The organism is Aliidiomarina iranensis, from assembly GCF_003987135.1.
GTDB classification, from domain to species: Bacteria; Pseudomonadota; Gammaproteobacteria; order Enterobacterales; family Alteromonadaceae; genus Aliidiomarina; species Aliidiomarina iranensis.
Window position 1 is genome coordinate 115,343 of the sequence record NZ_PIPJ01000001.1, and the last position, 115,343, is coordinate 230,685.

The window sequence follows — 115,343 nt, forward strand, 5'->3', positions numbered from 1 at the left end:
TAAAAGATCCTCGCCATGGTAGTAAGAAAGCCGTTCCCTTAGAAGTTCCGAAAAAGGCACTTGCACCGGAACAAGAATTACGTGCATTAGAAAACGATGCTCGATTACAGGGCCTACTAGATCGGGTTGAGGATGGTGATGTTCTCAATAAAGTGGACCAAGCTTGGCTTGATATGCAATTAGCACGTTATCAAGAGCTGGCTGAGCTGCTTGGCATCGATTTGGATGCCGAGGAGGACGAAGAAGACGATAATTTTGAATACGATTTTAATGAAAACGATATTCTCGACGATGAGAAACCGGGTTCAAAGGAGTAAACTGTGTTGTTGTGGATTGCATTAATTATTGGTGTATTAGTGGTTGCTGGCCTGAGTATTTACGCGGGAATATTGCTTTCGCGTTTGCGCCAACAAAATAAAGGCATCGCGAAAAACCAAAAGAAACGCCTGAATTATCTGCATGAAAGTATTGAAACCATTGCTAAGGCAATGCAACAGGATCAATGCCCCTTATCTGAAGGCTGTATTCGTATTGCTGTGTTGTTAGATAATCTTCCGGATGCGGAACGGCATAATTTTGGTAAGCGTTGGCCTTCCATTCATGAGCTCTACGAACGTATTAAACACATGCCAACCCATGACGCTCGGAAAGAATTTCCGAAAAAAGAGATTCGAAAGATGGATTTTGAAAGAGAGCGTTTTGAAGTTGAACTCGAGCAACCCATTAAAGAGGATTTACAAGCCTTGATGGTATGGGTGAAAGAAGAACGCGTGAAGCACGGCTAACAGTTTACGTTTTGCCTGTGAAATGAAAACGCCCCAGAGCAATTAAAGCACTGGGGCGTTTTTGTTTGCGGCCGTTCTAGGTTTTTTCTCGAAGCCTAGGAACTCAGCGCAACTTTTAAGGCTGCGCTCGCTATTATCGCTGTTATCGCTTTAGGGGGGCTCTACGGTTGCACATAGACCACGCCATCTTTGATCACCAAATGAATATCTTTCAACAAGTTAATGTCATCCAAAGGGTTGCCTGTTACGGCTACGATATCAGCATGCTTACCTACTTCAATACTGCCGATAATGTCATCTGCGCCAAGTAAGGTTGCAGCGATAAGGGTGGCAGCACGAATCGCTTCTAATGGCGGCATGCCTGCCTCTACCATGTATGCAAACTCACGAGCATTTTCGCCATGATCAAACACGCCTGAATCGGTACCAAAGGCAATATTTACGCCGGCGGCATAGGCTCGGCCAAAGGTGCCTTGAATCAGCGGGCCAATGGCTCGGGCTTTGGCCCGTACTTGTTCGGGAAAGTAGCCTTCAATTTCGGCACGATCCGCCACTGTTCGGCCAGCGGTTATTGTAGGTACATAATAAGTGCCATATTCTTTCATCAAGGCGAATACTTCATCGTCCATGTAGGTGCCATGTTCAATAGAATGCACACCAGCACGAATGGCACGCATCATGCCATCTTTACCATGAGCGTGAACTGCAACTCGCATCCCGTAATCGGCGGCAGTTCCAACAATAGCTTCAAGTTCGTCATCCATAAATTGCGGGTTATCGCCGCTCGCGGCCATACTCAATACGCCACCCGTAGCGGTTATTTTAATTAAATCGGCGCCTTCTTGATAACGAGCGCGTACGCCTTGCCGTGCTTCATCAACACCGTTAACCACACCTTCCATCGGGCCAGGTGTTGGCATTAAGCCACTCCGCGAACCGTTACTCGGATCGGCGTGGCCGCCGGTGGTGGCTAAAGATTTTGCGGCGGTATAAATGCGCGGGCCTTCAACATAACCGGCATTAATCGCCCGTTTCAGCGCAACACTGGCGGCAAAACTATCGCCCAAATCACGCACTGTGGTGAAGCCCGCGCGCAAGGTTAAATCGGCAAAGTGAGCCGCTCGAAACGCTACATCAGCCTCGTTATGAGTATAGCGATGCATGTAAGAGCCGGGCTCTGATTGTGATGTGAGATGTGTATGCATATCGATAAAGCCTGGCATTACCGTGCCATTGCGCATATCAATCACGTCATCTTCGTTGCTTGCTCGTGAAAAACCATTCTCAATCGCAGTAATCTTATTTTCTTCAATGCGAATCGTAACATTTTCCCGAACTTCGTTTTGCGTGCCATCGATTAAGCGGCCGGCATGGATTAGGGTATCAGCACTAGCGGGCTGAGCGGCTGAAAAAACCAAAGCCGATATGGCTAAGGTAAGAATATTGCGTTTCATGATTTAGCTCCAAAAGTTATGGTTATTCGTATAGGTGCTGTTATCTATGTAAAGTGGATATTAACGACTAATTTCAAGCTTGTTTCACGGAAGCACTTGATAAACGTTATACTAGTAACCAAATTAGCATAAATGCTCCAATAGAAAAGTGGTTTTATTGGATTTGTAACCGAATAAGCGAGATTCGCCTATGTTATTCCGAGGCATTCGGGAAGATATTGCCAGTGTGTACCAGCGCGATCCGGCGGCGCGGCACTTTTTTGAAGTACTAACCAATTATCCGGGCCTCCATGCGATTTGGATTCATCGGATCAGCCATCGGTTGTGGCGTTGGCGCCTGCGCTGGCTTGCCCGTTGGATTTCAACTATTTCCCGTTGGTTTACGGGTGTGGAAATCCACCCAGGGGCGAAAATTGGCCGCCGTTTCTTTATCGACCACGGCATGGGTGTGGTGATTGGTGAAACGGCTGAAATTGGCGATGATTGTACGCTTTATCATGGCGTAACTTTGGGCGGTACCAGTTGGAAATCAGGCAAGCGCCATCCTACGCTCGCTAACGGCGTTGTGGTTGGTGCTGGCGCGAAAATTCTTGGGCCGCTACTAATCGGTGAAAATGCTCGCATAGGTTCAAATTCAGTAGTGGTTCGAGATGTGCCGGAGGGTGTTACGGTTGTTGGCATTCCCGGTCGAATTGTGGCGGGTGCAAAACCTAGTGCGGAAATCACCGCGCGCACCGAAAAAGATGATGCGCGGGAAGCCATCGCGAAAAAGTACGGTTTTGATGCTTACGCGGTGTCCAAAGATAATCCAGACCCGGTAGCTATGTCGATTGGCCGCATGCTAGATCATATGCACATGCTCGATAACCGCGTTGTGGAAATGTGTAAAGCCATCAATAGCATGGGCGGTAATGTGTGTAGTGATGTGCCAAAGATTGAATTAGAACATGAGGATTTCGTGCAGGCAGAACAAGAGGCTGCGAAAAGCCGCAATGATGTAAATCAAGAACAAACCAATAAGGTGGGTAAGAGGTAATGAGTATTCCAACCGTTTTTGACAACAATGCGGCAAGCATTGGTTTTACGCCGCTGGTAAAACTAAATCGAGTGCTTCCAGAGCACGCGGTAGCGAACGTTTATGCGAAAATTGAAAGCAGAAACCCGGCCGGAAGTGTTAAAGACCGTATTGGCTATGGCTTAATTTCTCAGGCCGAGCAAGATGGTTTGATCAGCCCAGGAAAAGTATTAATTGAGGCAACTTCGGGGAATACCGGTATTGCGCTTGCCTCGGTGGCTGCCGCTAAAGGCATTCCTATCACTATCGTAATGCCTCGCTCGGCAAGCCTTGAACGCCGGCAGTTAATGAAGGCGCTGGGTGCTGAAATTATCCTTACACCGGCGGATAAAGGTATGAAGGGCGCGCAGGCTAGAGTCGAGGCGTTGCTTGCTGAAGATCCGGATAAGTATGTGTATCTTCGGCAGTTTGAAAATCCGGCGAACCCAAATATCCACGAGGCGACAACAGGCCCCGAGGTATTCGCTAGCTTGCAAGGCGCGGTGGATGTTTTTGTGGCTGGTGTGGGTACTGGTGGCACGGTTACCGGTGTTGGCCGCTACTTCAAGAAACAGCAAAAAGCATTAGATATATGGGCAGTAGAATCAGCTGATTCGCCATTAATTGGGCAAACGTTAGCCGGTGAAACACTCACGCATACACCTCACAAAATCCAAGGTATTAGCGCAGGCTTTGTACCGAAAAACTTAGATTTAAGTCTACTAAAGGGTACTCAGCGCATTAGCAACGAAGAGGCCTTTAGTATGGCGCACCGAGTTATGCGCGAAGAGGGCATTTTGGCGGGTATCTCATCGGGTGCTGCGGTAGAGGCCGCATGCCGTTTGGCAGTGATGCCAGAATATGCAGGTAAAAATATCGTCGTCATTTTACCAAGCTCTGCCGAGCGCTATTTGAGCACACCTCTGTTCAAAGATATTTTCACCTCAGAAGAACTAGAGCCTTAAATTTTGAAAATTATTATGATTTAGCATCTGAGGCTTGCTTCTTCGGTTAAATCAAAAAGAAAAAGTGCGATATAAGTTACCTTATATCGCGCTTTTTTGGTTTCTATACGCTCACGCTTTCTAAAGATTTTTCAACGGCTGCACACTACGCTCTATTTCTTTGTCGTTACCCGAATCCGTGGCTTGTCTTTATTGCTCGCTCGCATACCTTTGAGTTCTTCTTCCGTTTCTAAACCACTGCGTAATCTGTGGGTATCGCTATCATATCGATTAAACAATTCGTCTTTCACGGTATTCACCCAAATCGGTACGCCTACGAAATAACCTGCTCGGCCGATAGCATGAGCGGCAATCGGGGCTGTCATTAGAATGAACAAGATAACCGCCATGGCCTTCGCCATAACTACCAAATCATTGAAATGCAGCATCGCGGCGATCATCATTAAAGCCACGCCTAACGCACCTGCTTTGGTGCTCGCATGCATGCGTGTCATCAGATCGGGTAAACGTAAGATGCCAATCGCAGCAAGCAACGTGAAGATACCGCTCGCAAGCATGAAGCCTGCGATAATCCAATTAATTAAAGTTTCAATCATCGCGCGGGCCTCCCCGTTCCAAAAAGCGTGCAAACCCGATAGCCGCTAAAAAGGCTGTAAGTGCTACTACAATAGCAACATCAATAAAGCTCGAACGATCGGTAAATATGGCGTAAGTACCGGTAATAGCAACAATTACTGTTGCTAATAACTCTAGCGCCACAACGCGATCGGGTAAGGTTGGCCCCATCAATAAGCGAATAAAGATCAGTATCATTGATAAGCTCAATAACCCGAATGTAATTAAAATAACTATTTCCACGTAGACACTTCTCCTCTGGATGATTCCAGAAACTATCGTAAGATTTCGAGAACTCGGCGTTCTAAATCCTTTAAGCTATCGCGAAGCTCTTGTTCGTTATCTAAAAACATCGCATGAATGAATAGAACCCGGCGGTCGTCGGACACGTCGAGGCTTAGAGTGCCCGGCGTTAACGATATTAAATTGGCCACCATGGTGATTTCTAACTCGGTTTTCGCTTCTAACGGGATTGCGATCACACCTGGCTTCATGTGCCAAACCGGTGTAATGATATCGAAAGCTACCGTTAAGTTAGCAACTACTAACTCTTTCACAAAAAAACCAATAAACTTTATCAGCCGCGGTAGCCGCCGGGTGTAACCGCGCAAAGATGGTATTTGCCGCTGCATTACGCCCAACACTAAGTAGCCAATAAACAAACCAAACAGCAGATTAATGCCACCCACATCACCTGTGAGTACAACCCAGGTAACGGCCAATAGCAGATTCCACATGAAGCCTATCATTGTGAACCTCCTAGTACCGCCTCAATGTAGCCTGCAGGATTCAATAATTGTGCGGCAGAATATTCAGCGAATTCATAAATTGGCTGCCCGTTTAAGCCGATAAAGAGCGTACAAATCGCAAGCAAGACCACAGGGATATAGAGCACTACGGTGGATGCCGATGTTCTACCTTCAGTGAGGGCTGTATCGTCGATACCTTTTGGCAATTTCTTCCAGAATACTTCGGCCCATATCTTAATCATTGAATACAGGGTTAGTAGACCAACCAGTAGTGCGATACCGGTGATTACGTATGCATTGGCTTCGATACCCGCGCGAATAATAATGAATTTCGCGAAGAACCCGGATAGTGGCGGAATACCCGCGAGTGAAAGCGCCGGTATTAAGAACAGCACGCTCAAGAAGGGTTTAGATTTATAAATTCCCCCAAGCTTTTTCAGATCATAGGTGCCTAACAATCGATGTGTAATACCACTGATCAGGAATAAATTCGTTTTCACAATGATGTGGTGCATGATGTAGAACACACCGCCAATCAACGCAAGGGGCGTGAATAACGCCAGCCCCAAAATCATATAACCAATTTGGCTAACAATATGGAACGAAAGGATGCGCCGGAATTCAAACTGAGCAGCGGCACCAAGCACACCGGTTAACATAGTGAGGCCGGCCATCCAGAGCAGAATTTCATGAGTGAAATCTACATTTTGGTTAAAAATAAGCGTAAATACACGGAAAAGCGCATATACGCCAACTTTAGTTAATAGCCCTGCGAATAGCGCTGAAACCGCTACTGGCCCGGTATGATACGAGGCCGGTAACCAGAAAAATAAAGGGAATGCTGCCGCTTTAATACCAAACGCGATTAGGAACATAACGGCAATTACATCAACTAACCCCGGATTTTCTGCTTGACCGAGTTTCACGGCAATATCGGCCATGTTCAACGTGCCAACTAAACCGTAAAGCAAGCCTATGGCGCTTAAGAATATTGCCGAAGAGAGCAAGTTGAGGGTTACATACTTAACCGCACCTTCCATCTGTGCGCGCTCACCGCCTAAAATTAGGAGCGCGAATGAGGCCACTAGCATCACTTCAAACCAAACGTATAGGTTAAAGATATCGCCAGTAAGGAAAGAGCCAGCAACACCAGCTAAAAGTAACTGCATCAGCGGGTAGTAGCCAAAGCGCTCATGGCTCGGTGATGCCGAGGATAACGAGAAGATAGCTATGGCTACCGCCATCATCCCGGTTAACACCACCATTATGGCACTGAGCATATCGGCCACTAAGGTGATACCGAAGGGCGCTTCCCAGTTCCCCATGTGCATCACTACATGGCCTTGGTTGTAAACACTCACCATAAGCCAAATGCTAGTGCCTAAAAGCGCAATGCTCCCAGCGAGCGACAAGGCGCGTTGAATCGCATTGTAACGCCAAAACATAACACACAATGCGCCGGTGAGCAGCGGGATAAGGATAGGTAAAGCAACTTCAAAACTCACGTATCGGTATCCTTCATCTGATCCAAGTTGTCGGTGCGCAGTATGTTATACGCCCGGTGAATAAGAACTACTGCAAACGCCAGCACGCCAAACGCGATCACAATCGCTGTGAGGATAAGCGCTTGCGGAAGCGGATCGGCAACAATACCATCAGGTACAATAGCGCCTTCTGGTATTAAGGGTGGTGCGCCTCGGGTCATGCCCGCAGAGGTGAATATCAATAAATTGGCAGCATTCGAGAGCAGCATTAAGCCGATTACGAGCTTAACAATACTACGCCGAAGCATCATGTAAATTGCTGCTGCATACATGAGGCCAACAGCAATGGCCATAATAGGTTCCATCTATGCCTCCTTAGCGCTCTTCAGCTTCCGTAAGTGCGATGACCATGGTCATCGTGGCACCCACAACGGTTAAATAAACGCCGATATCGAAAATCAGCGGTGTGGACAATTTGATTTCAGTACCACCGGGCAACATGATCGGCCACCATTGTGCGGTTAAAAAGGGCTGCCCTTGAAGTACCGCTGGAAATACCGAGAGCATGCCTATGAACAAACCGATACCAATCAGGTTTCGCGGGTCAACGCGCATCAAATCGCGGGTTACGGCGGCTCCAAATGTGAAGAGATATAAGGTGAATGCACCTGCCGCAACTAAGCCGGCAATAAATCCACCACCGGGCTCATTGTGGCCGCGCAGTAGCAAGAACACAGAAAATAAAAGCTGCAAAGGCACTAAAAAGCGCGCAGCAGTGTAGAGAATAATTGTGCCGGGTTTCATCATGATGGCTTACCCTCTTTTTCGTTCTCGTCGTTAGCGCTATTCGCACTGTCGTCTTGCGGGCGATCATTATCGTAGGAGCTAGTGTTCGCATCCTCACTTTCGTCATCATCGTCGTCATCGTCTTTAGCATTGCGGTTGTTCATCGCACCTGCTGCAATGATGTTTTGATCTTCCAGCATTTTTTGGTGAATCTCTTCCAAAGAATGAATGATATCTTTCTCTGCAAGTTTCTTTTCGGCCAAGATTAGGGTGCCCGCATAGTGGTTCGAGCCTGGTGCGGTATCTGGGTTAAATTTAATCATGGCGTAAACGCCCATAGCCGCGAGTGCTAATACGAATATCTCACCCAAGGTATCGAGTGCGCGGAAATCAACCAAAATTACATTTACAATGTTACGGCCTTGAGCAAGGGTGTAACTATTTTCTATTTGGTATGCCGAAATGGGCTCAAATAATTGCACATCGATGGTAATCATAATTAAGCACATGATAAGCGTGCCAACCAGCAAGGCTACTACAGCATCGCGGATACGCTCACGAGTAGTAGAAATATTTGAGAAGCTCGGTAATCGGAAGAGCACTAAAACCAAGAGAATAACCGTTAGAGTTTCCACCAGAATTTGCGTAATGCCTAAATCAGGCGCACTAAATAGGATAAAAATAAGTGCAACTGAGAAGCCAACAGCGCCCATCGCTGCAACAGAGCCCAAACGAGAGTGCGTAATACATGCGGCTATGGCGGCAGCCACAAGAATACTCACGGTAACCAATTCGTGGAAATACAGGTTAATATCCCAGTTCCAATGCAATTGATAGCGCGTGAGTAAGGTGTAGCCTGTGAGGCCAACAAATACGAGTACAATGGTGCGTAGGTAATTACGCATCGAACCGTTCTGTAGCCAGCGCGTTTGCCACTCTGCTACCCATACAATGGCATCCATAAACCAAAAGTAACCCCGTTCAGGCCCTCGGTTAATAATGGGATCGAGCACGGTTAGGCGTTGCCGGAATGCATCCCAGACTTTGTAGAGTATTAAACCTAAGGCAATGCTAATGCCGGAAAGCAGCAAAGGTAGGTTTAAGCCATGCCAGAGGGCAAGGTAGCCTTCAACCACATTTCCAGCAACTGCATTTGAGGCAGGCAAGGTTACCCATTGGCCAATGGTTCCGGGAATAATACCGGCTACCAGTGATAACAGCACTAACACCACCGGGCCTACCAGCATAGCTACAGGTGGTTCATGAATTTTGCTTTGTTCCTTTGGTGCTTTAAAGGCGCCAAAAAACGGCCGGAGGGCAATAACAGATGCCACGGTAACAACAAAAATCGAGGCCACCATAACGAATACATAAATAAAGCTGTGGAAGGCATCGCCGAGCATGGCTTCAAGCAGTAATTCTTTCGCCACGAAGCCGAATAAAGGGGGAATGCCCGCTAGCGAAAGAGCGGCTACTGCTACTAAAGTTGCGGTGAGCGGAAGATTCTTACGCAAACCACCAAGTGCGGTGACATCGCGGCTGCCGGCTTCGTGGTCCACGATACCCGCCAACATAAATAAGGCGCCCTTGTAGAGTGAATGCGCTAATAGATAGGCGGCAAACGCGATCATCGCGGTTTCCGTGCCGATACCAAGCAGCAAGGTTAAGGTGCCTAGCGCCATAATGGTGGAGTAGGCTAAGAGCTTTTTCAAATCAGTGCTGCGCACGGCCATAAATGCGCCGGTTAACATGGTCATGGCGCCAAAACTGCTGAGCAGTATTGTCCACAAACCGCTCTCACCAAGTTCCGGCTGTAATCGTGCTAATAAATAGATACCCGCTTTTACCATGGTTGCTGAGTGTAAGTAGGCACTCACTGGCGTAGGTGCGGCCATTGCATTAGGTAGCCAAAAGTGAAACGGGAATTGCGCTGATTTGGTGAAAGCGCCAAGCAAGAGACAGATTAACATGCCAACAAATAACGGATGCTCAGTGAGCGCCTCTGAGGTGCCTAAGATTTCTTGAATCGAATAGGAGCCGGCCATCGCGGCGAGCATAACCAAGCCAGCCAGCAAGGCTAGGCCACCGGCAACGGTAACAATTAAACCTTGCAGGGCAGCCTTGCGTGCTTCCGCTGATTGGTGGTTAAAACCAATCAACATATACGAAGTAATGCTTGTTAATTCCCAGAACACAAAGAGTGTGATGAGGTTATCAGCAAGAACCAAGCCTAACATCGACCCCATGAAGGCAAGTAAAATAACGAGGAAGCGATTTTGCGCTGGGTTACCCTTTAAGTAAGCGCCTGCATACAATGCAATAAAGGTACCGATACCACAGATGAGCAGCGCAAACATGAGCGATAGCCCATCGAGCACCATAGTGAAAGAAATATCTAACCCGGGTATCCACTGATATTCGTGGATCAAAATTTCGCCGCCGGCGATGAGCGGAATGTGAGTGGCAAACCAAATAGTGAGTGCAGCTGGCACCAAAGCCATCATGTAGGCTGTGCGATGTTGGTGTTGCACAAACAGCCAGGGTGTTAAAAGTGCTGCAAGGTATATCACCAGTACGGCAAGTTGCATGGTTTGTCCTCTCCAGCTGAACGATAAATCAAAGGGTTACCGCTTTCATAAGCAATAGAACCATGTAATCTAGCATAAATTAATAAAATGAGTGAAGTGAACTCGTCGGCTATTAACCGAATTTCATGTGTTTAGCCGTGTAAAAAACTGGTATCTTCGCTTGCTATTAAACGAACTTGGCCCAATATTCAGTTCACTCAAACTCCATATATTGATACCGATACATAACGGCGAATAAACGGAAAAAAGAAAAATGGAAAAGGCAAACTACAGTAAATGGCAATCAGGTTTTGTGCGTTTGCGCAGCAATAAAATTTTTGAACTTGTCGTTGTGGGCATCATTATATTTTCCGCTTTGGTTGTTGGCGCAAAAACCTTCGACGAAACCACTCGTTTCACCCGCATCATGGATTACCTAGATTTAGGGGTAACCATCTTTTTCGTGATTGAAATTGCAATCCGCATGCTTGCGGAGCGCCGGTTCTTGAATTTTTTTAAATCCGGCTGGAATATTTTTGATTTTGTGATTGTTGTTGCCAGCCTCATTCCCGTAGATGGCGGCCAGAGTGTTTTACTCGCGCGGCTATTGCGAGTATTCCGCGTACTACGCCTAGTTTCTATTGTGCCGGAATTGCGAATGCTCATGAATGCATTCTTAAAAGCGCTTCCGCGCATGGGTTATGTTGCTCTTTTCATGTTCATTATTTTCTATATTTACGGCGCTATTGGCAGCTTTATTTTTGGTGATATTAATCCTTTTTACTGGGAAAATATTACGGTTTCTATGCTCACTTTGTTTCGCGTGGCAACTTTTGAGAGCTGGACATCAATTATGTACGAAACCATGGAAGTGTATCCTTGGTCGTGGTTATTTTATGTGAGCTTCATTTTCTTAAGTGCGTTTATATTTTTGAACATGATGATTGGGGTGGTGCTTGAGGTGATGCAAAAGGAGAGTGCGGCTCATTCACTGGAAACCGGCGAGGGTGAAGCTGCGGATATTCATTGGATGCGAGAACATTTAGCAGATCTACAAACCCAGATTAGTGCAATTCACATGCACGTGGTGGCGAACGCCACTGCTGAAACTAGTGTGGATAAACAAAAATCGGAAGATTAGCGAATATAAGTTTTCGAAATGTGCCGGAAGGTATCGGTTCCGGCTCGTTCTAGCCATTCAAAAATCACCATTTCCGAGCTTACAACAATAGCCCCAGCGCGGCCTAAACGTGCGAGCGCTATGGCTTTATCTTGCGGGTTTCGTGAGCCGACGGCGTCTTCAACCACAAACACCTGGTAGCCTGCTGCCAATAAATCAAGCACGGTTTGCAACACACAAACATGGCTCTCGGTACCCATAACCACGATTTGTGAACGCTGTTGCTGTGCGAGAAAATCGGCGAATTCTGTTTCCCGAAAAGCACTGAAATGGATTTTTTCAAACAACGTTGTTTTTGCAACATGCGGTTGCAGCTGCTCCACGGTATGCCCTAAACCCTGAGGGTATTGCTCAGTAACTAACCTAGGTACATTTAATTCGGTGGCAACTTTGAGCAATCTATCTGCCGCATGCACGATATCTCGAGCCCGATCGATGGCCAGCGCTAAACGCCCCTGAATGTCAATGACGAGAAGGAGGCTGTGTTGCCGGGAGATAATTTGTGGGTTCGGTATTTGCTCAGAGCTTGTTTGTGCCTTGCTGCTTAAGTGTTGAGGGTTCTTGGCATTGCTCATTGGACACTACTCCTTTTAAGCTTTTGAACTAACTCTCGGCATGCTTTTATTCGATTGTCCATCAGGACCATATAAATTTGTACCGGCAGCATCGCGCAAAATATTGAGCATTTGCTGATTATGCTGCAACCGATGTTGAATCAAATCGCCATTCAGCGCATTAAGGTGAGCGACCGTTTCGGTAGCAGTAATAAGTTGTTGCCACAATTCGCCGCAATTTGAATCTAAAGCAGCTTGCTTGGAACCTTCGCTGTTTAGCGGGTAACCCAAACGATCTTGCGCTTTTCGGCGTTTTAGTTCTGATTCTTCTAAATCTGCGAAAAGCTTTTGTTTTTCTTTAGCTAGGGCTTCTAAAGCGGCACCATCAACTTTGCCTTCGCCCAACAGAGCCTGCTCGGTCTTGAGCAAGGCTTCCATGGTATGCATGCGTTCTAGCTGATGGTGCAAATGATTTTGTAGGCTCATTGGTGAGTTCGGAATTCCAATATGATGGGGTTTTAGTTATCGAGAAGCTCCCGAACACTATCGATAAGGCCATCCGCAATTTTATCCGCGCGAATATCGAGCTTGCCATCGCGAATTGCTTCCTTGAGTTCGTTTACCCGAGCCATATCAATATCTTGGCTGGTATTCTCTAACTCAGGGCTAAAATGCGTAACGGCGGCTGGTGTTTCTGCAGCTGCATTTGTATTACCTGCACTGGAAGATTTCCCAGTTGATTTGCTTTGCTCGCTACTTGGAGTAACGGGTAAAGGCTGCATGCCATTGATTTTCAAAACATTCACCTCGGTATATTTGCGCCTGCAAAGATTATCGGCAGAACATAATAAAACTTTAGCAAATTAATGCTTAAAAAGCAGCCAAAAGCGCATTGATTTCGCGCACTTTACTAAAACGCCAAGGTTACTCGGCCAGGGCCAATTATTTTTGCATCGATGAGTTGCCGATTACGTTGATCACCTGTGTTGATTCGAATCCTAATGGTTTCGTTCAGGCCCCCGCTATCCACCGCAACTCCCTCTCGCTCTATTTGAAACCCTGCACCCTCGGCAATGATTTTCACCGCATCACCGCGGCTGATAATCTCAGCCGCTTGTACCATAGTTGCATAAATCGGTTGCCCAGCCCGAAGATTTCGCCGCACTACTTGCCCCTCTAATGCGGTAGTTTCCGTTACCGGCGCTTGCCGCATTCGGCCAAGATCGCCTTGGGCTGTGGTCAGCATGGTTGCCGTTAGAATTGTTCCCGAGGGGATATCCGCTTTAGGCACAAGGAAGCTGCTTATTAGCGATACTTGCGCTTGCACATAACGTACTTGGTTGCCCTGAGCCCCGCAACGCACACCAACCGATACACGGCCAGCTACTTCTTGGTTTGCATTAGGGAAAAAAGGTTGTGGGTTTTCACACTCACCGAAGTAAGTGCTACCTGCAAAAACTTCGATAGCAATCTCTGATTCGTTTGTATTTCTTTGCTGCACCTGTTGATACAGAAAATTCTCAACCGCATGAGTAACTTGCTCGTTATTGCTTTTGCTATCCGCCAATGCGGCATTTCCGAGCCCTAACGCACATGCAGTGATAGTGATGAGAGCGATCATAAGCGCTTTTTTTACAATAGCTTGCATCAGATGTTCAGTTCCCATTTGGCTACGATATCGATGGCTGCTGGATTGCCTCTTGATTGCGTTGTAAAGGCGATTAATCGCCATTATAAGCCTGCCAATGAGCGGTGAACCGCAGAAATAAGCGAAAAAAACAGCTTTTTTCTAGCATTTGCCTCGACAAATATCATCGTAGTCTTAATCCTGCGAAGTTCTCCGAATATCGGCCTGTACAATAAATAGGCAGGTATGAAATAGCCAGGCATGAAATAGCCAGGCATGAAATAGCCAGGCATGAATTAACTCGGAATGGCTTGAATTATTGCTCGATGAGGAATTGTTCGGTGAGGAATAGCTCGGCGGGGAATAGCTCGGTGAGAAATGGCCAGTTGGGTAGTTACAGGTGCGGAGAATGGGAACACTAAAATTAAGAATGGGTTCGTAACCAAGCGCTAGGTGCGCAATGTTATTGCCATTAAGGGTAGCACCATGATCGATAAACTAACCGGAACATTGCAGTTTAACCAGCAAGCGTTGAGCCTTCGTGATCAACGCCAGCAGGTATTAGCTAACAATATTGCGAATGCAGATACGCCAAATTTCAAAGCGCGTGATTTCGATTTCGCCAGTGAGTTGCGCAAAGCCACCGCACAAACCGGGCCACAGCAAACAGTTCTTGCCCGCACTGCGCCTGGCCATATCGGTGGTAGTGGTTCTAGTTCGGCTTCGGTGGATAACTTGCAGTATCGGATTCCAGCGCAATCACGGCTCGATGGTAATACCGTGGATATGGACGCTGAACGCAGTAAATTCTTGGATAACTCAGTGCGCTATCAGGCTGAGCTCACTTTTGTAAACAGCCGAATTAAAGGGTTGCGTTCGGCGATGCAGCCAGAATAAGAAACGAGGTTCTGAAATATGAGTATGTTCAGCATTTTTGATATTTCCGGTTCGGCGTTAACAGCGCAATCGCAGCGAATGAACGTTGCGGCCAGCAATATGGCCAATGCCGATAGTGTAAGCGGGCCCGATGGCTTGCCTTACCGTGCCAAACAAGTGGTATTTGAAAGCAAACTTGCTAATGGGCAAGGTGCTGGTGGCGTGCAAGTGCGCGAAGTAATTGAGGAGCAAACGCCGGGGCGCCTTGAATATCGACCAGGCCATCCACTCGCGAATGGCGATGGTTATGTGCAAATGCCAAATGTGGATCCCATTGCAGAAATGGTGAACATGATTTCTGCATCACGTTCATATCAGGCGAACGTGGAAGTGATGAATACGAGCAAGCAATTAATAATGCGCACACTGAGCATTGGAGAGGGATAAGCCCATGAACACCATTGATCAAACGGTATTAAACACCGTGAACGGGCAGGGGCCGGGCGCTCAAGCAAATAGCGCAGAAATGCGCGAAAACTTCATGACCTTGCTAGTGGCCCAGTTAAAAAACCAAGATCCATTGAATCCAATGGAAAATGCGGAAATGACATCTCAGCTGGCACAAATTAATACGGTAAGTGGTATTGAGCAATTAAATGACACCATGACTGGCATTAACGGCCAAATTGAACAAGGTAAATTCATGCAGGCCACTGCACTAATTGGCAAAGCGGTGTTAGTGCCGGGTGAGCGTGTTTTGGTGGGTGAAGGCGTGCCTACGCCCTTTGCCATGGAATTTAATCGCCCCGCCGATAGTGTGAAAGTGAATATTTTAGATGGTGCCGGCCAAGTGGTGCGAACCTTGGATATGGGCAAAATAAATGCTGGCATGCATACCGTAGAGTGGGATGGCAAATTAACCGATGGCTCTGTAGCGCCGGATGGTGCTTACCGGTTCCAAGTTGAGGCTACCAATGCGGATGGCCGCAATGTGCCAAGTGAAGTTTTTAATTACGCCCAAGTATTTGCAGTAAGTACTGGCCACCCGGATGGACCGCGTTTGGACCTCGGTGGCATTTTTGAACCTGTTCGACTTGAAGATATACGCCAGGTTGTCTGATTTTTCAGCGCCTTTGCTTTAATCCAGGAGATTAATTATGAGTTTTTCACAAGCACTAAGTGGCCTGCGCGCCGCAGCCGATAACCTCGGCGTTGTAGGTAACAACATTGCCAACGCGCAAACCGTCGGTTTTAAGAGTTCAGGTATTCAATTTTCCGATGTATATGCGGATTCTCAAGGTGGCTTGGGTACTCGTGTGGCGGCAATTGTTCAGAACTTTAATGAAGGCAACTTGGAAACCACAAACCGTTCGTTAGATCTAGCGATTACCGGTAACGGCTTTTTCCGTTTCACGCAAAATAACGAAGTTATGTATTCGCGTAACGGCCAGCTTACCATGACCAACGAGGGTTTCCTCGTAAATGCTTCTGGCGCGCGCCTTACCGGTTATCCGGCTGATTCAGCTGTAGGCACACAGCCTGAGCAGTTACGTGTACCTTCAGGCGGATTGCAGGCTCAGCAAACTAACGAAATTCTTGCCAGTTTCAATATGGATGCACGGGCTGAGATTATTGATCCTGCTGCTACGCCATTCGATATTAACGACCCAGATACCTATCACTATGCCAACACAGTAACCATTTACGATTCACTGGGTAACAGCTCCAGTGCGCAAATGTATTTTACTAAAGTGGCTGATAATGAGTGGCAAGTTCGCTTAGCTCGTGATGGCGAAGTAGCGCCAGAAGTTGGCACGATGGAATTTGATTCAAACGGTATTTTAGCAACCACAAACGGATTGGATAATTACACTTTTAATCCAGGTGGCGGTGCCGAACAGATGAACGTGGCGATGACAGTAACCGGTACTACTCAGTTTGCGAATGAGTTTGAGCTAAATAACTTACAGCAAGATGGCTACACCTCAGGCACCTTGGTGCGTGTTGCGATTGAAGAAGATGGCAGCATTGTAGGCACTTACACCAACGAACAAAGCCAAGTGTTGGGTACCGTTGCCCTTGCATCGTTCCGAAATATGGAGGGCTTGCGCGCAGTTGGTGATAACTCATGGTTAGAAACACCTGATTCTGGCCCTGCAATTATTGGTTTGGCGGGTGAAGGCCAATTTGGAACCATCGCTTCTGGTGTTGTTGAGCAATCGAACGTTGATTTAACGCAAGAGCTAGTAGCTTTGATTATGGCGCAGCGTAATTATCAAGCGAATGCGCAAAGCATAAAAACCCAAGATGAAGTGCTGCAGGCTACAGTAAATCTCCGTTAAGCAAATAACGGTTGAGAAGCTTGCGAAAGCGTTCATCGGGTAAAAAAAGCAGTGAATGAACATAGTTAATGAAGGTAGTTAAGGAGCTCGGATAATGGATCCAATGATTTACACAGCCATGGGCGGAGCGAAACAAACGCTGGATGACCAAGGTGTGATTAATCACAACTTGGCGAATGTATCGACCAGCGGTTTTCGTGCCCAACTCAGTGCTGTTCGATCTGTTCCCATTGAGGGGCCGGGCGCCTTAGCTACGCGCACCACGGCAGTGGCTTCCACTCCTATGTTTGATGCAACAAGCGGGCCTATCAACGCAACCGGCCGGCCACTGGATATCGCCTTGGGTGATGATCATTGGTTCGCAGTACAGGGTGCTGATGGAAACGAAGCTTACACACGCCGGGGTGATCTCAATGTGGATGCCAACGGCGTTTTAATGAGCGCGGGACGCCCTCTATTGGGCGATGGTGGCCCCATTGTGATTCCTTTGGGCGCCGAAATTACCATTGGTGCCGATGGCACTATCACGATGAAAGCTGAAGGTGCCCGCTCAACAGAATTGGCCGAAATTGACCGCATTAAAGTGGTAAACGCCGAGGCTGAGCAATTAGAGCGGGGCCTTGATGGATTATTTCGAGCCACTGATGGTGGTTTATTAGGCCGTGATGAGAATGCGAAAATTGCCACCGGAGCGCTTGAAGGCAGCAATGTAAGCGCTGTAGAAGCTATGGTGGCGATGATAAGTAACCAACGCAAATTCGATATGCAGATGAAAGTTATTACCAGTGCTGATGAAAATGCTCAGCGCGCTAATAGCCTGCTTTCCGTGCAAGGCTAATTCGTAAACACGAATGGAGATAGAACATGATTAAATCACTTTGGACTGGGAAAACAGGCCTTGAAGCGCAGCAGTTTCAAATGGACGTTATCACCAATAACTTGGCCAACGTAAACACCACAGGTTTCAAACAATCCCGCGCGGTATTTGAAGATTTGCTTTATCAAAACATGCGCCAACCTGGCGCTATGAATAACGCTCAAGATCGCTTGCCCTCAGGGTTGCAAGTGGGCACAGGTGTGCGTGCCGTAGCCACTGAGCGTTTGCATACTCAAGGTGGATTGGTAGCAACCGAAAATTCTCGAAACTTAGCCATTAATGGCAAAGGCTTTTTTCAGGTGTTGATGCCTGATGGCGAAGTGGCTTTCACGCGTGATGGTAGCTTTCAGTTGAATGAAAATGGGCAAATGGTAACAGCGAGCGGCTATCCCTTAGAACCTGGGATTTTTATTCCAGCGAACGCTCTGAGTGTCACGATTGGCGAAGATGGTATCGTTTCTGTTACGCAACCGAGCAACCCACAGCCCACTGAAGTTGGGCAGATCACGCTGGCAACTTTCATGAACGATACTGGCCTTGAATCGGTTGGCGGTAATTTGTATCGAGAAACGGCTTCCTCTGGCCCACGCAACGAATACAGCCCCGGTGATAACGGTACAGGCCGGTTATTCCAAGGGTATGTGGAAACTTCGAATGTGAATGTGGTGGAAGAAATGGTGAATATGATTCAAACCCAGCGTGCTTACGAAATTAATAGCCGAGCGTTGCGCACCAGCGATGAAATGTTATCGCGTTTAACCCAGTTGTAATTTGAGTTTTAGTTTACCGAGTTGTGATTCATTCATTCATACATTCATGCGTGCAATAGCAAAATGTTTAGGAGCCAGTGATGTTTAACGTAACCCATAAACGAGCGATGAAAGCCATAGGTATTACATTGGCTGCCTTTGGGTTAGTGGCATGTTCATCAGCACCTAAGCCTATTGTGGTAACACAACCGGAGCCCATTGTAATGCCGGAACGCGGTGCGATTCAGGCCAACGGCTCGATTTTTCAAGCGCAGCGCGGCTATGCACCGCTATTTGAAGATCGGCGCCCGCGCATGGTTGGCGATATCCTCACCATTTTGGTGGAGGAACAAGTGAGTGCATCGAAAAGTAATCAAACCAATACATCGCGCGCAAGTAATATGGGTGTAGATCTCGAACAACTCCCCGATTTCTTAGATTCTTTGGCCGATTTAGGCCTCGATGTGAGCTCGGTAAGTGATTTCAACGGCCAAGGTTCAGCAAGTGCTAACAATACCTTTCAAGGCACCATCACCGTTCAGGTGTTGGAAGTGATGCTGAATGGCAATTTGAGAGTGCGTGGGGAAAAGCAAATAGCGATTAATAGTGGTGCTGAATATATTCGATTTTCCGGCATTGTGAATCCTCGTTCGGTAACCGGGCAAAGCACCGTGCTTTCGAGCCAAGTGGCCGAAGCTCGAATCGAATATATCGGTGATGGTTATATCCACACCGCACAGCGCATGGGCTGGTTCCAGCGCTTCTTCAATTGGGCGAACCCAATGTAATGGTGGCGAATATGAAAAAACTTTTTAGCTCTATCGTTATTGTTATTGCCCTTGTGGTTAGTTCTCCCGCACACGCTGAACGGTTAAAAGATTTAGCCGAGTTTGCTGGCGTGCGCGATAACGTACTCGTGGGTTATGGTTTAGTCGTTGGCCTTGATGGCACAGGCGATCAAACCACCCAAGCACCTTTTACCGGACAAAGCTTAACCAATATGCTCTCCCAGCTTGGGGTTACCATTCCTGCCGGCACCAATATGCAGTTGCGAAATGTGGCCGCAGTAATGGTAACCGCAGATTTACCACCATTTTCAATGCAGGGGCAACGCTTAGATATAACGGTGTCTTCTGTGGGTAATGCACGCAGCTTACGTGGTGGAACACTCCTCATGACCCCATTGCGCGGCGCTGATGGTGAAATTTACGCCATTGCTCAAGGTAATTTGCTCATCGGTGGTGTGAGTGCTGAAAGTGGCGGTAGCCAGCAAAGTATTAATCATCAAGCGGCTGGGCGAATTGCTCGCGGCGCTATTGTAGAGAGAGAAGTGGCACTTACTATGGGTGCCAACCAAGGTGAATTGGAATTGCACTTGAAGCAAGCCGATTTCAGCACAGCGGAACGCGTAGTTACTCGTATTAATGAGGAATTTGGCAACTTTGTGGCCGAGGCAGTAAACGGCCGTGTGATTCGTTTGTTTGGCCCGCAAAATGATAACGAGCGGGTGCGTTTTATGGCTCGGGTAGAAAACATCGAAGTTGATCCAGCGGTTGGCCGGGCTCGAGTTGTTCTCAACGCGCGAACAGGTTCGGTGGTTATGAATGGCAATGTGCGGTTAACGCAAGCGGCTGTTGCTCACGGAAACCTCTCGGTATCCATAGATACTCGGCAACGGGTGAGCCAACCAGCACCGTTTTCTCAAGGCGAAACGGTGGTAACAACAGATACTGACATTCAAATCACGCAAGAGGCAGGAACACTGAATCTTGTAGAAGGTGTTGATTTAATGGAAGTGGTAAATGCATTGAATGCGTTAGGCGCAAGCCCAGCCGACCTAATGGCGATTCTTGAAGCATTGAAAGCATCGGGATCACTGCGCGCAGAACTGGAGATAATTTAATGAACGACACATTTTCAACCCAGTTACTGCAAACCAATCAAGCTAGAATGGCGCTTGACGTACAAGGTTTAAATGAGATTAAAGCCAATAATCGTGTGGATGGTGAAGCGGGCCTGCGGCAGGCTGCTGAGCAATTCGAAGCAGTATTTTTGAATATGATGATGCAAAGCATGCGCGAGGCCACCGGCAAATCAGAATTGTTCGATTCGCCGCAAACTCAGCAAATGCAAAGTATGTATGATCAACAGCTCACCCAACATTTAGCTACTCGCGGCATTGGCCTTGCTGATCAGCTGGTGCAGCAGCTGCAACAAACTCCGGCAAAAAAGCCCTAGTTCCTCTTAAGAATTCGCCACTGCTGCCGATAACCTTCAGCACAGATAAAAGGTAGGTTTGATGAGTATTTTAAACACCGGGATTACCGGCTTAAATGCCGCACAAACGGCTCTATATGCCACTAGTAACAACATTGCGAATGTTTATACCCCAGGGTTTAACCGTGAAGTTGTGGTGCTGGGTGAAGCAAAAAACAGTGGTGGCGTGCAAGTAAACGCGGTGAATCGCCAATTCAATAGCTTTATTGCCGATCGATTGAATAGCGCAAACGGCAATTTATCTTCGTTGCAAGCCTATAAATCACAAGCCGGCCAAATCGATAATTTGCTGGCTGACCCTGATGCTGGTTTGGCGCCGTTAATGCAACGCTTCTTCGGTGCTATCGGTGATTTGGCGGGATCGCCGGCGGAGCCAGCGGCCCGTGAAGGTGTGCTGGGTAACGCCAATAGCATGGCCGCGCAGTTCCGTTCTTTTGATAGCTATTTGTATGATATGCAGCGCACTGTTAATGGCTCAGTAGAACTTGAAGTATCGCAAATTAACGATATCGCTGGGCAAATTGCGATGTTGAATAAAGAAATAGCTTCTTCTGCGGCGGCAACAGGGCAAGCCCCGAATGGCCTGCTAAATCAACGCGATCAGTATGTTGCGGAATTAAGCACGAAAATTGATGTGCGCGTAAATATTCAAGACGGTGGCGCCTATTCGGTTTCTATTGGTAACGGGCAGCCCCTAGTAAGCGGTGAAAACTCGTTTCAGCTGGAGGCGGTTCAATCATCATCAGATCCAGAGCGGATAGTTGTGGGCTACCGGGATGCTGTGGGTAACCTCATGGAGTTTCGTGAGGATCAGTTTAAGGGTGGTGCGCTAGGTGGCTTAATGAGCTTCCGCCGCGAAAATTTAGATAAAGTTCAAGGTCAACTTGGGCAACTTGCCATAACCATGGCCCAAGCCTTTAACGAGCAGCACCAATCTGGCGTTGATTTAAATGGCGATGCTGGCGCTGCGTTTTTTAGTATTGGCGCACCAACAAGCTACACCAATACCAATAATAGTGGTGATGCGGTTTTAGATGTAGCTGTGAATGATTTATCTAATCTCACATCCAGTTCTTGGGATTTAACTTTCAATGGTACCGATTGGCAGGCTACACAGCGAGATACTGGCCGGCGGACAACGATTTCGCCCGACGCGGATGGCAACCTGAACTTTGCCGGAATGCAAATTAGCGTAGCTGGGAACCCTGCTGAGGGCGATCGTTTTCGCGTGAACCCAGTGCAACGCGCAGCTCGAGATTTTGCCGTACAAATTGATGATATCGCCCAAATAGCGGCGGCAACATCGGCTGATTCTGGTGATAATCGTAACGCATTAGCCTTACAGGATTTGCAAACCAGCCGTTTGGTGGGTGGAAATGCTAATTTCGCGCAAGCTTATGGTGCGATTGTGAGTGACTCTGGTAACCGTAATGCGGTGGTGAATGCGAACTTAGCGGCACAGCAAGGATTAACGGAGCAATTACAGGCGTTACAGCAATCAGAATCGGGTGTGAACCTCGATGAAGAAGCGGCCAATTTGATACGTTATCAACAGTATTACCAGGCGAATGCAAAGGTAATTGAAGCTGGTATGACGGTGTTAGAAACCATTCTATCGATTGCCCGTTAATATTTTCGCTTTGTAGCCGATAACATAATCGGCACACCACTGTTAGCAAGCAGCATTTAAAAACAAAAAAGAAATGATTATGTAAGCTTCGCCACCTATTGTGTGGGGAAGCTGCCGAGGAAGGTAATATGCGTATTAGTACGGTTACGATTTTTGATCAAAACGTATCATCAATGAACCGCCAACAAGCGGAATTTATGAAAGTAGGCCAACAATTGGCTACTGGACGCCGCGTGGTAACGCCTTCTGATGATCCGCAAGCAGCCTCACGTGCGGTAGGTGTAAACCAATCGATTGCCGTTACGCAGCAATACACGGATGCACGCATTAATGCTCGAAATAGTATTTCCCAGCAAGAAAGTGTGTTGAATAGTGTTAACGATATGCTCACCCGAGCTAAAACCTTGATGATTCAGGCATCAAACGGCACCGTAAGTGAAGTTGATGCGGTTTCTATTTCGGCTGAAATGGAAGGCATCTATGAAGCCATGATCGGTTTAGGTAACACAACCGATGGTACTGGCCGCTATATCTTTGGTGGCTATCGTGATGGCGAGCCGCCTTTTGCTCGCGCCGCTGATGGTACCGTTGAGTTTGTGGGTAGCACACAAATGCGCGAAGAGCGGGTTGATAGTGATCGTTTATTGAAAGTTGGCCATACCGGTGCTGATGTGTTTTTAACTGGATTAAGCACTGCGAAGCCGGCGGTTGATGGCTCTCCAGCGGAAACCAATTTATTCGCTAGCTTTGAAAAGGCGATTAGCGCATTGCGCGCCGATAAAACAGCGCTTCCGGATGATCAACGTAAAGATATCTATAGCAATGTCATGCGCGAGTTTGATAACGCCCAAGATAATACTCTAACTAAACGCGCCTCTCTCGGTGCTCGCCTTAATGAGCTTGATACACTTGATTTAGTAGCAAGTAACCGCAAGTTAGGATACGAGCAACAGCTCTCCGATTTAGTGGATTTAGATTACGCTCAAGCAGCCTCTGATTACAGTTTACGTATGGTGGGCCTGCAGGCTGCGCAGAAATCTTTCGTAGATATTAAAGGTTTGAGTTTATTTAATTACATTCGCTGACCAGTATTCGCTGACCAGTATTCGCTGATTAATGCCACACTCGGCTACACTGGCTTCCACAGCCTTTTCGTATGCTTATTGGTTTTCTGCTGCTTGGTGAGTTCGCCGCTCATTCCTAATCGCCTTTCACCACATTCCTACTGCATTGGCGCTAATGCTTCGAGCATCTGAGCAATAAACTCAAGCGTATGGGTAAACAGCGCTTGCACGAAAGGGCCCAATTGCGCTGTCAGTATCATGATGAGAAATAGCCCCATAGTGAGCGAGAGCGGGAAACCAATCGAGAATACGGTAAGTTGAGGGGCGGAGCGGTTCAAAATACCCAAGGTTAGGTTGATAATGAGCAACGCCCCGAAAACTGGAAGAGCAAGTAACATCCCGGAAGAAAAAATCACTCCACCAAAGCGTGCAAAAGCTTCAAAGGCAGTTAAGTTTAAACCAGCTGTACCAATCGGCAATTGTTCAAATGAAAACGCGATTATTTCCAACATGATTAAATGCCCATTTAGAGCTAGATAGAGCAAAATTGTAAAGGCATGAAATAAGCGCGATAAGATCATTGTGTTGGCGCCGCTATCTGGCGAGAAAAAGGTAGCAAACGCCAAACCCATCTGTAAGCCAATAAACTCACCTGCGGCCATAACCACGGCAAATGCTATCTGCATCACCAAGCCCATTGCGACACCAATTAGAACCTGCTCAACGATAATGCCAAATCCGGCCCAAGAGTAAATTGGTACATCTGGCATGGCCGGAATAATAGGTGCCATAACGATAGCTAGCGCCGCGCCAAAGGCGATACGAAGTTGAGCGGGTATGCGTGAATGGCCGAAAATCGGGGCTGAAACCATAAAGCTGGTGATACGAAAGAATGGCCAGAGAAAGGCTACAATCCAGCCTTGCAGTTGTAGAAAGTTTACTTCAACCATGGAACCACCACCGCACTGGGCTATTGCACCATGGTGGGAATACTAGTGAAAAGTTCAGTAGTGTAATCAATGATGAGTTGCAATAAAAAAGGCCCAGTAACAACTAGAATAATCACTACACCAAGAATTTTGGGAATAAAGGAGAGTGTCATTTCGTTAATTTGCGTGGCGGCTTGGAATAAGCTCACGATTAAGCCGATTAATAGCGCCGTTAGCAGTAAAGGCCCAGCAAGATAAAGCGCTACCCGCATTCCCTGGTAAGCGATGGTCATAACCTGTTCTGGATTCATCGTCTACCTCCCAGCTATAAGTAGAAGCTTGCCGCGAGTGAGCCAATGATGAGTTGCCAGCCATCTACCAACACAAACAGCATCAATTTAAAAGGTAATGAAATAGTTGCCGGTGGCACCATCATCATACCCAACGCCATTAAAACACTTGCTACGACCAAATCGATAATTAAGAACGGAATAAAAATAGTAAAACCAATTTGGAAGGCGGTTTTTAATTCGCTCGTAACAAAAGAAGGAATGAGCACGTGCATGGGTAGTTCTTCTGGCCCTTGAATTGGCCCAATATCCGCTAATCGTACGAACAGTTCGAGATCGCTCTGGCGAGTTTGCGCGAGCATGAATTCTCGCAATGGCTCGGCGGCAAGCGGTAAAAACTCTTGGAAGCTGATGGTATCTTCACTCAATGGTACCCAAGCAACCTCATAAATTTGTGCTAGCACCGGCGACATAATAAAGAACGTAAGGAAAAGTGCGATGCCGAGGAGTACTTGGTTGGGCGGGGCCGATTGCGTACCCATGGCGGTTCTTAATAAACCCAGCACAATAATGATGCGCGCGAAGCTTGTCATCATCAGTAAACCCGCCGGTAGAAACGCCATACTGCTGAGCAACAACAGCGTTTGCAATGGAACCGACCAACGCTGAGTGCCATCTTCGCCGGTAGTACTCGTGATCGTTGGTAATTCTTGGGCGATCGCCTCGGCCGGTAAAAAAAGCGCGAATGCGCTTAAAAAAAGAATGGCGATAGTAATGAAGTGTGTATGCGGTTTCACTTGTGGCCACCTTTGGGGCCATTATCCGAATTACTTTGCCGGCTACCAACTGCATTTTGTTTCGCTTTTAACAATTTGGCGAAGGAACTAACGAGTGGGCTTGCTGTTGAATCTTGCTCGGTATTTGAAGCCGCATCCGATTCTTTGGCAACGGGTATAGGCCCCTCACTTAAACGATTTACGCTACCCGGACCCACACCTAAAACTAGACGTTTATCTTCAACATCAACCACTACAACGCGTTCTTTACCACCTAAGCTGGCACTGGTAACCACATGAATCTTGTGCGTGCTACTCGGCAACCAATTTCCACCCATGCGGCGAAATATCCACGCGCACACTAAGATGATAACAATCACCATAATCAGTGATGCCGATACTTTACCCAACAGCGTAAGGCTCGATACTACATCGGTACCTGCAGGTGTGCTGGCTGTACTAGTGGTGGTGCTGTTCATCGATTTAGCTTCTGCACCCGCTCGGCTGGCGTTACAATTTCGGTAATACGGATACCATATTTATCGTCTAAAACCACAACTTCGCCCTGGGCGATTAGATAGCCGTTAATCAAGATATCCATTGGTTCACCGGCTAAGCCATCAAGTTCTACTACTGAGCCTTGGGCAAGTTCAAGTAACTGTTTGATGGTAATACGAGTGCGGCCAAGCTCAACACTTAGCTTTACCGGGATATCCATGATGATATCTAAATCACTCGCATTACCGCCACGATTCGTATTTTCGAGCGGTTTGAATACGCTATCACCAGCCGATTGCGGGTTACCTGCGGCTTGCTCCTCGGCTAACACATCAGCCCATGGATCTTGCTTACCATTCTCTGAGCTATTCTGGGCATTGCCTTGTGGTTGCCCTTCGGCATCCTGGTTCGGCTTGTTATCATCAGTCATCGTTATAATCCTCAGAGGTTGCGGGCCCATACACCGAAGCCTTCTCTGTTCGGGTTGGGTTTGCTACCGCATGGTTTTCTAAAATCTTAGTTACCCGGAGTGCCCGGTGTTTATTTAACGAGCCGTACTCACATTCAAGTACCGGTAAACCACTTACGGTTGCGGTTACTGTTTTGGGTAACGTAACCGGCAGAACATCGCCAACTTTCAGCGCCATAACTTGGGGCAAGCGCACTGGGATATCTAAAAAGTTTGTGGTTAGCTCCACATCCGATGATTGCAGCTCTTGTTTAATTCGTTCTCGCCAAGCTTTATCAGTGGCGCTTGAGGCATCAGCTCGCAGGTTTGTTAGCCGATCGCGCAAAGGCTCGATCATGGAGTAGGGCATGCAAATTTGAAAACTAGAATCCAAGTTACCTACTTCCAAATGAAAAGTTGTGGTGACTACAATTTCACTGGGTGAGCTGGTAATGCTGGCGAACTTTGGCTGCATTTCCGAGCGAATGTAACTTATTCTGAGTTGGAAAACCGCCCGCCAAGCCTCTTGGTAAGCATCCATCGCGAGATTCAATACCCGATTAATAATGCGTTGCTCAGTGCCGGTAAATTCACGCGCTTCATTTTTCGTAATAAAGCGGCCATCACCACCAAATAGGTTTTCCACGATCATAGAAACCATGTTCTGCGGAAACACCACTAGAGCAGTTCCGCGCAAAGGTTTCATGGCAATGATGTTTAGATTAATGGGTGTGGGTAATTTATCGGAAAAATCCTGAAAGCGTTGATACCGTACAGATTCTACCGAAATATCCGCATTACGGCGCAGAAGGTTGAATAAATTCATCCGAAATTGCCGGGCAAAACGTTCGTTAATAATTTCAAGCGTGTGCAAGCGCTCACGCACAACACGATGTTGGGTGCCAGGATCGAAAGGCCGTTCACTAGGGTTCGGTTCTTTCACGCCACCAAAGCGCTCCTGCCGAGAAGATGTTTTCACATCATCGGCAGGTTTTGATGGTTTTGATACTGAGCCTAAAAGTTCATCAATATCATGTTGTGAAAGGGGCTTATCACCAGCCATAAACACTCATCTGTTGTTGCTTTAACCAAGAACGCTACCTAGCTGATACGTTATCCACTAAATAGCTCGCGTTACATGTTGCTATTTCCGAGTTCAAATCCCACGCTCATAACGTATTACTATTGAACAATAAACTCAGTGAATAGCACTTCAAAAATTTCAATTTCCGCAGTGGAATTGGCATAAGGTTCTGATAAACGCACCTTAATGCGTTCCGCGAGTTCGGTTTTGCCATCGGTTGTACTAATACGTTCGGCATCCAGGCCCGAAAGCATCACTAATAAACGGCTGCGAACCTGCGGCATATTATCAACTAAGGTTTGTTGTGTATCACCATCTTGCACTTCCAGTGTCATACCGGTGTACAACAAACGTGGGCCGAATTGGTCGCTGCGTAAGTTCACCGTGAATGGCTCAATTTTCAAAAAAACCGGCTCACGAATGCGTTCTGCAGCAGGGCTGTTTGCTGCTAATGCATTCATCGCTGTTGTTCTCGTATCAAGTAGCAGCCAAGTATTTACCGCTGTAACGGCTATCATGATTGCAACTAAGCCCACCAAGGCTAGGATAATGGTGTTGTTGCTATCTTTGTTTTTCGCTTGTGGCTTCGCCATGTAAATACCCTGTTTTAACTATTCTGAATTATGCCTGTTGGGAAAAAAAGTGAAGCCCGAAAAAGCGGCACTTCGCTTAGTTATCTTTCCAGTTTAACCTGAAAGCGGCATAAAATACCTGTTCAATATCAGGCGTAAAGGTCGATTTTCCCATTTCCCATTTGAACCTCAACTTCTTGCTCAGCGTTTGCATCTGCCGCTAGAGTTTGAGTGTTCCCACTATTATCGGCCAATTCGGCAGAACCTGAACGTTGTTCTTCATTTTGTTGTTGGCTTTGGCCATCGTTTATTGCCGATTCAGCAAGCTCTATACCTTGCTCCGCCAGTATCTCACGCAGCTGTGGAATAGCGTTTTCAACGGCGGCTCGAACATTTGCGTTGCTGGCGCTAAATTGTAAACTCGCGGCTTGGTCGTCCATTTTTAAGTTAATCATGAGCGGCCCAAGCTCAGCCGGGTGCAGCCGCAAAGCCACGTGATTATCTTGGCGAATATTCATATTCACTACTTGTTGGCTTAACTGTTGCTGCCATGCATTCGATGCTAATGGTGCAGAAAGCGTGGTACTAGGGCTAGCGCTGGGGCTGGCAATGCTACTTCCAGCCGCTTGTTGCGCAAGCATATTAGCTTGTTCGGCATTGCTTATAATACTTGTGCTCAGGTTCGCCCCTAATTCAGCACCTCCAGCAGCGGCAGCTTGGCTGGCAACATGAAACGCTGAATCATTTACCGGTAACGCTTGTTTTATAGGTAAAGGCGTGGCTAAAGGCTGCCAGTTCGGCAAATTCCCCGCTTGGGTAAGCTTGGTATCTGTTAGAATAGGGTTCTTATCTGCTAATGCACCGGCCGGCAGTGAGGCACGCTCTTGCCCAGTAAGCTGCATCGCCATTTGCAAGGCTGCGGTTTGGCTTGGTGTTAGCGTTTGCCCGTTATTTTGGGCAAGTTGTGGGTTGCCTGCCTGCAACGTTTCGGCCATTGCACTTAACGGTATCGCGTTCACATTTGTAGCACCATTTGCGCTGTTACTAACGGCCTGTTGCCCAGCAATTGCCTGCAAGCCATCGCTATGATTACTCTTAATTGGAGGGGTTTGTAGCTCCTGCTTTGCCACATGCTGCACCATTTGCTGATTCAGATTTTGTGCCTGCGTAATCCGGCTCAGCATATCGTTTTCGCCAGGATTGGCAGCCATAGCCGCGGCTTGGGAGAGCGCGCCACTGTTTTCTGCCGGCATTCCTGAAAGCGTTCCTGAGAGCATTCCTGAAAGCATAGCCGGGCCATGCTCATCGATAGGCAACAGCTCCATCGGATCGCCAGGCAAAGGTTTTTTATCCTGTGGCAGAGAGTATTCAATTTCTGGATTAAATAATACTTCTTGCGGCGTATGTTTTGCGCCCGGAGCCTGATAATCCGGCAGCGTTGGATTACTTTGTGCGGCCACTAAATCTTGTAAACGCGCGGCAAAATCGGCGGAATCTGCAGCAGAACCAGCCTTCGTTCCGGTTACGCCTTGGCTAGCAGGCTGTGCGGTGTTCAGCACCATCATGTTCAACATCTATGACTCCTTTTCCGTATCGGCAATGAGTGTTAAGTGCCCACCACGCACATGCTGATTATTCGCAAATTCATCGGTTTGCAGTTGCTCTTTCCGAGCTGAGATTCTATTTGCAGCGGCAGCGCGTCTATCGTTGAGTGTGGTATACGAGGTTAACTTGCGTTGCTGCTGCTGCCAGTTCTGTTTACTTTTATCCACCAAGGTGCTTTGTTGCTGTAAGGCTTTACTCGCTTTTTGAATCGATTCATCTAACGACATCAGAAACTGCCGATAGTTATAAAGGGTTACCGGATCGATACCGTTCAACATGAGCTTTTGCAGTTGAACCGCATATTCCTCTCGATAATTCACCAGCATTTCTTGGTGCGCTAAAATTTGTTGCTCGTTCGTACGCTCTGTTGCGAGTAATTGCCCGGCTTTGTCTCGGGCTTCTTTTGCTAAATCAGTGAGCGTATCAAGGGCCGTAGAACCACTCATTGGGAGCCTCCAAACAGGGAATTTAACGCGATAATTGAAGCTGAAGAATCAGCCCCTTGCGTGTGCGATTGCTGTAAAAAGGATTCTAATTTCGGGTACATTTGCACCGCTTGGTCAAGCACAGGGTCGTGTCCTGAGCTGTAGGCGCCAACACTAATTAAATCGCGGTTGCGTTGATAAACCGAGAATAGCTTTTTGAATTGCTGTGCTTGTTTAATTTGGCTCTCTGGAACCACCGCTGGCATAACCCGGCTTATCGAGGCCTCAACATCAATTGCTGGATAATGGCCGGATTCGGAAAGCGAGCGTGAAAGCACAATGTGGCCATCGAGAATAGCTCGGGCAGAATCCGCAATGGGATCTTGTTGGTCATCACCCTCGGTGAGAACGGTGTAAAATGCGGTGATTGAACCTCCACCTTTGCAGCCATTACCGGCACGCTCCACGAGGGCGGGCAATTTGGCAAATACCGAAGGCGGATAACCTTTGGTGGCCGGTGGTTCGCCAATGGCGAGCGCAATTTCCCGTTGGGCCATAGCAAAGCGAGTGAGGCTATCCATGATAAGCAAAACGTTGAGGCCTTGATCGCGATAATCTTCAGCTAAACGCGTGGCGTAAGATGCGCCTTGCAAACGTTGTAGCGGCGAGGTATCGGCAGGTGCCGCCACAACAACGGCGCGCTTTAAGCCCTCTTCACCCAAAATATTTTCAATAAAATCTTGTACTTCACGGCCACGTTCACCGATTAGGCCAACCACAATCACATCCGCTGCTGTGTAACGCGCCATCATGCCAAGAAGCACTGATTTGCCCACACCAGAGCCGGCAAACAAACCCATGCGTTGGCCGCGGCCAACGGTGAGTAATGAATTAATTGCACGAATGCCAACATCAATAGGTTTCTCGATTGGCGCTCTACTCATGGGGTTGATTGTAGGTGTGGCTAAGGGCGCAAATTTGGCTTCACGCAAAGGGCCTTGGCCATCCAGTGGTTTACCATTGCCATCCACTACTCGCCCTAACAAACTGGTGCCAATTGGAAAGCGGCGGCCTTCAAAAGGGCCTTGTTCTTGCAGTGGAAATACACGAGCGCCGGGGGTAAGGCCGCGAATTTCCACTAAGGGCATTAAAAACGAGCGCTCGCCGGAAAAGCCCACAACTTCCGCTTCAATAAATTCATGGCCACCTTCAGCAACAATTTCGATACGGCAGGCACTGCCTAGGGGTAATTCCAGCCCAACTACCTCAAGCACCATACCGGTAGCGCGAATCACTCGGCCGCTAGTACGAAAGCTGGGCAAACTAGCCACGCGGTTTTGAACCTTGTTCAAAACTTGGCTCCAATCTGTGCCGAAGGTACTTTCAAGCTTAGCGCTCACGATGGGACATCTCCGTTTCGTTGCCCAATTTGCTGTTGCACCTGTTGCCAGCGTGATTCCCAGGTAGCATCGCGTTCGCCGCTTTGGCTAACTAGCCGGCAACCACCACGAGTAAGGCGCTCGTCGGAAACGAGTTTCCAGCCGGCGGCTTGTAATTCATCGTGCAAATGTTCTTCAATTAATGAAAAATCTTCTGGGTTAACTAAAAGCCGTGGCTTATTTGTGAAAGTTGGTTCGGAATGCAGTAGCTCACGAACAATTTTTAATACGGTTTCTGGCTTTTCATCAAGGCTATCGCGAGCCAGTTGTGCACCCACCGCGAGAGCCAGTGCTACCAGCTCATCAGAAATATTTTTATCAAGCTCGTTAAGGCTACTGCTAACGCGGTTAACGAGCGTTTTTATTGGCGTAACAGCTTCCTCTAACAATGCTTGTTTTTCGGCTTCAACTTCGCTTTTTGCTGCTTTCAGCCCTTGTTCATAACCGGCTTGATAGCCGCTCTCAGTACCTTCTTTATGGCCTAACTCCCACGCTTCTTGGCGCGCTTTTTCTTTCAAAGCATTCAGCTCAGCATCACGAATAAAGCCTTGTTCCGCTTCCTGCGCGGTGGTGTCGTGTGTACCTTGCGCTTGCCGTTGCTTGCCATTTTGCAGCTCATCCAAATCCCAGCGATGCCATTTAGCGCCAGAAACCACTTTAGTTTCAGCAAACTCAGAAGCTTCTGTTTTTAAGTTTTCCGGCGAAAAGGGCTTAAACATAGGTGTCATCTCCGCTACTCAGCATAATTTCACCGGCATCGGCTAAGCGGCGAGTAATTGCCAAGATGGCTTTTTGCTCGGTTTCCACTTGCGATAAACGCACTGGCCCACGCGTTTCCATTTCTTCCCGAACCAATTGGCCGGCGCGTTGCGACATATTCCGGAGGAATTTATCCACCAGTTGATCTTCAGCACCTTTAAGCGCAATAACCAACACATTGGTGTCGATCTGTTTGAGCAGCACTTGAATACTGCGGTCGTCGAGGTCGATAAGATTTTCGAATAGGAACATCTCGTCGATAATCTTGGTTGCCAATTCGTCGTTGTAAGCGCGGATATTTTCCAAGGCGGTATCTTCTTGCCCAGCGCTCATTAAGTTGAGAATTTCCGCTGCGGTTCTTACGCCGCCCATTTTGCTGCGCTTCAAGTTCTGGCCATCTAGCATACCACCGAGCACTTCGGTTAATTCCTGCAATGCCGCTGGCTGAACGCCGGTGAACGTGGCTACACGCAACACCACATCGTTGCGTAGGCGTTCTTCAAATAACTCCAGCACACCCGCCGCTTGCTGGCGGTCTAAATGGATAAGGATGGTAGCAATAATTTGCGGATGCTCATCGCGAATTAACTCAGCAACCTCTGAAACATCCATGAGGTTAAGTGCATCGATGCCGTAGTTACCTGCTTTCTGATCGAGAACATCATCAATTAACGTTGAAGCCCGCTCACTGCCAAGTGCTTTGGTAAGAACTGAACGAATATAACCATCATATTCATCCACCGGTGGTGCGTTTGAGAGATCTTCGTGGAACTGTTCGAGCACCCACTTAATTTCATTCCGAGATACATTTTGTAACCGCGCCATTTCTTTGCTGATGCGTTGAATTTGCTGGGGTGTGAAGTTTTTAAATACATCCACAGCAGTATCTTCATCCAGCGAAAGCAGCAGAATTGCGCTTTTACGCAGCCCCGTCATATTCTCAAAGTTGCTCACTTCTTGGGTGGTATCAGTCGCGGACATGTTCGTCCTCCGTTAACCAGTTTTGCACTATGCGAGCAACTTGCCGTGGCTTCTGACGGGCAATTTCTTGAGTGCGCCGAATCGCATCATCATAAGCGGTAAGATTTTTCTTTTTCGGCCAATTAAATGTCATGGCATCGCTGTCTTCAGTGTTACTAACGCTTTTTTGCTCATCGTCATCGTCGCCCACAACCGCGCGCAAACGGCCAGCGGTTTTGGCTGCATTACCCGCTACTGTGTCATCTTCTTCGCCGGCTGCTATGGCCGCCTTAGTTTTCACAAAACGTCGGTTAATCATCGGCCGGAGAATCAATAAATAAAAAAGTAAGATACCTGAGCCAGCTAACACATAACGGCCAACTTGCAGTAATAATTGTTGGGTATCAGGCTCTTGCCACCATTCTCTTGGCTCAATCTCAAGAGGATTCGCCGAACTCACAAAACGGCTATTCACGATTTCTAACTGATCGCCGCGATCAGCATTAAACCCCATCGCTTGTTGAACTAAGCGTTCCACTTGTGCGATTTCAATATCGGTAAGGGGAATGGTTGTGGCATTCCCTTCCTCATCTACTCCGTTGCGATAATTAACTACCACGGCTACCGATAAACGCTCTAATCGACCGCGTTGGTGCTGAATGTGGGCAATATTACGATCAACTTCATAGTTCACGATATTATCTTGGCGCAGATTACGATTGCTTTGTTCGGTTTGCGTTTCTGCCGCTTCCTCACCTTCTTCCGGTGTTTCAATGGGCGCAGTAACTACACCAGGTGGCGTGTTGGATAGTGCGCCGGGAACGCCGCCCACAAAGTTACCTTCACCTTGGAGAGATAAATTGCTTTGGATACTGCGAACAGCGGCAGTTTCTGGTGTTTGATTTGGGCTATAAGTTTCAGAGGTTTCCTCAACCCGTGAAAAATCAATCTGTGCAGTAACTCGAGCATTTAGATTGTTTGGCCCTAGAATAGGCGCCAGAATTTCTTCAATACGGCGCTGGTAACTCCGTTCGAGCTCTTCGGTGTAGCTAAGCTCAGTGCCGGTTAAATCGCCGCCTTGGCCTATTGCCGAAAGCAAATTACCGCGCTGATCAACCACCGTAACGTTATCTGCCGTTAGCTCTGGAACTGAGCTTGAAACCATGTGTACGATGGCATTTACTTGTCCCTCGCCCAGCGCACGGCCAGCATGTAGGTTAAGAATCACAGATGCTTTCGCAGGTTCTCGGTCGCGTATAAACACCGAAGGTTTCGCCATGGCCAAATGCACCCGGGCGCGATTAACTGGGCCAAGCGATTCCATGGAACTTGCTAGTTCGCCCTCTAAGGCCCGTTGAAAATTCACTTGCTCGGCAAACTGGCTAATGCCGAACGCTTGATTATCCATCAAGCTAAAACCGGTATTTCCGCCCTCTGGTAGGCCTTGTTCAGCCATGCCGAGGCGAATGCGGTGAACTTGATCGCCCGGAACTAGAATGCTGGTGCCGCCCGCAGATAACTGATAAGGAATGCGTTGAGCCTCGAGCTCAGTAACAATTTGGCCGCCGTCGGCTTCACTCAAGTTGCTATACAAAACGCGATATTCAGGGGTAGAAGCCCACATGATAAGCGCCACAACTACGGCAATAAATGCAGAACCACCGATTAATATAGGCAGCAGTGAATTTCCACGCACGAGGCCCAGCACTTTATCGAGTTGAGTGCCGGAGCTTGTATTTGCTGCGTTCGCTGCAGGCGTTTGTTGGTTTATCGTTGATTCCATGGGCTCTTTGCGCGTTAGAGTTAAGAGTTTTCATTACCCAAATTGCTGGTTAGGGTATTTTCATGGATAGCATTATCGCTATTTGAATAGAAACCAAACGGGTAAAAAAGCCACTTTTTTTGCTTTATTTAAACCCTTCACTTTGCGTTTTGCTTGGTAACCTGTGCTCCATCAAAAAAGATTCAGCGGCTTAACAGGCAAGTGGCAAGCAATAATGCATTAATCGCTAGGCCTAGGAAGTTTTCAGAATAATGCTGGGAACCATGTGAGGATAAAGAAATGAGCGTTGCAGGTATTCAATCGGCGTTACAGCAAATGCAAGCGGTGCAAACTCAAGCAACCGGCCAAGTAGCGAACCCAAAGGCTGTTGGTAGTTCTGCAGCGGTGGAAAAGGGCGGGTTTGCCAATGAGTTGCAAGCTTCGATTAACCGCATAAATGAACTTCAACAAGCCTCCGCTGCGCAACGTACGGCTTTTCAACTAGGGGATCCAAACGTTTCGTTAAACGATGTAATGGTTGATTCACAAAAGGCAGGTATTGCCTTTGAAATGGGTGTGCAGGTGCGCAATCGGTTGGTGAACGCCTATAAAGAAGTAATGAATATGAACGTGTAATGAATTGCTCAAGCTTCGCTATTCACCAACATACCACGTAAATCTGCGAGTTGCTCAGCGGCTCGCAACACCTCTTCCGAGGGGATCTGCCGAATCACATCACCCGATTTAGTATCAACAATTTGCACTACCACAGGCTGGCCATCAGAAATTTCGAACTGCACCCCGTAAGGATTCAAAACTTCGTTTATTTGTTGTAGCGGCGGTACTAATTCTTCAGCACTTAGTTGTTTGTTTCCCGCATTTTCGCCTTTTTCCGCGGGTAAGTGCTGCATTACCTTATCGGAACGCTGCTTTTCCGAAGCCGCAAATGCGGCGGCCCAGTTTCCTGATAGTTCGCTAATAGGTGTTGTCATTTTAGAGTGCTCCTGCGCTGCACTAGCTTTTGCCGATTAGACCTATTATCGGTAAATTCTACAAAAGCTTTAGCATGTGCTGATTATTTAAGCGGGAGCGCTCACTATTAGTAGTATCAACTTAATCGATCGAGCATTGTTCACAGCGAGATTTCCCGGTGAGCACTTTAGAGATCTGATTGCGGTTACGAGCGAAGAACAAATAGGTTTTATCGGCAAACCAGCGCAAGATTGGCCAGCGCAGGGGCGCTGTTAGCCAACCACGGCCCACAAGGCTCCACGCCGCATGGGTAACATCAAGACCGTAAATCATCTCACCATTTTGATTCATGCCGTGCAGTATCTTATTGGCGTTTTCTACTGAAACGTTAGGGTAACGAGCCGAGAAATCGTCCACCAAGATATCTTCAAACGCCATTTTTTTATCACTATCCAAACGTTTTAAATGCTTCATTTCACGAACGCACAGCGGGCAACCGCCATCGTAAAATATTGTCAGTGATTTTTCGGAGCTCATGTTTGGGCCTTTTGATTGCGAAATATTGCTAATGATTGATATACGGGCTGACGAGCGATTTAGATGATGTTTCACCTTTAGGTATGGCAGAACAATAGCTAGGAAAAATCGAAGTGAAAATTTAATAACGCCGAAGGTAAAAATAATCAATGAAAAAAGCGCTCTCAAATGAGAAGCGCTTTTGAATTTCAAATTGAGGTAGCTGGGGTAAACCTAGGTTACACCGAGCTAGCTTTCTAGAGAAATTAACCTAGTAGTGAAAGTACTGACTGTGGCACCTGGTTAGCCTGGGCAAGTACTGAAGTACCAGCCTGCTGCAGGATCTGTGCACGTGTCATGTTACCCACTTCTACCGCGTAATCCGCATCTTCGATACGTGAACGAGCAGCCGCTAAGTTAGTTTCGTTGGTTTGCAAGTTAGTGATTGCAGATTCGAAACGGTTTTGAATCGCACCCAAATCAGAACGCAAGGTATCAACACTTGATAGAGCGCTGTCTAAGCTTGCAAGTGGATCGGTTGTAGAGCCAGTAGTTACGTCAGCAAGCGTATAGTTATCGAGATCAACAGAGAATTCTAAGTCTGTTCCGTTAACCGCAGCTTCTTGCGGATCTACCGCTACGTATACTTGGAATACACCCGCGGCAGCAGTACCCGTGTTGGTGAACCCTAATGATTCAAGTTTAGCGGTATCTTCAGCGTTTGCCGCTGTTAGTGTATCAGTCATAAAGAAGTTGCCGTTATCGTCGGCAATAACTGACGCGCCACCTAAAGTTGGCGCCGCATCCAAATCAAATTTGCTTTGCCAATCAGCAGCGGCTGGAGCAGTTGCCGCTGAAGCTGTTGCGAGAACCGTTGTTTCGCCAAACTCTGCCTGCAATGCATCAGCTGTAGCTGTGCCTCCGTCGGCTAGCTGAGGACCAGATACCGTAAATGAACTTAAACCAAGAGTGCTTGCATTGATTTTTTGTAAATCAATTTCAATGGCTTCACCATCGTTTGCGCCAACTTGGATATTCAATTTCTGATCATTCGCCAAAACTTTAACACCGTTAAAGTCGGTTTGTTCAGAGATACGATCAATCTCACCTAAACGCTGCTGAATTTCAGCTTGGATTGATTTTAAATCGTCTTGTGAGTTGGTGCCGTTTTGTGCTTGAACGGATAATTCACGAATACGTTGTAAGTTATCGTTTACTTGGTTCAAGGCGCCTTCTGCTGTTTGTGCAACAGAAATACCATCGTTCGCATTTCGTTGTGCTTGGCCTAAACCAGTGATTTGTGAAGACATACGGTTAGCGATGGCTTGACCAGCGGCATCGTCTTTAGCACTGTTGATACGCAGGCCTGAAGACAGACGTTCCATAGAAGTAGCTAATGCTGATTGCGACTTCTGAAGGTTTTGCTGACCAATCATCGAGGTGATGTTTGTATTGATTACTGACATAGTCTTATTCCTTCTGTTTTCATAAATGGCCGGCGTAGTGGCCTGCCGTCACCCCTAGTTATCGGAGAGGAGAAAAAAAACTTTAGTGCATTGTTAAAAAAAATTTTCAAAAGGCGTGACTCTCCAGTTAATTCTTCAGTTTTTTGCGTGATTGCCGATACTGTTATACATAGGCGAGAGGGTCAGTTGTTGAAGTGATGCAACTTGACAAAACGCAACAGTGAAGAATTTAGAAAAAGCAGAAAAGCAGTAGAACAAGAGCACAAGGAAATCAGAACTTGAAAGAAGAAGAATACTCACCCGTTTCGAGCAAAATGGAAGTTTCCGCTTTGCTCGAAACTATGACCCAACCAGGGGCTGCGCAGATTCGGTTGAACATTGCTGATTCGAAGGCGTTCCCTGTGGTTTTGTTGGATCTAATAGATGAAGAATCTGTTGAGTATGATTTAACCGCTATTCGTGAGTTAGCACCGAAATTGCGCCGAGGCGTTGAGTTCTTATTATTAGGGCAGAGCCACGCTGGCATGATTCGCTCTACGCCCATGAAGATGACAGAGTTTTCCGATAAAGATGGCCGATTAGTAAGTAAATCGAAATGGCCTGAAGGGTTAGATTTACGCCAACGCAGAGCCGCCTTTCGAGCACATTTGCGCATAGGCATGGATGTTGGCGTGCGTTTGCGCGCCGAAGAAGTGGTTAAACAGCGCAAAAAAGGTGAGAGCGAGGAAGCGCCACCCGTTGATGTCAATGCGGAGGAGCCGAGCGAAACGCGAAAAATGGAGCTCATTGGCGACCTTAAAGATCTATCCGCAACGGGTGCACTGGTGGATTTCTTTGCCCAGGATGGTGCTTCGAGAGTTATCAATCACATGCGCTCGGAACTTGAGCTCTGTTTTCCGGACGGCACTATTTTTCCTATAGTGGCGGATGTGCGGCATATAAAAACCGACCCAGACCGGCAAGTACTCACTGTAGGCTTCGAATTTAGCAGTGTGAGCAAGGCAGACGAAAAGCAGCTTTGGGCGTTTGTGCGAGAAATTGAGCGAGAGGCTTCACGTAACGCTGGCGAGGGCTCTTCAAAAACACCATCGCCATTGTTTGAAGTAAAAGATGAATCGATATCTTTAGGCCGCCGGCAAGGGCATAAGTATCCTACTCCAATTGCACGCAGGCTTGCGCGCGTAGCCGGCTACTTGGATAGCCAGATGGTGGCCTTGCGGCAGGGGCAAAAAATCAATTCGAGCCAGCTTTCTGCAAATTCTGATCGATTGTTAGATATCATTAAAGATGATCGCGAGGGTGCTTTATTTGCCTTACGTTGCATTCATCGAGAATCAGCCTGGGTTATTCATGGCTTAAGTGTAGCCATTCGGGCAGTTGATTTAGCTCAGAGTGGGGCAAGGCTTCCGCGCGAACTGGAAAAAGCCATTGTTGCTTGCGGCATGTTGCACGATTTGGGCAAAGGTATGCTGCCGGGCTCACTTTGGCGAGCAAGTACTTTAAGCCGTGATTCCTACTTGCGAATGCAATCACATGTGGCTCTATTAGTTAACCAAATGGATCAGTGCAAATGGTTGGCGCCAGCGGTTGTTCAAGGTTTTGTAGAGCGTATAAATGAACGCTTAGATGGTTCCGGCTATCCTCTTGGGCTAAAAGGCGATGATTTAGGGCAGCTTTCGCGCATGGTTGCCGTAGTGGACGCAGTTGATGCCATGTGTAGGCCTCGAGCCGATAGGCCGGGGCAAACCACGGAAACCGCCTATCGATACCTTTTAGCAAACACTACACAATTCGATTATGCTTGGATTGAACGCTACATTCGGCACTTCGGTATGATTGCCGTGGGTTCGCTTGTTCGATACAAGCTCAATGACCAATTAGCGTGGGTTACCGGCCTGGATGAAAATCGGCACATTCGCCAAGTAGTATTAACTTCCCATGATGGCCCACCTGATAATGAACTTGGTAATCCTGTTGAGGGTAAGGCTCTATTGGAGCTTGGAGAAATTAAGGAAGTACTGGAAACGGACTTCTAAAGTTTAGAGCGAGGCTGCCGATAAATTAAATAAGCAGTGTTTAAGATGCCTTTTTCAGTGATTGCTACTGGAAAAAACTGACAAAATAAGCAAGCTTTGTTGTGAAAGGCGCTATAATTTTGCGCAAACAACAGCGGCAAATGTAAAAAAGGTAAAACGATGGCTTCAATTTCTGCATTAGGTATTGGTTCTGGCATGGACCTAAATGGGCTTCTTGATCAGCTGGCAGCAGCTGAACGTCAGAAGCTTCAGCCTATTACGCAACAGAAACAAGCACAGCAGGCGAAGATTTCGGCGTACGGACGATTAGAAAACGCTTTATCAACCTTCCAAGATTCAGCAGCAAAACTCAGCAAGCCAGAAACCTTTCAAGGGGTTAGTAGTGCGGTAGCGGGGGCTTCAGTTAGTGCTGCAGCGAGTTCAACGGCACCTATCGGGAGCTATCAGGTTAATGTGATTGACCGAGCTGAATCTTACAGTATTGCCACAAATGGTGTTGCTAGCCAAACCGATAATCTAGGTGGTGGAACGCTCTCATTTACTATGGGTAATGGTGATGCCCTCTCTGTGGATATCAATCCTGCTGAGAGCTCCTTGCAAGATATTCGCGATGCTATCAACAGTTCAAACGGCGGCGTGCAGGCATCGATTGTGAATGATGGTAGCAACACACCATACCGTTTGGTTCTGAGCTCGTTAGAAACCGGCACCGATGCAGCTATCACGAATATTGATTTTGGTACCTTGGGTGCTGATTTAGGTTTGGATGCAGCTACTGAACAGCAAGCGCAAAACGCAATGTTGAATGTGAATGGTATTACCATCACGAGCCAAAGCAATCGGGTTGAAGGTGCCATTCAAGGTGTAACTCTCGATCTGCAAGAAGAAGGCAGCTCAACGGTATCGATTTCTCGAGATACTGAACTTACGGAAAAAGCAGTCACTGACTTTGTAGATAAATACAATAATCTACAAACCTTGATCGGTAATCTCACTCGTTTTGGTGGGGAAAGCGGAAGCAACGGCCAACTCTTGGGTGATTCAACATTACGCTCTGTGCAACAGAATATGCGCAACATTCTCGGCGAAGGTGTTGGCGAGGGTAACGCGCGTTTACTCAGCGATGTGGGTATAGATTTGGGCCTTGATGGCAAATTAACCCTAGATGAAGCTAAGTTAAACGATTTAACTGCTAATAATATGAATGACCTCAACACATTTTTTGCCGGCACCACTGCGGGTGGGGGCTTGAGCGGTAAAATTGACGTGAGCATTTCGCAGTTATTACAAAGTGATGGGCCAATCAAAAATACCACCCAAGGCCTGCAAGATAGTATTGGCCGACTAGATGACCGCTTTTTGCGTATGGAAGAGAGTATTGAGAAAACGATTGATCGCTATCGCTCGCAGTTTTCCCAACTTGATTCAATGATTGCCAATATGAACTCAACGAGTAATTACCTAACTCAGCAATTCGATATTATGAATGCACAGTTGGGCCGAAACTAAATCTAAATAATTTGTAAAGTTAGTACCAGCTCGGCTGGGAAACTCTAGGATAGGAGAACAGTTATGTATGCAATGCGTGGTGCCGCGGCTTACGGCAGGGTGAGTGTAGAAAGTAATGTACTTTCTGCTAGCCCACACCAACTGATCTCGATGTTATTTGATGGCGCTCAGGCTGCAATTAAAGCAGCAAAATTGCACATGGCGAACGGTAATGTGGCGGAAAAAGGTAAAGCGATAAGTAAAGCTATGGATATCGTTAACAGTGGCTTGTTGGCGGCTCTAGATAAAGAAAAGGGCGGCGAACTCGCAGAGCGTTTAGAAGGTATTTACAACTACGTTAGCAATTTGCTGATTCAGGCGAACTTGCGCAATGACACTGCGAAGCTGGATGAGGCCGCAGAACTTCTTCAAAATATAGGTTCAGCATGGAAAGAAATTGGACAGCAAGCAGCATCAGCGAAGCAAGGCGGGTAAGCATGGGTGCTCGGGCATATTTAAAACCAGTGATGGATGGCGCAGATGTGATTAGTGCTTACGAGCGGCTAATTGAATTCTCGTCGACCATGCTTGAACATGCCCGTGAAGACGATTGGACTAAACTGATCGAGAGCGAAGTAGCCTACGTGGGCGAAGTTGAACGGTTACAAAAACATGAGCTTGATGCCACACTGACTGAACAACAGCAGGAGCAGAAGCTTAACTTACTCGAAATTCTTCTGAATCAAGACAAAGAGATACGGATGCGCTTAACCCAACGCCGCACTGAGTTGGAAAAGATGCTCTCTTCTGCTTCGAAAAAAAGAAAAGTAGATAACGCTTACCTCTCTTGATTTACGCTAGCCCACGCAAATGTTAACTGTATCAACACCCCTAACATTGGCGTTGGGCAAAAGTGGCCGGAGAATAACGGAGGTAGAAAATGAGCGGCATTACTCCGTTACTGGATACACTTCTCCACCAAGTTCTTGGCCCGAAAGGCGATCAAACCGCACAAAAAATCTTGAACCAGCCGGTACGTCCAGTTGATCCGGGCGAGGGCCCTCGTGCTTTACAAAGTGATTCCCGGCTCGATTCCCGGGCGAATTCGCAAGCCCACGCGGTGCAACCTAATTTGCGGACGGGCAGTAAATTTGCCCAAGCAAGCTATCAGCAAATACAGCCGAATCTTGGTAACCCGCCTTCGACCCAAATTGCTCTTTCTGGAGCGGGTAAAGCGATTGCGGATGTACTGATGCAATATCCGGCACCTGGTTCAACTATTCGCCCTAGCATGGCTTTGATTCAGGGTGGCGAAACCATAACACCCACACTTTTGGCGGATCGGCTTGATGCCAGTATCCGCAATAGTGGCGTGTTTTATGAAAGTACATTGGGCCGCTGGTTTCGCGGCGAACTTCCCCGAGCTGCTTTGGAGCAACAACCGCAAATGCAGTTGGCAGCACAACAAACACAACAACAAGCGCAGCAAGAAGGGCGTGTTTTAAGCGGGCCAATTCCCGAGGCGATTCAACCTGTGGTGCGGCAACAATTAGAAATGCTGAGCGCACCAGTTTTACGTTGGGAAGGTGATTTATGGTCGGGTATTTTCCTTGCTTTGTTTCTTCACCCAAGCCAAATAGAGGGGCGCGAACCATCAAGCCAAGATCAATCTCAGGGCAAGCGCCAAGAAAAGAGCTGGCGCTCGGAATTGGAATTAACGGTACGGGGTTTGGGCGCGCTTTCGGTGGGTGTTCACTTAAACGATAAACAACTTCACCTACTTTTCGTTGCCAATGATGATGTAGTGGCGAAGTTAGAGTTGAAAGAAAGTATTTTGCGCGATCGCCTACGAAAATTGGGCTTATCGGAAGTAACGGTAGAAACCCGTTTGCGGAGCGAGCCAGCGGAAGAGGCGCGCCGCGATGAGTGAAAAAGATTGGGATAAGCGGCGCAGTGCAGTGGCGTTGGGCTATGGCCACAACAAACAACCAGAAATAATAGCCCAAGGCTATGGTGAATTTGCTGAGCGCATTATTCAGGAGGCGGAAAAGCACGACATTTTTGTGCACGATGCACCTGAACTTGTAAGTTTGTTGATGCATTTAAATCCAGATGATTATTTACCAGATGCCCTTAAAGAGGTGTTGGTTGAGCTCTTAATTTGGTTACAGGAGGTGGCGGACAATCAATCGAAATAACTTCCAAACTCAGCAAAGACTTACAATAAACATGGATATTATTGGTTCCCCCGCAAAACAATCTCATTTACCATAGTAAAATAATTGTAAAACTTTTTGGTTAAGATACCGCGTCATGGCTTGACGGATTGAAATATTATCGGTATCACTAACACTGTGTTAACAAAAAAATAAAAAGCTTACGCTAATAATTATAAAACACAGCTCAAAACAACGAGTAATAATTAACTTTCTCGCGCGTTTTAGAAGTTTTTCAATTAAAAAATGTTGTTATGCGCTCACTCTCCATTGGAGATGATCAGGGGATAAGATTTTGGAAACCACAAAAACCATAGAAGAGTTCCAAGAACTCAACCTTGCCTATTTGCTTTTGATTCAGAAAATGCTTTCTGAAGATCGCGATTCTGCTATGTTTCGTTTGAAGTTATCGAACGAAATGGCTGATTTAGTTGCGTCTATGTCAATTCGTGAAATTACCTGGCTAGCAACCCAAGGCCAATTCGCGTTGCGCCCCTGTGCAGATAATGCGGATCAACTTGCACATATTCTTCGTAGCAAGCGTGAAACTGGTTTAACACATACCCATTTAGCCATGTTAATGGCTTCAACCCGTTAAACTTTGGGTTTTAGAACTTTAAAGGTGTAACGGTTTGTCGAAAAAAAAGCTTCTTGATGAAATGAATCAGGTTCAGTTAGCTATTGAGCTAATTGAGCTCGGAGCTCGGCTACAAGTTTTAGAATCTGAAGTTGAACTCAACCGCGGGCGTTTGGTTCGGCTTTACAAAGAGGTTCGGGGCGAATCACCACCTAAGGGTTTACTGCCTTTTTCTACTGATTGGTTCATGACCTGGCTACCAAATATTCATTCTTCGCTGTTTTATTCGATTTATCTGAAGTTAACGGAGAACGAAAAAATTGACCGCATGACGGCCTTCACTAAGGCTTATCGCCTTTATAATGAACATGTGGATTCTACCGGTGGTGAACAAGTTCTTGGATTAACAAGGGCTTGGACATTGCTACGGTTTTTTGAAAGTAATATGTTCCAACTCTCGAATTGTAATCAATGCCACCTTCCTTTTGTAAACCATGCCCATACTCCGGATGACGATTATGTCTGTGGGATTTGCCAACCTCCCTCGCGCGCTGGAAAGCCGGGTAAGAAAAAAGCTGCTCTTAGTAAATAAGCGAAAATATCCCTCAAGTTTTCAGAGAAAATGCCGATAGCTCGTATACGTAAATAGTTTGCGCAAGCCACGCAGATTTTCATATTTTGCGCGTTTGCGGCAACTATAAAAGAACGTAATTAATGAGGGGACATTTGTGCTCATTGCTATCGGATTTATCATCGTTATTTTCTCTGTGTTTGGCGGCTTTGCCATGGCTGGCGGCGCGTTAGGCCCTTTATGGCAGCCCTTTGAAGTGTTGATGATCGGTGGGGCTGGTGTGGGTGCTTTTATTGCTGCGAATAATGGCAAAGCGATTAAAGCAACCTTTAATGTGGCGAAAAAATTAAAGGCTACCACCAAGTACAATAAAAATGTGTATATGGAGCTGATGTCGGTTCTTTATAAAATACTCAACAAAATGCGCAGAGACGGCATGCTAGCGGTTGAGCGTGATATTGAAGAGCCGGCAGAAAGTGCGATTTTTCAAGAGCACCCGCTAGTGCTCGAAGATGACATGATTCGTGATTTTCTCACCGATTATCTACGCCTCATGATTAGCGGTAACATGAATCCGCAAGAACTTGATGAATTGATGTTGCATGAGATCGAATCTTTTGAAACAGAGGCACATGTGCCTGCTGACGCCATCGCTAAGGTGGGGGATGCAATGCCTGCTTTCGGTATCGTTGCTGCGGTACTCGGGGTTGTAAAAGCGCTCAGTAGTGCTGATGCGGGGCCAGATGAAATGGGCGTAATGATTGCTCACGCATTGATTGGTACTTTTCTCGGTATCTTGTTGGGTTACGGTTTTATCAATCCAATTGCCAGCCGGGTAGAACGGCAAGTAGCGGAAGCAATGAAAGCTTTGCAATGTATTCGCGTAACTTTGTTGGCAAGTATGGGTGGCTACGCACCTCAATTAGCCGTTGAATTTGGCCGCAAAGCACTCGATACGGTGGAGCGGCCATCGTTCAATGAACTAGAAGATCATGTTCGTGGTAATAAGCCAGCGGAGTCGTAAGCATGGCTGAAGAACATCGCCCAATTATCATCCGCCGAAAAAAAGTGGTGCACAAGCACCATGGTGGGTCGTGGAAAATTGCCCTTGCAGATTTCATGACAGCTTTGATGGCGTTGTTCTTAGTAATGTGGATTTTGTCTACCGGCGATGAAGAGCAGCGAGAAGCGGTTGCTGAGTATTTTCGCACACCACTGGTAGTGGCAATGAGTGGCGGCAACCAGAGCAGCTCTGCGAGTACTGTTATTCCCGGTGGCGGGCCGGATAGTTCTCATTCTCAGGGTGAGCGCGCACGCATTGATTATCGTATGCAAACACGTCCAGCCGATGTTCGCCGGCAATTTCAAAATATCCAACGGCAAATTGAGCGTGCGATTCAAGCCGACCCTGTTCTGCGTCAGCTTGAAGCGCAAATGCGTTTAGATTTAACACGCGAGGGGTTACGAATTCAGATGATGGATACTGAAAACCGACCAATGTTTGAAATTGGTTCGCCCACCGTTGCCCCTTACATGAGCCGATTGCTCCAAACAGTAGCCCCTATCTTAAACTCAGTGGATAACGCATTAACCATAAGTGGCCATACCGATAGCATTCCTTATGCTGGTGGTTATGTTGGCTATAGTAATTGGGAGTTATCTTCAGATCGTGCGAATGCATCACGCCGAGAGCTAGTAGCGGGTGGTTTGGATCCGAATAAATTACTTTCTATATCAGGTGTTGCGGATCGTATTCCATTAGAAGGGGCTAATCCCCGAGATCCAATGAACCGACGCATTACTTTAGTGCTGCATACTGAGCAATCGGCTGAATTCATTCGCCGCCAAGGTTTATTACCCGGCGATGCAGAAGAGTTTGAGCGCTTGTTGCAGGAAGATGCTGAAGCCGAACTCGGTGAGGGCGGCTTATCTTTGGATGAAAATCCGCAAGGGTTTTTTCTCTAATTAGCAGAGAAAAGAAATCCCTAAGCTCTGAAAACACCAAAGCAAATGAAAAGCGCCAATAAAACGGCGCTTTTTTTCCATTCGAATTTCCTTTCCTTCTGGCAGTATAACGGCTAAATCTCCGATAATGCCCAGAGAAAAACCGAAACATGGCCGAACAGAGCACCAGCGACGACTCTGAAAAAACAGAACCCGCCACACCCAGGCGCCTGCAAAAGGCGCGGGATGAGGGGCAAGTTGCGCGATCGCGAGAATTAACAACCTTTGTGCTCCTGTTCGGCGGCATTATTGGCCTATGGGGTATGAGTTCTCTTATTTATGAGAACCTTGGCACTGTAATGGAGCAGGCATTTTTATTCGAACGTATGCATGCTTTTCAACCAGAACCCATGCTCTCGAAAGTGGCTAATTTGGGGCTGCAAAGTTTATATGCCTTAATGCCTCTGTTTATTCTCATGGTGGTATTAGCCTTGGTAGCACCCGCATTGTTGGGCGGCTGGATCGTTTCAGCAAAAGGCATGAAGCCACAGCTTTCAAAATTGAACCCAGTAAAGGGTTTAAAACGCATATTTTCAGTTCAGGCGCTCGCGGAATTAGGCAAGGCGATTGCCAAAACCACTTTAGTAGGTGGCGTGCTGGTGGCTTTTTTGGTGACTCGCCAAGGCGAATACATGGGCTTGATGGGGCAACCTGTACAATTGGCGCTCACCAATGCGCTCACCTTGGCGGCAGAAGCGGCAGTACTAATGGTGCTCACGCTTATTGTAGTGGTATTGATTGATGTGCCCTACCAGTTATACGACCACACCAAAAAACTAAAGATGACCAAGGATGAAGTAAAACGGGAGCACAAGGAAACAGAGGGTGATCCGCATGTGAAGGCGCGTATTCGCGCGCAACAACAAGCGATATCGCGTGGGCGCATGATGAGTAAAGTGCCCGAGGCGGATGTTATCATCACCAACCCAACACACTTTGCGGTAGCACTGAAATATGATGATAAAAACATGGGCGCGCCGCGATTAGTGGCGAAAGGCTCTGATGCGGTAGCGGCAAAAATTCGTGAGCTGGGGGAAGAACACAATGTTCCCAGGCTAGAGGCTCCGGCTCTGGCGCGGGCATTATTTTATAATGTTGATCTCGAACGCGAAGTGCCTACAGCACTTTACACGGCGGTTGCCGAAGTATTGGCTTGGGCATTCCGATTGAAACAAATAAAGGTTGAAGGTGGTGATATTCCGCCGAAGCCTAAGAACCTTGCGGTACCAAAACAAATGGCAGAACGCAAAGTACATCCTCGCCATCAGCAAAATCAAACGTTTGGGGAGAGCAGTGAATGAAGGGGTTAATGCCTTCACTGAATCAGTTTGGCAACATTGCCAATGGCCGTTTGCAAATGCTGATCGGGCCTATTCTAATTCTCATGATTTTGGCAATGATGGTATTGCCATTGCCGCCGTTCGCACTGGATTTACTCTTTACGTTTAATATTGCCCTGGCACTTATGGTGCTGTTAGTGAGCATGTTTGCTGAAAAGCCTTTAGATTTTGCCGCGTTTCCAGCTGTACTGCTATTCACAACCTTGTTGCGCTTATCGCTGAATGTAGCATCTACTCGAGTAGTGCTTATGGATGGCCACACCGGCGGTGATGCTGCTGGCAAAGTAATCGAATCTTTCGGCCAGTTTTTGGTGGGTGGTAATTTTGCCGTTGGCTTGGTGGTGTTTTTGATTCTTGTCATCATCAACTTCATGGTTATTACGAAAGGTGCGGGCCGAATTGCTGAAGTTGGTGCACGCTTTATGCTTGATGCGATGCCGGGCAAGCAAATGGCGATTGACGCTGATTTAAACGCTGGCCTGATTGGCGAAGAAGATGCTCGCCGTCGGCGTTCCGAAGTGGCACAAGAAGCGGATTTTTACGGCTCTATGGATGGGGCAAGTAAATTTGTGCGCGGTGATGCGGTGGCCGGTTTAATCATCATGGTGGTAAATATCATCGGCGGTTTGCTTATCGGTACCATGCAACACAGCATGAGCTTTGGCGATGCTGCGCAAACCTATATTCTACTCGCCATTGGCGATGGCCTTGTTGCCCAAATTCCTGCGTTAGTAATTTCTACTGCCGCAGGTGTAACCGTTTCGCGAGTGAATACGGAGCAAGATGTTGGCCAGCAAATGGTAAGCCAACTCTTTGTGAATCCAAAAGTGATGATTTTGGCGGCGGTGGTAATCGGCCTGTTGGGCTTGGTTCCGGGCATGCCGAATTTTGTGTTCTTGCTATTTACCGCTTCACTTGGCTTTATGGCTTGGCGCGTTATGGCGAAACAAAAACAAAAAGCCATTGAGCAGCCTTTAGAAGAAGGCCCTGTTACCCAATTCGAATCACCTGAGGCGAGTTGGAAAGATGTACAACTGGTGGATACATTGGGCATGGAAGTTGGGCATCGCCTTATTTCTTTGGTTGATGATCGCCAACAAGGTGAGCTTTTGGTTCGCATTAAAAGTGTGCGCAAGAAATTTGCCCAAGATGTAGGTTTCTTACCACCCGTAGTGCATATCCGGGATAATCTTGAGCTACCGCCAAATAGTTACGTAATTACCTTAAAAGGTGGTGAGGTAGGGCGCGCTGATATCTATCCAGACAAATGGCTAGCTATTAACCCAGGCCAAGTAACCGGCGAAGTAGAAGGCATAAAAACCACGGATCCAGCCTTTGGTTTGGATGCGGTATGGATTGATGCAAGCGAGCGTGAGCATGCGCAAATTTATGGTTATACAGTGGTAGATGCCAGCACAGTAGTGGCTACCCATTTGAACCACTTACTGCAGCGTTTTTCTGGTGAATTACTGGGCCGTTCCGAAGTGCAACAATTAGTTGATAAGTTAGCAGAAGAAAACAAAAGTTTGGTTGAGGATGTGGTGCCCAAATGTGTTTCCCTCACCGTGCTGCAACGTATTTTGCAGAATCTTTTAGATGAAGAAGTACCGATTCGGGATATGCGCACAATCTTTGATACACTAGCGGAGTTTGAAGGGCAGCAACCGGAAGCCCATGAATTAACCGCTCAGGTGCGTTTGGCATTAGGCCGGGCAATCACGCAAAAATGGTTTGCAGGAGCGCGGGAATTGCATGTGTTAGGCCTTGATGTTCGCCTTGAGCAGGTATTGATGCAAGCCATGAATAACGGTGGAGCACTTGAGCCAGGTTTGGCCGCTACCTTACAAGAACAAGCTCGAGTAGCTTTGGAGCGGCAAGAATCGATGGGCGAGCCACCAGTACTTGTGGTGCAGCATGGTTTAAGGCCGCTGTTGGCGCATTTCTTGCGCCGCCAGCTACGCTACTTGGTGGTCATGTCGCAAGCCGAAGTGCCAGATGATAGAACACTGAAAATCACCGCATTAATTGGAGAAAATCAATGAGCGTAAGGCGCTATTTTGGTGCCAACAATCGTGATGCAATGCGCCAAGTTCGGGAGAGCTTGGGGCCCGATGCCATGATCCTATCATCGCGGCAATTAGACGATGGCTATGAAATTTTGGCGATGGCGGAAGATGCACTCGATGAGAAGGTGGCGCAGGCTGATAAGCCACCTGCCAACGATTTTGCCGCGTTAGCACAGCGCTTGTTGAGTGAAGTGCAAGAAATGCGCAGTATGTTGAATAATCAACAGAAAAAAGTAACTCCTACGGTTCACCCAATTCGAGAAATGGTGAACATTTTGCAAGCTGCTGGTTTTGGCACCGAATTAATTCGTGAGTTAGCCGCGGCTTTACCCGGGAATTGCAACGATGTAAGTGCTTGGTTGCATGAGCAGCTACAACAGCGAATTCAATTACCGAGCTTTCCTGCAGAATTGTTTAGCGATGGCGTAATCGCTTTAGTTGGCCCTACCGGTGTAGGGAAAACCACGACAACCGCAAAGCTCGCTGCCCATTATGTAATGCAGTTTGGGCCTGAGCAGTTGTTGTTAGTAACAACCGATGGCTATCGTGTGGGAGCCCGAGAGCAGTTAAAAATTTATGCCGGTTTGCTTGAGGTTGATATGCATGCGCTGGAAGAGGGCGAAAAACTCGATGTGCTGCAAGACAAGATGTGCGGTAAAAAGCTTGTATTGATCGATACGGTAGGTATGAGCCAGCGTGATCAGCGGCTCACGCAGCGTATTGCTGAACTGCAAGCTGGCGCAGAAACCCCTGCGGCAACTCGGCCATTAACTCGGGAAACAACACAGAAAACGACGCAGAAAACAACGCCGAAAACAAGCAACACACGGTTAGTGTTGGTGTTGAATACGGCGAGCCAGCGTGAAAACTTGGATGAGGTGGTGTGTTTATTTCAACGCACCGCGAGAGAATCGGGCATGGTTATTCGCGATTGTATCGTTTCTAAGGTTGATGAATCGGTGCGCTTGGGGGGTGCATTAGATGTACTTATTCGCCATGGCCTAATTTTGCATTTTGTTTCCAATGGCCAGCGTGTACCGGAAGATCTAGAATTGCCCGATACCGAGGCTTTGGTAAATTTAGCGCTTAATGGTGTAGCCGCAGAATATGCAGAGTTTAGCCAATGGTTAGCCAACTTTGGCGAACAGAGTGCCACGCCGGCGCGGGCTGCATCGGGCGCTTTACAAGCTCAAGGCAAAACCGTTGCCAGTTTGTATGAACAATTGCGCGCTGATTTACCCGGCTTTGATTTCATTGAAAGCTTACTCAATATCGGTGAATTGCCAGCCAATGACCAAGAAGCAGCACTCACGCAATGGTATGCGGATATCCAAGCCGAGGCTGGGAAAGTGCAACCTAAAACGCTTCACTGGGCGCGAACTAAGCCTGTGGCTGGGGTGAAATGGCATCTTGCCAACTTGCCGGCGGATATCGAAAGTTGCCTGTTACCGTTACCTATTCTCCCAGAGCCGGTGGCTAATATTGCCAAGATTCATCAAAACCTGGGCGTGCAACAGCATATTTTTCAAATGTTGCCTTCAGAGGCAACGTTAAATTGGCTGAATAGCCCCGAAAATGGCTTGCAGCCGTGGGTTGCCGTTATCAATCGGAATCATCGTTTCCGTGTTCGCAATGCTGATTCTAAAGCCGCCACTAATGCCACCAACAATGCCGCCGCTAAAGCCACTAACGAAAAAGAGGAACGGGTTGCCGCTTTGGCGTTACGAACACGTTTGAATTCGCATCATAGTGTGCAACTACATTATCGCGGCGAAGCTGCAAAGCTAACCTTGGGTTCGGTGGCAGTAAAGTTGATGAACAGCAGCGTTGAGTATCAATTGTGGTATGGTGAACTCGCAGCAGAGGCTCGCGGTGCTGGGTTGGTTCGGCGCTTTTGGTTGCTGCCCAAAACGGTAGCAGCGGATACTGCAAAAAATTTGATCGTGGCGCAGTTAAAGGGTGATGAGGCTGCGAGCTTAACGCGGCAAACTCATAACCTTTTACAAAAAGCTGGTTATGAACATTTATCGCAACCGGTTTCTGTGGCTTTAGCCACTACTTTGGCCGCTAGCGCAATTCATGTTGAACAAAGTATGGCTCCGGTATTTAATACCGCGCGGCAACGCTTGTTTAATTTATCCGGTAAGCGTGGCAAAGCCAATGGGCAAAAAATATTAGCCGGGTTAATTCAATTGTTGGAAGCCACCGTGGCTATCCAGATTATGTCGGCAGCGGGAGTTCGAAGTGAGTAGTGATCAGGCCGCCGGATTACGAGATTGGGCAAGTAAAAATAAACCGCCGGAGAGCGCGGCCACAGCCGAAAATACCTTAGTGGTTGTAGGTTTGCCATCAAAAAGCAATGGCGATACTCAACCCGTGCGAGAGCAATTAGCACGGCTCGCAGAACTAGGCCGGCGTTGGGTAGGTAATCCGCAAGCTTGGGAACTCATTCCAGCGGAATATGTGCATACAGATATGCAAGAATTAGCCTCACGGTTTCCGCGCTGGGCACTTTGGGTTGAGCCCGATACTAATGGTTTTCAACGTGCCTACAATACAATGCGGAATTTACATGTGAATGGCGGGCCACAACGTGTTTTACTATTACACCCGCCGGTGGTTTCCACCCGCGGCTTGATTAACAATGTTCGTGAATGCGCACGTAACTTTTTTAATCTTGATTTAATATGTGTGCAATATTCTAACGAAGGTATGAATACTGATATAAAATCTGGCCAACGCACCTAAACCAGAATCAGGGGCAAATACGAGTTTATGTATACAGCACAGGGTAAAATGAATCGAGAATCGGTTCTGCAGCAATACTACCCAACGGTAAGGCGCCAAGCGCTTTCGTTGCAGGTAAGGCTGCCCGCCGGTGTTGATGTGGATGATTTAATTCAAGCTGGCCTCGAAGGCCTGTTAGATGCGTTTGGGCGTTTTGACCCTAGTGCAGGTGCCGCATTTTCCACCTTTGCTCATCAGCGTATTCGGGGTGCGATGATCGATGAGTTGCGCTCCCGAGATTGGTTGCCGCGCAGTGTGCGCCGGAATGCTCGTGATGTTGAAGCTTGCATGCGCAAACTCGAGCATCGCCTTGGCCGTGTGCCAGAAGAGCGGGAAATCGCAGCCGAGCTTGATATGCCGTTGGATGAATATCAAAAGTTGTTGTTAGATACCAACAATGGCTTAGTGCTTTCTTATGATGAAGTAGTCACTGAACAAACTGAGCTAAGCAGCGACGGTGAGCGCCAAGATTCGCCTGCCGAAGCCTTATTCTCCGGAGAACGAAAAGAGCTTATTGCCCAAGCGATAGGTAATTTACCGGAGAAAGAGAAATTGGTAATGGCTCTTTACTATCAGGAAGAATTGAACTTAAAAGAAATCGGTGCCGTTCTCGATGTCACCGAATCGCGAGTATCGCAACTACACAGCCAAGCGATAAAGCGTATTCGGGCTCATGTACTTGATGATTTGTGAGCGCGAAAGAACATTTAAAACATAGAACGGCAGCTTCGAGTTAACCTAGCCTTGCTTTAATCTGCTAAAGTTCAATTTACTCATTCGCCTATTGTTTAGCTTAGAATGTTCAGCTAGGAATTTTTGTTATGCTCAGTTATCAACATGGCTACCACGCAGGCAACCCCGCCGATGTGCACAAACACCTCACCCTTATTGCGGTTATTCAACGCCTGCAGGCGAAAGAGAGCAGCATTCATTACTTCGATACCCATGCCGGCAAAGGCCATTATGATTTAACTGATGCACAAGCACAAAAAACTGGCGAGTTCGCGGTTGGTGTAGCGCGGATGGTGCCTTTACGAGAGCGTTTGGTAGTAAATCCAATATGGGCTGAATTTTTCGCTGCGCTCGATTCCGCTAATGCAGCACAAACCAATCGTGGGCAGGTCATTAAAACTGAGCAGCTGCGCTATTATCCGGGCTCTCCGGGTTGGATTTCGCGTTTACGGCGTGAGCAAGATCGCCATACGGTGTTTGAATTGCATCCTGCGGAACACGAAGTGCTGAGTACGCTTGGCGAAACACACACCGGGCGTGTTGTGTATGGTGATGGCCTGCAAGGTGTGGTGAAGTTATTGCCACCGAAAACCCCTCGGCTTATGGTGCTGATTGACCCAGCCTACGAGAATAAAACAGAATATGATGATGTTGCTTCTGCTGCCGCGAAGATTCTGCAACGTTGCCGTCATGCGGTTGTGTTAATTTGGTATCCATTATTGCCGGCAGCAAAACATCAAACTCTGTTAGCGCGAATTAGCAATGATATTCCTATGCCAGTTCTGCAAAGTGAGTTTCATTATCAGGCCAACAGCGGCGAACGCGGTATGTATGGTGCGGGCATGTTGGTGGTGAACCCACCATGGCAACTGGAAAAAAATATTACCGAATTGATGAGCCCAATTTTGGCCGAATACGGCGAAGTCGCGAAACTAGAGCAATCATGGTTGGTTGCTGAGTAAATTAAATTTATTATTTTTTATAGAAATTAACTGTTTAATGAAGTGATTATCTAAAGTAATGGAAGTGCCCATGAAACTGCTAAAAATATCGTTGTTACTTGCTATCGCTAGCCTAATGGCTAGCGCCTGTAGCGAAACTCAAGAACCGGCTGAAGTAGAGCTTAGGCTGATTGAAACTACCGATTTACATGCCTATATGCTCGGGTATGATTATTTTCAACAGGAAAGCACTAGCGATTATGGATTAGCGCACACGGCCGCTCTTATTCATGAAGCACGCGCCGAACAGCCCAATAACTTCTTGGTGGATAACGGCGATTTGATTCAAGGCAGTGCGCTTGGTGATTGGGTTGCTGGTCAGGGTGCTGAATACGTTGCTGAAAATATGCACCCCATCATGCGCGCTTTGAATTACTTAGAATATGATGTTGGTAATATGGGGAACCATGAATTTAATTATGGTTTAGAGTTTTTGCAAGCTACCGTTGCTGGCGCTAACTTCCCGTATATTAGTGCAAATGTATTTTCTGCCAATAGCCCCAGTGAGGCCGGCAAAGTAACTTCGGGTTGGGATAACCCGATGTATGAACCTTATGTGATTCTATCGAAATCGATGCAGGATCAATATGGCAATGACCACGAAATCAAAGTTGGCTTTATTGGCTTTTTACCGCCGCAAATCGTGCGCTGGGATCAACAGCACCTCGCGGGCAAAGTTAGAGTGCGGGATATGGTAGAGGCAGCTGAGTATTATATTCCGCAAATGCAGGCGGAAGGCGCCGATGTTATTGTTGCGATCCCGCATTCAGGGCTGCGAATATACGATAACTATCCGCAATTTGCAGAACAAGCGAGTTATCAACTTGCCGGCGTTGCCGGTATCGATGCCATTTTATTTGGCCACCAACACCAGTTATTCCCAGGCGCCGAAGCCTACGATAATTTGCCCGAGGTAGATAATGAGGCCGGTTATGTTCGTGGCGTTCCAGCTGTTGCCCCAGGTTATTGGGGTGATCATCTCGGTATTATTGATTTACGTTTGCAAAACACTGCAAATGGTTGGCAGGTAGTGGCAAGTAATGTAGCTGTGCGGGCGGTTGATGAACGCAAAGATACAGAACTTGAAGCTATGTTGATGGCAGAGCATGAGCAAACTGTAGCAATGCTTAATGAGCCACTCGGTGAAGTAGAAGCGCTTATTTCTACTTTATTCGCCCGCATAGAGCCGAGCACAGCGGTGCAGCTGATAAATGATGCGCAACAATGGTTTGTTGAATCATTGCAAGCTCGCGGAGAAATTCGCGCTGATTTGCCGATATTAAGCGCGGCCGCACCGTTTCGAAATGGTTTTCAAAGTGCAAACGATTACACCATTATTGAAGCTGGTGAATTTACCCTTGGGAATCTGGTTGATTTGTATGTGTACCCGAACACTCTGCAGGTAGTAGAGGTAACGGGCAGCCAGTTGGTGGAATGGCTCGAGATGTCGGCGTTGGCGTATCAACAAATTGATGCCAACAACCCTGATCCGCAACCGCTGTTCACTGGCTATCCGAGTTTTAATTTTGATGTTTTAAGTGGGCTAGAATATCGCTTCGATATTGCAGCGCCAGCTCGCTACGATTCGCAGGGGGAACTTATCAATGAGGAGGCGCGGCGAGTTGTAGATGTGCGCTACCAAGGCGAGCCGTTAGATTTAGAGCAGCGGTTTCTTGTTGCGGTAAATAACTATCGCGCTGGCGGCGGCGGTGGTTTCCCGGGCCTTGATGGTTCAACCATTGTGTATTCCAGCGGTGAAGAAGTAAGGCAAGTGATTGCCAACTATGCGCGTGAAATGACAGCGAAAAATGCTGGTGTGTTACCGTTAGCGTTGCATCGGAATTGGGAACTTGTTTTACCTGCTGGTGCAGTGGTTGAATTTAGAGGTAATAACAGCGCCTTAGGCGTTGAGGAAGCGGAGCAAATACAGCGCCTACAGAAGCACAGCACAGATGAAAACGGCTATGCGGTATATCATTTGCGAAATGAATAGTTTTGCAATTATTGAGCTACTTTGATGTGCATTAACGTATAACTTGTTCAAACGATTTGTGGTTCGAGTGCGGAGATGAGCATGAAAGCTTTTCTAATGGGATTAGCAGTGGTTTTTCTATCAGGTTGTTCAATTGTGGGTAAAAGCAATGCGGAAACAGTGCCTTACACATTGATTACGGCGGCTGATAACGAACAAATTGAAGTACGAAACTACGAACATATGGTGCTGGTTTCCGCCAACATGGGCAGTGACGGCCGAAACGATGCGTTTCGAGCCTTGTTCCGCTACATCAGTGGCGAAAATGAAGGCCGTGCTGAAATAGCCATGACAGCGCCAGTAATGATGGAATCAGAAAGCTTACCTGCTGAAGGCAGTGAGATTCCAATGACGGCGCCTGTGTTTATGGAACGAGGCGAGGAAAGATCGCAAATGTCGTTTGTGATGCCCGCTGAATTTACCCTGGCAACAACGCCGAAACCTACGAACCCTAATTTACAAGTGAGTGAGTTGCGTGATCACAAAGTAGCTGCAATTCGATTTAATGGCCGCCTCACTGAAAGTAACGTAGCGAAGCATACCGAAATGCTTTTAACTTGGATGAGTGAGAATGGGTATGTGGCTGCGGGCGAACCGGTTGAGGCTGGTTACAACGGGCCATTCACACTACCCATGTTTCGCCGCAACGAGGTATTAATAGAAATTGAGTAAGTTTTGGTTTTGCCCCAGGTTTTTAGGCGGCCAAGTTTAGGTTAGTGCTTAAATTAAGATTATTTATAAGCGCGAGGTTTAGGTTTGTAATATTTTGGTACTTATCTTATTGATAACTTTATCTTAGTTAAAGATTCTAAAGATTGATTTTTATAGGCCAAATGTTAAACTCAAGCTGCTTAGATAAGCATCGAAATTAGTGTGCTATACTGCAAGTTATAAGTTAGTAAATGTACCAAGAGCAAAATGTCAGGAAGAAGGCACAAGCGAAGTCATTATTAACCCAGAGGTAAAAGCCGCTGGAATGCTAAAAACTTGGTCTAAAGATTTTAAAAGTTTTGGTAAAGCTCTCGCGCTAGTGCGAAAGTTAAGCCAGAATAAGGGTTCACACCCCCCAACCCTCCCGGGTTAGCGGAGCAGCTAAAGGAAAGAAGGAATCCCTTATGAACAAATTTGTTGGAATGGCATTACCTGCAGCGATCGCCGGCTTGCTTATCGCTAGCCCGCAAGCGCAAGCGCAATCAGAAGAAAACTTCACGGGTACTGAAACATTCTCAATTGGTGCACGTTTACATGTGTCGTCAATTGATGGTGACCGTATTTACGTTGATAGTGAAAACTTCGGTTTCCAAGTTGACGATGGTTTCAATTCTGCGCAGCTAGGCTTGGAAGTTTCTGTACCGCTTACCAACCGTTGGGCGTTCCGCACTTATTTCGACCGTGTGAGAACAGATGTAGAAGGTTTGAGTGATACAGCAACTGGCCATATGTTCGGTTCAGATGCACTTTATTACTTGAACAACAACGTATATGTTGGTGCGGGCTTCAATGCAACGCGTGTTCAACAGCATCGTGATTTGATGTGGCGTGCAACTTTGGGTTACCGCCACACGCTGAACGAGAATTGGTTTATCCGTGCAGAACTAGCGCCTCAGTTCAACTCTGATTTCAACGATATGTCGTTTATTCTGAGTGCGAATTATCGCTTCGGTGATAACGGCCCGTTATTGAGCTCATGGTCTGACCGCGATAGCCGTCAAGCAGCAGCTGAAGAAACTACTCAAAGTGCAGCAGCAAGCACAACAACCGACCGCGAAACCGATACCGATAACGATGGCGTGCCAGATTATCGTGATGATTGTGCCAACACACCGCGTAATCACGTAGTTGATAGCCGTGGTTGTACTCAGTACACAACAGAGCAAGTATCTGAAAATCTTCGCGTAGGCTTCGCGTTTGATTCTGCTCGTGTAACCAGCGATTACAATGGCGATGTTCGCCGTTTAGCTGATTTCATGAAAGAACATACAGACACTGAAGTTGTTATTAACGGCCACACCGATTTAATCGGTACTGCTGAATATAACCGTGATTTATCTGAGCGTCGTGCGCAAGCTGTAGCCGACATGCTAGTAAACAGCCACGGTATTAACCGTAGCCGTATTACTACTGTGGGTCATGGTATGAGCCGCCCAGTGGTAAACGAAATTAGCCTTGAAGCTAATGAGCGTAACCGCCGTACAGAAGCAGCACTTTCTGTAGAAATCCGGGTACCACGTACTCGTTAATAGCCAGTGAGTTAATACGCACTTTAGGTTATCGGCAAACTTGCTAGCAAAACATCAACCGCGTGTAGAGCGTGTGGGATGGTTAGGCAGGCTAAAAGAACAGTAGTATTAGCGGGCGACCACAACATCTTTGTTGTGGTCGCTTTTTTATGACCGGCAGATTATTCTATTTACTTAATACGCTTTTGCTGTAACTAAATCGCCTTACTTGAGAAGGGAACCTTTTTGCTGAAAAAATCTCTGAATTAAAAATAAAAAAGGGAAATTTAATGTCTAAAATCGTACATATCGCTTACGGGGCTGTAATAGTTGTACTGCTGGTGTTTAGCCTATCGCGGAACGCAGATCCAGTAGCCAATACGCCTCTACAAATAAAGCCTGAATTGGAACGAGAAATACAAGTTAACACCAACGATGATATGCTCTCCGCAGCAGAAGCCTCTGGGAACCAAGCGGCACTTCAGCGCGAGTTAGCAACTTTAATTGCCGAGAATGCGTTGCTTAAAGAGCAGCTGGAAGCGGCTCTGGCGCAGTTGAGTGAGGCTGAAAGTGAAGCCGGCGGGACATTGGCTAATGCCAATAACAGATTAGAACGACGTCAAAACGAAAGCGTTCAGGACCAACTCGCTCGAATCGCTCGAAACAACAATTTAGAGGCCATTGATGTTACAAATCTGGACCAGCGCTTAATCGAAGAGCCAATTGATTACAACTGGGCGTATGAAATGGATATGATGTTTAGGGATTTCCTTCTCACTTCAAACGCATTGACCAACATACAGGTTGAGAATATTAATTGCCGCACCGAGGTGTGTGAGTTTGAAATGAAAATGATCAATGAAGACGAAGATTTCAATACAATGACCTTTCACAGGGAGTTCTTTCAGCAAGAAGATATTAACCTGCAGGATTACAGGTACCTCACCATGCACGAAAGTGGTAGTGGTGTGGTTAGGTTGATTCTGGAAAAGCGAAAGACCTCTGAATAGTTATACAAATAAATAGGTTCCGACATGAGCAAACTCCGCCCTTCATTTAATTGGCAAGATCCTTTTAACATTGATGGTTTGCTATCTGATGAAGAACGTATGATTCGAGATAGTGCCCATGCGTATTGCCAAGAGAAGTTACAGCCACGCGTTCTGATGGCGAATCGGGAAGAGCATTTTCATCGCGAAATTCTCCATGAGATGGGCGCGCTTGGGTTGCTCGGTGCTACTATTCCAGAGGCCTACGGTGGCGCTGGTGTTAATCATGTTTGTTACGGTTTAATTGCTCGCGAAGTAGAGCGGGTTGATAGCGGTTATCGGAGTGCCATGAGCGTGCAAAGCTCGTTGGTGATGTACCCGATCTATGAATTTGGTAGCGAAGCACAACGGCAGAAATATCTACCTAAACTGGCAACAGGGGAGTGGGTGGGTTGCTTTGGTTTAACCGAACCTGATGCGGGCTCTGATCCAGCGAGTATGAAAAGTCGGGCGCAAAAGGTAGAGGGCGGCTATCGTTTGACGGGCAGCAAAATGTGGATCACCAACAGCCCGATAGCCGATGTATTTATTGTTTGGGCGAAGCTCGATGGCGTTATTCGCGGCTTTATTCTCGAACAGGGGATGGAAGGCCTAAGCGCACCGAAAATTGAGGGTAAATTTAGCCTACGTGCCTCGATTACCGGTGAAATCGTGATGGACAATGTGTTCGTTCCCGAAGCCAATATTTTCCCCGAAATTACCGGATTAAAGGGGCCATTTCAGTGTCTGAATAAGGCCCGTTATGGTATTGCTTGGGGAGCTATGGGCGCAGCCGAATTCTGTTGGCACGCTGCGCGGCAGTATACCTTGGATCGCGAACAGTTTGGCCGGCCTTTGGCTGCTACACAACTAGTTCAAAAAAAGCTGGCCGATATGCAAACTGAAATTAGCCTTGCCCTTCTTGGCGCACTGCAAGCCGGGCGTTTAGCGGATAGAAATGAATTATCGCCAGAAACGATTAGCTTAATTAAGCGCAATAGCTGCGGCAAAGCGCTAGATATTGCGCGAACGGCAAGAGATATGCACGGTGGCAATGGCATTGCTGATGAATATCACGTTATTCGCCATGTGATGAACTTGGAAGCGGTAAATACCTACGAGGGTACGCACGATGTGCATGCGTTGATTCTTGGTCGTGCGCAAACCGGTTTGGTAGCCTTTTAAACGCACATGTTGAAAGAAAACAGCGTTTTTGGGCGCCTCGCTGGCGAACGCTTTAATTGCCAGTGCTGTAATTGCCAGTTCTGTAATGGACAGGGCCTTAATTGTTATCGCTGTAATTTCCAGAGCGCGGCTTGCATGCGTGAACGCAAACCAAGTTTTTTTAAAATATTCTTGATGTGCACTTTCACAGTGCCTTCAGAAATACCCATTACTTCTGCAAGTGCCTTATTACTCTTCCCTTCCGTGAGTAATTGCAGCACTTCCTTTTCCCGCTTGGTTAATGCAGGCTGTGATTCAGCCTGCTCACCCTCTGAGTAGCGCAGTGCTCGAGCTAAGATTTCAACTACCCCATCACTGAGCGCCATTTTTCCCTGTAGGGCTTTCATTAATAATGCTGCTAAGTGCTCAGGGTTGGTATCTTTCAGCAAATAGCCATCGGCGCCGTTGCGTATCGCTTGCAAAATATCTTTTTCGGCATCAGAGGCTGAAAGCATAATAATTCGAGTTGGAATACAGCTCTTGCGCAGTTTATCAAGCGCAGAAAAGCCGCGCTTTGAGGCCTCTAACACAATTAAATCGGGTTCATTTGCAATCGCGGCCGCCACAGCTTTTTGTGTTGTGGTGTAGATAATTGGATTTGAGATACCGATACGATTTCTCAGTACTTCTTCAACGAGCGCAAGCGAATTTGCTCGTTCTTCGAGAATGATAATACGACTCATATTATACATAATGGCTGCTCCGCCTGCCTTTGAATTTAGGTGGCTACTTCCAGCCTATTACCTCCTATTTCGCCAAAAAATACTTTGATTCAAATCATGCATTTGCCATTATATAAAAAATTGCGTTTTACCCAAATTGTAGTAGAGTGCAAATAATAAGGCACTTGTTAAATTAGAAAAACCTAATATAATAGCGAATATGAAAACAATATCAATTGATCAAATGCAGGCAAACGCGAGTTCCGCAGAGAGCTTGTTAAAATCGTTGGCGAATAGCCATCGGTTAATGGTGCTGTGCTACTTAGTGAAAGGTGAAATGTCGGTGGGTGAGCTTGAGAAGCGCATCGGTTTATCGCAATCATCGCTTTCTCAACACTTAGCAAAATTGCGTGAGCAAAAAATTGTGAGTTTTCGCAAGGAAGGCACCACGGTGTTGTATCAAATTGCAGATCAAAATGCGCTTGCGCTTCTTGAAAGCTTACATGGCATTTTTTGTGAGTAATTTTTTTTGATTACAAATATTAGTAAATTCTAATTAAAGGTGATGATATGAATATTGATCGGTTCGTTTTTGCGTTTGCAGGTTTTGTTGTTTTGTTATCCGTACTTTTAGCCTGGCAAGTTAATCAAGGTTGGTTGTTACTAACCGGTTTTGTTGGTCTAAACTTACTGCAAGCTGCGTTTACCGGCTTTTGCCCATTGGCCAAAATATTAAAAGCAGTTGGTTTAAAGCCTGGGCAAGCGTTTAAGTAATCAAGAAATATTAAGGGAGCATTAAGTGAGCAATTCCGCAACGAAGCCAAGTGCGAATGCCAACCAAGGTTTGGTGGGGTGGTTTTTAAATAGCGCATTTCCTCCCATACTCATTGGTTTGGCGTTGTTGCTAGGTGCATTTGCGCTTTTGCTTACCCCCCGAGAAGAAGACCCGCAAATCGTTGTGCCTATGGCCGATGTGCGGGTTATGGCGCCTGGGCTCTCCGCTCGGCAAATCGCTACCCAAGTAACCGAACCGCTAGAACGCCTAGTTTCGCAAATCGATGGCGTTGAATATGTTTACTCACAATCAAATCGCGATTATGCCAATGTTACCGTGCGTTTTTATGTGGGTGAGGATCGGGAAGATTCACTGGTAAAACTCTACAACAAGCTCTATTCCAGCCAAAACGAAATACCCGCGGTAGTGAATAATTGGTCGATAAAGCCGGTTGAAATCGATGATGTTCCTATTGTTGTTGCTGCCCTCTATAGCACTAATCCGAACCAGCATGATGCCTTTGCTCTGCGGCGAATAGCTGAGCAGGCTACGCAAAAGTTAAAAGCGATCGATAATACTAACCAAGTTTCAGTGGTAGGGGGGCAAGCCCGGACCATTCAAATATCCCTTGATAGCGTTAGCCTCGCGGCACATAGCACTACAATTGCCGATATTGCCCGCGCCATACAGGTGAGTAATACCCAAGTAAGTGCGGGCCAACTTCATCAACAAGGGCGTGTAATTGAAGTTGAGAGTGGCGAGTTTTTTACCAGCGCCACTGAGTTAGCTAATGCCGTTGTGAACGTGGTAAATGGCCGTCCCGTTTATCTGCAAGATGTGGCGAAGGTAACGGATGGCCCTGAACTCGCTACTAGTTATACCGCCTTTTATCCTGGCCCAGAATTCAGCGGCCTCACCGCTGGGGATGATAGAACTGCAGCCTCCGTGGAGGGTGAGAAGTATCCTGCGGTGTATATTGCGATTGCTAAGCAACGTGGAACCAATGCGGTATGGGTGGCCGATGATGTACTGGCCGAACTTGAGGAATTAGAGGCAACCTGGCTACCTGAGGGAACCGCCTTTTCGATTATCCGAAACTATGGTGAAACTGCCAATGAAAAGGTATCGGAGCTAGTAAGTAGCCTGGCCGTAGCGATACTGGTGGTGGTGGTTTTTGTTGGTTTGTTTTTAAATTGGCGCGCTGCACTGGTAGTAGCAATCGCCATTCCCATTGCCTATGGTGCCACCTTAGGTATGGATTTACTTTTTGGCTATACCATCAATCGGGTTACGCTGTTTGCGCTCATACTCGCTCTCGGGCTTATCGTTGATGATCCCATTGCCGCCATTGATAACATTGAACGCCACATCCGCGAAGAAGGTAAAACCTCAAAACGTGCAGTAATTGCCGCAATGGTAGAAATTCGAAGTGCCTTGCTGATGTCTACCTTGGCTATCATTATTGTGTTTACACCAATGTTTTTCATTACCGGCATGATGGGCCCATACATGGGGCCAATGGCCTTCAATGTGCCCATTAGTGTTATTTTTTCAACTATCACTGCGTTTTTAATCACGCCATGGTTGGCTTGGAAGATTATGGGGAAAGCGAAACAGGCCGGCGCTTACGATCCAAGTAGCAGCCTAATCTATAAGGGTTACCGACGGCTGCTTGAGCCACTCCTAGATTCTCGTAAACGGAGTAAAGTTTTTTTGTGGGGCGTAGCCGGTTTATTTGTGCTTGCTGCTTTGTTGCCGGCGATGCGTTTAGTCCCCCTGAAGCTCCTACCTCATGACAACAAGAATGAATTTCAGTTAATTGTAGATATGCCAGAGGGTGAATCGCTAGAAGCCACAAGTATGGCACTTGAGCGTTTCGCTGAGTATTTGCAAAGAGTGCCGGAAGTGAGTGCGATTGCAACCTTCGGTGGCATTGCTTCACCAATGGATTTCAATGGCATGGTGCGGCACTACTCAAACCGAAATTTGCCGTGGCAGGGTGAGGTTCGTATTGTGTTGGCTGATAAATCACGCCGTAGCATGCAATCGAATGAAATTGTTAATCGCCTTCGCGACCCACTCGAAGCAATTGCAGCGGATATGAATGCACAAGTGAAAATTGTGCAAATGCCGCCCGGACCACCCGTTTTGGCAACGATTGTAGCGGAAGTTTATGGTGGTGATGAAACACCGTATGCAGAGCTCGAGAGCGCGGCGCAAGTGCTCGCCGATAGAATGCGGCAAGAAGATTATGTGAGCGAAGTAGATACTTCGGTGCCAACGGAACACACCGTTTGGCGGTTTGTAATTGATCGGGAAAAAGCGGCACTGTCAGGAATTAGCGCCAACGATATCCACGAAAGTATACAGGCCGCTAGTGGTGGTTGGACAATTGATTATCTGCAACAACCAACTGAGATTAACCCGCTGCCTATTGAGATTCGGTTACCGAAAAGGTTGCGTGATAACCCAGAGCAGCTGTTATCGCTATATGTAAGAGGGCAGAGTGGTATTGCGCAACAAAGTAATGAATCTGGTTTAAGTGATGCGCCTGCACCTCTAGTGCCGCTAGCTGAGCTCGGCAAGTTTTTGGAAATGCCTGCCGATCGGCCCATCATCCACAAGAACCTGAAGCCTGTTGTTTATGTGTACGCTGAACCGGTGGGTCGTGTGCCTGCTGATATTGTAGCGGATGTAATGGTAGATGAAGGCAGTGATAGCAATACTGTGGTGCCACACTGGCAACGGCATTATTTTAACAATGGCTCGGGCATTGGCTGGCAGGTTGCCAGCGATATCAATGTTGTGTGGAGTGGCGAAGGCGAATGGAAAATTACCCTCGATGTATTCCGTGACTTAGGTATTGCCTATGCGGTAGCTCTCCTTGGTGTTTACGTTGTTATGGTTCTGCAAACTGGTTTGAAAGCAGTGGCCGGCATAATGATGTTATCAATACCGCTTACCGTTATTGGCATTATGCCCGGCTTTTGGTTCTTGAATATGTTTAAAGCCGATATCGCGGGTTACCCAAACCCCGCGTTGTTTACGGCAACTGCGATGATTGGAATGATCGCCTTAGCGGGTATTGTAGTGCGCAATGCCCTGATTCTGATTGAGTTTATCCAGCAGCGCTTACAAACCGATTGCACACTTAAAGAAGCGTTATTTGATGCGGGTGCGGCACGTACTCGGCCAATTTTATTAACCGCGGGCACGACGATGTTGGCGAATATCGTGATTACCCTCGATCCGATTTTTAATGGGTTAGCTTGGGCTGTGATTTTTGGTATCACTGCCTCAACATTATTTACTTTAGTGGTTATTCCAGTGGTGTATTACATGATGTATCGAGATGTTGCTGCCCATGACTTCGTTGACCACAGTTCGGTAAACAAGAGCAAGCCAAGTTCAGAGCATCAGGAGCAAAAAGCATGACATTGAAGCGAATTCTAACAATTGCAGCTGCTTTTCTCGGTTTAATTCTGATTTTTCTTTGGTTGGCGAATGCGTTTACCGAAAAATTAGATACTGAAACACGAGCTCAGCAAGCGCAAAGTAAGCCGGAAACTGTGGCAGTGGTGGCGGAGCCTATCCGCCAACAACGAGCCTTTAGTGGCAGTATTCAAGCTCGCCAGCAGGCTTCTATTTCCGCGCGGATTACTGCTCGTGTAGCGGAAGTATTGGTAGATGCCGGTGATCAGGTGGAAGCTGGGGATGTATTGTTGCGCTTAGAAAATGACGATTTAAGCTCGCGAGTGCGGCAACAAGAACAATCTTTGGCTGCTGCGCAAGCTCGAGTGAACGAAGCGCGCTTAAATTTCCAACGTATTGAGGCGGTGGTTTCTCAAGGTGTGCTTCCCGAGGCGCGGCTCGATGAGGCACGCGCAGCAAGGGATGGAGCCGAGGCCGATTTCATTCGCGCGCGTGAATCACTTTTAGAGGCACGAACCAGTGAAAGCTTTAGTGTTATTTTGGCGCCATTTTCTGGTGTTATCAGCCGACGTGCGGTATTTACCGGTGATACGGCTACGCCGGGGATGATGCTTTTAAGCCTCTATTCGCCGGATAGCCTTCGTTTAGAAGCCGGTGTAAGCGAATCAGTGCTGGCAAATATTCAATTGGGTGACAAGTTAGCCATCGCTCTTGATGCATTGGATACTAGCTTACTCGGTGAAGTCGTTGAAATTGAACCGGCAGCAGATTCAGCATCGCGAAGCTTTACCATCCGGTTGGTGCCGAATTCTCTAGATGGCCTTTACCAAGGTATGTATGGGCGTGTTTCGGTACCTGCGGGTGAGCGTGAAGTGATTCATATTCCGGCTGCAGCTATTACGCAAATTGGCCAACTGCACTATGCTCATGTTTGGCATGAACAGCGCCTTGAACGCCGCTTAGTTCGCTTAGGTGAGCGTTTTCAGCAGCAGGGAGAGAACCGAGTAGAAGTGGCCTCGGGTTTACAAGCCGGTGAAGAAGTTCGCATTCACCGATAAGTGAGCCACCAAGCCGATACTCGAGTTTTATAAAAGTGCGATCTTGGGGTGCTTAACAAGTGTACATGGGGTAGGCGCTCGGCTTGGTGCTAGTTAAGTTGAATGCTATGCTGCAGTTCCTCTGAAGCACGAGCAAAAGTTTACTAGGATGCCCATGCCCATAAAAGCCTTTGATAAGCTCTGTTGCCCTATTGATGGCGAGCGATTGGTGTTAGATGCGGTTAGTAACGCTTGGCGTTGCGGTAACGGCCATAGTTTCGATGTTGCTAAACAAGGTTATCTTAATTTACTGCCGGTACAGCATAAGCGCTCGAAAGATCCGGGTGATAGCAAGGCGATGGTAGCCGCGCGCCGGGATTTTCTTGAAAGTGGGTTTTATCAGAAATTAGCCCAAGCGATTTCAACACAGGTAGCTGCGCAAACAGAGCTTTTACAATCATCATCGGCCGAGTTGCATGCGCAAAATATGGCAGGTAAAGAAGCTTCCGATGAACCGGTAAGTATTCTCGATGCGGGTTGTGGTGAGGGATACTATTTGCGGCACCTGATTGCCCATGATGCTACTGCTAATTTACGGTTAGTGGCCTTGGATATTTCAAAGTGGGCGGTTCTCGCTGCAGCAAAACAAGGCCTAAAAACCCATTACACTGAAAACAACACGCCCAAGAATTCAAATCTTCCAAATGCGCAAGCGCCACTAGTGCAGTGGATCGTAGCGAGCAATGCACAAATTCCAGTAGCCGATGCTTCTATCGATATCCTATTGTGTATTTTTGGATTTCCGGTTTACCAAGAATTTCACCGGGTTTTAAAGCCTAATGGCGTGGTACTTATGGTCGACCCGGGTGCCGATCATTTGCGTGAACTACGTGAAGTAATTTACACCACGTTGAAGCCAGAAAACCAAGCGAAAAGCTACCCTGAATATTTTACTGCTGAACCTGCCATGGCGGTTCGCTACCCCGTTACGCTGCGATCACAACAAGAAATAGCGAACTTATTGGCCATGACACCGCACTTATTTCGAGCACCTCAAGAAGGCAAGCAACGGGTGCAAGCTCTAGAACGCTTAAAAGTTAGCGTTGATGTGCAACTACAAGTGCTACGCAAAAATTAAGTATACTCGCGCGAATTCACACTACTTTTGAATAAGCGTTTTGGCCAGTTGCAAGGTAGGCATCGAAGGCACTGCAAATACTGCGAACCCATAGCCTGCCAGCATCGGTTACACGAATCTCTTGTTCATCCATTTCTACTAAACCATCCGCAATAAAATGATCGAGCTTACCCATACAATCGGCGAAGTAAGTGTAGAAATCTAGCGCCCAGCGGCGCTCGAAACTAGGAATATCGAGTTTAAAATGGCAGATTAATTCTGCAATTAAATGAGCACGAATTTTATCGTCTTCGAATAATTCTACCCCCTTGGAAATAGGCAATTGATTTTGCTCCAAAGCACTGTAGTAATGTTTTAAGTCCTTTTCATTTTGCCAAATAACGCCATCAATTTGGCTGATAGAAGAGTTACCTAACCCTAATAAGGCATCTGATCCATGTGTTGTGTAGCCTTGGAAATTTCTTTGTAACTTTCCGGTTTGCTGAGCAACCGCTAAATCATCACTAGGCCGGGCAAAGTGGTCCATGCCAATGAATTGATAGCCGGCTTGAGTGAAAGTTTTTATCCCCATGTGTAGTAGTTTCAGCTTCAATTCTGGAGCCGGCAGGGTGTGATTTTTTATCTTCCGTTGCGCCGCAAATCGAGTGGGTAAATGAGCGTAGCTAAACAACGAGATACGATCTGGGTTGAGAGCAACTACCTTGTTCAAAGATGCTTGAAAGCTTTCAGCCTGTTGCTGAGGTAAACCGTAAATCACATCAAGATTAATGGAAGCAAAGCCCAACTCCCGAGAGCGTTGGATCAAGGTAGCGACCATATCGAAATCTTGTACTCGATTAATGGCAATTTGTACCTGCTCATCGAAATCTTGAATGCCGTAGCTCACGCGGTTAAAGCCTAAATGTTTTAAATGCGCCAGCTTATTTAACGAACAGCTCCGTGGGTCAATTTCGATACTCGTTTCGTAATCTGCATTGGGAACAAAGCCCAGATGAGTTTTGAGCATGCACATTAAACGGCTTAATTGTGCTTCGGTGAGAAATGTAGGTGTCCCCCCACCAAGATGCAAGTGGCCAACCTTTCTGTGCTTTAAAACCGTTTTATAGAGCCGCATTTCCTGCTCTAAAGCATCGAGATAACGATCTGCTTTGCTTTGATGCCGAGTTACAATTTTATTGCAGCCGCAGTAATAGCAAAGCTCGTGGCAAAAGGGTAAATGAATATAGAGGCTCAAAGTATCCGTACTGGTTTGTAATGCTTCAATAGCGCGCCGCCCGGCGAATGGGCTGGCCAGTGCAAGTGCAGTTGGATATGAGGTATAGCGCGGCCCGTTCACGTTATAACGCGCAATAAGCGATGGATCCCAAGATATTTCCGCCATAATTAACTTTGCCTCAGCCGATAGGAAGTTTGCTTCATGATGAAAGTATACGTATTCGCTAGCTTGGTAACTTTGATCTGCCACAAATCAGCGAATAGTTAATGCATGGGAAAAATATTCCGGTAGGATAGAACGCGTTGGCTAGAAACCTTCGAATTGGGCTTAATCACCGAAAAATAAGAGAGTAATGATCATGGAATTGTACGCACCCTTGAAAGGCATTCACATGCTAGCAGCCTACCTTACTGGGCTATTCTTAGTACTTCGCCTCGGCCTAGATGCCTTGGGAAAACCTGGCTGGCGCACCACGCCGCTGCGTTGGATTCCGCATGCAAATGATACCGTTCTATTGGTGATGGCGATATCCTTGTTAGTGATTGCGGGTTGGAATGTGCTAGAGCATGCGTGGCTATTGCTAAAAATAGTGTTTCTAATCGGTTACATTGTTGCTGGTATTTTTGCAATTAAGCCAAAATTTCCGAAACGAACTCGCATTGTTGCCGCTGTGTTGGCCTTCGTGCAATTGGCGATTATTTTCCACTTAGCCATGGCGAAACCCATGCTTTGGTAATGTGAGTATTGCGGTGCGCGTGAAAAGCGCGCACCAAACTTTGCTCAAGCTAAAAAGTTGGTAGCTAATCGAGCCACTAAAGCATAAATACTCAGTTGTGGGTTGGCGCCAACGCTGGTGGGAAATAACGAACCGTCCATCACATACAAGTTTTGCAGTTGGTGGTGCTGGCCTTGCGGATTTACTACGCTCATGGTTGCATCTGCACCCATCGGGCAGCCGCCCATAACATGCGCGCTCGAAAGGCGAACCGAAACCGGTTCATAGGCTAGATGCGCCAATTGCGCCTTGAATTCGCTGAGTGAGCGTGTTGCCGTGCCGTGAATATGTAACGGTGTTACTTCTGTGGCGCCGGCGGCAAATTGGATTTCAGCCATTTTTACGTAGGCCTCAGCAACTGTAGCCCAAAGCCGATCTCGCAACGGATAGTCTACCACCGCATCACCATTTTTACGCAACTTCACCTGGCCACCGAGGTCGTCTTCGAAAAAGCCATCGCGCATGAGTGCCAACATGAGATTACTCTTGGCTAAATCTTGAATCCGTTGAAAATGTTGTTCGCCAAAGCCACCCATGAGCGCCGCTACAATACTAGGCTGCATGGGCGGTACTTCAAGTTTAAAGCCCATACGTTCGCTTGTGGGTGCCACTTCATTGAAGTGATCTGAGTACACCGATTGAGGCGCACCATAAAAGCCATCAATTGCCCTGGGGAAGGTAGCGAGAGTCATGCAAACAGGATGCAAAAAGGTTCGTTTTCCAAGCTGTTGATGCGGATCCGGCGCTTTCGAACGAAGCAACAAGCCGGGGTTATTAATAGCACCCCCGGCGAGAAATAAATTCGGTGCGGTTAGCGTAAACCGGCGGCCATCGGCCTCTGTAAGAGTGCCGTTCATACCTTGGCACTGCACCCCGAGAACCTTACCCTGATGGTGATCCAGCTTTACTGCACGCAAGCTATGTATAAGTACCGCACCGTTTTCAAGGGCCGCGGGTAAGCTGGTAACTAGCATGGATTGTTTCGCATTTACTGGGCAACCGGTGCCGCAATAGCCAAGATTCCAACAGCCCTTTACGTTGCGGGGAATAATATCCCAATCCCAATTCAGAGCTTCGCAGCCTTTGCGAATAACATCATTGTTAGCATTTGGTGCCATTTGCCAGCGGCTTACATTCAGGCGTTGCTCCATGCGCTCAAACCAAGGTGTCATTTCGGCCTCGGTGGCATAGTCGATGCCCCATTTCGATTGCCATTGTGCCAGCGTTGAATTCGGCGTGCGAAAGCTACTGGTCCAGTTTACTGTGGTGGTGCCACCTACTGTGCGGCCTTGCAAAATGGCAATGCCACCATCGGCTGAGGTTCGTAAAGCACCTTCTTGATAAAGCTCAGCATAAGCTTTGAGCTCATCGTTATGAAAATCGCTAGAAGTTTTTAATGAGCCTTCTTCCAAAATATACACTTGCAGGCCAGCCGCACTTAAAATTTCGGCCGCAGTAGCACCGCCCGCTCCAGAACCAATAATGATGACATCGGGGGCAGGCAATTCAGGCAGCCGTTGATTGCCATCGAATACCCGCCAACCTTTTTGCATACCTTCACGGAATATATCAGGAACCGGCATTGGCACCTCGCAGAAAACTTGGAATACCGGGGTAGCCAATATCAGCCCACGATTCTGGGCGCCCATACCATGCCATTTGGCAGAGCTGGCAAATACCCTGATAACCGAAGCGGAATAACTGCACACTACTATTTTGCCAGCGTTGTAAAAACGCCTCGATATCCGCAGGGCTAGCTTGTTGCCATTGGCCCCAATAACCCGATACAAGCCCTTGGGTGGCAGTAAAGGTAAGCAAATCAACTAAATCGCGAATTTGCTTCTGCATGGCGGGGCTGCTGTGCGCCAACATGGTATCAAGTTGCCCTAACGTATTGGTGACAACGGGCGCGCTCGCAGGATTAGCAGAACTCGTTAAACTTGCTTGAAAACTTGGATTTGGCCCCAGCACAACCGGCAGAAGCGCCCCGAAAAACAGAATATCCTGTGGCCTGAGCACCATATAATTGGCTTCTGCACTGGCAGATGCGCGCTGCTGCCAGCGCACACCGGTGTAGCCTACAACACTTACCAAACTACCTACTGCAGCAAGCGCAAAAGCACTGCGGCCACTAAGCTTTAAAAAGCCGCGGCGGCTGGTATCCACTTGTTCGCTATGTTTATCAGCAGGCATTGGTGCCGGTAACTCCTAAAAATAAATGTAATTCAGCGTGTTCCAGTGTATTAGCGGATGAACAATTTATAAATACTGTTCAACAACTTACCACCATACGGCGGATACACAAATTTTGCGCTGTTCAACTTACCTTTTTGCAGCACCGCTTTCGCTTTACTGAAAGTAAGGAACCCTTCGTAACCATGATAATGCCCCATTCCTGAAGGGCCAACTCCGCCAAAGGGCAGATCATCTTGGGCAACATGAAATACCGTATCGTTAATGCACACACCGCCAGAATGGGTAGTTTTAAGAACCTGCTCACGCTCGCTAGAGTCCTTACCAAAATAATATAACGCTAATGGGCGATCACCTTGGCGAACGTACCCTAAAGCTTCAGCGAATTCGGTGTAGGTGATAATCGGTAAGAGCGGGCCAAAGATCTCATCTTGTAACACTTTCATTTCCGCTGTGGCACCGGTAATTAACGTAGGTGGAATAATCCGAGTACCAGTGAACGATTCGTTCTTCGGGTTAATGGGCGTTACGTTGGCGCCTCGGCTGATGGCATCTTGTAGTACATCGTGCAGGCGATCGAACTGTTTTGCATTAATAATCCAGCTGTAATCTGCATTTTCTTTAAAGCTTGGATACATCTTAGTAAACGCATTGGTAAGTTCGGTTACCACTGAATCCAACTGGTTTTCGGGGCAGAGAACATAATCTGGCGCTACACAGGTTTGCCCGGCATTTAAAGCTTTACCAAAGGCGATTCGTTCTGCAGCTTCGGCAATATCGGTATTCGCTTGGCCAATGATTGCGGGCGATTTGCCACCTAGTTCTAGTGTAACTGGCGTTAAATTTTCCGCTGCCGCTTTCATCACATGCCGGCCAATGCTTGTACCGCCAGTAAACAGCATGTGATCGAAGGGTAGGCGCGAAAATTCGGCAGCAACCTCGGCTTCACCGGTTATTACTGCTACTTCGGTAGCGGGGAAAACATCGGCGAGTAGTTTTGTAAAGGCCTCTGCGGTAGCCGGTGTAAATTCACTCATTTTGATCATCACCCGGTTACCTGCGGCGATAGCCGCGGTAAGTGGGCCCATGGCCAAATATAGCGGGTAATTCCATGGCACGATAACACCCACAACACCCAAGGGTTGATACTCAACACGGGCCGATGCGGGTTGAAAGGCTAAGCCCACTTTGCGGCGCGAAGGGCGCATCCATTTACGCAGGCGTTTACGAATATAGTTAATGCCTTCAATTGAGGGTAAAAGTTCAGCAAGCCTGGTTTCATCAGCCGAGCGGCGGCCAAAATCTTGGTTGATGGCGCTGATTAAAGCCTCTTGCTGGTTTAATAAGCCGGCTTTTAACTTATCCAATCGCTCAATTCGTTCTGCCGCTGACCAATAGGGCGTGCTGTTAAAATGGGTTTGCTGCGCGGTAAACAAAGTTTGCATGCTGCTTTTTTCCCCGCTCGATTGCGCTTGGTTGCTCATTTTCGGCCTCCAAATTTCGCAGTTTGTTTTTGAATCATTTTCGCGTAAAGGCTTCTTGGTAACCAACGCTTTAAGCGCCAAGTGCGGCGAGCCAGTGCATGGGGCAACACATGGAATTTACGTTGGGAAACGGCTGCGGCCACTTGTGCCGCGATGTCATCAGCGGTGAGATCGCTTTTGCTCATCAATTTATCCAGCGTTTTATCCATGTTGGGTACCGTGCTGCGCATGCTATTGCCAAGGTTGGTTCGAAAGAAGGAAGGGCAAACAACGGTAACACCGATATTAAACGGGGCTAGCTCATTTTCTAAGGTTTCCGAAAGTGATACCACCGCGGCTTTCGTGGCGTTATACGCCGACATGTTGGGTAAATCTAACAGCCCGGCCATAGAGGCAACATTCACGATGTGGCCCTGGCCCTGCTTTTTCAGCAGAGGAGTGAACACGCGGCAACCGCGAACAACGCCGAGCATGTTAATTTGGGTTATCCATTCCCAATCCGCCATACTTACATCATCAATTGCGCCCACTTGCGCCACACCGGCATTATTAACAACAACATCAACACCTTTCCAGGACTCCGCTAAGGTATCGGCAACCGCCTGCAAATCACCATCTTTAGTAACATCACAATGAAAGTAACGAACTTCGGCAGCAAGTGGTTCTAGTTCGGCCACAGCTGTTGCTGCGTTTTCGTTTGAAATGTCACCAATAGCGACACGCCAACCTTGCTTTGCATAAAAGCGAGCAATGGCTAAACCAAAACCGCTGGCGCCGCCGGTAATGAAAATACGTTTTTGTGTGTTGTTGTTCATGGCTATTAAATTCCAGTTTTGTATTATGAATTTATCTTACGCCTAATTGAGCCAAGGTTACACCCGTATGAACAATAACTAAGCTGGAAAAATCTGGCCAGAAAACAGCTTTGAACTGAACCTTTGCCCTAATTATTGTTTATTGCGCCTAACCGGAAAAAGCTATTGCAAAACAGCAATGTGGAAAACCAAAGAGATAACAGTATACTCATCCATACGCTTTCAATTTAAAGGCTGATTATGCAACGGGTGGTGGCATCAACATCTTGGTTTATTCGCGCGCTGTATAGTGCCTCAGCGGTTATTTTTACGCTCGTGGCGTTGCTGCAAATTCAGCGGCAAGAATTTAACCTGCTCGTAATTTGGTTAGGGCTTGGGCTCTTTAGCGCCACTGTAGGTGCCATTACGTGGCTATTACGAGAGCGAAAATCGGAGGCGCTCGCCTTTGCCCAAATATTCGTTATTGTATTGTTGTGGGTTTGCGCACTGGCCTTGAGTGGCGGCGCCATGAACCCGGCGAATTCGTTCTTACTCTTGCCTATCGCCATCGCTTTTTTAATGTTATCTGCCCCGAGAGCGTGGGTTATTCTCCTCACAACCTTTGTAGCTCAAGCAGTATTTTTTTGGCAAATGCAGACTAGCCAATACGCGAACACTGAACTTGCTGATCATTACGCCGCGATGTCGTTCACCTTTTTCGTGGCCGCCACATTATTAGCCACAATGATCCGAATTGTGCGCAAACGTTTGGAAACAAGCCAAGCAAAACTACAAAAAATGCGCGAAGATCAGCTAAGGCAAGAGCAGATACTGGCGGTAGCTACAGCATCGGCGCAATATACGCATGAATTAGCCACACCTTTGGCAACGGTGAGCCTGTTGCATGGGGAGCTTGCTGAGGAGTTTCCTGATCATGTTGTGGTTCGGGAAATGGCAGAACCGCTATCGCGAGTTACTCACCTATTAAAAGATTTGCGGCATGTAACCCTTTCGCTAGATCAAAATGAAATGCAATTATTTTGCGTAAATGAACTATTGGCTGAGTTACAAGAGCAGCTCACCATTGCTCATGCCTCGGTGCCCATAGAGTTTGTTGCGGGTAACGAAGGGCATTTTACCATTGAAGCGGATTATGCGTTGTTACCGGCGATTTTGAATTTGATTCGTAATGCCGCACGAGAGGTAGAGAGTATCGGCCACGGGCAGGTGAGTGTGCACTCACTCCGCGATGGCCATAGCTGGTTATTGAGAATAGAAAATACGAATGAATCAATGACCGAGGAATCGCTTGAACGTTTAGGCACGAAACGCACGCAAAGTGAGAGTGGTTTGGGTATAGGCATGTTGCTCAGCAATGCTACATTGGAACGGTTTGCGGGCTCCCTTGCTATTCGGCTGCAAACGCCCAAGCTCGTTGTGCAAGAAATTCGAATTCCCCTGTATCAACTGCGAGAGAATTAAAATGCGCTTATTGATGATAGATGATGATGAAGCCTTCGCGCGGGTTATGCTTCGCCGATTAGAGCATCATGGTTGGCCTTCGGTGCATTGTTTAACGCCAAGCGTGGCTATGGAGGAATACGGGCAGGAGAATTTTGAAGTTATTTTGCTGGATTTAAACTTACAAGGGGAATCTGGCTTAAAACATTTAGAAGCATTAGCTCGGCGCTGGCCGAAAGCGCGAATTATTATTCTTACCGGTTACGCAAGTATCGCTACCACGGTACATGCCATTAAAAACGGCGCCGCTGATTATCTTACTAAGCCGATAGAAATTACGCAGCTATTGAAAGCCATTAGTGGTGAGGAAGAAGAGCCTGAGTTTAGTGAGGAGCCCGTGGGTGTAGATACGTTAGAATGGGAAATGATTCAACGCACGCTACAAGAGCATGATGGCAATATTTCTGCCACGGCGCGGGCATTGAAAATGCACCGGCGAACACTACAGCGGCGCCTACAAAAACGCCGTTCATGAGGTATAAAAAAACGAACAGTTCAGCTAACTGTTCGTTTTTAGGTAAATCACAAACATGGAACGTGGTTTCAACTTAGCGCATACGTTGCATCAAGCTTTCGCGGAACTCACGAATGCGAGCCGCGTTCGCACCCACATCGCTGCCGCCAAGGCGCGATTTGCTGCGCATATCTAGCAGCGTTTCACCACCATCACCTTGAATACGAATAACCACATCATCTTTGAATCCGAACCAAGTAGTGGTTACCGTGGCTTCGATGCGGCCATCGTTCGCTTCGGCTGCTACGATTTCCCAACCTGTTCCCTGCACTACGGCGAGAGCGGCGGCAAATACATCGGCTGGCGCTTGTTGAAAACGCATGGTTTCAATATCGGGGTAAGCTTCGAGTTGCTGGCGGGCAACATCAGGGCCTGCATATTCAACAGGGTTCGGCGCATCGGCCCGCAAAGGCGCCACAGCCACAAACTCCGGCGGGTTTACGGTATCGGTACTGATATCATGAATTGCGGGCACGCTGCGTGCAGTTTGTAGCTGATTATAGGGCATATAGAAAGATACAAAGCCGAGAATTAATGAAAGGCCAAGAATGGCGCGGTGCTGATTCGAACTCGGCCGTAAAATAACGAGTGCCAGCAGAACCAGCACGATAGCCGCGATGCCAATGTATGCAGCCCAACGCATGAGCAAAAATGCGTTGCCAAGGCCAAGAATTTCGAGCCGATACAGTGGCCCTGAAATAAATAAAATAAATAGCGCAGCGAAACCGCTAATGCCGGCAAGCCAGCAAAGTAACTTCTTCATGGTACCTTCCTCGTTGTTATTAGATGTTTCTTCGGCGTCCAGATTAAAATATGTGCGTTACTGCTAATCATAGCCTTAAATAGAAGCCTTGGTTGAAAGTTTTTTCAACACGATGAATATGTTCAGGCAAAGCTTACGTATCTGTGTATCATGATAGTTCATTGGTTAGGAAAAGATTTTCATGGAAAACTTACTCTCATATGAAATTTGGCTGCGCCTAAGTGCTTTTTTAGGTTTGTTGGCTTTATTTCTCTCTTGGGAAGGTATTGCCCCGAAACGCTCAAGGGAGCGTGCGCGCAGAAGCCGTTGGCTGAGTAACGGTGGCATCATTATTATCGATTCCATTGCCCTTCGCTTAGTATTTCCAACCGCCGCTATTGGCGTTGCCCTGTGGGCCGCGGAAGCACAGTTTGGCTTGCTGTATTTAGCGCCCAACTTACCGGTTTGGTTGCATGTGATTTTGGCGATTTTGGTTCTTGATTTTGCCATTTGGCTCCAGCATTTAACCTTCCATCACGTGCCGTTTTTGTGGCGGCTACACCGAATGCATCATAGCGACGTGGATGTAGATGTAACAACCGCTGTGCGCTTTCATCCAGCAGAAATGATATTGTCTATGCTGATAAAAATGGCGGTCGTTGTGCTCATTGGCGCACCCGCCGCCGCGGTATTGTTGTTTGAAGTGATATTGAACGGCACCTCGATGTTTAATCACAGTAATATCAAAGTGCCTCGTAAAGCTGAAAAAGTGCTTCGTTGGTTTTTGGTAACGCCCGATATGCACCGTGTGCATCATTCGTGGCATAAACGCGAAACTAACAGCAACTTTGGCTTTAATTTGCCTTGGTGGGATAAGCTTTTCGGTACTTATCGAGCGCAACCAGAAGATGGCCATGAAAATATGGTGCTGGGTTTACATGAATTCCGTGAAGCTAAGGGCAACAGCCTGCATCGCCTCCTGTTACAGCCGTTAGTGACACCGAACAGTCGTGTTTCTGAGGGCCGAAGATCCGAAGAAAATGCACAATCATTCAATTCCAACAACAAGGGAAATTCATGACCGGCACCAATAAAGTTATTCTTCGATTAGTTCTACTCTTGGTCATAATAGGTGCCATTACGGCCTTTTATATTCTTGATTTAGGCCAATACTTATCACTTGCGGAGTTGCGGGAGCAACAACAGGCTCTGGCCGCTTATCGGCAAGAAAACTTCCTTCAGCTTTTCCTCATCTGCTTTGCGGTGTATGTAACCGTAACGGCGTTATCTTTGCCGGGGGCCACCATCATGACCCTGAGTGTAGGGGCTATTTTTGGTTTCGGCTGGGGGCTCGTTATCGCATCGTTCGCCTCTACACTGGGTGCTACATTGGCGTTTTTGATTGCGCGTTTCTTTTTACATGATTGGGTGCAAAACAAATTCAGTGATCGCCTTAAGAAATTTAATGAACGCTTCCAAAAAGATGGTCCGTTTTACCTACTTACATTGCGTTTAGTGCCTTTGTTCCCGTTTTTTGTAGTGAACTTGGCGATGTCGCTTACCAAAATTAAAGCCTTTACGTTTTACTGGGTATCGCAGTTGGGCATGCTTGCAGGCACTGCCGTTTATGTGAATGCGGGAACGCAATTAGCTAGCATCGAAAGCACGGCAGATATCTTTTCAACACGCCTGCTGCTCTCTTTCACGCTCTTGGGAACCTTTCCGCTAATTGCGAAGGCGATTTTAAGTGTTTTGGAAAATCGTAGAGCGCTAAAAGGTTGGCAAAAACCGAAAAATTTTGATCGCAACTTGGTCGTTATTGGCGCTGGCTCAGCAGGTTTAGTATCGGCGTACATTGCGGCCGCAACAAAAGCGAAAGTTACCTTGGTAGAAGCGAATGCAATGGGTGGTGATTGCTTAAATACGGGCTGCGTGCCCTCGAAAGCCTTGATTAATGTTGCTCGGCAGGTGAAGCAACGGAATACCGCGGGTATGGGCTTGCCGGCAGTGGCCACTGAGGTGAATTTTCCGGAAGTAATGGCGCACGTTCAGCAAGTGATTAAGAACATAGAGCCCCATGATTCGGTGGAACGCTACACTGAGCTGGGTGTTGATGTGGTGGCGGGCTACGCGCGTATTATTTCACCTTGGGAAGTAGAAATAGATACAGATTCCGGCAAACAAACCCTGACCACTAAAGCCATTATTGTTGCTACCGGCGGTAAGCCTTTGGTACCGAACATACCGGGTATTGATCAAGTAAACGTGCTTACCAGCGATTCGTTATGGGCTGTGCAGCAGTTGCCGAAACGATTGCTAGTTATGGGCGGTGGGCCAATTGGCTGTGAGCTGGCGCAAGCCTTTCAGCAATTAGGCAGTGCGGTAACTCAGGTGGAAATGAGCGAACGCCTGCTGGCAAAAGAAGATACCGAAGTTTCTGAACTATTAGCCGAACACATGCTTGCCGAAGGTATTGATTTGCGTTTGCAACATCGCGTGGTTGGCTTTACCGGTACACAAAGTGAGGGCACGGCTCAGCTTGAGATTTTAGATCACGATGGTGAAGTAGTTGGCAAGGATGAAGTGAGCTTTGATGCGGTATTAGTTGCCGTAGGCCGCAAGGCGAACTTAACGGGCTTTGGTTTAGAAGAACTCGGTATCGAAACAACACAGATACTGCCAAGTAATGAGTTTATGCAAACCAGCGTGCCTACTATTTATGCCGCTGGTGATGTTACTGGCCCATATCAATTTACCCACACGGCATCGCATCAGGCTTGGTATGCCAGTGTGAATGCACTATTTTCTCCGTTAAAGCGTTTCAAAGCCGATTATCGAGTGATTCCGTGGGCAACATTTACGCAGCCAGAAATTGCAACGGTGGGCATGAATGAGCAAATGGCTCGCGCGGCTGGCATTGATTACGAAGTTACTCGCTATGGCATCGACGACCTCGACCGAGCGATAGCCGATAACCAAGCTTATGGTTTTGTTAAAGTGCTCACTAAACCGGGCAAAGATAGCATTCTTGGCGTTACTATTGCCGGGCCAAAAGCTGGCGATTTAATTGCAGAATTTGTGTTGGCGATGAAATATAACCTTGGTTTGAATAAAATTTTAGGCACGATTCACATTTACCCAACGATGAGTGAGGCGAATAAATATGTAGCGGGAAATTGGCGCCGAGCAAATGCACCGGAAGGTGCGTTGCGTTGGGTAGAGCGTTTCCACACTTGGCGCCGAGGCTAAAGCCCCAGCACTTGCTCTACTTGATCGCGTGTTAGCACGTGATAGCTCGGCTCAGCTATGGCATAAATACGCTTCGCCTCTTCGAGCCCTTCAGGCGTGGCTGCAAGCGCACGGTAAACACCCAGAATATAGGCTAAACGGCCCATACTTGTGAGCATTTCTTCTACTCTTGGCATAGCGGGCTCATAGTTGTGCGCAATCGCAATGGTAAGCCAAGTGGATAGCACGGAATTATTTTGCGTGTTGGTAAGGTTAAATTCGCGGTCCATACGCGCTAATTGCGCTTGGCTTATATCGCTGAGTAAATTGGTTAAAAAGTACAAACGTTCGTGAATGCTCCAAGCGCTGATATCAATGCTTTCGCCAGCAAACCACAGGGCTTGCGCCTCGGCAACCCGCTCAAACGCTGCTATTTGCGATTTCGGTGCATTGCTTGGCAACCCGGGAGCATACAACCATTGCATGATCTCATTGCGCGATACCTGACCAGGGTTCGGATTAATCAATTCGCGTTCTAGGTAATCTTGAAATTCCGCGGTGGTTAGGCTTTGAAATGCAAAATCAGCAAAGTACTGACGTACAAATGCATCAAAGGTATCGCGGCCGAAACGCTCCTCTAGGAAAAACAGAAATTGCTGTGCTTTGGTGTAGGGCACGGCTGTGAAACTGGTGTCTGGGTCTCGTTGAGCAAGCTCAATATGCAAAACCTGCTGGCGCTCGGATAAATTAGGTAACGCTGCATCAAGTGATTGTGCATCAAGCATGCGCTCCATAAGTGCGCGCTCTTCACCATACACCGCCTCCATGATTCGGTTTTCAACGTATGAGGTAAAGCCTTCGTTTAACCACAAATCGCGCCACGTGGCGTTGGTCACTAAATTACCCGACCAAGAATGCGCAAGCTCATGAGCGATTAAGCTTACTAAACTCTGATCACCGGCAATAACGGTAGGTGTGAGGAAGGCAAGTTGCGGGTTTTCCATGCCGCCGAACGGGAAACTTGGCGGTAAAACTAACTGATCATAGCGATCCCATGCGAAGGGCCCAAATAACTGCTCAGTAACCGCCATCATATCGGTTGTGTAATCAAATTCGGCCACCGCAGCTGCTAGTATTGATGGCTCTGCATAAATAGCCATGCGTTCATTTAGAGCATGAAAATCTAAATCACCCACTGCTATCGCCATTAAATAGGAAGGTATTTTCTGTCGGCTTTCGAACTGGTAAACCCCAGTGCGTTCTGGGTTTGGTGGGTTATTCGCACCCATCAAGCCAATTAATTCTGGTGGCGTACGTAATTCAGCGGTGAAGGTTAAACGTTCGGTGGGGGTATCTTGGATTGGAATCCAGGTGCGCGCGTAATGCGGCTGCGATTGGCTGTATAAAAACGGATGCTCACCGCCCGCAGTGCCTTCGGGCGCAACCCAATCTAAGCCGGTTGCATTGGGTGATGAAGAATAATGCACACGAACACGTTCAGTACCGGCCGGCAAACTCACCGAGAGTGGTGTACCGAGAATACTATCGCGCTCGCCAAGTGCGAAATCAGTAGCTGCCCATTCGCCGTTTGTATAGGCTTCCGCCCGAGCGATAGCGAGCATTTCAGTGTCGAGAACTAAACGATCCGCATCGGCATCAAGGTATTCGAGCTCAAATTCTACATAACCAGAAAGAACTTTAGCGGCGAAATCGACGGCTAAATTCAAGTGTAAATGCGGCGTCCGTACTTCATTACTATTAGCAAAACTGTGCTCATCAATAGTGGGTGTTTCTACGCGCCAGTGGTTCTCAGTTTGAGTATTTTCGTTAGCGCCAGCAGTAGCAGATTCGGTTACTTCGCGCTCAGCAGGAGAACAGCCCCAGAGGCTGATGCAGGCGGTAAGCAACGCAGCTATTAGATATACATGTTTCATTATGAGTGTCCTTTACTTGAATAGCTCTGAGTATGCGCGAGCATGCACACTTCAGCAAGCTCAGGATGATTTTTCCTTACTTCATGGCGCTTGTTCGGTAAAGTTGCTAAATTCATGGAATTGATATTCTAGCATGCTGAGTTAGGCTTCCATGTTGATGGCAACATTGTTTATCTTGGGCGAAAATAAGCAGGGGCAAGAGTGCGGTTAAAGTTGTTGTTTTTAATTGTTTGCGTACTCAGTGGCTGTGCGGTTGAGCGCGTAGGTGGCGAAGAATACGTGGTATCTACCGTACGGTACGGTGAGGGTGTGATTAGCCCAGCCTCTGCGAGCATAACTGAGGGTGAGCGCGCGATTTTAACCCTAACACCCGCCGCCGGCTGGCAGCTTGATCGTGCCGAGGGCTGTAACGGAGAGCTTGTAGGGCAAGAATACACAACTGGCCGTATTCGCGCCGATTGCACCGTGCGTGTATGGTTTGAAGAGAATACGGCCTACACTATGAGTGTCGCCTTTACTGACTTCAATGGGAAGCTGATAAATGTGAGTTTAGTGAGCTCTGATCCACAAAGTTTTGGTTCAGAAAGCACTGGTGGGGAAAGCTCTGGTGGAGAAAGCACTAGTGGAGAAAGTATTGGCTCTGAAAGTTTACCTCGTGAGGGCGTTGGCCATTAATGTTTAAACTTCCCACATTCAATATCGCTGTAATTATACCCCTGCAAATGGAGCTTGAATGCAAGTTATCGCCCTAAAACATATCATCTTCCTGTTTGTTGGAATGCTTTGCCTAACACCGTTAATTTCCTCTTCGCTTGCACTCGTGCTGGGGTTAGCTATGGCTTTGTTAAATTGGGTGCCACCACAGATTAACCCCGCTAAATTAGTGAAAATGTTGCTAGCCGTATCCATTGTTGGGCTGGGTTTTGGTGTTAGTTTTGCCGCCGCTAAATCAGCTGCACTTGCGAGTTTGCCAATGATTTTGGTGTTTATCATCTGCACTTTATTGTTGGCTGTGGGCTTTGCTAATTGGTTAAAAATGGATAGGAAAATAGGTGTACTAATTGGTTCTGGCACGGCCATTTGTGGTGGCAGCGCCGTGGCAGCTGCGGGCCCAAGTATACAAGCGCGGCCAGACCAAATGGCGGTAGCACTAAGCTGCGTATTTGTACTCAATGCCGTGGGTTTGGTGGTTTTTCCTTGGGTAGGCCATTGGTTAGCCATGAGCCCACAAGATTTTGGTATTTGGGCGGCAATTGCGATTCACGATACTTCTTCGGTGGTTGGCGCTGCCGAGGTATATCATACTGATTCATTAGAAATTGCTACCGCTGTAAAACTTCTTCGCGCATTAGCTATTGCGCCAGTTGTTATCGTTCTGGCATTTATTTATCAACACCTACAAAAGCGTAATAAAGCAGTTACAACAGCGGCAAGGCAAACATCTCTGATCAAAGTGCCGTTAGTGCCGAAATTTATTCTTTTCTATTTGGCCGCTATTTTAATCGCTAATCTACTGCCTCAAGGGGAAATGGTTTACACCGAAATATTTGCGTGGGCAAAGCGGTTGTTGGTGGTGTGTTTGTATTTGGTGGGTGCATCAATGTCGTTAAATGCTATTCGAAACGCTGGCTTCAAACCAATGCTGCTGGCCATTCTGCTTTGGTTGCTAGTATCTGTTGCTTCGTTGTTGTGGATTCTAGCTTAGGGGGCAGGCGGTATAATTCTGAAATTATAGATTGTTGCTGTGTAAATTTTGTTGGCATAGCCATTGAATGATTCGCGCTGCGCAGCGAGCCACTTTTACTAGAGCTGGCTCGCTGTTTACATTCAAAGCATCTTCAACTCAAATTCGTTACGCTTTCGCACTGTCGCGAGCATTAATGCGATCGTGCCATGCTTTTAAGTTTGGCCGGTCATCCCCCACACGAATTCCGATAGTTTTCCCGAATTGAACTGTGGTGTAGGCGTTGATATCAGCGGCGGTAAAGCGTTCACAACATACAAACTCATGCTCTGCAAAATGAGCTTCTAAAAAATCGAAAAACTCAACGGCTTTGCCGCGGCAATCGTCCGCCCATTCTTTGATGCAATTCATTCGGTCGTTAAAGTAGCCACTACCATGTTGAAAGCTCATACCGGTAGGTAAAAAGAGATAAAAATCAACCCAACGTAGCCATTGTTCTATTTGAGCTTTTTCAAGTGGCGAATCACCCAGTAAACTCTGTGTTTCCGGATGCGATTCTTCAATATAACGGCAAATAGCCATAGTTTCAGAAATGCACACGCCATCATCAGTTTCCAACACGGGCACTTTTTTCATTGGGTTTTTGGCCACAAATTCCGGTGTTAGGTTATCGCCTTTTTGCAGATCCATTTCCACGCGCTGAACTTTATCGAGTAAACCTTTTTCAGCAAGAAACATGCGCACTCTTCGTGGGTTCGGTGCCACCGCCATTTCATATAATTTCATGTTGTGCTTCCTATTCGTTGTTTTTACGAGTTAACGCACCCGAAAGGCACGAAAACTTCGGCCCTTGAGCCGGTTATTGTTGAGTACGTGCAGCGCTACGCGTTCTTTTTCTGGGCTAACCGCAACATAGCTCCAAGCCGCCTGCACTTGAATTTTACCAATTTCACTGAATGGCACCTGATTATCCTTGGTTAGGGCTCCTACAATATCACCCGGGCGCAGTTTGTGCTTCTTACCCCCCAGTATTTGCAAAGTAACCATAGCCGCGGCAAGTGGTTCTTGTGTTAATAGCTTCTGCTCAGGCAAGGCTTTTAACTCAATGCGATATTGTTGATTTTGCCGAGCGAGTAAATCCTCTATCAGGCTCAGCCCATGCTGTTCGCCTTCAGCCACCAAAGTTACCGCCAAGCCCTCTGCGCCGGCACGGCCTGTGCGGCCAATTCGGTGTACATGGGTATCCGTATCATGGGCAATTTCGGAATTTATCACCAAATCAAGATCGGTAATATCCAAGCCCCGTGCGGCAACATCGGTAGCTACTAAGATTCGAGCACTGCGGTTATTAAATTGAACTAAGGTTTGATCACGATCCTTTTGTTCTAAATCGCCATGTAACGCTAACGCGCTGTAACCTTGTGCTCGTAAAGAATCGGCCATTGCTTGCGTTGCGCGCTTGGTGTTGCAAAACACCACACAACTGGCCGGCTGATAGGCCTGTAAAAGGCGTTTCACGGCGTTATCCCGCGGCACGCCATTTAAACTATAAAAGGCTTGTTGAATGCTACTTTGCTCGGGAGCATCAGCAACAACAATAGTTTCTGGTTGTTGCAATAAACCGGTTGCGAGTTGTTCGATCTGCGATGGATAGGTAGCACTGAACAATAGGGTTTGCCGGTTCTTCGGCGTAGTTTTAATAATGGCTTTTAAATCATCTTGGAAGCCCATTTCCAGCATGCGATCGGCCTCATCAAGCACTAATGTTGTCAGCTCTGAAAAATCGATACGCTGATTATTCAGGTGATCAAGAATACGGCCAGGCGTGCCAACAATAATGTGGGCCCCGTGTTCTAATGAAATAATTTGTGCGCGTTGTGGTACGCCACCGCAGAGTGTGAGCACTTTAATGTTGTGCATGCCACGGCCTAAGGTGCGAATTTCCTCTGCAACTTGGTCGGCCAATTCACGAGTTGGGCAGAGCACTAGGCTTTGCACGCGAAATCGCTGCACCTCTAACTTTTGCAATAACCCGAGCGCAAAGGCCGCAGTTTTCCCTGAACCAGTGCGAGCTTGCACAATTACATCTTTACCGGCTAACACATGCGGCAGCGCTTGCGCTTGCACCGGTGTGGTTGCCGAGTAATTGAGTTCATCAAGTGTTGCCAGCAACGGGGTTGCCAGAGGTAAAGTTGTGAATGCTGAGGTCATTGCGAATCCTTGAATAAATAATGCCGCAGTATAGCAAACATAAGCGCTACGCGTATCCAGCTAGTTTTATTAAAAAAGCTGGCTGATTTGATTTGCATCAGGCTAGGTAACTGCTAAATTCGCTAGTATTATTTGCACTCTCAATGCGCCGAGCTGGCCTCATTCAATCATTTTGGAAACTTATGAATTTATCAACCTTAATCGGCATGCTATCGGGAATGGCTATTGTATTTGCTGCTATTTTTTTCACCGCAGAAGATGCTTGGAGTTTTGTTAACCTGCCCGGCTTGGCCGTAGTTTTGGGCGGTACTTTTGCCGCCACATTATTAGCTTATCCGCTACGTGAAGTTGTGAATGTTTTTAAGATTCTATGGATAGTGCTTAAGAACGAACGTTTGTACGCGCAAGATGATCAAAAAGAGCTTGTTAGCGTGGCAAGGCAGTTGGTGCAAGGCGATTTAATTAAAGTAGAAGATCAACTCGAGCAAGTGAAGAACCCCTTTTTGCGCACCGGCCTTGAATTATTGATTAATAATACGCCGCATCAAGATATGTCCGAATTGCTGGAATGGCGCATTGTAAAAATGAAAATTAGAGAAAAAGCTGAGGCGCAAATTTATCGCACCATGGCTATGTTCGCGCCGGCATTCGGCATGCTGGGAACGCTTGTGGGCTTGGTAAACATGTTGCAAGGAATGGGCGAGAGCAATATGGCGCAAATCGGCTCCGATATGGCCTTTGCGTTGCTAACCACTTTATATGGTGTAGCTCTGGCTAATCTATTCTTCAAACCTATCGCCATTAAATTCGAGCGCAGAACCGAGCGTCGGGTTCAGCTCATGAATATGATTCGTGAAGGCGTGATGCTGATAGCAAAAGGGAGAAGCCCAGTATATATCCGCGAATATTTGAGTACCTTTTTTGCCCATGTGGAAGATGAGTTAAACATTTCCGATAAGGGAAATGGTTCTGGCAATGGCAAGAAAGCATTCAAAGATGCGATGGATAAATCTAAGAGCCCACTCTCATGAGATTTAATTCAAAGAGCTCCTTAGCTGCCAATGCCGCTGAATTAAAGCAAGATCGTGAGCAAGCTGCGGAGGTAGTGCGGCGGCAAAATTTTGCCGGTATTGATGATACGCCAGTGCAAGAAGATGAAGAGTGGGTAACCACTTACATGGATATTATCACCTTGCTTTTAATTCTTTTTGTTGTGCTCTTAGCAAACGCCGATTTTAGTGGCTCACCTGCGGAACGTGAGGAGCTCACAAGAGCCAACGCAATTTTGCAAGTGCTGGGCATAGACCCGAAAACCACTACTGACGAGGAATTGCTAAATATCGGCACGAAGTTAAATGCGGAATTTTCTGCAGCCGGGTTGGGCGATATGGTAGAAATCTCCAATACCCCAGGCTCGTTGAATATTCGCCTTAGCGATCAAATCTTATTTCCAAGCGGTGAAGCTCAATTTGTGGATAGTTCGGCGAGCCAAGCAATGCAACCGATTGTGGCGATTTTAAAAAATAGCAGTTATCACATTAGCGTAGAAGGGCACACCGATAGTGTTCCAATTAACACGGCACAATTTCCCAGTAATTGGGAACTATCTTCTGCCCGAGCTACTTTTGTTGTGCGATATTTGATCAGTGAGGGTATAGAAAGTGGAAGGTTGCGTGCTATTGGTTATGCGGAAAGTAAGCCCATTGCCGATAACGCAGACGCCGCTGGAAGAAGCCAAAATAGGCGCGTAACTATTGTGCTAACCCTTCCGGATGAGCCTGCGGCTGTAAACTAAACGCGGATAAATAAATGAGAAAGTGGGGCATTTAACGCCAATTTATGCCCAACTCATAAAAAAAGAGCTATGCTTTAAGGATGAGGCAAACGTGCTACAAACTAACAATAAGAATCGAATGCAAAAAACTTTGGCTCTATTAACGGCAGTATTTTTCTTTGCAGTGGCGCTTAGCGATTCGGCGAGCGCGAATGCACACCTTTCCGATCCAGTGTCGGTGCAGAATGCAGATGCTGCAGCTATCAGCCCAAAACCTTTCTCTCGGTACAATAAACCACTTACTCAATATGCTTTGAGCCAATGGAACACCCGCGATGGCTTACCGCATAATTCCGTAAATAGCATTACCCAATCGGAAAATGGCTATCTCTGGCTTGCTACTTGGGAAGGCCCAGTGCGGTTTGATGGCCGCAGTTTTACCGTGTTTGATAATGTTGCAGAGCTTCAGGTGCCAGAGCTTGGGGTTGTAGGTATCGCGCATGATGCCAGCACCGATGAAATTTATATTAGTGGTTTGCGCGGCGGTGTTTCTCGCTTTAATGGTGAGCGTTGGCAGGGTTTACCCTTGGCGCCTTCTTTCGCCTTCCGAGTGTTAGTGGATGCAGAACAGAATGTGTGGGTAACGGCTTCGAACGCTGGGTTAGTGCGCTACGATCGCGAAGGGAATATGCATCGTTATCAGCAAGCCGATGGCTTACCTGGTAATTTTACTTATCACCTGTATGAATCTCCCGCTACCGATGTGCGCTCGCGCGAAATCTGGGTGGGAACAGGTAGTGGCTTGGCTCGCTACGATAGCAATACCGATCAGTTTGTAGCAATTCCCTCTGTGGCAAGTAGCCAAGTTCGTGCTGTTCTTCAACATTCAAACGGTATGCTGTTAGTTGCTAGCGACCAAGGCTTGTTTTATCAAAATAAACCCGGAACCGATTTTTTGCCTTGGCCAAGAGCCATTGAAGGCACCATTACGAGTTTGGAAGAAGGCCCAGATGGTGCCATTTGGTTTGGCACTATTAGCCACGGCCTAGGCCGCATTACGGATAGCAATTTAAGTACCCTTTCGATCGAAAACGGTTTACCGAATATTCATGTGTTGGATATTTTCCGCGATCGTGAAAATAACATGTGGGTTTCTACCCATGGCGGTTTACTGCAGCTTAGAGATGCCTTGTTTACCAGTTTTACTCGCACGCAGGGGCTCGTTGGCAACTATGTTCGAGCAGTTATGACAGATCAGCAAGATCGGCTTTGGGTGGGCACGAATGAGGGCTTAGGCTGATTGGCTAATGGCGAATTAGGTATTCCAGCCCCCGAATTTACCCAAATCTCAGTACTTGCGTTAGCGGAAGACCAGGAAAATAGCCACTATTATATTGGTGTTCATGTAGAAGGGTTATTGCAAGTTATTGATGATGAGATTACCGCTAAGCTGAGCCGAGCCGGCGATAGAGTGCTGGGTGAAGTTCGCAGTATTGTGAAGTTACCGAATTCTGATTTGCTAGCCGTGGGAACGCCCATAGGCTTGATAATTGTTGAAGCAAAAGTGGGTAAACTTACTCACATTAGAACGATTAGCACGGCTGATGGTTTGCTAAACCCCATCGTAACGAGTTTAGCACTCGATGAGCAAGGGCACCTTTGGGTTGCTTCCACATCGGGTATTTCCAAAGTTTATATCGAAGGAAAAAACGCAGAAGCTGTATTAGATTGGCGAGTAGAACCACTTAACCTTGACCACATTACCCAAGCACGCAATACCTTTGCGGTAATCAACCATAATGAACGCATGTGGTTTGCTACCGATCGCGGTGTATTAGTGCATACACCAACCGATTGTCCTGCAAACGCAACTACAGCGGCAGCGGCGGAGTATCAGATAGCAGATGCGGCTTGCTGGCGCTGGATAAGCCGAAGCGATGGGTTACCTTTTGATAAGTATTTTTCCTTGGCTTTTGATTTCGAGGGTAACTTGTGGCTCGGTAGCAGCAGAGGGGTAACTCGTTTGAGCCAAGGCAGTTTAGAAACTTGGTTAGGTGATGCTTCTACTACCATAACAAGTGCTCATTTTGTGGAATCGGATGGTATGGCAAGTAGCCAAATTAACACAGGTGGGCCTGCTTCTGCGGTGGATAGTGAGGGCCATGTCTGGTTTGCTTCGGCACGCGGTGTGGTGGTAGTTGCTCCGGAAGAGTTTGGCTTGCATGAACTCACTGCGCCACCTCCGGTGATTGAACAAGCACGTTCGAATATGGGGGCTTTTGCTCCTAACGCAGAGTTAGCAGCCGATGATGATCGAGTTGAATTCCATTACATTGGTTTAGGTTATCGTATGGCAGCCCACATTGAATATCAGGTGCGGCTGCGCGGTTTTGACGATGAATGGATTCTGCGTGAAAACTTAACTGTTGCTGAATACACCAACTTACCGCCGGGTGATTATGTATTTTCGGTGCGCAGCCGTTACCCCGGAGGAGAGTGGTCAGCGAGCGTTGATCTGCCGTTTAGTAAGGTGCCGTATTATTATCAAACTTGGTGGTTTTGGTTCATGGTCATGGCCGCGGCCGCAGTTTTCATTTGGTATCGAGTGCGGAGTTTAAGTAAGAATCAGGAACGGCTAGAGCGGCTAGTGGAAGAAAAAACTGCCGCATTAGAAGCACTTGCCCATGAAGATGCACTTACGGGGCTACCCAACCGTAGGGCCTTTGATCAGCGTTTGCAGCTGGAAGTGAAACGCAGTCTTCGCAATGGCTCGAAGCTAAGTTTAGCGGTACTTGATCTTGATCACTTTAAGCAAATTAACGATCAATACTTGCATGAATCCGGCGATCGCGTGCTGCAAAAACTGGCAACGGTTTTAACCGATTCGATTCGTGAAATTGATTATGTAGCCCGTTGGGGCGGTGAAGAGTTCGCTATTCTTTTCCCCGGAGCCGGGCTGGAAGAAGCCAAATTAGTGTGTGAACGTATTCGGTTAGCTATTGATTACACAGATTTCACTGAAATTAACAGTGGTATTCACGTTACGGCAAGCATTGGCGTGGCGGAAATAGGTAGCGATTTTGATTATCAAAATTTAATGGTGCGAGCCGATAAAGCATTATATGAAGCGAAAGATAGCGGCCGTAATGCGATTCGCTGCGGTTAATCATTCTCCTTGCTCGTAAATTAAGCTTGCTAATTCAAGGTTGAATTCGCTTTTCCGTTGCCCCTAGCACCGCACACAAGCCCTTTTACCTTGCTTAATTAACGCAAAGAGAGTACATTACCGCGCTCAAATTTTGTGCGTTCCCCTCGGTGATTGGTTAGGTTAAACCCTTTAGTGAAACCTTTAAGTTTAGGTTAAATCTTTAACTTAAACGTTAGCACCAAGTTGGCCACATCATTCCACTTTTTCGTTGTTTGGATACTCAATACGTGATTTCTGCTGCAAATATCACCATGCAATTTGGTGCAAAACCTCTGTTCGAAAATATTTCTGTTAAATTTGGCCAAGGCAACCGCTACGGTTTGATCGGTGCTAACGGCTGCGGCAAATCTACCTTTATGCGGATTCTCAGCGGTGAGCTAGAACCTTCAGCGGGTAATATTTCGGTAGAGCCGAACATGCGGGTGGGGAAATTACGCCAGGATCAATTCGCGTACGAAGATTTCTCAGTTATCGATACCGTGCTCATGGGCCATGAAGAGCTCTGGGCAGTAAAAGTTGAGCGCGATAAAATATACAGTAATCCGGAAATGAGCGATGAAGACGGCATGCGCGTTGCCGATTTGGAAGTGCAATTTGCCGAGCTGGATGGTTATACCGCGGAATCTCGCGCTGGCGAGTTACTTTCAGGTGTGGGTATTCCCGAAGATCAGCATTGGGGCTTGATGTCAGAAATCGCGCCGGGCTTGAAATTACGTGTATTGCTAACACAGGTGTTGTTTGCTGATCCAGATATCATGCTACTCGATGAGCCTACCAACAACCTGGATATCAATACCATTCGTTGGCTGGAAGATGTATTGAATCAACGCCAATGCACAATGGTGATTATTTCTCACGATCGCCACTTTTTAAACAGCGTGTGTTCGCATATGGCGGATATTGATTACGGTGAACTCCGCGTTTATCCGGGCAACTATGATCAATATATGTTCGCAGCCACCCAAGCGCGGGAACAGCTGCTTGCGGATAACGCGAAGAAAAAAGATAAAATCGCTGAATTGCAAAGTTTTGTGAGCCGCTTCTCGGCGAATGCTTCGAAAGCTAAGCAGGCTACATCACGGGCAAAACAAATCGAAAAGATTCAGCTTTCTGAAGTAAAAGCTTCGAGCCGAGTAAATCCATTTATCCGCTTTGATCAAGATAAGCAGCTTTACCGGTTAGCCTTGGAACTCACCGAAGTGAATAAAAGTTTCGATGATAACCATGTATTAAAAGGCCTATCGAGCGTTATTGAAGTGGGCGAAAAAGTGGCTATTTTAGGTGCGAACGGCATTGGGAAATCTACGCTCTTAAAATGCTTAATGGGCGATTACACGCCAGATTCGGGTATTGTGAAATGGTCGGAGAATGCAAACATCGGCTATTACGCGCAAGATCACGCGCACATGTTCAAAAGCAAAATGAATGTGCTCGATTGGATGATGCAATGGAAGAAACCAACCGACGATGAGCAATCGGTGCGCGGTGTTCTTGGCCGCATGCTATTCTCGCAAGATGATATCGCTAAGCCGGTAAGTATTCTTTCTGGTGGCGAAAAGGGCCGAATGATTTTCGGCAAATTAATTCTCCAGCGGCCGAACATTTTGGTGATGGATGAACCTACAAACCATTTGGATATGGAATCTATTGAATCGTTGAATATGGCGCTAGAAAAATATGTGGGTACTTTGATTTTTGTTAGCCACGATCGCGAGTTTGTTTCATCATTAGCTACTCGAATTATTGAAATTACTGATAATGGCCTGCGCGATTTTTCTGGTAGTTACGATGATTATCTTAAAACGCTGAATTGAGTAAGCGGTGATTACGCCAAGCTTTCTCCAATTCAGTTAAATTAAGTTTGCTACATTAAGTTTGCTACAAAAATGCATTAGGTTCTCGATTATTAGCTTGGCTTTTGCTGTTTTCCTAAAGCGAAAAGCGAAAAGCGAAAAGCGAAAAGATAAATATAAAGGCCATAGCTATTTGGCCTTTATATTTTCAACTCAACTGATTACTTGGTTTGCAGCAAAAAACTATCTAGGGTATTTCATCTACACGAATAATACCCACACGAATATCACCCACACGAACAACACGCTCTCGAATAACGCTCACAGAAACAACACGCCCCGAACAGCTCTTTTCAGCTCCCCCGCAAAGGCTATACTTTGGTAGTATTGTCGACAATCGGAGTTGTTATCGAAAGATATAATCATTATGATTCCATTAATGTTTAATAATGTCGACAATATATGACTATTCAAAGCCCTATATGGCGCTCGCCAATTACCAGTTCTGATCGTGTGCTGTTAGAAATACAGCGCGCTATAGTTGAGGGTGATATTCCTGCAGGCAGCAAAATTAGTGAACCAGAGTTAGCTCGCCGATTCGATGTGAGCCGCGCGCCATTGCGCGAAGCGCTTGCGCGTTTAGAACGCTGCCATCTGATTGAACGAACACCAAATGCTGGCGCCCGCGTAGTGAAGCTCTCGCCGGAAGGGTTAATCTCTTTATATCAATTACGGGAAGAGCTGGAAGGGTTAGCTTGCCGATTAGCGGCAGAAAATATGGCTGAGAAAGAAATTGAGGAACTCGGCGCACTGCTTGATCAGCATTTAAACACCCAGCGCGTTCGGGAAGGGGAAAGCTATTATCAAGAAGAAGGTGACTTAGATTTCCATTACAGAATTATTTTAGGTAGTAAAAACGCATATCTCATCAACATTCTCTGCGACGAGCTATACTTTCTAGTTCGCATGTATCGAGTGCAGTTAGGAATGAATGGCCCGCGGGTTTCTCGCGCCTTTGATGAGCATAAAGCGATTATCATGGCGATTGCCAATCGTGATGGTGAGTTAGCCGATTTGTTGATGCGCCGCCATATTGGCGCATCACGGAAAAATATTGAAATTCAACTGCAGCAAATAAGGAATGAACATGACATCAGTAACTAGTGCGGGCGCAAAGCTACGCCAAGCCATTGCGCAAGAACAGCCTTTACAAATTGTGGGTACTATAAATGCTTATACAGCCATGATGGCTGAACGAGTAGGCCACAAAGCACTTTATTTATCAGGTGCAGGTGTTGCGAATGCCTCGTTTGGTTTGCCCGATTTAGGTATGACATCACTAAACGATGTGTGTGAAGATATTCGCCGTATTACCGGTGCTACCGATGTGCCTTTGCTTGTTGATGCAGATACCGGCTGGGGCGGAGCGTTTAATATTGCGCGCACGGTTAAAGAAATGACACGGGCCGGCGCTGCAGGCTTCCATATTGAAGATCAGGTAGCACAAAAACGTTGTGGCCATCGTCCGAATAAAGAAATTGTTACCCAAGGGGAAATGGTTGATCGGGTGAAAGCGGCCGTAGATGCACGCACCGATGAACAGTTTCTAATTATGGCGCGCACTGATGCGTTACAGCAAGAAGGTTTAGAAGCGGCGATTGAGCGTGCGCAAGCCTGTGTTGAAGCCGGTGCGGATGCCATTTTCGCTGAAGCTGTGCATACTTTGGAACAATATCAAGCGTTCACAACTGCGTTGAATGTTCCGGTGCTAGCAAATATCACTGAATTCGGTGCTACGCCTTTGTTTAATAAAGATGAGTTAGCCGGGGTTGGTGTGAAAATGGTATTATACCCATTGAGCGCATTCCGAGCGATGAACAAAGCTGCATTGAATGTGTATGAAAACATTCTTGCCAAGGGTGATCAAAAAGACGTGGTGGAGAGCATGCAAACGCGTGCTGAGTTGTATGATTTCTTGAACTACCACTCATTTGAAGAAAAGTTAGATAGTTTATTTAAGAAGTAATTTGGCGCGCCAGAAATCCATGCGCGAATGAAACCGAAACGAATTGATGAATATACCCAAGAGGATTGAATAATGGCGGAGAAAAAATTAGGCGGAGCCGGTTTACGCGGCCAAGTAGCAGGCGAAACTGCGCTTTGTACTGTAGGTAAAACGGGTTCGGGCTTAACCTACTGTGGTTATGATATTTCTGAGTTAGCTGAGAAGGTAAGCTTTGAAGAAGTAGCTTATTTACTTGCTCACAGTGAATTACCTAACGCTAGCCAACTAGCCGAGTATAAAGCACGTTTGAAATCACAGCGCGGTTTACCTTCTGCATTGAAAGATGTGCTTGAGCGTATTCCTGCCGATGCGCATCCCATGGACGTTCTGCGTACCGGTTGTTCATTCTTGGGCAATATTGAACCTGAAGCTGATTTTAGTGGTGCGGATAAAGCCATTGAGCGCATGCTCGCAGCATTTCCAAGCATTCTGTTATATTGGTATCGTTTCAGCCATGATGGCGTGCGCATTGAAACTGAAACCAATGAAGATTCAATTGGTGCACACTTTTTACGCTTGTTGCACGGTGAATCACCTTCAGAGTTGCATGCAGCAGTAATGAACACCTCGTTGATTTTGTACGCTGAGCACGAGTTCAATGCTTCAACCTTCACCGCTCGTGTGTGTGCTTCTACGCTTTCTGATATTCATTCCTGTGTTACCGGCGCTATTGGTTCGCTGCGTGGGCCATTGCATGGCGGCGCCAACGAAGCGGCAATGGAATTAATTGAAGATATGAAAGACGCCGACGATGCCGAGAAAACATTGATGGGCATGCTTGAGCGCAAAGAGAAAATCATGGGCTTTGGCCACGCTGTTTATAGCGAGTTTGATCCGCGCAATGATGTAATAAAAGCATGGTCGAAGAAGCTGGCTGATGAATTTGGCGATACCCGTTTATATGATGTATCAGTGCGTTGTGAAGAAGTAATGTGGCGCGAGAAGAAATTATTCCCGAACGCTGATTTCTTCCATGCCTCGGCGTATCACTTCATGGGTATTCCTACTAAGTTATTTACCCCGATTTTCGTAATGTCGCGGGTAACTGGCTGGACAGCGCACGTGAAAGAACAACGCGCGAATAACCGTATTATTCGCCCAAGTGCTGATTACACCGGCCCTGAGCCACGTAAAGTTCCAGCAATCAACGAACGTTAATTGGCACAGCAGGGAGAAGCTTCGGTTTCTCCCTAGTTTTTTCTGCCTTCCAATTCTCTAACAACATAAGCTGTGGTTGATTATGAATACTGAATATCGCAAAACACTCGCTGGCACTAATTTAGAATACTTCGATACCCGCGCGGCGGTAGAAGCTATTAAACCAGGTGCTTACGAAAAACTGCCCTATACCTCAAGGGTGTTGGCTGAAAACTTGGTTCGTCGCTGTGAGCCGGAACAACTTACTGCGGCACTCGAGCAAATTATCGAGCGCAAACGCGACCTCGATTTTCCTTGGTTCCCGGCGCGCGTAGTTTGCCACGATATCCTTGGGCAAACCGCATTAGTTGATTTAGCCGGCTTGCGTGATGCAATCGCTCAAAAGGGCGGGGATCCAGCCAAAGTAAACCCAGTTGTGCCTACCCAGCTGATTGTTGATCACTCCTTGGCAGTGGAACATGCTGGTTTTGATACCGAAGCCTTTGAGAAAAACCGCGCGATTGAAGATCGCCGTAACGATGATCGCTTCCATTTTATTAACTGGACGAAAACCGCATTCAAAAATGTGGATGTAATTCCACCAGGAAACGGCATCATGCACCAAATCAACCTTGAGAAAATGTCGCCGGTTGTGCAGGTACAAAATGGTGTAGCCTTTGTGGATACTTGTGTGGGTACTGATAGCCACACCCCGATGGTGGATGCGTTAGGCGTTATTTCTGTAGGGGTTGGTGGTTTAGAAGCTGAAAGTGTAATGCTTGGCCGTGCTTCTTACATGCGTTTGCCCGATATTATTGGTGTAGAACTTACGGGTAAGTTGCGTGAAGGCATTACTAGTACTGATTTGGTATTGGCAATCACTGAATTCTTGCGGAAAGAACGGGTAGTGGGCGCTTACTTAGAGTTTTACGGTGAAGGTGCCGATAGGCTTACCGTGGGTGACCGTGCCACGATCTCCAATATGACACCGGAATACGGTGCCACGGCAGCCATGTTCTATATCGATAAACAAACTACCGATTACCTAACGCTAACTGGCCGCGATGATGATCAAGTGGCTTTGGTAGAAAAATTCGCGAAAGAAACTGGTTTGTGGGCCGATAGCCTGAAAACAGCGGAATACGAGCGAGTATTAAAATTCGATTTATCTTCAGTAAACCGGAACTTGGCTGGCCCTTCGAATCCGCATGCGTTGTTACCCGCTTCAGAATTAGCCGCCCGTGGTATTTCTGGTGTAGTGGAAAATGAAGAAGGCAAAATGCCCGATGGCGCGTGCATTATTGCCGCGATTACCAGTTGTACCAATACTTCAAACCCACGAAACATGATTGCTGCTGGTTTAATTGCCCGTAACGCCAACAAACTCGGTTTAACGCGCAAACCATGGGTGAAAACCTCGCTAGCGCCGGGTTCGAAAACCGTGAAAATGTACCTAGAAGAAGCAAAATTACTGCCAGAACTAGAATCATTGGGCTTTGGTGTGGTTGGTTTTGCCTGTACTACCTGTAACGGCATGAGCGGTGCGCTAGATCCGGTGATTCAGAAAGAAATTGTTGAGCGTGATCTTTATGCTACCGCGGTACTTTCTGGCAACCGTAACTTTGATGGCCGCATTCACCCTTATGCGAAACAAGCCTTCTTAGCATCACCACCGCTAGTTGTGGCCTATGCCATTGCCGGTACGATTCGTTTTGATATTGAGAAAGATGCACTCGGCTATGATGCCGACGGCAACCCAGTAACTTTAAAAGATATTTGGCCAAGCGATGCTGAAATCGATGCCATTGTAAAAGAAGCCGTGAAACCGGAACAATACCGGAAGGTTTACGACCCAATGTTTAACATTTCGGTAGATATGGGCGAGAAAACGGAGCCATTGTATGATTGGCGCCCACAAAGCACCTATATTCGCCGGCCACCATATTGGGAAGGTGCGTTGGCTGGTGATTTAAGCTTACGTGGAATGCGCGCCTTAGCGGTGCTTGGCGACAACATTACCACCGATCACCTTTCGCCTTCGAATGCAATTATGGCCGATAGCGCAGCGGGTGAATACCTTGCGAAAATGGGTGTGCCAGAAGAAGATTTTAACTCCTATGCGACCCACCGTGGTGATCACTTAACCGCACAGCGCGCTACCTTCGCAAACCCGAAACTTATCAACGAAATGGCGATAGTAGATGGTGAAGTGAAGCAAGGTTCATTGGCGCGTGTTGAACCCGAGGGCGAGGTGGTGCGCATGTGGGATGCCATTGAAACTTACATGGAACGCAAGCAACCGCTGATTATTATTGCGGGTGCTGATTATGGCCAGGGTTCTTCGCGGGATTGGGCCGCGAAAGGTGTGCGCTTAGCCGGTGTTGAAGCCATTGTTGCGGAAGGTTTTGAGCGTATTCACCGCACCAACTTGATTGGTATGGGTGTGTTGCCGCTTGAGTTTGCTCCAGGTACAACACGGAAAACCCTAGAAATTGATGGCACTGAAACCTTTGATGTTGAAGGTACACCGAGCGCTGGTGCAGCCCTTACTTTGGTGATTCATCGGAAAAACGGTGATCGCATTGATGTACCGGTGAAATGCCGCTTAGATACTATGGAAGAAGTGTCCATTTTCGAAGCCGGTGGGGTTTTACAGCGCTTTGCTCAAGATTTCCTGGAGTCGAGTAATGCATAAACCGCAGTTAAAAGTTGCCGCCACTTATATGCGTGGCGGTACTAGCAAAGGTGTTTTCTTTCGCCTCGATGATTTGCCGGCGGCGGCACAGCAACCGGGGCCTGCCCGCGATAGCTTGCTGTTACGCGTAATTGGTAGCCCTGATCCTTATGGTAAGCATACCGATGGTATGGGTGGGGCTACGTCGAGCACCAGCAAAACCGTTATTTTATCGAAAAGCGGAAGCGCCGAGCACGATGTTGATTATCTCTTTGGCCAAGTTTCTATCGATAAGCCATTCATTGATTGGAGTGGTAACTGTGGCAACCTTACCTCTGCGGTAGGCTCTTTCGCGGTAACCAGCGGCCTTATTGATGCGAGCCGAGTTCCGGAAAATGGCACAGCGGTGGTGCGCATTTGGCAGGCGAATATTAAAAAAACCATTATTGCACATGTGCCGATTACCAATGGCAAAGTGCAAGAAACCGGTGATTTTGAACTCGATGGGGTAACATTCCCATCTGCTGAAGTGCCGATTGAGTTTATGGATCCAGCCGACGGTGAAGGCTCAATGTTCCCTACCGGCAATGTGGTTGATGAACTGCATGTTCCAGGCGTGGGTACATTCCAGGCCACCATGATTAATGCCGGTATCCCAACGATTTTCGTGAATGCAGCCGATATTGGTTACACCGGCACAGAGCTGCAGGGAGCTATCAATGAAAGCCCGGAAGCACTCGCGATGTTCGAGAAATTACGGGCATACGGCGCGAAACACATGGGTTTAATTCAATCCCTTGAAGAAGCCGAAGCACGCCAGCACACGCCAAAAATCGCTTTTGTAGCGCCGCCGGTAAGTTATGTTTCTTCCAGTGGAAAAAACATTGATGCCGCCGATATTGATTTGAATGTGCGGGCACTTTCAATGGGTAAGCTACACCACGCCATGATGGGCACAGCCGCAGTTGCTATCGGCACTGCGGCCGCGGTTCCTGGCACCTTGGTGAACTTGGCCGCTGGTGGCGGTGATCGAACAGCGGTTACTTTTGGCCACCCTTCGGGTACCTTACGCGTGGGAGCGGAAGCCAAGCTTGTAGATAGCGAATGGCAAGTAACGAAAGCGATTATGAGCCGCAGCGCACGCGTGCTCATGGAAGGTTGGGTTCGCGTACCTGAAGTATAGGTATTATGTTTGCGCGCTTGTAAGGGAAAAAAGCGCGTAAGTGTCGGTGTTGGAGCTTTGCGCAGAATGCCGGCTTAAAATGTCGGTTTGGAATGCTAGCGTAAAATGCCTCTTTGCACGGCCACGCTTTGTGGTTGGTGCAAGGAGGCTTTTTATAAGCTCGGTTTAATTTGTAGCCCGAAACGTGCGTTAGCCAATCACATGATAACCAGCCCAATCGGGTTCTAAGGCTTGGATGCCACCATCTTGATGTAAGTGAATGTGCCAGCCACCAAGTAAATCAACCGCTAAACAATCATCCACATTATATAAATCATCTTTGTGTTGCTCCACGCTATCGGTAAGCAAGCGGCCTTTGGCAATACGTTTGGCCTCTTCTGCGGTTTTGGCAACACAGAGAGTGAAATCATGGAATTCGGGTATGCGGCCAGGGTAATAGCCACCAAAGTTCACGAACCAAAGTTTTTCAGGTTGTTCTTTTGGCTGCTCGCTTAATTCAATTTGATAGCCATCCACATGATGAACAGCTAAGTAGCTATCAAGGTGCAAGCCTTTTACGGTTCCAAACCATTGCTGGCGCAATGCGGGGTAGCAATCTTCGATTGTTTCGCCAACGACAAAACGAATATCGTGCAACTCTATGTTTGCGTTCGGTGCCGTACCGCCTAAATAAACCATAAATAGCTGCATTCTGTTTCCTTTTAATCAGACCAACGCGTGATAAGCCGACCGAGAGTTTCGAAGAAGCCGAGATTAAAGCGGCCAAAACGATGGAATACCCGCCACGCCGCATACAAGGCAAAAACAGCATGCCAGAAGAACCCAGTGTGTTGGTAGATCGCTTTTACCATAGCCACCGCATTCAAAGATTTGATCATTTCGATGTACGCCGGGTGGTAGCCGAATGCAAAACCACCCAAAACCGCCAATACAATAAAAAATAGAACTATTTCAATGGCAGCTATCCAAATGATGCTGATGAATTTAGGTAGTTCCCAGCTAGGCCTTTTAAAAAACGAAGGCGAAGACCTTTTCGAATTGGTGGGGGCTGAAGCATAATAGCTAATCCAAGCATAACCCCCTTTATCACTATCTAGCCAGGATTCTTGAGATTCATAGAACACGGGGTCAGTGTACTCATAATCTTGAACCGCGAATATTTTATCCCACCATAGTTTCAAAAAGCGGTAACAAGCGCGTGCCACCAAAAACAACGCGGAATGAAGAACTAAAATCCAAAACAACCGAATAATTTGCGATTCGTTAAGAGCAGGCACAAAGATGGTTGCTATTAACGCTGCAAAGAAGAGAATGACAAACAGGGTTGGCGCTACTTTAGATTTTAACCTTCGGTTGACACGTAGAATACTACTTACGAAAAATACATTGTGAGCCTCATACTGTTCATAAGATTTATTGTGCTTGATGAAAACATCCGGCCTACCCTTGGTTGCAATCAACACGAAGCTATAGAGCACGTAGCCAAACAGTAAAATGAGTGTATTGATTATCATGCTTACGGGTGAATGAATTGTTTCGTCAGCTACAGTGCCCGCCGGAAAAGTAAACGAGCGGATAAACTGAATGAGCAGGTGATTGTGAAAACTAAATTGCAAGGATTCTGTGTAAGCGGCCCACCCCAAATTAATGATACCCAGTGCGGAGTTAACCAGGGTTACGGCGAGTAACCCAATAGACGCGTATAAAAACAGCACAGTGAAGAAAAAGCGCGTTTCAAAGCGAAAGGTTGTTGGGATTATTTCGCCATCGTAATCAAGAAAAACAAATTTGTTTATGATGGGTTGGAAAAACATAAAGAACAGCATGGGCCAAGCCCAAAAGGCCAAAGTTTTTACCGCTCTCTCAGTGGCAAAGCCAAGCATGCCGGTAAACTCAGGACGTAATTGAAAAACACTAAATTCTAACCAGAATGCCATGAGTAACGCGGTGATCAGTAACAAATTCCGATTCAGTTGGCGCATATGGCGGCGGTAAACTTCCATAAGGACTCCGAAATTATTATTTTTATTCAGTTTTTAAGAGCTGTTATATGATGCCAGAAATCCAGTTAGGCGCTACTTTTATCTGCATTAACTATTAGTAAAAGATTTTGCATTCAAAAAATCTATTAAGCTATTCGAGAAAACAAACTTTCAATGCGTGCTACTGGGGTCTATATTCATTAGTGGAAAATTTTAGATGTTTTCGTAATTAGTGAAGTTCTGGCTTTAATTACAAAAACATAGCGGTAAATCACTCGTTTTATCGACAATAAGTAAAAGAGGATATAGCAATGGATAACAATTCAACAGGTGGCAAATGCCCAGTAATGCACGGTGGTAACACGCGCATGGGTAGTATTGGCACTAGAAACTTAGATTGGTGGCCGAATCAGCTCAATTTAAAGATCCTGCACCAGAACGACAAGAAATCAAATCCACTCGGTGAAGATTTCAATTACGCTGAAGCCTTCAAAAGTATCGATTACGCAGCGTTGAAAAAAGATATTGAAGCTGTATTAACAGATTCAAAAGATTGGTGGCCAGCTGATTACGGCCATTATGGTCCGTTCATGATTCGTATGGCCTGGCATGCTGCCGGTACTTACCGCATGGGTGATGGCCGCGGTGGTGCAGGCACTGGTAACCAACGTTTTGCGCCGCTGAATAGCTGGCCAGATAACGGTAATTTAGATAAAGCGCGCCGCTTATTGTGGCCAGTGAAGCAAAAGTATGGCAACAAAATCTCTTGGGCCGATTTATTCGTGTTAACAGGTAATGTTGCGATTGAATCTATGGGTGGTAAAACCTTCGGATTCGGTGGCGGCCGTGAAGATATTTGGGAACCAGAAGAAGATATCTACTGGGGTGCAGAAGATAAATGGTTGGGCAACAAGCGCTACAGTGGTGATCGCGAACTAGAAACGCCATTGGCAGCAGTGCAAATGGGCTTGATTTATGTAAACCCAGAAGGCCCAGACGGCAACCCAGACCCAATTGGTTCTGGCCGCGATGTACGCGAAACCTTCAAGCGCATGGCGATGAACGATTATGAAACAGTTGCCCTAACGGCGGGTGGCCACACCTTCGGTAAAACTCACGGCGCGGCACCTGATTCGCACTTAGGCCCAGAGCCAGAAGCAGCTCCGATTGAGCAGCAAGGCTTTGGCTGGAAAAATAGCTATGGCACAGGTAAAGGTGGCGACACCATTACGAGTGGCCTAGAAGGTGCTTGGACGGCGCAACCAACGAAATGGGATAACGGCTATTTCGATGTGTTGTTTGGCTATGAGTGGGAGCTTTCGAAAAGCCCTGCCGGTGCACATCAGTGGGTAGCAAAAGACCTTAAAGATGAAGACCACGCCCCAGCAGCTGCTGATGCTTCGAAAAAAGAGAAGCTGATGATGTCTACTGCTGATATCGCAATGAAAGAAGATCCAGCTTATCGTAAAGTTTCAGAGCACTTCCACAAGAACCCGGAAGAGTTTGCTGATGCATTTGCACGCGCATGGTTCAAACTAACTCACCGTGATATGGGTCCTAAATCTCGTTACCTTGGCCCAGAAGTGCCAGCGGAAGATTTAATTTGGCAAGATCCGGTACCAGAAGTTGATCACGAGTTAGTAAACGCAAGTGATGTTGCTGAACTGAAGAAAACCATTTTGGGCTCGGGCTTAACCGTTTCTGAATTGGTTTATACAGCTTGGTCGTCTGCATCTACATTCCGTGGTTCAGATAACCGTGGCGGTGCCAATGGTGCGCGCATTCGCTTGGCCCCGCAAAACACGTGGGAAGTAAATGAGCCAGAGCAATTGAAGAAAGTGCTGGCTACCTATGAAGGTATCAAGAAAGATTTTGATTCTGCGCAATCGGGCAACAAGAAAGTATCACTTGCTGATTTGATTGTGCTTGGCGGTACAGCTGCAGTTGAAAAAGCAGCGCAAGATGCCGGCCACAACGTGGAAGTTCCATTCACGCCGGGCCGCACCGATGCAACCGACGAGCAAACTGATGCCGAATCTTTCGAGGTATTAGAGCCAGTTGCTGATGGCTTCCGCAACTATCTGAAAACACGGTACACCGTGCCAACAGAAGAGCTGTTAATTGATCGTGCTCAGTTATTAACACTAACGGCACCTGAAATGACAGTTTTAATCGGCGGTATGCGTGCTTTAGATGCGAACTTTAAACAAAGCAAACATGGTGTATTTACCGATAAGCCAGGCACACTAACGAACGATTTCTTCGTGAATTTAGTGGATATGGATATTGAGTGGAAGCCAACTACTGAAGAAGCAGAAGAGTTTGAAGGCCGTGATCGCAATACTGGCGAAGTGAAGTGGACAGGAACACGAGTTGATTTAGTGTTCGGCTCTAACTCACAGTTACGTGCGCTAGCCGAAGTATACGCGCAAAGCGACGCAACAGAGAAGTTCGTGAATGACTTCGTAAAAGCTTGGACGAAAGTGATGAACGCGGATCGTTTCGACGTATAATTCAACTCTCGTTAGTGAAAAAAGGAGCGCATAGCGCTCCTTTTTTATTGGTATTTTAAATACAACTGAAGGTGCTAGTGCATACATTTTACGGAAACACTTTTACTAAATACTCCTGATCGCTAAATGAATACAGCTTGGTTCCGGCCATTCTCTTTGGCCTGATAGAGCGCCTTGTCGGCATCGCTGAGTAAACTATGAAAATCTAGGTGCTGAGCGTTGCGGAGCACGCCACCAATGCTTACCGATAATGAAATGGTGTGGTTGTCGATTTCTAGGGGGTTCTCAGAGATATTTTTGCATAATCTTTTACTTAAGTTTTTAGCGGCTGTTGATGTCACTCCAGGAAGCGCGATAGCAAACTCCTCACCACCTACGCGCGCAATGATATCTGTATCGCGCAGGGCTTGTTTTAGCTCGTTAGCCACCCAGCGTAAACATTCATCACCAATGGCGTGGCCCCAGGTGTCGTTCACATCTTTAAAGTAATCCAAATCAACCATGAGCACACACACCGGTGAGCCCTCTATTTTAGCTTGCGCAAAAGCCTTATCTGCTTGCAGAAAAAAGGCACGCCGATTACTGAGCCGCGTGAGATCATCAATATTTGCTAGCTCAACAAGGCGCTCTTCAGTTTTCGAGAAAACTAACAAGGGAAACATCAGCGCTGTTGTAGTGGTGAGCAATAAATGGCTGATGAAAGTAGTGTGCAGCATAAGATCTAAGTTGAATCCGGCTGAGCTGGAAACCGTGCTGGCAACAATACCAGTATCTAGTTCAGCCGCGGTAAGTGCTGCTGGTGCGGTGATTAAACTCATAGCCATAGCACCGGCCTGTAAGAGCATGGTTAGGATGTGTAATGCGAAAAATAATGAAAGAAGCCTTTGGGGCAACTGCGTGGATGCCTTAATGTTGACCAATAGGTAAAGAGCCCAGGCGAACAAACCGGCGATAATCAGGGAAGTGAAAGGGGCCATCCATGCAAAAATAGGCACCAATGCGGCTAACATGATAGCCATGATGAGTACAAAGCGAACTTGTAATTGCCAACTTTTCGCACTGCGCCGGGCGCGGAAGTGTTGAACGCCTTTAACAGCAAGCAGTGGCGCGATAATAAGGAGTAGCGAGGCAAGCCAATGAGTGAGCAAAATCGCTTCAATATAATTACGCGCCGCAGCTAACAGGCCGCCAATAACGAACACCCAGCAAGAGATAGCCCAATATAGGAAGCACCGTTGCTTTAATCGTAACCGGTAGATAACTAATAGAAGCCCGCCGAGTACAAGGTTAAGCAATAAAATAATAGCGATAAGCGTTGGTAAATGCACCGAAACGGCTCCTGAATATGATATCTTGAGCGGTGTTTTGTAGCACCGATATACTTTATAGTTACAGTAATTATTGGCATAGATAAAGGCCGATAGCCGTTGCGCTTAATTATCGGAAATTTACCTTAAAACTTGAACATCGGTATTAAATAGAAGCCCGCCATGTCGAACTTAGTAGAAAAACGTTTAAATAAGTACATTAGTGAGAGTGGTATTTGCTCTCGCCGCGAGGCGGATCGGTTTATTGAACAAGGGAATGTATTCATAAACGGCCGCCGTGCAGTGATGGGTGAAAAGGTTGGGCCTAATGATGAAGTGAGAGTAAATGGCCAGCTGATTGAATCACAAAATAAAGATGGTTTTGTATTTATAGCTTTGAATAAACCTGTGGGGATTGTGAGCACTACCGATTCCGCTGAAAAAGCGAATATGGCTGATTTTGTAAACCATGAAAAACGTATTTTCCCAATAGGAAGGTTGGATAAAGATTCCCAAGGATTAATTTTTCTTACCAGCAACGGTGATTTGGTAAACAAAATTTTGCGCGCTGGTAACAATCATGAAAAAGAATATGTGGTTACCGTAAATAAACCAATAACGGATGAATTTATTCAGGGTATGCGCAGCGGTGTGCCCATACTCGGTGAAGTAACCAAACGATGTAAAGTAACGAAAATATCCCGATTTGTGTTTAAGATTATTTTAGTACAAGGTTTAAATCGGCAGATTCGCAGAATGTGTGAACATTTTGGTTATGAAGTGAAGAAGCTTGAGCGTATTCGCATTATGAATATTGAGTTGAAAGGCTTGGGTATTGGTGAATGGCGCGATTTAACCAAGCAAGAGTTAGATATATTGTTGAAATCGGTGGCGCATTCATCGTCGGAAGCTCCTCCCGGACATAGAAAACGAAAACCACGGCCTGAGAATCGGAAAAATACTCGGGCAAAGTTTGATGCAAGTAAAGGTGCCAGTGAAAAGCCAAAGCGGCGGCCAACTCGGAGTTTGATTCGCAAAGCGATTAAAAAGAACTCATGAAAAAGCGCTGCTGCCAAACGCTACTTTAAACCTTATTTTCAAGCCCTAAGCCGTTTATTACTCTGGGCAAAGCCCTTTGAGTAATAGCGGCATTTGCCGGAATTTGCGGCCCTCGTAACTATCTTCCATCACTCGGCGTTCCATTTCTTCCGGGTCTTCGGTAACGGCCAATAGATATTCAAAGCGAGTAATTGCCGCTTTCGCCGATTTGGGTAAATGTTTTTTCTGCTGATAATGAGCAAGATTTTCCCGCAAGATTTCTATGCGCTCAGGCGCTTGCTTTAAACAGCTAAAGGCTTGCTCAAAGTAGCTCAAATTTTCTGGTTTTGGCTTGCGTTCACGTTGTGGCCGGCGATTGCGAACTGGATAATAAGGCTGATTCATAATTACCGTAAAGGTTACAAAGGTATTAGTTTGTGTTTACAAGCTAACTTGCCATTTAGATCTATAGCTCAGGCGCTTGGAACCGATAGCCTAACTGCTCTAATACTGCGCCGAGTGCGAATAAGTGCTGCTCATGATGATGCGGCGCGCTAAGGGATAAGCCCACTGGCAGACCGTTAGCATTTAAACCCGCTGGTACGGTTAACACAGGGTGCCCAGTGAGGTTGTAAAACGCTACGAAGGGAAAACAGTAATCAAGATAGGGGATAGCTTCGCCATCTAACATAATTTTATGATGCTTGTGGTTATGGGGGAATGCGGGGCCTAAAGCCGTGGGGCTCAAAACGCTATCACATTGGCTAAATAGTTCGTTTACTTCGGCAATTAGTTGTTCTCGAGCTGCAAGCGCCGAACTGAAAGCCTGGGCATCTAAACTCAAGCCGCGCTTCAATTCCTCACTAGCTGGCAATCGCGATGCTTTCAATGCCGGATTAAATTTCCAATGAAAAATCTTCCGCACTGGCCAGGCAAGGTTTAAGCCCAGCATAAAGCCAAATAATGTGGCCCAAACCTTAATCATGCGTTCAGCTAAATCATTATCGATAGTAATTCTTACTGTTTTTGCGCCCGCCGCCTCAACTTTATTGCGCATGGCTACCATCGCTCTTTGCACATCGCTGCCCGCTTGTAGGCCCATTAACGTATCGAAGTAGCCTATGGTGCAGCCTGTTAACGGCTTTTCTGCAGAAGGGTTAATAACACTCGGTTGAGTATCGATCGGTAAATACCGTAACCGCTGCCAATCGGCTTGATAAAGCACGTTGTAGGCGAGTTGAAGGTCGGCAACGGAACGTGCCAGCGGGCCGGTATGGTTCATAACACTAATGCCAATATTCTTTTCTGGATACGGCGGCACATGGCCATCGGAGGCATAACCATTCTCGGTGGGCTTCAGGCCGAACAAACCGCAAAAGCTCGCCGGGTTACGAATTGAACCGCCAATATCGCTGCCAAGCTCGAAGCACGAGAGCCCGGCGGCCACTGCAGCAGCACCACCGCCAGTGCTACCACCCGGAGTATAATCAAGGTTAAACGGGTTGTTGGCGGTTGGATACAGAGGGCCGAATGTTTGTGCATCAGCCAACAGCGTAGGTACGTTGGTTTTGCCAAGAATAACCGCACCGGCATCGAGCAGGCGCTTCACTAAAATAGAGGTTTCGTTGGCTTGGTAGGCGCGCTTGGGTGGAAAGTTCAAGGTAGTAGGTGTATTTGCCCAAAGAAAGCACTCTTTAATTGATATGGGCACACCATGTAAAAGCCCAAGGGGTTCATTGTTTATTTGGGCCAAATCGCGGTTGCGAGCAGCAGCACGAGTGGCGGTACTATTTTCATAAACGAAGGCGTTTAAGCTGGGATTCAGTGTTTTTATTCGGCTTAGGTGAAATTCTGTGGCTTCTGCACTCGTTAACTCACCGTGTTGAATAAGGCGTGCTACCTCATTTGCTGTTAAAAACTTCATGTTGAATCCTCACAATCAATCTTTCAGGGCGGCCAACTGCCACTTTCAGTTGCTTGGGCGTTTAACGGAGTTCGTTAAATTGAATTAACGCAAGCGGCCAGCTTGCTTCAACTAGCTACCATGAACAATGAAAAGCAAATATTCAACGAATTTATATCTTCCATTGTGTGATCTTTAATAGCGAAAGTTAATTATATGTAAAGGCTGCGTATAAAAATCGATCAAACTGTTTTTATGCTCGCCGCATTTTGCTCACCTTTTCGGCTCTTGAGCGGTTACAGCCTGAGGTGAAACTTTACATTATACGAGGTGCATTATGACCGTTAAATTTAAAAAATGGCAGGCAGTAATGGCTCCATCGTTACTGCTGCTCGTTCCCGGTAGTGCTAATGCCGCAAACTTGCAGCCCGACGATTTCGTTGGGATTAGTTTCTGGCTGATATCGATGGCCCTTGTGGCCGCTACGGTGTTTTTCCTTTGGGAGACGCAAGCTGTATCGAATAAATGGAAAACATCGTTAACTGTATCAGCACTGGTAACACTCATTGCCGCATTCCATTATTTCTATATGCGAGATGTTTGGGTGGCTACAGGCGAATCGCCAACCGTGTATCGCTACATTGATTGGCTCCTCACGGTGCCATTATTGATGATTGAGTTTTACCTGATCTTACGGGCTATCGGTGCCGCAACGTCGGGTATTTTCTGGCGCTTACTCGTAGGTACCTTGGTGATGCTAATTGGTGGTTACTTGGGCGAGGCTGGCTACATCAACCTCTACGTAGGTTTTGTAATTGGTATGCTAGGTTGGTTCTACATCCTATACGAAGTGTTCTTCGGTGAGGCTGGCAAAGCAGCTGCTGCGAAAGCACCACCTGCGGTTAAATTTGCGTATTCAGCCATGCGTTGGATTGTAACTATCGGTTGGGCTATCTATCCCTTGGGATATGTACTCGGATACATGACAGGTACTGCCGATGAAGCAGCACTGAATATCGTGTACAACCTAGCTGATGTTGTGAACAAAATCGCATTTGGCTTGTTAATCTGGTACGCAGCAACAACTGTGAGCAATTCAGAAGAAAGCCGTTAAAAGGGAAAGTGGCAAGTGGGCCTCACTTGAGGCCGCTTGCCAGATTTCGATCAAATTATGGAGGCTTTTATGAGCAGCTCTGTACTAAACGATAGATCGAACATTGACCACATGCTCTTTGAATGCGAGCGCATTCTGAGCAACTGCATGAGCCAGCAATATGAATCGTTGAGCGCGGCCTGGGCTCATCATTTTTCTGCTAAGGGCAAGCGTTCACGCATGCGATTGGCACTTTCTACCAGTTCCAATTTGGGCCTTACTAGCCAACAAAGCGAATGTTTAGCGATTGCTTGTGAATTAGTACATCAAGCATCGTTAATTCATGATGATTTAATGGATGCCGATGCGAGCCGGAATGGGAAAGCAACTGTTTGGCGCAAGTATGGCCAAGCAACCGCAGTGTGTTTAGGCGATGCGTTATTGGTAGAAGCCATGTTCCAGCTATCCTGCACACCCGATATTTCTGCGGTTACCCGCCAAGCCCTGATTCGGCTGGTTCGTGATTCTGTGCAAGCCGCCGCTGAAGGCCAAATTGATGATTGTGATATTAGTAAACTGCATAACTTTAGCTATTCGGATTATTGCACTGCGGTGCAAAATAAATCAGGTGCCTTGTTTGCCATGCCGGCGATAGGCGCAATGTTGGTGAAGCATTCGGATAATAGTGAAATAGAACGAGCTATTGCAGGTTTTTCAGAATTTGGCATTGCATATCAATTGCTTGATGATTGGAAAGACAGAGAGGTGGATAAAGATCGCCGCTTGAATGGCTATTGGCTTTTGGACCGCACGAATCCGGACGCAGCCGAAGTTTCACTGCGAACTGCGGTAATCAAGCATTTGGATACCGCCGATAAAATTCTGAGCACTTTGCCACATGCGATTTATCAAAGTTTTTCAGAAATCCGCGATGAGATGTTGTTGAAACTGCCCGAACTAAAAACTGATTTAGAGGTTGTGAATTAATGCACACTGTTGTGATAGGAAGCGGGTTTGGTGGTATTGCTGCGGCCTTAAGAGCGAGAGCCAAAGGCCATGAAGTTACCTTAGTTGAGAAAAATTCAGCTATTGGCGGCCGGGCACAAGTTTTTGAGCGCGAAGGCTTTAAGTTTGATGCTGGCCCAACGGTGATCACGGCCCCGTTCTTATTTGATGAGTTATTTGCATTATTCAACAAGCGCCGAGAAGATTATGTTGAGTTTGTGGCGCTGGATATTTGGTATCAATTTTATTTCAGCAACGATCAAACGCGTTTCAATTATGGCGGCTCGGTGGAAGATACCCTTGCAGAAATCGATAAGATAGAGCCCGCCGACAAAGAGAATTATAAAAACCTCATTGCGCACAGCAAGAGAATCTACGATATCGGTTTTGAGCAATTATCAGATCAACCCTTTCATAAGTTATCCACCATGATTGGGCAAATTTCTCATCTGGGCCGTTTGCGTGCCGATCAAACCGTTTGGCAGATGGTGAGTAAACATTTAAAGAACGATAAATTGCGCCAAGCATTTTCTATTCAGCCGTTATTGGTAGGTGGAAATCCGTTTAATACCACAAGCATTTATGGCTTGATTCATTATTTAGAACGAGAGTATGGCATTCATTTCGCAATGGGCGGCACAGGCGCCATTATTGCGGCACTTGAGAAATTGATGCTGGAGGAAGGTGTAAAGATCGTTAAGGATACTGAAGTAACGGGCTTCACCACTGAGGGCAAGCGCATCGTGAACGCCCAAATTAAAGATAATGAATCCCTAGCTGCCGATTATTTCATATTCAATGGCGATCCACTGTTTTTGTATAAACATCTTTTACCCGATGCGTTTAAGAGCTTGCAACTTAAGCTAAAAGTGAATTATAGCAAGCGTTCGATGGGCTTGTATGTGTTATTTTTCGGCACGAAGAAACAGTATCCGGACGTTGAACACCATACGATTTGGCTTGGTAAGCGTTACCAAGCATTATTAGCGGAAATTTTCGCGGAAAAAGAAATGCCGGCTGATTTTTCTCTCTATTTGCATCGCCCAACCGCAACGGATCCATCTTTTGCACCAGAAGGCTGTGATAGTTTTTACGTGCTGGCGCCAGTGCCGAACTTACGTGCTGATATTGATTGGGAAACCGAGGAACCAAAACTTCGGGCGCGTATTATAAAAGCGTTAAACGATACCCTACTGCCGGGCTTGGAAGAGAACATAACGGCAGTGTTTGCCATGACACCTAACGATTTTAAAAATGACTACCGAAGTGTAGATGGCGCAGGTTTTTCCATCGCGCCCACGCTCACACAATCGGCATGGTTTCGCTTCCATAACCAATCTGAGTATTACACTAACCTGTTGTTGAGCGGTGCGGGAACTCATCCCGGTGCAGGTATGCCGGGTGTTTTATGTGCAGCGAAAGTAGTAGAAAAGCTATTACCAAAAGCAACCGCATAGGCTAAGTATGGATATCCAACTCGATCTATCGGCTCAGCTTGATACGTTAAAAAAGCATGGTAAATCGTTTTATCTGGCCGGCATATTTTTAAACCGAGAAGAACTGCGCCGGGCAACAGGTTTATATGCTTTTTTGCGTGATATTGATGATCGTATTGATGAAGCGCCCACCGATGTTGCCGCCGCCGAGCAACTTGCCAGTATTCGAGCTAATATTCTAAAAAGCCAAACCACGAAACAGAGCGCTGAAAAAAGTAGTGGTCCGAAAAGTACTGTAAGCAAAAGTACTGTAAGCAAAAGTACTGTAAGCAAAAGTACGATAAGCAAAGGTGTTCTAAACACGAGCAATGAAACAAACAGTGAAGAAGTAGATAAAGCTGAACCCAAAAACGTTGAGGCGAAATTTACGGTAGCAGCCAGCTCGATTACCGAGTTTTTGCGCGGTATGGCTTACGATGTAGGTGAAGTAGCTATCGAGAACGAGGCTGAGTTACTGGATTATTGCTATTGTGTGGCCGGCACTGTGGGCGAAATGATGTGCCAAGCCTTGTATTGCGATGATCCGCGCGCGATTCGGCATGCCAACGATTTAGGCATCGGGATGCAGCTTACCAACATTGCCCGTGATGTTTATGAAGATGCTTCAATGAACCGCCGCTATATTCCAAGGGAGTGGTTGAATGCAGCGCCAAGTGAGATTGTTGCGGCTGATGAAGTATTAGCTGAGCAGGTGCGTGATGCTATTTTGCATTTACTAGAGCTTGCCGATGGCTATTATCGCTCGGCGTACGCGGGGATTGCATTGTTACCCTTTCGTTCGCGCCTAGCCATTCTTACCGCTGGGCGTTTATACCAGGGCATTGGCCGATCTATCTACGCTGAGCAAGCGATGCAATGGCGGCAGCGTAAAATGCTATCGCGGCTGCGCAAGTTTACTTTGTGTGCTGCAAGCTGCGGCGAATTTCTGTTAAAACCAAGCCTGTGGCGGTATCAGCCGCACCCAAGTTACGGAAAACCAGCCTCGGTGCTGAACTTAACCGGCAGGTAACCGGGCCGTGGATTAGAGCAACGGAGGTGGTATGGCGGAAGGCAACTCAAAAGATAATTGGCTAACCATTATTGGCGCAGGGCTAGCAGGGCTTTCCTTATGCGATGAGCTGCTCAGTGTTTTCGAAGCGGCAAATAAACCGCTTCCAGGTAAAATTACTCTCCTCGAACAGCGTGAAACCCTCAACGATAACAAAACGTTCAGCTTTTTCGCACAACATCCGCCGATCGGTATTCCCTATACTCGCTATGAAAAATGGTGCTTCAGCGTAGCGGATGATGTATATCCGGTAAAGCAATCAGCGCCGACGGCGCGTCCGCCGCAACAAACCCATACGGGCCTGCGCTACCAATATTATCGAGTACGAGGCAGCGATGCTTATGCCGATTTAAGTGCTCGAGTGAGCAAGCACCCCCAAGTTGAAATCATCATGGGCCAAGCAGTGGAAAATGAGCTAATAACGAGCACCTTAGTTGTGGACACTCGGCCCTGTAAATTGGCCGATATGCGGGTAAAGCAGTGCTTTATTGGTGTGGAAGTAGAGCTTACTTCAAGTATTGATGAATCGACGGCTCAGTTGATGAGCAATATGCGCATGCAATCAGGGCGCTTTACCTTTGATTATGTTCTACCGTTAGATGAGAGCCGCGCCTTGGTGGAAGTAACCCAGTTTTGTGTGGATCCACCGGAGCAAAGTGAGTTACGGGGTTATTTGCAAGCTACTTTGCAGCGTTTGGGTGTTCGTACAGCGCCCCAACGAGAAGAAATGGCGATTTTACCGATGGGCTTGAAAGAAAAATTCAAGCAACAACTCGCTTCACAACAAATAAGAACGGCCAGCGGTTACGGGTACTTAGAAAGTAAGCGCTGGGCAAAAATGAATGCAGAATTGATCGTAAAAGGGAGGGCGCCCCGTTATCAATTACACACACCATTGTTGCAATGGTTTGATAGTAAATTACTACGTGTGGTAGAAACCGAGCCGCATAAATTGCCATTGGTATTTATGAAAATGGCCGAGCACATGCGGCCCGATGATTTCGCTTCGTTTATGTCTTCGCCGAACCTCTCGAGTTTATGGCAAGTGATGAAGGCAGCACCCAAAACAACGTTTTTACGGACACTGTATGCTTGAACTTTCACCCTTTGTGTTGGTGGTTTTAACCCTAGCGGTACTCGCTGGATTGCCCCATGGTGCGTTTGATTTTTATATCGCGAAACGCCTGGGGCAACTGCAATCAATACCCCAGCAAGCGTTTTGGGCTAGCCGCTATTTGGCCATAGGTATAGGTTTCATCGCGTTCTGGGTAGTTTTCCCAGTAGCTGGCTTGAGTGTATTTCTGTTTGTTTCTGCTCTGCATTTTGG

The 115,343-nt window shown here is 47.0% G+C and carries 111 protein-coding genes (2 of these 111 running past the window's edge); 68 read left to right on the forward strand and 43 right to left on the reverse strand.

All coding sequences use genetic code 11. The features are described from left to right. Positions 1–317, forward strand: partial view of a Der GTPase-activating protein YihI gene (yihI, locus tag CWE08_RS00505; protein WP_126764711.1) — the 3' portion only. 187 nt of this gene lie to the left of the window's left edge; 317 of the gene's 504 nt are visible here — the last part of the coding sequence; the start codon falls outside the window, past its left edge; the stop codon is at positions 315–317. 3 nt (positions 318–320) lie between these two features. Then, positions 321–785 (forward strand): DUF2489 domain-containing protein, encoded by a 465-nt coding sequence (locus CWE08_RS00510; RefSeq protein ID WP_126764712.1) that lies wholly within the window; start codon positions 321–323, stop codon positions 783–785. A 161-nt stretch (positions 786–946) separates the two neighbouring features. Here CWE08_RS00510 and CWE08_RS00515 read toward each other — a convergent pair whose 3' ends face one another. Then, on the reverse strand, positions 947–2,239 hold the full coding sequence (locus CWE08_RS00515; protein ID WP_126764713.1) for a metal-dependent hydrolase family protein: 1,293 nt from the start codon (positions 2,237–2,239) through the stop codon (positions 947–949). Positions 2,240–2,429: 190 nt separating this feature from the next. On the opposite strand from CWE08_RS00515, the gene cysE reads away from it, so the two are divergent. Then, positions 2,430–3,275, forward strand: a complete 846-nt coding sequence (gene cysE, locus CWE08_RS00520; protein WP_126764714.1) for a serine O-acetyltransferase — start codon at positions 2,430–2,432, stop codon at positions 3,273–3,275. Further along, the gene (gene cysK / locus CWE08_RS00525; RefSeq protein ID WP_198677022.1) at positions 3,275–4,258 is read left to right on the forward strand and encodes a cysteine synthase A; all 984 of its coding nucleotides are present in this window, start codon (positions 3,275–3,277) and stop codon (positions 4,256–4,258) included. The genes cysE and cysK overlap by 1 nt, the downstream gene beginning before the upstream one ends. A gap of 152 nt (positions 4,259–4,410) precedes the next feature. On the opposite strand, the gene mnhG is transcribed toward cysK, so the two are convergent. Genes mnhG through CWE08_RS00560 form a run of 7 tightly spaced genes read right to left on the reverse strand, consistent with a single transcriptional unit; the run spans position 4,411 to position 10,480 of the window. Then, a complete protein-coding gene (gene mnhG, locus CWE08_RS00530; protein ID WP_126764715.1) occupies positions 4,411–4,854 on the reverse strand; it encodes a monovalent cation/H(+) antiporter subunit G in 444 nt (147 codons plus the stop codon). Beyond that, entirely contained in the window at positions 4,847–5,116 is a 270-nt protein-coding gene (locus CWE08_RS00535; RefSeq protein WP_126764716.1) for an MrpF/PhaF family protein, read from the reverse strand. Before CWE08_RS00535 ends, mnhG begins: the two co-directional genes overlap by 8 nt. 32 nt (positions 5,117–5,148) lie before the next feature. Then, on the reverse strand, positions 5,149–5,622 hold the full coding sequence (locus CWE08_RS00540) for a Na+/H+ antiporter subunit E (protein WP_126764717.1): 474 nt from the start codon (positions 5,620–5,622) through the stop codon (positions 5,149–5,151). Further along, on the reverse strand, positions 5,619–7,127 hold the full coding sequence (locus CWE08_RS00545; RefSeq protein ID WP_126764718.1) for a Na+/H+ antiporter subunit D: 1,509 nt from the start codon (positions 7,125–7,127) through the stop codon (positions 5,619–5,621). The genes CWE08_RS00540 and CWE08_RS00545 overlap by 4 nt, the downstream gene beginning before the upstream one ends. After that, positions 7,124–7,471, reverse strand: a complete 348-nt coding sequence (locus tag CWE08_RS00550; RefSeq protein WP_126764719.1) for a Na+/H+ antiporter subunit C — start codon at positions 7,469–7,471, stop codon at positions 7,124–7,126. Before CWE08_RS00550 ends, CWE08_RS00545 begins: the two co-directional genes overlap by 4 nt. Positions 7,472–7,481: 10 nt before the next feature. Then, a complete protein-coding gene (locus CWE08_RS00555) occupies positions 7,482–7,913 on the reverse strand; it encodes a Na+/H+ antiporter subunit B (protein WP_126764720.1) in 432 nt (143 codons plus the stop codon). Then, on the reverse strand, positions 7,910–10,480 hold the full coding sequence (locus CWE08_RS00560) for a putative monovalent cation/H+ antiporter subunit A (protein ID WP_126764721.1): 2,571 nt from the start codon (positions 10,478–10,480) through the stop codon (positions 7,910–7,912). The genes CWE08_RS00555 and CWE08_RS00560 overlap by 4 nt, the downstream gene beginning before the upstream one ends. A gap of 253 nt (positions 10,481–10,733) precedes the next feature. Between CWE08_RS00560 and CWE08_RS00565 the strand changes: the two genes are divergently transcribed. Beyond that, positions 10,734–11,600, forward strand: coding sequence for an ion transporter (locus tag CWE08_RS00565; RefSeq protein ID WP_126764722.1), 867 nt, complete (start codon positions 10,734–10,736; stop codon positions 11,598–11,600). Here the strand turns inward: CWE08_RS00565 and CWE08_RS00570 are convergent. From CWE08_RS00570 to flgA, 4 genes are all read right to left on the reverse strand, one after another. Continuing rightward, positions 11,597–12,214 (reverse strand): hydrolase, encoded by a 618-nt coding sequence (locus CWE08_RS00570; RefSeq protein WP_126764723.1) that lies wholly within the window; start codon positions 12,212–12,214, stop codon positions 11,597–11,599. The two genes, CWE08_RS00565 and CWE08_RS00570, sit on opposite strands and share 4 nt — an antisense overlap. Before the next feature lie 15 nt (positions 12,215–12,229). Then, the gene (locus tag CWE08_RS00575) at positions 12,230–12,679 is read right to left on the reverse strand and encodes a flagella synthesis protein FlgN (protein ID WP_126764724.1); all 450 of its coding nucleotides are present in this window, start codon (positions 12,677–12,679) and stop codon (positions 12,230–12,232) included. A gap of 32 nt (positions 12,680–12,711) precedes the next feature. Then, on the reverse strand, positions 12,712–12,990 hold the full coding sequence (flgM, locus tag CWE08_RS00580) for a flagellar biosynthesis anti-sigma factor FlgM (RefSeq protein WP_241973794.1): 279 nt from the start codon (positions 12,988–12,990) through the stop codon (positions 12,712–12,714). A 113-nt stretch (positions 12,991–13,103) separates the two neighbouring features. After that, positions 13,104–13,841, reverse strand: coding sequence for a flagellar basal body P-ring formation chaperone FlgA (flgA, locus tag CWE08_RS00585; protein ID WP_157981204.1), 738 nt, complete (start codon positions 13,839–13,841; stop codon positions 13,104–13,106). A gap of 465 nt (positions 13,842–14,306) precedes the next feature. Between flgA and flgB the strand changes: the two genes are divergently transcribed. From flgB to flgL, 11 genes are all read left to right on the forward strand, one after another. Then, on the forward strand, positions 14,307–14,717 hold the full coding sequence (gene flgB, locus CWE08_RS00590; RefSeq protein ID WP_126764726.1) for a flagellar basal body rod protein FlgB: 411 nt from the start codon (positions 14,307–14,309) through the stop codon (positions 14,715–14,717). Between the two features lie 18 nt (positions 14,718–14,735). Next, complete coding sequence (flgC, locus tag CWE08_RS00595) at positions 14,736–15,143, forward strand: flagellar basal body rod protein FlgC (RefSeq protein WP_126764727.1); 408 nt, start codon at positions 14,736–14,738, stop codon at positions 15,141–15,143. A gap of 4 nt (positions 15,144–15,147) precedes the next feature. After that, positions 15,148–15,816: a flagellar hook assembly protein FlgD gene (locus CWE08_RS00600; protein WP_126764728.1), complete on the forward strand. Its 669-nt coding sequence runs from the start codon at positions 15,148–15,150 to the stop codon at positions 15,814–15,816. Positions 15,817–15,853: 37 nt separating this feature from the next. After that, positions 15,854–17,038, forward strand: a complete 1,185-nt coding sequence (gene flgE / locus CWE08_RS00605) for a flagellar hook protein FlgE (protein ID WP_126764729.1) — start codon at positions 15,854–15,856, stop codon at positions 17,036–17,038. Positions 17,039–17,132: 94 nt separating this feature from the next. Further along, positions 17,133–17,876: a flagellar basal body rod protein FlgF gene (locus CWE08_RS00610; protein WP_126764730.1), complete on the forward strand. Its 744-nt coding sequence runs from the start codon at positions 17,133–17,135 to the stop codon at positions 17,874–17,876. 26 nt (positions 17,877–17,902) lie between these two features. Beyond that, the gene (gene flgG, locus CWE08_RS00615) at positions 17,903–18,685 is read left to right on the forward strand and encodes a flagellar basal-body rod protein FlgG (RefSeq protein WP_126764731.1); all 783 of its coding nucleotides are present in this window, start codon (positions 17,903–17,905) and stop codon (positions 18,683–18,685) included. An 80-nt stretch (positions 18,686–18,765) separates the two neighbouring features. Beyond that, a complete protein-coding gene (locus tag CWE08_RS00620; RefSeq protein ID WP_126764732.1) occupies positions 18,766–19,452 on the forward strand; it encodes a flagellar basal body L-ring protein FlgH in 687 nt (228 codons plus the stop codon). Positions 19,453–19,463: 11 nt separating this feature from the next. Further along, positions 19,464–20,567: a flagellar basal body P-ring protein FlgI gene (locus CWE08_RS00625; RefSeq protein WP_198677023.1), complete on the forward strand. Its 1,104-nt coding sequence runs from the start codon at positions 19,464–19,466 to the stop codon at positions 20,565–20,567. Beyond that, positions 20,567–20,902: a rod-binding protein gene (locus tag CWE08_RS00630; protein WP_126764734.1), complete on the forward strand. Its 336-nt coding sequence runs from the start codon at positions 20,567–20,569 to the stop codon at positions 20,900–20,902. The genes CWE08_RS00625 and CWE08_RS00630 overlap by 1 nt, the downstream gene beginning before the upstream one ends. A gap of 61 nt (positions 20,903–20,963) precedes the next feature. Beyond that, positions 20,964–22,571: a flagellar hook-associated protein FlgK gene (flgK, locus tag CWE08_RS00635; RefSeq protein ID WP_126764735.1), complete on the forward strand. Its 1,608-nt coding sequence runs from the start codon at positions 20,964–20,966 to the stop codon at positions 22,569–22,571. Between the two features lie 128 nt (positions 22,572–22,699). Further along, entirely contained in the window at positions 22,700–23,656 is a 957-nt protein-coding gene (flgL, locus tag CWE08_RS00640) for a flagellar hook-associated protein FlgL (protein ID WP_126764736.1), read from the forward strand. Between the two features lie 137 nt (positions 23,657–23,793). Here the strand turns inward: flgL and fliR are convergent, their stop codons facing one another. The 13 genes from fliR to fliF form a co-directional block, all read right to left on the reverse strand. Next, on the reverse strand, positions 23,794–24,585 hold the full coding sequence (gene fliR, locus CWE08_RS00645; RefSeq protein WP_126764737.1) for a flagellar biosynthetic protein FliR: 792 nt from the start codon (positions 24,583–24,585) through the stop codon (positions 23,794–23,796). 20 nt (positions 24,586–24,605) lie between these two features. Beyond that, complete coding sequence (gene fliQ, locus CWE08_RS00650; protein WP_126764738.1) at positions 24,606–24,875, reverse strand: flagellar biosynthesis protein FliQ; 270 nt, start codon at positions 24,873–24,875, stop codon at positions 24,606–24,608. 14 nt (positions 24,876–24,889) lie between these two features. Then, the gene (fliP, locus tag CWE08_RS00655; RefSeq protein WP_275540774.1) at positions 24,890–25,651 is read right to left on the reverse strand and encodes a flagellar type III secretion system pore protein FliP; all 762 of its coding nucleotides are present in this window, start codon (positions 25,649–25,651) and stop codon (positions 24,890–24,892) included. Further along, entirely contained in the window at positions 25,648–26,109 is a 462-nt protein-coding gene (gene fliO, locus CWE08_RS00660; protein ID WP_126764739.1) for a flagellar biosynthetic protein FliO, read from the reverse strand. The genes fliP and fliO overlap by 4 nt, the downstream gene beginning before the upstream one ends. After that, positions 26,106–26,558 carry a flagellar motor switch protein FliN gene (fliN, locus tag CWE08_RS00665; protein WP_126764740.1) on the reverse strand — a complete coding sequence of 151 codons (453 nt, stop codon included), beginning with the start codon at positions 26,556–26,558 and terminating at the stop codon, positions 26,106–26,108. Before fliN ends, fliO begins: the two co-directional genes overlap by 4 nt. Next, entirely contained in the window at positions 26,551–27,639 is a 1,089-nt protein-coding gene (fliM, locus tag CWE08_RS00670) for a flagellar motor switch protein FliM (RefSeq protein WP_126764741.1), read from the reverse strand. The genes fliN and fliM overlap by 8 nt, the downstream gene beginning before the upstream one ends. A 119-nt stretch (positions 27,640–27,758) precedes the next feature. After that, positions 27,759–28,253 carry a flagellar basal body-associated protein FliL gene (fliL, locus tag CWE08_RS00675; protein WP_126764742.1) on the reverse strand — a complete coding sequence of 165 codons (495 nt, stop codon included), beginning with the start codon at positions 28,251–28,253 and terminating at the stop codon, positions 27,759–27,761. 128 nt (positions 28,254–28,381) lie between these two features. After that, complete coding sequence (locus CWE08_RS00680) at positions 28,382–29,806, reverse strand: flagellar hook-length control protein FliK (protein WP_126764743.1); 1,425 nt, start codon at positions 29,804–29,806, stop codon at positions 28,382–28,384. After that, positions 29,807–30,283, reverse strand: coding sequence for a flagellar export protein FliJ (fliJ, locus tag CWE08_RS00685; RefSeq protein WP_126764744.1), 477 nt, complete (start codon positions 30,281–30,283; stop codon positions 29,807–29,809). Next, positions 30,280–31,662: a flagellar protein export ATPase FliI gene (fliI, locus tag CWE08_RS00690; RefSeq protein ID WP_126764745.1), complete on the reverse strand. Its 1,383-nt coding sequence runs from the start codon at positions 31,660–31,662 to the stop codon at positions 30,280–30,282. Before fliI ends, fliJ begins: the two co-directional genes overlap by 4 nt. Continuing rightward, positions 31,659–32,420: a flagellar assembly protein FliH gene (locus CWE08_RS00695; RefSeq protein ID WP_157981205.1), complete on the reverse strand. Its 762-nt coding sequence runs from the start codon at positions 32,418–32,420 to the stop codon at positions 31,659–31,661. The genes fliI and CWE08_RS00695 overlap by 4 nt, the downstream gene beginning before the upstream one ends. Further along, complete coding sequence (gene fliG / locus CWE08_RS00700) at positions 32,413–33,441, reverse strand: flagellar motor switch protein FliG (protein ID WP_126764747.1); 1,029 nt, start codon at positions 33,439–33,441, stop codon at positions 32,413–32,415. Before fliG ends, CWE08_RS00695 begins: the two co-directional genes overlap by 8 nt. Then, entirely contained in the window at positions 33,428–35,203 is a 1,776-nt protein-coding gene (fliF, locus tag CWE08_RS00705) for a flagellar basal-body MS-ring/collar protein FliF (protein WP_126764748.1), read from the reverse strand. The genes fliG and fliF overlap by 14 nt, the downstream gene beginning before the upstream one ends. A gap of 279 nt (positions 35,204–35,482) precedes the next feature. Here fliF and fliE point away from each other — a divergent pair, with 279 nt between their 5' ends. After that, positions 35,483–35,818, forward strand: coding sequence for a flagellar hook-basal body complex protein FliE (gene fliE, locus CWE08_RS00710; RefSeq protein ID WP_126764749.1), 336 nt, complete (start codon positions 35,483–35,485; stop codon positions 35,816–35,818). Positions 35,819–35,826: 8 nt separating this feature from the next. Here fliE and CWE08_RS00715 read toward each other — a convergent pair whose 3' ends face one another. The 3 genes from CWE08_RS00715 to CWE08_RS00725 all read right to left on the reverse strand — a co-directional run bounded on the left by CWE08_RS00715 (position 35,827) and on the right by CWE08_RS00725 (position 38,136). After that, positions 35,827–36,174: a flagellar protein FlaG gene (locus tag CWE08_RS00715; RefSeq protein ID WP_126764750.1), complete on the reverse strand. Its 348-nt coding sequence runs from the start codon at positions 36,172–36,174 to the stop codon at positions 35,827–35,829. 121 nt (positions 36,175–36,295) lie between these two features. Then, entirely contained in the window at positions 36,296–36,691 is a 396-nt protein-coding gene (locus CWE08_RS00720) for a thiol-disulfide oxidoreductase DCC family protein (RefSeq protein WP_126764751.1), read from the reverse strand. 245 nt (positions 36,692–36,936) lie between these two features. After that, complete coding sequence (locus CWE08_RS00725) at positions 36,937–38,136, reverse strand: FliC/FljB family flagellin (protein WP_126764752.1); 1,200 nt, start codon at positions 38,134–38,136, stop codon at positions 36,937–36,939. A 278-nt stretch (positions 38,137–38,414) separates the two neighbouring features. Here CWE08_RS00725 and CWE08_RS00730 point away from each other — a divergent pair, with 278 nt between their 5' ends. The 21 genes from CWE08_RS00730 to CWE08_RS00830 all read left to right on the forward strand — a co-directional run bounded on the left by CWE08_RS00730 (position 38,415) and on the right by CWE08_RS00830 (position 61,418). Next, on the forward strand, positions 38,415–40,172 hold the full coding sequence (locus CWE08_RS00730) for an HD domain-containing phosphohydrolase (protein ID WP_126764753.1): 1,758 nt from the start codon (positions 38,415–38,417) through the stop codon (positions 40,170–40,172). Positions 40,173–40,331: 159 nt separating this feature from the next. Then, positions 40,332–41,681, forward strand: a complete 1,350-nt coding sequence (gene fliD, locus CWE08_RS00735) for a flagellar filament capping protein FliD (RefSeq protein ID WP_126764754.1) — start codon at positions 40,332–40,334, stop codon at positions 41,679–41,681. 63 nt (positions 41,682–41,744) lie between these two features. Further along, positions 41,745–42,155: a flagellar export chaperone FliS gene (gene fliS, locus CWE08_RS00740; RefSeq protein WP_198677025.1), complete on the forward strand. Its 411-nt coding sequence runs from the start codon at positions 41,745–41,747 to the stop codon at positions 42,153–42,155. A 2-nt stretch (positions 42,156–42,157) separates the two neighbouring features. After that, complete coding sequence (fliT, locus tag CWE08_RS00745) at positions 42,158–42,511, forward strand: flagellar protein FliT (protein WP_157981206.1); 354 nt, start codon at positions 42,158–42,160, stop codon at positions 42,509–42,511. Between the two features lie 89 nt (positions 42,512–42,600). Next, entirely contained in the window at positions 42,601–43,590 is a 990-nt protein-coding gene (fliK, locus tag CWE08_RS00750) for a flagellar hook-length control protein FliK (RefSeq protein WP_126764756.1), read from the forward strand. Next, the gene (locus CWE08_RS00755; RefSeq protein ID WP_126764757.1) at positions 43,583–43,858 is read left to right on the forward strand and encodes an EscU/YscU/HrcU family type III secretion system export apparatus switch protein; all 276 of its coding nucleotides are present in this window, start codon (positions 43,583–43,585) and stop codon (positions 43,856–43,858) included. The genes fliK and CWE08_RS00755 overlap by 8 nt, the downstream gene beginning before the upstream one ends. Before the next feature lie 313 nt (positions 43,859–44,171). Then, the gene (locus tag CWE08_RS00760; protein WP_126764758.1) at positions 44,172–44,474 is read left to right on the forward strand and encodes a flagellar transcriptional regulator FlhD; all 303 of its coding nucleotides are present in this window, start codon (positions 44,172–44,174) and stop codon (positions 44,472–44,474) included. A gap of 34 nt (positions 44,475–44,508) precedes the next feature. Further along, positions 44,509–45,045, forward strand: coding sequence for a flagellar transcriptional regulator FlhC (gene flhC, locus CWE08_RS00765; RefSeq protein WP_126764759.1), 537 nt, complete (start codon positions 44,509–44,511; stop codon positions 45,043–45,045). Positions 45,046–45,181: 136 nt separating this feature from the next. Next, positions 45,182–46,048, forward strand: a complete 867-nt coding sequence (gene motA / locus CWE08_RS00770; RefSeq protein WP_126764760.1) for a flagellar motor stator protein MotA — start codon at positions 45,182–45,184, stop codon at positions 46,046–46,048. Positions 46,049–46,050: 2 nt separating this feature from the next. Further along, entirely contained in the window at positions 46,051–46,989 is a 939-nt protein-coding gene (gene motB, locus CWE08_RS00775; protein WP_126764761.1) for a flagellar motor protein MotB, read from the forward strand. Positions 46,990–47,138: 149 nt separating this feature from the next. Then, positions 47,139–48,329, forward strand: coding sequence for a flagellar biosynthesis protein FlhB (gene flhB / locus CWE08_RS00780; RefSeq protein ID WP_126764762.1), 1,191 nt, complete (start codon positions 47,139–47,141; stop codon positions 48,327–48,329). After that, positions 48,326–50,410: a flagellar biosynthesis protein FlhA gene (gene flhA, locus CWE08_RS00785; RefSeq protein WP_126764763.1), complete on the forward strand. Its 2,085-nt coding sequence runs from the start codon at positions 48,326–48,328 to the stop codon at positions 50,408–50,410. Before flhB ends, flhA begins: the two co-directional genes overlap by 4 nt. Beyond that, positions 50,407–52,686 carry a flagellar biosynthesis GTPase FlhF gene (gene flhF, locus CWE08_RS00790; RefSeq protein ID WP_126764764.1) on the forward strand — a complete coding sequence of 760 codons (2,280 nt, stop codon included), beginning with the start codon at positions 50,407–50,409 and terminating at the stop codon, positions 52,684–52,686. Before flhA ends, flhF begins: the two co-directional genes overlap by 4 nt. Further along, positions 52,679–53,182, forward strand: a complete 504-nt coding sequence (locus tag CWE08_RS00795; RefSeq protein ID WP_126764765.1) for a hypothetical protein — start codon at positions 52,679–52,681, stop codon at positions 53,180–53,182. Before flhF ends, CWE08_RS00795 begins: the two co-directional genes overlap by 8 nt. A gap of 27 nt (positions 53,183–53,209) precedes the next feature. Beyond that, positions 53,210–53,914 carry an RNA polymerase sigma factor FliA gene (locus CWE08_RS00800; RefSeq protein WP_126764766.1) on the forward strand — a complete coding sequence of 235 codons (705 nt, stop codon included), beginning with the start codon at positions 53,210–53,212 and terminating at the stop codon, positions 53,912–53,914. A 128-nt stretch (positions 53,915–54,042) separates the two neighbouring features. Beyond that, positions 54,043–54,915 carry a 23S rRNA (adenine(2030)-N(6))-methyltransferase RlmJ gene (locus CWE08_RS00805; RefSeq protein WP_126764767.1) on the forward strand — a complete coding sequence of 291 codons (873 nt, stop codon included), beginning with the start codon at positions 54,043–54,045 and terminating at the stop codon, positions 54,913–54,915. Between the two features lie 70 nt (positions 54,916–54,985). Continuing rightward, positions 54,986–56,947, forward strand: coding sequence for a bifunctional 2',3'-cyclic-nucleotide 2'-phosphodiesterase/3'-nucleotidase (locus CWE08_RS00810; RefSeq protein ID WP_157981207.1), 1,962 nt, complete (start codon positions 54,986–54,988; stop codon positions 56,945–56,947). Between the two features lie 81 nt (positions 56,948–57,028). Continuing rightward, positions 57,029–57,658: an SOUL family heme-binding protein gene (locus CWE08_RS00815; RefSeq protein WP_198677027.1), complete on the forward strand. Its 630-nt coding sequence runs from the start codon at positions 57,029–57,031 to the stop codon at positions 57,656–57,658. Between the two features lie 443 nt (positions 57,659–58,101). After that, positions 58,102–59,226, forward strand: coding sequence for an OmpA family protein (locus CWE08_RS00820; protein ID WP_126764769.1), 1,125 nt, complete (start codon positions 58,102–58,104; stop codon positions 59,224–59,226). Positions 59,227–59,495: 269 nt separating this feature from the next. Further along, positions 59,496–60,215: a hypothetical protein gene (locus CWE08_RS00825; protein WP_126764770.1), complete on the forward strand. Its 720-nt coding sequence runs from the start codon at positions 59,496–59,498 to the stop codon at positions 60,213–60,215. Between the two features lie 24 nt (positions 60,216–60,239). Further along, on the forward strand, positions 60,240–61,418 hold the full coding sequence (locus tag CWE08_RS00830) for an acyl-CoA dehydrogenase (protein ID WP_126764771.1): 1,179 nt from the start codon (positions 60,240–60,242) through the stop codon (positions 61,416–61,418). A gap of 104 nt (positions 61,419–61,522) precedes the next feature. Here the strand turns inward: CWE08_RS00830 and CWE08_RS00835 are convergent, their stop codons facing one another. Then, positions 61,523–62,149, reverse strand: a complete 627-nt coding sequence (locus tag CWE08_RS00835; RefSeq protein ID WP_126764772.1) for a LuxR C-terminal-related transcriptional regulator — start codon at positions 62,147–62,149, stop codon at positions 61,523–61,525. 190 nt (positions 62,150–62,339) lie between these two features. Here CWE08_RS00835 and CWE08_RS00840 point away from each other — a divergent pair, with 190 nt between their 5' ends. The 5 genes from CWE08_RS00840 (at position 62,340) to CWE08_RS00860 (ending at position 68,501) form a co-directional block, all read left to right on the forward strand. Continuing rightward, positions 62,340–62,642, forward strand: coding sequence for an ArsR/SmtB family transcription factor (locus CWE08_RS00840; protein WP_126764773.1), 303 nt, complete (start codon positions 62,340–62,342; stop codon positions 62,640–62,642). 47 nt (positions 62,643–62,689) lie between these two features. Next, complete coding sequence (locus CWE08_RS00845) at positions 62,690–62,893, forward strand: YgaP family membrane protein (RefSeq protein ID WP_126764774.1); 204 nt, start codon at positions 62,690–62,692, stop codon at positions 62,891–62,893. Positions 62,894–62,918: 25 nt separating this feature from the next. Next, a complete protein-coding gene (locus tag CWE08_RS00850) occupies positions 62,919–66,329 on the forward strand; it encodes an efflux RND transporter permease subunit (RefSeq protein WP_126764775.1) in 3,411 nt (1,136 codons plus the stop codon). Continuing rightward, a complete protein-coding gene (locus CWE08_RS00855) occupies positions 66,326–67,384 on the forward strand; it encodes an efflux RND transporter periplasmic adaptor subunit (RefSeq protein WP_126764776.1) in 1,059 nt (352 codons plus the stop codon). Before CWE08_RS00850 ends, CWE08_RS00855 begins: the two co-directional genes overlap by 4 nt. Before the next feature lie 154 nt (positions 67,385–67,538). Continuing rightward, positions 67,539–68,501 (forward strand): putative RNA methyltransferase, encoded by a 963-nt coding sequence (locus tag CWE08_RS00860; protein WP_126764777.1) that lies wholly within the window; start codon positions 67,539–67,541, stop codon positions 68,499–68,501. 16 nt (positions 68,502–68,517) lie between these two features. On the opposite strand, the gene hemN is transcribed toward CWE08_RS00860, so the two are convergent. Then, complete coding sequence (gene hemN / locus CWE08_RS00865; RefSeq protein WP_126764778.1) at positions 68,518–69,882, reverse strand: oxygen-independent coproporphyrinogen III oxidase; 1,365 nt, start codon at positions 69,880–69,882, stop codon at positions 68,518–68,520. A gap of 193 nt (positions 69,883–70,075) precedes the next feature. Between hemN and CWE08_RS00870 the strand changes: the two genes are divergently transcribed. Continuing rightward, the gene (locus CWE08_RS00870) at positions 70,076–70,453 is read left to right on the forward strand and encodes a SirB2 family protein (RefSeq protein ID WP_198677028.1); all 378 of its coding nucleotides are present in this window, start codon (positions 70,076–70,078) and stop codon (positions 70,451–70,453) included. A gap of 44 nt (positions 70,454–70,497) precedes the next feature. Here CWE08_RS00870 and CWE08_RS00875 read toward each other — a convergent pair whose 3' ends face one another. From CWE08_RS00875 to CWE08_RS00890, 4 genes are read right to left on the reverse strand one after another with little or no spacing between them, the layout of a single operon-like run. Further along, entirely contained in the window at positions 70,498–72,075 is a 1,578-nt protein-coding gene (locus CWE08_RS00875; RefSeq protein ID WP_126764779.1) for a GMC family oxidoreductase N-terminal domain-containing protein, read from the reverse strand. Continuing rightward, positions 72,062–72,685, reverse strand: coding sequence for a twin-arginine translocation pathway signal protein (locus CWE08_RS00880; RefSeq protein WP_126764780.1), 624 nt, complete (start codon positions 72,683–72,685; stop codon positions 72,062–72,064). The genes CWE08_RS00875 and CWE08_RS00880 overlap by 14 nt, the downstream gene beginning before the upstream one ends. A gap of 50 nt (positions 72,686–72,735) precedes the next feature. Then, positions 72,736–74,169, reverse strand: coding sequence for a coniferyl aldehyde dehydrogenase (locus CWE08_RS00885; protein ID WP_126764781.1), 1,434 nt, complete (start codon positions 74,167–74,169; stop codon positions 72,736–72,738). Beyond that, the gene (locus CWE08_RS00890; RefSeq protein WP_126764782.1) at positions 74,166–74,984 is read right to left on the reverse strand and encodes an SDR family oxidoreductase; all 819 of its coding nucleotides are present in this window, start codon (positions 74,982–74,984) and stop codon (positions 74,166–74,168) included. Before CWE08_RS00890 ends, CWE08_RS00885 begins: the two co-directional genes overlap by 4 nt. A 240-nt stretch (positions 74,985–75,224) precedes the next feature. Between CWE08_RS00890 and CWE08_RS00895 the strand changes: the two genes are divergently transcribed. Then, positions 75,225–76,445, forward strand: a complete 1,221-nt coding sequence (locus tag CWE08_RS00895; RefSeq protein WP_126764783.1) for a sensor histidine kinase — start codon at positions 75,225–75,227, stop codon at positions 76,443–76,445. A 1-nt stretch (position 76,446) separates the two neighbouring features. Beyond that, complete coding sequence (locus CWE08_RS00900; protein ID WP_126764784.1) at positions 76,447–76,959, forward strand: response regulator transcription factor; 513 nt, start codon at positions 76,447–76,449, stop codon at positions 76,957–76,959. A gap of 73 nt (positions 76,960–77,032) precedes the next feature. Here the strand turns inward: CWE08_RS00900 and CWE08_RS00905 are convergent, their stop codons facing one another. Next, positions 77,033–77,761: a DUF1499 domain-containing protein gene (locus tag CWE08_RS00905; protein WP_126764785.1), complete on the reverse strand. Its 729-nt coding sequence runs from the start codon at positions 77,759–77,761 to the stop codon at positions 77,033–77,035. Between the two features lie 181 nt (positions 77,762–77,942). On the opposite strand from CWE08_RS00905, the gene CWE08_RS00910 reads away from it, so the two are divergent. Continuing rightward, complete coding sequence (locus CWE08_RS00910; protein ID WP_126764786.1) at positions 77,943–78,821, forward strand: sterol desaturase family protein; 879 nt, start codon at positions 77,943–77,945, stop codon at positions 78,819–78,821. Then, on the forward strand, positions 78,818–80,989 hold the full coding sequence (locus tag CWE08_RS00915) for an FAD-dependent oxidoreductase (RefSeq protein WP_126764787.1): 2,172 nt from the start codon (positions 78,818–78,820) through the stop codon (positions 80,987–80,989). The genes CWE08_RS00910 and CWE08_RS00915 overlap by 4 nt, the downstream gene beginning before the upstream one ends. On the opposite strand, the gene CWE08_RS00920 is transcribed toward CWE08_RS00915, so the two are convergent. Next, complete coding sequence (locus CWE08_RS00920; protein WP_126764788.1) at positions 80,986–82,902, reverse strand: M1 family metallopeptidase; 1,917 nt, start codon at positions 82,900–82,902, stop codon at positions 80,986–80,988. The genes CWE08_RS00915 and CWE08_RS00920 overlap by 4 nt on opposite strands. A gap of 201 nt (positions 82,903–83,103) precedes the next feature. On the opposite strand from CWE08_RS00920, the gene CWE08_RS00925 reads away from it, so the two are divergent. Both CWE08_RS00925 and CWE08_RS00930 read left to right on the forward strand, forming a co-directional pair. Next, complete coding sequence (locus CWE08_RS00925) at positions 83,104–83,577, forward strand: hypothetical protein (RefSeq protein WP_126764789.1); 474 nt, start codon at positions 83,104–83,106, stop codon at positions 83,575–83,577. Between the two features lie 58 nt (positions 83,578–83,635). After that, complete coding sequence (locus CWE08_RS00930) at positions 83,636–84,607, forward strand: YeiH family protein (RefSeq protein ID WP_126764790.1); 972 nt, start codon at positions 83,636–83,638, stop codon at positions 84,605–84,607. A 147-nt stretch (positions 84,608–84,754) separates the two neighbouring features. On the opposite strand, the gene CWE08_RS00935 is transcribed toward CWE08_RS00930, so the two are convergent. Continuing rightward, a complete protein-coding gene (locus CWE08_RS00935; protein ID WP_126764791.1) occupies positions 84,755–85,372 on the reverse strand; it encodes a glutathione S-transferase family protein in 618 nt (205 codons plus the stop codon). Positions 85,373–85,402: 30 nt separating this feature from the next. Next, entirely contained in the window at positions 85,403–86,797 is a 1,395-nt protein-coding gene (dbpA, locus tag CWE08_RS00940; protein WP_126764792.1) for an ATP-dependent RNA helicase DbpA, read from the reverse strand. A 182-nt stretch (positions 86,798–86,979) separates the two neighbouring features. Here dbpA and CWE08_RS00945 point away from each other — a divergent pair, with 182 nt between their 5' ends. The 10 genes from CWE08_RS00945 (at position 86,980) to prpF (ending at position 100,631) form a co-directional block, all read left to right on the forward strand. Further along, positions 86,980–87,828, forward strand: a complete 849-nt coding sequence (locus CWE08_RS00945) for a motility protein A (protein WP_126764793.1) — start codon at positions 86,980–86,982, stop codon at positions 87,826–87,828. Continuing rightward, complete coding sequence (locus tag CWE08_RS00950; protein WP_126764794.1) at positions 87,825–88,592, forward strand: OmpA/MotB family protein; 768 nt, start codon at positions 87,825–87,827, stop codon at positions 88,590–88,592. Before CWE08_RS00945 ends, CWE08_RS00950 begins: the two co-directional genes overlap by 4 nt. A 118-nt stretch (positions 88,593–88,710) precedes the next feature. Next, positions 88,711–89,871 (forward strand): ligand-binding sensor domain-containing protein, encoded by a 1,161-nt coding sequence (locus tag CWE08_RS00955; RefSeq protein WP_126764795.1) that lies wholly within the window; start codon positions 88,711–88,713, stop codon positions 89,869–89,871. Continuing rightward, on the forward strand, positions 89,872–91,737 hold the full coding sequence (locus CWE08_RS00960) for a ligand-binding sensor domain-containing diguanylate cyclase (protein ID WP_126764796.1): 1,866 nt from the start codon (positions 89,872–89,874) through the stop codon (positions 91,735–91,737). Positions 91,738–92,006: 269 nt separating this feature from the next. Then, positions 92,007–93,593, forward strand: coding sequence for an ABC-F family ATPase (locus CWE08_RS00965; protein WP_126764797.1), 1,587 nt, complete (start codon positions 92,007–92,009; stop codon positions 93,591–93,593). A 441-nt stretch (positions 93,594–94,034) separates the two neighbouring features. Continuing rightward, positions 94,035–94,736: a GntR family transcriptional regulator gene (locus CWE08_RS00970; protein WP_126764798.1), complete on the forward strand. Its 702-nt coding sequence runs from the start codon at positions 94,035–94,037 to the stop codon at positions 94,734–94,736. Next, positions 94,720–95,598 carry a methylisocitrate lyase gene (gene prpB / locus CWE08_RS00975; protein WP_126764799.1) on the forward strand — a complete coding sequence of 293 codons (879 nt, stop codon included), beginning with the start codon at positions 94,720–94,722 and terminating at the stop codon, positions 95,596–95,598. Before CWE08_RS00970 ends, prpB begins: the two co-directional genes overlap by 17 nt. Before the next feature lie 72 nt (positions 95,599–95,670). Next, the gene (gene prpC / locus CWE08_RS00980; RefSeq protein ID WP_126764800.1) at positions 95,671–96,795 is read left to right on the forward strand and encodes a bifunctional 2-methylcitrate synthase/citrate synthase; all 1,125 of its coding nucleotides are present in this window, start codon (positions 95,671–95,673) and stop codon (positions 96,793–96,795) included. A gap of 82 nt (positions 96,796–96,877) precedes the next feature. Further along, positions 96,878–99,469 (forward strand): Fe/S-dependent 2-methylisocitrate dehydratase AcnD, encoded by a 2,592-nt coding sequence (acnD, locus tag CWE08_RS00985; RefSeq protein ID WP_126764801.1) that lies wholly within the window; start codon positions 96,878–96,880, stop codon positions 99,467–99,469. Next, entirely contained in the window at positions 99,462–100,631 is a 1,170-nt protein-coding gene (gene prpF, locus CWE08_RS00990; RefSeq protein WP_126764802.1) for a 2-methylaconitate cis-trans isomerase PrpF, read from the forward strand. Before acnD ends, prpF begins: the two co-directional genes overlap by 8 nt. A gap of 189 nt (positions 100,632–100,820) precedes the next feature. Here prpF and CWE08_RS00995 read toward each other — a convergent pair whose 3' ends face one another. Beyond that, positions 100,821–101,321, reverse strand: a complete 501-nt coding sequence (locus tag CWE08_RS00995; RefSeq protein WP_126764803.1) for a DUF1543 domain-containing protein — start codon at positions 101,319–101,321, stop codon at positions 100,821–100,823. An 11-nt stretch (positions 101,322–101,332) separates the two neighbouring features. Beyond that, positions 101,333–102,634 (reverse strand): hypothetical protein, encoded by a 1,302-nt coding sequence (locus tag CWE08_RS01000; RefSeq protein ID WP_126764804.1) that lies wholly within the window; start codon positions 102,632–102,634, stop codon positions 101,333–101,335. 290 nt (positions 102,635–102,924) lie between these two features. Between CWE08_RS01000 and katG the strand changes: the two genes are divergently transcribed. Beyond that, positions 102,925–105,126, forward strand: coding sequence for a catalase/peroxidase HPI (gene katG / locus CWE08_RS01005; protein WP_126764805.1), 2,202 nt, complete (start codon positions 102,925–102,927; stop codon positions 105,124–105,126). A 122-nt stretch (positions 105,127–105,248) separates the two neighbouring features. On the opposite strand, the gene CWE08_RS01010 is transcribed toward katG, so the two are convergent. Beyond that, entirely contained in the window at positions 105,249–106,454 is a 1,206-nt protein-coding gene (locus CWE08_RS01010; protein ID WP_126764806.1) for a GGDEF domain-containing protein, read from the reverse strand. Positions 106,455–106,616: 162 nt separating this feature from the next. Between CWE08_RS01010 and rluF the strand changes: the two genes are divergently transcribed. Then, on the forward strand, positions 106,617–107,492 hold the full coding sequence (rluF, locus tag CWE08_RS01015) for a 23S rRNA pseudouridine(2604) synthase RluF (RefSeq protein ID WP_126764807.1): 876 nt from the start codon (positions 106,617–106,619) through the stop codon (positions 107,490–107,492). Between the two features lie 57 nt (positions 107,493–107,549). Here rluF and CWE08_RS01020 read toward each other — a convergent pair whose 3' ends face one another. Continuing rightward, positions 107,550–107,876, reverse strand: a complete 327-nt coding sequence (locus CWE08_RS01020; RefSeq protein WP_126764808.1) for a hypothetical protein — start codon at positions 107,874–107,876, stop codon at positions 107,550–107,552. Positions 107,877–107,937: 61 nt separating this feature from the next. Beyond that, positions 107,938–109,395, reverse strand: coding sequence for an amidase (locus tag CWE08_RS01025; protein ID WP_126764809.1), 1,458 nt, complete (start codon positions 109,393–109,395; stop codon positions 107,938–107,940). A gap of 316 nt (positions 109,396–109,711) precedes the next feature. Between CWE08_RS01025 and CWE08_RS01030 the strand changes: the two genes are divergently transcribed. The 6 genes from CWE08_RS01030 to CWE08_RS01055 form a co-directional block, all read left to right on the forward strand. Continuing rightward, positions 109,712–110,488 carry a bacteriorhodopsin-like gene (locus tag CWE08_RS01030; RefSeq protein ID WP_126764810.1) on the forward strand — a complete coding sequence of 259 codons (777 nt, stop codon included), beginning with the start codon at positions 109,712–109,714 and terminating at the stop codon, positions 110,486–110,488. Between the two features lie 69 nt (positions 110,489–110,557). Then, positions 110,558–111,454, forward strand: coding sequence for a polyprenyl synthetase family protein (locus CWE08_RS01035; protein ID WP_157981208.1), 897 nt, complete (start codon positions 110,558–110,560; stop codon positions 111,452–111,454). Then, the gene (crtI, locus tag CWE08_RS01040; protein WP_126764812.1) at positions 111,454–112,929 is read left to right on the forward strand and encodes a phytoene desaturase family protein; all 1,476 of its coding nucleotides are present in this window, start codon (positions 111,454–111,456) and stop codon (positions 112,927–112,929) included. The genes CWE08_RS01035 and crtI overlap by 1 nt, the downstream gene beginning before the upstream one ends. A gap of 7 nt (positions 112,930–112,936) precedes the next feature. Beyond that, entirely contained in the window at positions 112,937–113,977 is a 1,041-nt protein-coding gene (locus CWE08_RS01045) for a phytoene/squalene synthase family protein (RefSeq protein ID WP_126764813.1), read from the forward strand. A gap of 31 nt (positions 113,978–114,008) precedes the next feature. Then, positions 114,009–115,112 (forward strand): lycopene cyclase family protein, encoded by a 1,104-nt coding sequence (locus CWE08_RS01050; RefSeq protein ID WP_126764814.1) that lies wholly within the window; start codon positions 114,009–114,011, stop codon positions 115,110–115,112. Then, positions 115,105–115,343, forward strand: partial view of a Brp/Blh family beta-carotene 15,15'-dioxygenase gene (locus CWE08_RS01055; RefSeq protein WP_126764815.1) — the start only. The gene runs 589 nt beyond the window's last position; the window shows 239 of its 828 coding nt (coding positions 1–239); the start codon lies at positions 115,105–115,107; its stop codon lies beyond the right edge, outside the window. The genes CWE08_RS01050 and CWE08_RS01055 overlap by 8 nt, the downstream gene beginning before the upstream one ends.

Bases quoted from the DNA above. Each gene is read 5' to 3' on its own strand.
- CWE08_RS00755 (WP_126764757.1), top strand. From the start codon at position 43,583: ATGAGTGAAAAAGATTGGGATAAGCGGCGCAGTGCAGTGGCGTTGGGC.
- CWE08_RS00620 (WP_126764732.1), top strand. From the start codon at position 18,766: ATGTTTAACGTAACCCATAAACGAGCGATGAAAGCCATAGGTATTACA.
- CWE08_RS00905 (WP_126764785.1), bottom strand. From the start codon at position 77,761: ATGAAGAAGTTACTTTGCTGGCTTGCCGGCATTAGCGGTTTCGCTGCG.
- hemN (WP_126764778.1), bottom strand. From the start codon at position 69,882: ATGGCGGAAATATCTTGGGATCCATCGCTTATTGCGCGTTATAACGTG.
- CWE08_RS00515 (WP_126764713.1), bottom strand. From the start codon at position 2,239: ATGAAACGCAATATTCTTACCTTAGCCATATCGGCTTTGGTTTTTTCA.
- CWE08_RS00805 (WP_126764767.1), top strand. From the start codon at position 54,043: ATGCTCAGTTATCAACATGGCTACCACGCAGGCAACCCCGCCGATGTG.
- CWE08_RS00855 (WP_126764776.1), top strand. From the start codon at position 66,326: ATGACATTGAAGCGAATTCTAACAATTGCAGCTGCTTTTCTCGGTTTA.
- CWE08_RS00840 (WP_126764773.1), top strand. From the start codon at position 62,340: ATGAAAACAATATCAATTGATCAAATGCAGGCAAACGCGAGTTCCGCA.
- CWE08_RS00630 (WP_126764734.1), top strand. From the start codon at position 20,567: ATGAACGACACATTTTCAACCCAGTTACTGCAAACCAATCAAGCTAGA.
- dbpA (WP_126764792.1), bottom strand. From the start codon at position 86,797: ATGACCTCAGCATTCACAACTTTACCTCTGGCAACCCCGTTGCTGGCA.
- CWE08_RS00540 (WP_126764717.1), bottom strand. From the start codon at position 5,622: ATGATAGGCTTCATGTGGAATCTGCTATTGGCCGTTACCTGGGTTGTA.
- mnhG (WP_126764715.1), bottom strand. From the start codon at position 4,854: ATGATTGAAACTTTAATTAATTGGATTATCGCAGGCTTCATGCTTGCG.
- CWE08_RS00995 (WP_126764803.1), bottom strand. From the start codon at position 101,321: ATGCAGCTATTTATGGTTTATTTAGGCGGTACGGCACCGAACGCAAAC.
- CWE08_RS00610 (WP_126764730.1), top strand. From the start codon at position 17,133: ATGGATCCAATGATTTACACAGCCATGGGCGGAGCGAAACAAACGCTG.
- CWE08_RS00915 (WP_126764787.1), top strand. From the start codon at position 78,818: ATGACCGGCACCAATAAAGTTATTCTTCGATTAGTTCTACTCTTGGTC.
- CWE08_RS00555 (WP_126764720.1), bottom strand. From the start codon at position 7,913: ATGATGAAACCCGGCACAATTATTCTCTACACTGCTGCGCGCTTTTTA.
- fliG (WP_126764747.1), bottom strand. From the start codon at position 33,441: ATGTCCGCGACTGATACCACCCAAGAAGTGAGCAACTTTGAGAATATG.
- cysE (WP_126764714.1), top strand. From the start codon at position 2,430: ATGTTATTCCGAGGCATTCGGGAAGATATTGCCAGTGTGTACCAGCGC.
- CWE08_RS01020 (WP_126764808.1), bottom strand. From the start codon at position 107,876: ATGAATCAGCCTTATTATCCAGTTCGCAATCGCCGGCCACAACGTGAA.
- flgE (WP_126764729.1), top strand. From the start codon at position 15,854: ATGAGTTTTTCACAAGCACTAAGTGGCCTGCGCGCCGCAGCCGATAAC.
- flgB (WP_126764726.1), top strand. From the start codon at position 14,307: ATGATCGATAAACTAACCGGAACATTGCAGTTTAACCAGCAAGCGTTG.
- CWE08_RS00900 (WP_126764784.1), top strand. From the start codon at position 76,447: ATGCGCTTATTGATGATAGATGATGATGAAGCCTTCGCGCGGGTTATG.
- CWE08_RS00860 (WP_126764777.1), top strand. From the start codon at position 67,539: ATGCCCATAAAAGCCTTTGATAAGCTCTGTTGCCCTATTGATGGCGAG.
- fliM (WP_126764741.1), bottom strand. From the start codon at position 27,639: ATGGCTGGTGATAAGCCCCTTTCACAACATGATATTGATGAACTTTTA.
- CWE08_RS00830 (WP_126764771.1), top strand. From the start codon at position 60,240: ATGAGCAAACTCCGCCCTTCATTTAATTGGCAAGATCCTTTTAACATT.
- CWE08_RS01035 (WP_157981208.1), top strand. From the start codon at position 110,558: ATGAGCAGCTCTGTACTAAACGATAGATCGAACATTGACCACATGCTC.
- acnD (WP_126764801.1), top strand. From the start codon at position 96,878: ATGAATACTGAATATCGCAAAACACTCGCTGGCACTAATTTAGAATAC.
- fliD (WP_126764754.1), top strand. From the start codon at position 40,332: ATGGCTTCAATTTCTGCATTAGGTATTGGTTCTGGCATGGACCTAAAT.
- fliE (WP_126764749.1), top strand. From the start codon at position 35,483: ATGAGCGTTGCAGGTATTCAATCGGCGTTACAGCAAATGCAAGCGGTG.
- flgG (WP_126764731.1), top strand. From the start codon at position 17,903: ATGATTAAATCACTTTGGACTGGGAAAACAGGCCTTGAAGCGCAGCAG.
- CWE08_RS00560 (WP_126764721.1), bottom strand. From the start codon at position 10,480: ATGCAACTTGCCGTACTGGTGATATACCTTGCAGCACTTTTAACACCC.
- fliJ (WP_126764744.1), bottom strand. From the start codon at position 30,283: ATGAGTGGTTCTACGGCCCTTGATACGCTCACTGATTTAGCAAAAGAA.
- flgC (WP_126764727.1), top strand. From the start codon at position 14,736: ATGAGTATGTTCAGCATTTTTGATATTTCCGGTTCGGCGTTAACAGCG.
- CWE08_RS00720 (WP_126764751.1), bottom strand. From the start codon at position 36,691: ATGAGCTCCGAAAAATCACTGACAATATTTTACGATGGCGGTTGCCCG.
- CWE08_RS00880 (WP_126764780.1), bottom strand. From the start codon at position 72,685: ATGCCTGCTGATAAACATAGCGAACAAGTGGATACCAGCCGCCGCGGC.
- CWE08_RS00550 (WP_126764719.1), bottom strand. From the start codon at position 7,471: ATGGAACCTATTATGGCCATTGCTGTTGGCCTCATGTATGCAGCAGCA.
- CWE08_RS01030 (WP_126764810.1), top strand. From the start codon at position 109,712: ATGACCGTTAAATTTAAAAAATGGCAGGCAGTAATGGCTCCATCGTTA.
- CWE08_RS00870 (WP_198677028.1), top strand. From the start codon at position 70,076: ATGGAATTGTACGCACCCTTGAAAGGCATTCACATGCTAGCAGCCTAC.
- fliF (WP_126764748.1), bottom strand. From the start codon at position 35,203: ATGGAATCAACGATAAACCAACAAACGCCTGCAGCGAACGCAGCAAAT.
- flgK (WP_126764735.1), top strand. From the start codon at position 20,964: ATGAGTATTTTAAACACCGGGATTACCGGCTTAAATGCCGCACAAACG.
- CWE08_RS00835 (WP_126764772.1), bottom strand. From the start codon at position 62,149: ATGTATAATATGAGTCGTATTATCATTCTCGAAGAACGAGCAAATTCG.
- CWE08_RS00565 (WP_126764722.1), top strand. From the start codon at position 10,734: ATGGAAAAGGCAAACTACAGTAAATGGCAATCAGGTTTTGTGCGTTTG.
- rluF (WP_126764807.1), top strand. From the start codon at position 106,617: ATGTCGAACTTAGTAGAAAAACGTTTAAATAAGTACATTAGTGAGAGT.
- CWE08_RS00695 (WP_157981205.1), bottom strand. From the start codon at position 32,420: ATGTTTAAGCCCTTTTCGCCGGAAAACTTAAAAACAGAAGCTTCTGAG.
- fliK (WP_126764756.1), top strand. From the start codon at position 42,601: ATGAGCGGCATTACTCCGTTACTGGATACACTTCTCCACCAAGTTCTT.
- CWE08_RS00600 (WP_126764728.1), top strand. From the start codon at position 15,148: ATGAACACCATTGATCAAACGGTATTAAACACCGTGAACGGGCAGGGG.
- CWE08_RS00935 (WP_126764791.1), bottom strand. From the start codon at position 85,372: ATGAAATTATATGAAATGGCGGTGGCACCGAACCCACGAAGAGTGCGC.
- CWE08_RS00920 (WP_126764788.1), bottom strand. From the start codon at position 82,902: ATGAAACATGTATATCTAATAGCTGCGTTGCTTACCGCCTGCATCAGC.
- CWE08_RS00800 (WP_126764766.1), top strand. From the start codon at position 53,210: ATGTATACAGCACAGGGTAAAATGAATCGAGAATCGGTTCTGCAGCAA.
- CWE08_RS00945 (WP_126764793.1), top strand. From the start codon at position 86,980: ATGAATTTATCAACCTTAATCGGCATGCTATCGGGAATGGCTATTGTA.
- CWE08_RS00815 (WP_198677027.1), top strand. From the start codon at position 57,029: ATGAAAGCTTTTCTAATGGGATTAGCAGTGGTTTTTCTATCAGGTTGT.
- fliO (WP_126764739.1), bottom strand. From the start codon at position 26,109: ATGAACAGCACCACCACTAGTACAGCCAGCACACCTGCAGGTACCGAT.
- crtI (WP_126764812.1), top strand. From the start codon at position 111,454: ATGCACACTGTTGTGATAGGAAGCGGGTTTGGTGGTATTGCTGCGGCC.
- fliS (WP_198677025.1), top strand. From the start codon at position 41,745: ATGTATGCAATGCGTGGTGCCGCGGCTTACGGCAGGGTGAGTGTAGAA.
- CWE08_RS00625 (WP_198677023.1), top strand. From the start codon at position 19,464: ATGAAAAAACTTTTTAGCTCTATCGTTATTGTTATTGCCCTTGTGGTT.
- prpF (WP_126764802.1), top strand. From the start codon at position 99,462: ATGCATAAACCGCAGTTAAAAGTTGCCGCCACTTATATGCGTGGCGGT.
- CWE08_RS00725 (WP_126764752.1), bottom strand. From the start codon at position 38,136: ATGTCAGTAATCAATACAAACATCACCTCGATGATTGGTCAGCAAAAC.
- CWE08_RS00825 (WP_126764770.1), top strand. From the start codon at position 59,496: ATGTCTAAAATCGTACATATCGCTTACGGGGCTGTAATAGTTGTACTG.
- CWE08_RS00820 (WP_126764769.1), top strand. From the start codon at position 58,102: ATGAACAAATTTGTTGGAATGGCATTACCTGCAGCGATCGCCGGCTTG.
- flgL (WP_126764736.1), top strand. From the start codon at position 22,700: ATGCGTATTAGTACGGTTACGATTTTTGATCAAAACGTATCATCAATG.
- fliN (WP_126764740.1), bottom strand. From the start codon at position 26,558: ATGACTGATGATAACAAGCCGAACCAGGATGCCGAAGGGCAACCACAA.
- CWE08_RS00845 (WP_126764774.1), top strand. From the start codon at position 62,690: ATGAATATTGATCGGTTCGTTTTTGCGTTTGCAGGTTTTGTTGTTTTG.
- fliR (WP_126764737.1), bottom strand. From the start codon at position 24,585: ATGGTTGAAGTAAACTTTCTACAACTGCAAGGCTGGATTGTAGCCTTT.
- cysK (WP_198677022.1), top strand. From the start codon at position 3,275: ATGAGTATTCCAACCGTTTTTGACAACAATGCGGCAAGCATTGGTTTT.
- fliQ (WP_126764738.1), bottom strand. From the start codon at position 24,875: ATGAATCCAGAACAGGTTATGACCATCGCTTACCAGGGAATGCGGGTA.
- prpB (WP_126764799.1), top strand. From the start codon at position 94,720: ATGACATCAGTAACTAGTGCGGGCGCAAAGCTACGCCAAGCCATTGCG.
- CWE08_RS00570 (WP_126764723.1), bottom strand. From the start codon at position 12,214: ATGAGCAATGCCAAGAACCCTCAACACTTAAGCAGCAAGGCACAAACA.
- CWE08_RS01045 (WP_126764813.1), top strand. From the start codon at position 112,937: ATGGATATCCAACTCGATCTATCGGCTCAGCTTGATACGTTAAAAAAG.
- CWE08_RS00575 (WP_126764724.1), bottom strand. From the start codon at position 12,679: ATGAGCCTACAAAATCATTTGCACCATCAGCTAGAACGCATGCATACC.
- CWE08_RS00910 (WP_126764786.1), top strand. From the start codon at position 77,943: ATGGAAAACTTACTCTCATATGAAATTTGGCTGCGCCTAAGTGCTTTT.
- CWE08_RS00680 (WP_126764743.1), bottom strand. From the start codon at position 29,806: ATGTTGAACATGATGGTGCTGAACACCGCACAGCCTGCTAGCCAAGGC.
- CWE08_RS01000 (WP_126764804.1), bottom strand. From the start codon at position 102,634: ATGGAAGTTTACCGCCGCCATATGCGCCAACTGAATCGGAATTTGTTA.
- CWE08_RS00955 (WP_126764795.1), top strand. From the start codon at position 88,711: ATGCAAAAAACTTTGGCTCTATTAACGGCAGTATTTTTCTTTGCAGTG.
- CWE08_RS00895 (WP_126764783.1), top strand. From the start codon at position 75,225: ATGCAACGGGTGGTGGCATCAACATCTTGGTTTATTCGCGCGCTGTAT.
- CWE08_RS00950 (WP_126764794.1), top strand. From the start codon at position 87,825: ATGAGATTTAATTCAAAGAGCTCCTTAGCTGCCAATGCCGCTGAATTA.
- CWE08_RS00810 (WP_157981207.1), top strand. From the start codon at position 54,986: ATGAAACTGCTAAAAATATCGTTGTTACTTGCTATCGCTAGCCTAATG.
- CWE08_RS00875 (WP_126764779.1), bottom strand. From the start codon at position 72,075: ATGCCGGTTCCTGATATATTCCGTGAAGGTATGCAAAAAGGTTGGCGG.
- CWE08_RS00885 (WP_126764781.1), bottom strand. From the start codon at position 74,169: ATGAGCAACCAAGCGCAATCGAGCGGGGAAAAAAGCAGCATGCAAACT.
- prpC (WP_126764800.1), top strand. From the start codon at position 95,671: ATGGCGGAGAAAAAATTAGGCGGAGCCGGTTTACGCGGCCAAGTAGCA.
- CWE08_RS00930 (WP_126764790.1), top strand. From the start codon at position 83,636: ATGCAAGTTATCGCCCTAAAACATATCATCTTCCTGTTTGTTGGAATG.
- flhB (WP_126764762.1), top strand. From the start codon at position 47,139: ATGGCCGAACAGAGCACCAGCGACGACTCTGAAAAAACAGAACCCGCC.
- CWE08_RS01025 (WP_126764809.1), bottom strand. From the start codon at position 109,395: ATGAAGTTTTTAACAGCAAATGAGGTAGCACGCCTTATTCAACACGGT.
- flgA (WP_157981204.1), bottom strand. From the start codon at position 13,841: ATGCAAGCTATTGTAAAAAAAGCGCTTATGATCGCTCTCATCACTATC.
- fliT (WP_157981206.1), top strand. From the start codon at position 42,158: ATGGGTGCTCGGGCATATTTAAAACCAGTGATGGATGGCGCAGATGTG.
- CWE08_RS00715 (WP_126764750.1), bottom strand. From the start codon at position 36,174: ATGACAACACCTATTAGCGAACTATCAGGAAACTGGGCCGCCGCATTT.
- CWE08_RS00890 (WP_126764782.1), bottom strand. From the start codon at position 74,984: ATGAACAACAACACACAAAAACGTATTTTCATTACCGGCGGCGCCAGC.
- katG (WP_126764805.1), top strand. From the start codon at position 102,925: ATGGATAACAATTCAACAGGTGGCAAATGCCCAGTAATGCACGGTGGT.
- fliL (WP_126764742.1), bottom strand. From the start codon at position 28,253: ATGGCGAAGCCACAAGCGAAAAACAAAGATAGCAACAACACCATTATC.
- flhF (WP_126764764.1), top strand. From the start codon at position 50,407: ATGAGCGTAAGGCGCTATTTTGGTGCCAACAATCGTGATGCAATGCGC.
- CWE08_RS00970 (WP_126764798.1), top strand. From the start codon at position 94,035: ATGACTATTCAAAGCCCTATATGGCGCTCGCCAATTACCAGTTCTGAT.
- flhA (WP_126764763.1), top strand. From the start codon at position 48,326: ATGAAGGGGTTAATGCCTTCACTGAATCAGTTTGGCAACATTGCCAAT.
- CWE08_RS01050 (WP_126764814.1), top strand. From the start codon at position 114,009: ATGGCGGAAGGCAACTCAAAAGATAATTGGCTAACCATTATTGGCGCA.
- motB (WP_126764761.1), top strand. From the start codon at position 46,051: ATGGCTGAAGAACATCGCCCAATTATCATCCGCCGAAAAAAAGTGGTG.